Annotated in this window: 76 protein-coding genes, 1 tRNA gene and 1 pseudogene; 49 read left to right on the plus strand and 29 right to left on the minus strand. The window is 48.1% G+C overall.

Annotated elements, in window-relative coordinates:
* A pseudogene (locus G493_RS34335) lies at positions 1 to 492 on the plus strand (hypothetical protein); the annotation flags it as partial.
* Between the two features lie 532 nt (positions 493 to 1,024).
* Here G493_RS34335 and G493_RS0113115 read toward each other — a convergent pair.
* Positions 1,025 to 1,225, minus strand: a complete 201-nt coding sequence (locus G493_RS0113115) for a hypothetical protein (RefSeq protein WP_028580771.1) — start codon at positions 1,223 to 1,225, stop codon at positions 1,025 to 1,027.
* A 461-nt stretch (positions 1,226 to 1,686) separates the two neighbouring features.
* Here G493_RS0113115 and G493_RS0113120 point away from each other — a divergent pair, with 461 nt between their 5' ends.
* The 3 genes from G493_RS0113120 to G493_RS0113130 all read left to right on the plus strand — a co-directional run bounded on the left by G493_RS0113120 (position 1,687) and on the right by G493_RS0113130 (position 3,901).
* Entirely contained in the window at positions 1,687 to 2,067 is a 381-nt protein-coding gene (locus G493_RS0113120; RefSeq protein WP_028580772.1) for a winged helix-turn-helix domain-containing protein, read from the plus strand.
* Between the two features lie 605 nt (positions 2,068 to 2,672).
* The gene (locus tag G493_RS29145; protein ID WP_035274441.1) at positions 2,673 to 3,086 is read left to right on the plus strand and encodes a cytochrome c3 family protein; all 414 of its coding nucleotides are present in this window, start codon (positions 2,673 to 2,675) and stop codon (positions 3,084 to 3,086) included.
* Complete coding sequence (locus G493_RS0113130; protein ID WP_028580773.1) at positions 3,083 to 3,901, plus strand: C-GCAxxG-C-C family protein; 819 nt, start codon at positions 3,083 to 3,085, stop codon at positions 3,899 to 3,901. The genes G493_RS29145 and G493_RS0113130 overlap by 4 nt, the downstream gene beginning before the upstream one ends.
* Positions 3,902 to 4,177: 276 nt before the next feature.
* On the opposite strand, the gene G493_RS0113135 is transcribed toward G493_RS0113130, so the two are convergent.
* Positions 4,178 to 6,058, minus strand: a complete 1,881-nt coding sequence (locus tag G493_RS0113135) for a hypothetical protein (protein WP_028580774.1) — start codon at positions 6,056 to 6,058, stop codon at positions 4,178 to 4,180.
* A gap of 858 nt (positions 6,059 to 6,916) precedes the next feature.
* Here G493_RS0113135 and G493_RS29150 point away from each other — a divergent pair.
* The gene (locus tag G493_RS29150; RefSeq protein ID WP_035274458.1) at positions 6,917 to 8,101 is read left to right on the plus strand and encodes a glycerate kinase; all 1,185 of its coding nucleotides are present in this window, start codon (positions 6,917 to 6,919) and stop codon (positions 8,099 to 8,101) included.
* A gap of 177 nt (positions 8,102 to 8,278) precedes the next feature.
* Here the strand turns inward: G493_RS29150 and G493_RS0113145 are convergent, their stop codons facing one another.
* Entirely contained in the window at positions 8,279 to 8,710 is a 432-nt protein-coding gene (locus G493_RS0113145) for a MucR family transcriptional regulator (RefSeq protein WP_028580775.1), read from the minus strand.
* 433 nt (positions 8,711 to 9,143) lie between these two features.
* On the minus strand, positions 9,144 to 9,731 hold the full coding sequence (locus tag G493_RS29155) for a YfbR-like 5'-deoxynucleotidase (RefSeq protein ID WP_051309283.1): 588 nt from the start codon (positions 9,729 to 9,731) through the stop codon (positions 9,144 to 9,146).
* Positions 9,732 to 10,023: 292 nt separating this feature from the next.
* On the opposite strand from G493_RS29155, the gene G493_RS33415 reads away from it, so the two are divergent.
* The gene (locus tag G493_RS33415; protein ID WP_153306511.1) at positions 10,024 to 10,197 is read left to right on the plus strand and encodes a hypothetical protein; all 174 of its coding nucleotides are present in this window, start codon (positions 10,024 to 10,026) and stop codon (positions 10,195 to 10,197) included.
* Between the two features lie 69 nt (positions 10,198 to 10,266).
* Here G493_RS33415 and G493_RS0113165 read toward each other — a convergent pair whose 3' ends face one another.
* From G493_RS0113165 to G493_RS0113180, 4 genes are all read right to left on the minus strand, one after another.
* Positions 10,267 to 11,808 (minus strand): cytochrome c, encoded by a 1,542-nt coding sequence (locus tag G493_RS0113165; RefSeq protein WP_028580776.1) that lies wholly within the window; start codon positions 11,806 to 11,808, stop codon positions 10,267 to 10,269.
* Between the two features lie 2 nt (positions 11,809 to 11,810).
* Positions 11,811 to 13,163 carry a cytochrome ubiquinol oxidase subunit I gene (locus G493_RS0113170; RefSeq protein ID WP_028580777.1) on the minus strand — a complete coding sequence of 451 codons (1,353 nt, stop codon included), beginning with the start codon at positions 13,161 to 13,163 and terminating at the stop codon, positions 11,811 to 11,813.
* Positions 13,164 to 13,165: 2 nt separating this feature from the next.
* The gene (locus G493_RS0113175) at positions 13,166 to 14,080 is read right to left on the minus strand and encodes a c-type cytochrome (protein WP_028580778.1); all 915 of its coding nucleotides are present in this window, start codon (positions 14,078 to 14,080) and stop codon (positions 13,166 to 13,168) included.
* A 62-nt stretch (positions 14,081 to 14,142) separates the two neighbouring features.
* The gene (locus G493_RS0113180) at positions 14,143 to 14,955 is read right to left on the minus strand and encodes a hypothetical protein (RefSeq protein ID WP_153306512.1); all 813 of its coding nucleotides are present in this window, start codon (positions 14,953 to 14,955) and stop codon (positions 14,143 to 14,145) included.
* A 446-nt stretch (positions 14,956 to 15,401) separates the two neighbouring features.
* Here G493_RS0113180 and G493_RS0113185 point away from each other — a divergent pair.
* Positions 15,402 to 15,476: transfer RNA gene (locus tag G493_RS0113185), tRNA-Gly, on the plus strand.
* A gap of 173 nt (positions 15,477 to 15,649) precedes the next feature.
* On the opposite strand, the gene G493_RS0113190 is transcribed toward G493_RS0113185, so the two are convergent.
* Positions 15,650 to 16,537 carry a LysR family transcriptional regulator gene (locus G493_RS0113190; protein ID WP_028580780.1) on the minus strand — a complete coding sequence of 296 codons (888 nt, stop codon included), beginning with the start codon at positions 16,535 to 16,537 and terminating at the stop codon, positions 15,650 to 15,652.
* A gap of 166 nt (positions 16,538 to 16,703) precedes the next feature.
* On the opposite strand from G493_RS0113190, the gene G493_RS0113195 reads away from it, so the two are divergent.
* From G493_RS0113195 to G493_RS0113305, 22 genes are all read left to right on the plus strand, one after another.
* Positions 16,704 to 17,783 (plus strand): ADP-ribosylglycohydrolase family protein, encoded by a 1,080-nt coding sequence (locus G493_RS0113195; protein ID WP_028580781.1) that lies wholly within the window; start codon positions 16,704 to 16,706, stop codon positions 17,781 to 17,783.
* Positions 17,784 to 17,834: 51 nt separating this feature from the next.
* Positions 17,835 to 18,428: a YceI family protein gene (locus tag G493_RS0113200; protein ID WP_028580782.1), complete on the plus strand. Its 594-nt coding sequence runs from the start codon at positions 17,835 to 17,837 to the stop codon at positions 18,426 to 18,428.
* Between the two features lie 179 nt (positions 18,429 to 18,607).
* The gene (locus G493_RS0113205) at positions 18,608 to 19,246 is read left to right on the plus strand and encodes a nitroreductase family protein (RefSeq protein ID WP_028580783.1); all 639 of its coding nucleotides are present in this window, start codon (positions 18,608 to 18,610) and stop codon (positions 19,244 to 19,246) included.
* 997 nt (positions 19,247 to 20,243) lie between these two features.
* Positions 20,244 to 22,544: a phage tail sheath family protein gene (locus tag G493_RS0113215; protein WP_028580785.1), complete on the plus strand. Its 2,301-nt coding sequence runs from the start codon at positions 20,244 to 20,246 to the stop codon at positions 22,542 to 22,544.
* A gap of 10 nt (positions 22,545 to 22,554) precedes the next feature.
* Entirely contained in the window at positions 22,555 to 23,079 is a 525-nt protein-coding gene (locus G493_RS0113220; protein WP_028580786.1) for a phage tail protein, read from the plus strand.
* Between the two features lie 3 nt (positions 23,080 to 23,082).
* Positions 23,083 to 23,820 carry a T4 family baseplate hub assembly chaperone gene (locus tag G493_RS0113225; RefSeq protein WP_028580787.1) on the plus strand — a complete coding sequence of 246 codons (738 nt, stop codon included), beginning with the start codon at positions 23,083 to 23,085 and terminating at the stop codon, positions 23,818 to 23,820.
* Positions 23,817 to 24,587, plus strand: coding sequence for a hypothetical protein (locus G493_RS0113230; protein ID WP_028580788.1), 771 nt, complete (start codon positions 23,817 to 23,819; stop codon positions 24,585 to 24,587). Before G493_RS0113225 ends, G493_RS0113230 begins: the two co-directional genes overlap by 4 nt.
* Positions 24,584 to 25,885, plus strand: coding sequence for a DUF4255 domain-containing protein (locus G493_RS32200; RefSeq protein ID WP_051309284.1), 1,302 nt, complete (start codon positions 24,584 to 24,586; stop codon positions 25,883 to 25,885). Before G493_RS0113230 ends, G493_RS32200 begins: the two co-directional genes overlap by 4 nt.
* Positions 25,882 to 27,948 carry an ATP-binding protein gene (locus G493_RS0113240; RefSeq protein WP_028580789.1) on the plus strand — a complete coding sequence of 689 codons (2,067 nt, stop codon included), beginning with the start codon at positions 25,882 to 25,884 and terminating at the stop codon, positions 27,946 to 27,948. Before G493_RS32200 ends, G493_RS0113240 begins: the two co-directional genes overlap by 4 nt.
* Entirely contained in the window at positions 27,945 to 28,202 is a 258-nt protein-coding gene (locus tag G493_RS32205; RefSeq protein WP_028580790.1) for a hypothetical protein, read from the plus strand. Before G493_RS0113240 ends, G493_RS32205 begins: the two co-directional genes overlap by 4 nt.
* Positions 28,199 to 30,622, plus strand: coding sequence for an eCIS core domain-containing protein (locus G493_RS32210; RefSeq protein WP_051309285.1), 2,424 nt, complete (start codon positions 28,199 to 28,201; stop codon positions 30,620 to 30,622). The genes G493_RS32205 and G493_RS32210 overlap by 4 nt, the downstream gene beginning before the upstream one ends.
* A 179-nt stretch (positions 30,623 to 30,801) precedes the next feature.
* Positions 30,802 to 31,458 carry a hypothetical protein gene (locus tag G493_RS0113255; RefSeq protein WP_028580791.1) on the plus strand — a complete coding sequence of 219 codons (657 nt, stop codon included), beginning with the start codon at positions 30,802 to 30,804 and terminating at the stop codon, positions 31,456 to 31,458.
* A gap of 94 nt (positions 31,459 to 31,552) precedes the next feature.
* Entirely contained in the window at positions 31,553 to 31,924 is a 372-nt protein-coding gene (locus G493_RS0113260; RefSeq protein WP_028580792.1) for a hypothetical protein, read from the plus strand.
* A gap of 334 nt (positions 31,925 to 32,258) precedes the next feature.
* Positions 32,259 to 33,044, plus strand: coding sequence for a hypothetical protein (locus tag G493_RS0113265; protein WP_205623679.1), 786 nt, complete (start codon positions 32,259 to 32,261; stop codon positions 33,042 to 33,044).
* Positions 33,041 to 33,571 carry a phage baseplate assembly protein V gene (locus G493_RS0113270; RefSeq protein WP_028580794.1) on the plus strand — a complete coding sequence of 177 codons (531 nt, stop codon included), beginning with the start codon at positions 33,041 to 33,043 and terminating at the stop codon, positions 33,569 to 33,571. Before G493_RS0113265 ends, G493_RS0113270 begins: the two co-directional genes overlap by 4 nt.
* 92 nt (positions 33,572 to 33,663) lie before the next feature.
* A complete protein-coding gene (locus G493_RS0113275; RefSeq protein WP_028580795.1) occupies positions 33,664 to 33,984 on the plus strand; it encodes a hypothetical protein in 321 nt (106 codons plus the stop codon).
* A 6-nt stretch (positions 33,985 to 33,990) separates the two neighbouring features.
* On the plus strand, positions 33,991 to 34,350 hold the full coding sequence (locus G493_RS0113280) for a GPW/gp25 family protein (protein WP_028580796.1): 360 nt from the start codon (positions 33,991 to 33,993) through the stop codon (positions 34,348 to 34,350).
* Complete coding sequence (locus G493_RS0113285) at positions 34,347 to 36,890, plus strand: putative baseplate assembly protein (RefSeq protein ID WP_028580797.1); 2,544 nt, start codon at positions 34,347 to 34,349, stop codon at positions 36,888 to 36,890. The genes G493_RS0113280 and G493_RS0113285 overlap by 4 nt, the downstream gene beginning before the upstream one ends.
* Complete coding sequence (locus G493_RS32215) at positions 36,887 to 39,814, plus strand: putative baseplate assembly protein (protein ID WP_028580798.1); 2,928 nt, start codon at positions 36,887 to 36,889, stop codon at positions 39,812 to 39,814. The genes G493_RS0113285 and G493_RS32215 overlap by 4 nt, the downstream gene beginning before the upstream one ends.
* The gene (locus tag G493_RS29175; RefSeq protein ID WP_051309286.1) at positions 39,811 to 41,964 is read left to right on the plus strand and encodes a hypothetical protein; all 2,154 of its coding nucleotides are present in this window, start codon (positions 39,811 to 39,813) and stop codon (positions 41,962 to 41,964) included. The genes G493_RS32215 and G493_RS29175 overlap by 4 nt, the downstream gene beginning before the upstream one ends.
* A gap of 188 nt (positions 41,965 to 42,152) precedes the next feature.
* Entirely contained in the window at positions 42,153 to 45,869 is a 3,717-nt protein-coding gene (locus tag G493_RS0113300) for a DUF6519 domain-containing protein (RefSeq protein ID WP_028580799.1), read from the plus strand.
* Complete coding sequence (locus tag G493_RS0113305; RefSeq protein ID WP_028580800.1) at positions 45,866 to 46,135, plus strand: hypothetical protein; 270 nt, start codon at positions 45,866 to 45,868, stop codon at positions 46,133 to 46,135. The genes G493_RS0113300 and G493_RS0113305 overlap by 4 nt, the downstream gene beginning before the upstream one ends.
* 33 nt (positions 46,136 to 46,168) lie before the next feature.
* Here the strand turns inward: G493_RS0113305 and ptsP are convergent, their stop codons facing one another.
* The 3 genes from ptsP to dhaK form a co-directional block, all read right to left on the minus strand.
* The gene (ptsP, locus tag G493_RS0113310) at positions 46,169 to 48,649 is read right to left on the minus strand and encodes a phosphoenolpyruvate--protein phosphotransferase (RefSeq protein ID WP_028580801.1); all 2,481 of its coding nucleotides are present in this window, start codon (positions 48,647 to 48,649) and stop codon (positions 46,169 to 46,171) included.
* Positions 48,650 to 48,700: 51 nt separating this feature from the next.
* A complete protein-coding gene (gene dhaL / locus G493_RS0113315; protein WP_028580802.1) occupies positions 48,701 to 49,336 on the minus strand; it encodes a dihydroxyacetone kinase subunit DhaL in 636 nt (211 codons plus the stop codon).
* A 267-nt stretch (positions 49,337 to 49,603) separates the two neighbouring features.
* Positions 49,604 to 50,665: a dihydroxyacetone kinase subunit DhaK gene (dhaK, locus tag G493_RS0113320; RefSeq protein ID WP_028580803.1), complete on the minus strand. Its 1,062-nt coding sequence runs from the start codon at positions 50,663 to 50,665 to the stop codon at positions 49,604 to 49,606.
* A gap of 385 nt (positions 50,666 to 51,050) precedes the next feature.
* On the opposite strand from dhaK, the gene G493_RS0113325 reads away from it, so the two are divergent.
* From G493_RS0113325 to G493_RS32225, 4 genes are all read left to right on the plus strand, one after another.
* Positions 51,051 to 51,596 (plus strand): YbhB/YbcL family Raf kinase inhibitor-like protein, encoded by a 546-nt coding sequence (locus G493_RS0113325; RefSeq protein WP_028580804.1) that lies wholly within the window; start codon positions 51,051 to 51,053, stop codon positions 51,594 to 51,596.
* Positions 51,597 to 51,742: 146 nt separating this feature from the next.
* Positions 51,743 to 52,729, plus strand: coding sequence for a helix-turn-helix transcriptional regulator (locus G493_RS32220; protein WP_153306513.1), 987 nt, complete (start codon positions 51,743 to 51,745; stop codon positions 52,727 to 52,729).
* An 82-nt stretch (positions 52,730 to 52,811) separates the two neighbouring features.
* Positions 52,812 to 53,282, plus strand: a complete 471-nt coding sequence (locus tag G493_RS0113335; RefSeq protein ID WP_153306514.1) for a hypothetical protein — start codon at positions 52,812 to 52,814, stop codon at positions 53,280 to 53,282.
* Positions 53,283 to 53,455: 173 nt separating this feature from the next.
* Positions 53,456 to 54,817 carry a vWA domain-containing protein gene (locus G493_RS32225; protein ID WP_051309288.1) on the plus strand — a complete coding sequence of 454 codons (1,362 nt, stop codon included), beginning with the start codon at positions 53,456 to 53,458 and terminating at the stop codon, positions 54,815 to 54,817.
* Between the two features lie 88 nt (positions 54,818 to 54,905).
* On the opposite strand, the gene G493_RS0113345 is transcribed toward G493_RS32225, so the two are convergent.
* The gene (locus G493_RS0113345; protein WP_161629826.1) at positions 54,906 to 55,394 is read right to left on the minus strand and encodes a PilZ domain-containing protein; all 489 of its coding nucleotides are present in this window, start codon (positions 55,392 to 55,394) and stop codon (positions 54,906 to 54,908) included.
* 326 nt (positions 55,395 to 55,720) lie between these two features.
* On the opposite strand from G493_RS0113345, the gene G493_RS0113350 reads away from it, so the two are divergent.
* A complete protein-coding gene (locus tag G493_RS0113350) occupies positions 55,721 to 56,425 on the plus strand; it encodes a hypothetical protein (RefSeq protein WP_028580807.1) in 705 nt (234 codons plus the stop codon).
* A gap of 76 nt (positions 56,426 to 56,501) precedes the next feature.
* Here the strand turns inward: G493_RS0113350 and G493_RS29190 are convergent, their stop codons facing one another.
* Complete coding sequence (locus tag G493_RS29190) at positions 56,502 to 57,662, minus strand: (Fe-S)-binding protein (RefSeq protein ID WP_084813573.1); 1,161 nt, start codon at positions 57,660 to 57,662, stop codon at positions 56,502 to 56,504.
* Positions 57,663 to 57,841: 179 nt separating this feature from the next.
* Between G493_RS29190 and G493_RS0113360 the strand changes: the two genes are divergently transcribed.
* Positions 57,842 to 58,540, plus strand: coding sequence for a cytochrome c biogenesis protein CcdA (locus G493_RS0113360; RefSeq protein WP_035274446.1), 699 nt, complete (start codon positions 57,842 to 57,844; stop codon positions 58,538 to 58,540).
* A 68-nt stretch (positions 58,541 to 58,608) separates the two neighbouring features.
* The gene (locus tag G493_RS0113365) at positions 58,609 to 59,106 is read left to right on the plus strand and encodes a TlpA family protein disulfide reductase (RefSeq protein WP_028580809.1); all 498 of its coding nucleotides are present in this window, start codon (positions 58,609 to 58,611) and stop codon (positions 59,104 to 59,106) included.
* Between the two features lie 95 nt (positions 59,107 to 59,201).
* Here the strand turns inward: G493_RS0113365 and G493_RS0113375 are convergent, their stop codons facing one another.
* Both G493_RS0113375 and G493_RS0113380 read right to left on the minus strand, forming a co-directional pair.
* A complete protein-coding gene (locus G493_RS0113375) occupies positions 59,202 to 59,627 on the minus strand; it encodes an acyl-CoA thioesterase (protein WP_028580810.1) in 426 nt (141 codons plus the stop codon).
* A complete protein-coding gene (locus tag G493_RS0113380) occupies positions 59,624 to 61,021 on the minus strand; it encodes a TolC family protein (protein ID WP_028580811.1) in 1,398 nt (465 codons plus the stop codon). Before G493_RS0113380 ends, G493_RS0113375 begins: the two co-directional genes overlap by 4 nt.
* 735 nt (positions 61,022 to 61,756) lie before the next feature.
* Between G493_RS0113380 and G493_RS0113385 the strand changes: the two genes are divergently transcribed.
* Positions 61,757 to 63,136 carry an MATE family efflux transporter gene (locus G493_RS0113385; RefSeq protein WP_028580812.1) on the plus strand — a complete coding sequence of 460 codons (1,380 nt, stop codon included), beginning with the start codon at positions 61,757 to 61,759 and terminating at the stop codon, positions 63,134 to 63,136.
* 231 nt (positions 63,137 to 63,367) lie between these two features.
* On the opposite strand, the gene G493_RS0113390 is transcribed toward G493_RS0113385, so the two are convergent.
* Positions 63,368 to 64,240, minus strand: coding sequence for a methylenetetrahydrofolate reductase (locus G493_RS0113390; protein WP_028580813.1), 873 nt, complete (start codon positions 64,238 to 64,240; stop codon positions 63,368 to 63,370).
* A 460-nt stretch (positions 64,241 to 64,700) separates the two neighbouring features.
* On the opposite strand from G493_RS0113390, the gene G493_RS33835 reads away from it, so the two are divergent.
* Positions 64,701 to 64,865, plus strand: coding sequence for a hypothetical protein (locus G493_RS33835; RefSeq protein ID WP_153306515.1), 165 nt, complete (start codon positions 64,701 to 64,703; stop codon positions 64,863 to 64,865).
* A gap of 198 nt (positions 64,866 to 65,063) precedes the next feature.
* Here G493_RS33835 and G493_RS0113400 read toward each other — a convergent pair whose 3' ends face one another.
* The 3 genes from G493_RS0113400 to G493_RS0113410 form a co-directional block, all read right to left on the minus strand.
* A complete protein-coding gene (locus G493_RS0113400; RefSeq protein WP_028580815.1) occupies positions 65,064 to 65,393 on the minus strand; it encodes a J domain-containing protein in 330 nt (109 codons plus the stop codon).
* Positions 65,394 to 65,559: 166 nt separating this feature from the next.
* Positions 65,560 to 66,168, minus strand: coding sequence for a glycerol-3-phosphate 1-O-acyltransferase PlsY (plsY, locus tag G493_RS0113405; RefSeq protein ID WP_028580816.1), 609 nt, complete (start codon positions 66,166 to 66,168; stop codon positions 65,560 to 65,562).
* Positions 66,169 to 66,220: 52 nt separating this feature from the next.
* Positions 66,221 to 67,084 (minus strand): YkgJ family cysteine cluster protein, encoded by an 864-nt coding sequence (locus G493_RS0113410; RefSeq protein ID WP_028580817.1) that lies wholly within the window; start codon positions 67,082 to 67,084, stop codon positions 66,221 to 66,223.
* Between the two features lie 148 nt (positions 67,085 to 67,232).
* On the opposite strand from G493_RS0113410, the gene def reads away from it, so the two are divergent.
* The 6 genes from def to G493_RS0113440 all read left to right on the plus strand — a co-directional run bounded on the left by def (position 67,233) and on the right by G493_RS0113440 (position 71,509).
* Complete coding sequence (gene def, locus G493_RS0113415) at positions 67,233 to 67,802, plus strand: peptide deformylase (RefSeq protein WP_332308214.1); 570 nt, start codon at positions 67,233 to 67,235, stop codon at positions 67,800 to 67,802.
* Between the two features lie 281 nt (positions 67,803 to 68,083).
* Complete coding sequence (fmt, locus tag G493_RS0113420; protein ID WP_028580819.1) at positions 68,084 to 69,025, plus strand: methionyl-tRNA formyltransferase; 942 nt, start codon at positions 68,084 to 68,086, stop codon at positions 69,023 to 69,025.
* A 125-nt stretch (positions 69,026 to 69,150) separates the two neighbouring features.
* The gene (locus tag G493_RS0113425; protein WP_028580820.1) at positions 69,151 to 69,603 is read left to right on the plus strand and encodes a phosphatidylglycerophosphatase A family protein; all 453 of its coding nucleotides are present in this window, start codon (positions 69,151 to 69,153) and stop codon (positions 69,601 to 69,603) included.
* Between the two features lie 30 nt (positions 69,604 to 69,633).
* A complete protein-coding gene (locus G493_RS0113430) occupies positions 69,634 to 70,440 on the plus strand; it encodes an amidohydrolase family protein (RefSeq protein WP_028580821.1) in 807 nt (268 codons plus the stop codon).
* Positions 70,441 to 70,845: 405 nt separating this feature from the next.
* Positions 70,846 to 71,202, plus strand: coding sequence for a TusE/DsrC/DsvC family sulfur relay protein (locus G493_RS0113435; protein ID WP_028580822.1), 357 nt, complete (start codon positions 70,846 to 70,848; stop codon positions 71,200 to 71,202).
* 52 nt (positions 71,203 to 71,254) lie between these two features.
* Positions 71,255 to 71,509, plus strand: coding sequence for a hypothetical protein (locus G493_RS0113440; protein WP_028580823.1), 255 nt, complete (start codon positions 71,255 to 71,257; stop codon positions 71,507 to 71,509).
* Between the two features lie 375 nt (positions 71,510 to 71,884).
* Here the strand turns inward: G493_RS0113440 and G493_RS0113445 are convergent, their stop codons facing one another.
* The 8 genes from G493_RS0113445 to G493_RS0113480 all read right to left on the minus strand — a co-directional run bounded on the left by G493_RS0113445 (position 71,885) and on the right by G493_RS0113480 (position 80,111).
* Entirely contained in the window at positions 71,885 to 72,325 is a 441-nt protein-coding gene (locus G493_RS0113445) for a VOC family protein (protein WP_028580824.1), read from the minus strand.
* Positions 72,326 to 72,497: 172 nt separating this feature from the next.
* Entirely contained in the window at positions 72,498 to 73,721 is a 1,224-nt protein-coding gene (locus tag G493_RS0113450) for an LL-diaminopimelate aminotransferase (RefSeq protein ID WP_028580825.1), read from the minus strand.
* Between the two features lie 279 nt (positions 73,722 to 74,000).
* Positions 74,001 to 74,438, minus strand: coding sequence for an LPS export ABC transporter periplasmic protein LptC (gene lptC, locus G493_RS0113455; RefSeq protein ID WP_028580826.1), 438 nt, complete (start codon positions 74,436 to 74,438; stop codon positions 74,001 to 74,003).
* 125 nt (positions 74,439 to 74,563) lie between these two features.
* Positions 74,564 to 75,202 (minus strand): KdsC family phosphatase, encoded by a 639-nt coding sequence (locus G493_RS29195; RefSeq protein ID WP_028580827.1) that lies wholly within the window; start codon positions 75,200 to 75,202, stop codon positions 74,564 to 74,566.
* Positions 75,192 to 76,037, minus strand: coding sequence for a 3-deoxy-8-phosphooctulonate synthase (kdsA, locus tag G493_RS0113465; RefSeq protein WP_051309290.1), 846 nt, complete (start codon positions 76,035 to 76,037; stop codon positions 75,192 to 75,194). The genes G493_RS29195 and kdsA overlap by 11 nt, the downstream gene beginning before the upstream one ends.
* A 40-nt stretch (positions 76,038 to 76,077) precedes the next feature.
* Positions 76,078 to 77,730, minus strand: coding sequence for a CTP synthase (locus G493_RS0113470; RefSeq protein ID WP_028580829.1), 1,653 nt, complete (start codon positions 77,728 to 77,730; stop codon positions 76,078 to 76,080).
* Positions 77,731 to 78,182: 452 nt separating this feature from the next.
* Complete coding sequence (locus G493_RS29200) at positions 78,183 to 78,977, minus strand: GGDEF domain-containing protein (protein WP_084813574.1); 795 nt, start codon at positions 78,975 to 78,977, stop codon at positions 78,183 to 78,185.
* A gap of 3 nt (positions 78,978 to 78,980) precedes the next feature.
* Entirely contained in the window at positions 78,981 to 80,111 is a 1,131-nt protein-coding gene (locus G493_RS0113480) for an FIST N-terminal domain-containing protein (RefSeq protein ID WP_028580830.1), read from the minus strand.
* A 287-nt stretch (positions 80,112 to 80,398) separates the two neighbouring features.
* Here G493_RS0113480 and G493_RS29205 point away from each other — a divergent pair, with 287 nt between their 5' ends.
* Both G493_RS29205 and G493_RS0113495 read left to right on the plus strand, forming a co-directional pair.
* Positions 80,399 to 82,528, plus strand: a complete 2,130-nt coding sequence (locus G493_RS29205; RefSeq protein ID WP_035274450.1) for a Tex family protein — start codon at positions 80,399 to 80,401, stop codon at positions 82,526 to 82,528.
* 148 nt (positions 82,529 to 82,676) lie between these two features.
* Positions 82,677 to 83,693: a mechanosensitive ion channel family protein gene (locus tag G493_RS0113495; protein ID WP_084813575.1), complete on the plus strand. Its 1,017-nt coding sequence runs from the start codon at positions 82,677 to 82,679 to the stop codon at positions 83,691 to 83,693.
* Positions 83,694 to 83,758: 65 nt separating this feature from the next.
* Here G493_RS0113495 and G493_RS29210 read toward each other — a convergent pair whose 3' ends face one another.
* Positions 83,759 to 84,232, minus strand: coding sequence for an SRPBCC family protein (locus G493_RS29210; protein WP_035274452.1), 474 nt, complete (start codon positions 84,230 to 84,232; stop codon positions 83,759 to 83,761).
* Positions 84,233 to 84,907: 675 nt separating this feature from the next.
* Here G493_RS29210 and glpX point away from each other — a divergent pair.
* The 3 genes from glpX to G493_RS0113515 all read left to right on the plus strand — a co-directional run.
* Complete coding sequence (gene glpX / locus G493_RS0113505) at positions 84,908 to 85,885, plus strand: class II fructose-bisphosphatase (protein ID WP_205623680.1); 978 nt, start codon at positions 84,908 to 84,910, stop codon at positions 85,883 to 85,885.
* 230 nt (positions 85,886 to 86,115) lie between these two features.
* Positions 86,116 to 86,580, plus strand: coding sequence for a hypothetical protein (locus G493_RS0113510; protein ID WP_028580833.1), 465 nt, complete (start codon positions 86,116 to 86,118; stop codon positions 86,578 to 86,580).
* Between the two features lie 287 nt (positions 86,581 to 86,867).
* Positions 86,868 to 87,238, plus strand: a 371-nt coding sequence (locus G493_RS0113515; RefSeq protein ID WP_161629827.1) for a transposase family protein, incomplete at its 3' end; no start/stop codon positions are given.

Below are 87,238 nucleotides of genomic sequence, written 5' to 3' on the forward strand. Positions count from 1 at the left end.
AAACACAAGGAGCTATTCGTCACAGCAGCGACAAAACTCTGGGAGTGTTTTGAAGCACCCACAAGGCGTTCATTTTCCCAGAAAATAAGAAGGCTTGTGGAAGCGGCTCAGCGGGAATCGTATCCTGATGTGATCCTGGCCCCGTTGAAGAAGCTCAAAAGCAATATCTCCAATTACTCAATGGCATACAAGTATAAGGGAAGCCACAGAACAAGCAACATGCTTGACAGGTTAATGCAGGGAATGGATCGTCACCTGTACAATACGAGATATTTTCACGGTACCCTGGAAGCAGCGGAACAAAATATTCGAGGTTGGGTGCTCATCAAGAATTTTGCTCAACAAAACCCGAAAACGGTAAAACAACATGCTGGATTAAAAAGTCCAGCTGAACAGTTGAATGGTAGGCGATATCACGATTGTTGGCTACAGAACCTTTTGATTTCTTCCTCTCTTGGTGGATTTCGAAGGGCTCCCCTAAATCCGAAATAATCAGAGATTATTTTAGCGTTCGCTATATATAGATGTTTAAAAGGTGATGTACGGAAAACTGGCTTAATGATCATGTATAACTGATCACAAGTACTCCACGGAATCGCCCGCCGGTCGTTACCTCTTCGCACGATCGCGGTTTCCCGCACAGATAGCCTGCCGGAGTCTTCGCTTACCTGCTAAAAACCGCGCTTGCCTAAATCTTAACCACCTGTGACCAGTTACAACTCAGAACTAATTGAAATATCAGTGTTGTTAACCCCGTGATCAGTTACGATCATGTTTACGGATACCAGGATTTATCTCCAGAAGAAAAACAATCAGGCCCGCAGCCCCTAAGCTCCAGTGCAGGCAGTTCATCTTCTGTGAAGCGCATAGAGAAAAGAGGAGGGCATTTCGTTGTGACTTTTTCGTTAAAAGGATGCTTGATCATGGGCAGTTACAAGTGATAAATACAGTTGGTTGCCAGCCTCAGCTACCAAGTTTTTTTCAAGGAGTTAGAACAACTTAGCCTAACTCCTTTTTTATTGCCCTATTTTTTGAGTATGACCACATGCTTGTTGAGAAATTTAAAATCAAAGGCTACCTGGTCCAGTAGCCCGCCAACTTTTACCATAGCCGTATTGCTCTCCGATACATCCAAGACTCGCACCTCATAATTTGAAGCGAGTAAAATGCCGACCAAAACAAAAAAGACAACAGCAATAATGCTGCGTATAATTCTCATCATCATCTTTCAGAATCCTTTCGTAATATTTGATATTTTCCCTACATATATTTTAGGGTCACGGAAAAAAGAAATTATCCAATCTTGCTTGTCTTTCAACTCGGTAACGTCGTCGCGTCAATGGCTCAATACGGCCAGTATGGAACCATTGACGCAACGACGTTACCAAACGATATCCTACGCAATTTTTAGATATGTATTCTTTTCCGCTCCCCTTAAATCTGCATGATAAAAATTTCGTCTCCTGGTTATCTTTCTTGCTACCCTAAAGTTGCAGGCAAACAATAATTCCGCCCATTCTCTGCACTCTCCATAGGCAGGCCCTGAAATACATGGGAAATCCTGGATAAGTTTCATATGATACTCAAGCAACTGATTGAATTCTTCCCTTGATATATTAAAATTATCCAGCGAGTTTCACACAAAATATAACAGGTCAAAATTGACACCACAAAAAGAAACATTCTATGCCTAAAACTCGAAAAAATACTGACAATAATGCGATGCTAGTCGGCAAGCTGCAACACGGCCAGCAAATTAAAGGCCGAGTATGGATAGAGCGAGATGGCCAGACTTTTCTTTCCTGGGGCCGTGTTACCTTACTGGAACGTATTGCCGAACACGGCTCAGTGTCAGCTGCAGCAAAGTCTATGAAAATGAGTTTCAGACACGCCTGGCATCTGGTGGAGCAAATGAATACGCTTTCTCCAGAGCCGTTAGTGGAAAAACAAACTGGTGGCAAAAAGGGTGGCGGAGCCTGGCTTACGCCTGATGGCCAGAAAGCAATACGTGACTTCTGGAATCTGGTCGACAAATTTCAAGACCTGGTTGAACATCAACAACTCTGACACATTTTTCAATAGCCAGGACCTGCCCACAAATAGTTTGTACAATCTGTCATATAAAGAACCGACAGAATCCACCGCATACCTTACGCCTGAACGAAAGTCCTCATATATGGGTAGGCACTAACTCGCGAAGCCATCGTTTCCCTGCACCTATTCTATGACAAAGCAAATGCTCTAAAGACTGCCACCCTGCGCGGTGACTTTTTTGGTTTTTCCTGAAGCAGACACCGCTTTTCAGGTAAATTCGATAACACTTCCATTTCCGGTCATTCACCTATGACAGATTTTTCTTGCAGGAACCGTTATGTTTTATTAGGAATAACGATGCTCAATTTACTACTATGCCACTTACTAAGCTATTTCATTAGATATTTACAAAGAAGCCCCCCTCATCCCCATGAGGGTCGCAATTTTCTGCAATAAACAGTGTGGGCGTCGTGAAGTGACCTCTCATTGACAAAGCACTATCAGGATGGGGTTGCCATACCTGTTAGAAGGCTACACAGCCGTATCATAGAATAATTCGAAGTAACGAGATGTTATGAGACATGAGGAATGTACTCATTGGGAAAAATCTACAAAAAGTGAATTTGAGAGGAGGTGTTATGAACAGAAAAAATTTGTGCCGGGTCTGGCTGGTATTTGGTTTGTTGGCCTTCCAGCCTGTCTATTGCGTTGCTGCCGACGGGCAAGGACCTGAAGAGATAATACTTACCCCCACCATTGACATTATCAAGGTTCCAAAACCAGCATATCTTCCCCACCATACCCATCAATGGTTGGAATGCGATGCATGCCACCATACTCAAGCAGAGAATGGAAAAAAGGTGGAATACATCCCTGGTCAAGCTATTCAAAAATGCGAATCCTGCCATAATTCCAAGGCAGGTATGCCTGAAAGAGTGAGCACTCTGAAACGGGCAGCACATGTCTTATGCATGGAGTGTCATCGACAACAGGATAAAGAACTTACAAAGTGCGGAGTCTGTCATACAACAACAATAAAGAGCGACATATGAACCAACAAAAGCTTTCAACTCAATCAGAAGGATTGTCTCGACGTCAATGGCTCAAGGGTGCTGGTGTTTTGGCATCATGCGCCACCATGGCTAATCTGGGGAATGTTTTACCCCATGCACATGCAGCTACAACAGGTAACATGGAACAATGGCCCTGGCCATATGTAAAGCTTGATCCAACAACTACTGCAGAGTTGGCTTACAGGGAATGGTACAGAATATATTGCGGTGGGGCTGTAATCAGTTCTGTCTTCACGCAACTGAGAGAAAAAGTAGGAGAACCTTACACATCCTTTCCCATTGACGCCTTTATGTTTCTTGAAGGGGGGTGTGCCAGCTGGGGTACTCTTTGCGGCTCCAACGCTGGGGCATGCATTGTTGCCAATCTGATCCTCGGCCCCCGTCTCCTTGATGAAGAAGCAATGGGCCATAGAATCAGTACGGAAATTCTTGAATGGTATTGTAACGCGTCCATGCCTGTTTTTAAGCCCAAACAGCCTAGAATAAAAGGAGAAATCCCAAAAACTATTGCTGAGTCCCCACTCTGCCACGTCTCTGTTGGTAAATGGATGGCTATTTCAGAAAAGCCTATCAATAGCCCAGAGCGAAAAGATCGATGTGCCAGAACAGCTGCAAGTGTCAGCTACCGACTCGTGGAATTGCTGAACTCCTGGAAAGAGGATGAATTTGAGTTTATGGAAGAAGGTAATTTTTCCCCTCTCTCCGACCATGGCATCAATGCCCAGCCAAATTGTGCAGAATGTCATGGAGGTGGTGTTCCTGAGGCTCCTGAAATGAGGAAACCAAAGGCGTAATCATAGATTTTCCTTTTTTGGAGCAGCCGAGGCTATTCCCATTGCCTGGAATCTGCCATGAAAGAACAGAACATAAAATGTGTATTTCGTTGATTTCCTTTACCACTGAACTTTATAGGTCTCAGATTGCTTCAAACTTGTACAAGCACGTTTTTCTGCAGGTAGAAGGTTCTCAGTGCATTCACCCGACAGTGTGACTCTTTTGCAAACGCATAACAGCCACACTGTCTTCAGTGATTAATCAGGCTTGTTTATACTCTCAACATTCCCGGACGGTCAATGCTGTTGTGCAGCCCTTTCTCTGTACTTTTCGAATTGAGGTATTGCAATAGCTGCCATAATTCCGACAACAGCAACACTTTCATATGTTCCACCTACATAGAACATATCAGCCAGGCTTTCCTCAAAGTTAACCTCCAGAGCAAGGTGATCAACACCTGATTCCAGGCTCACGCCAACGCTACCCTGATCAGCAAATTTCAGTTGACCTGCATGGGGAAAAGCGAAAAAATCTACTTCAGCTCCGCTGATGTCAGCAAGAGCACGCAGCAACGCCAGGTAATGATAGTAATAGTCTCGCGAAATATCGTCTTTACTCGCTGTAAAACCAAGAATTGCACTATTCATATCATGCTTCTGCGATGAAGCCAGCCAATTATTCACACTCACCGTATCGTTTCGCAGAGATCTTTCTACAAGGGGCTGAGGAATATTGGCCGCAATAATATACCCATCTTCTTCAATATAATAATAATGGCTACCTATACTGCCGAATAAATTCAGAAATACCGAAAGAAACATGTCGTTTTCAACAGATTTCTGCAGTGGCCCGACGGCGCCCAGGGAATTGTGAAAAGAGAGGGCAACATGTTTGATGGTGGTATTGTTTTTTGTATACTCATCATATTGTAGCCATCCCATATCCACTGCCTTTTTTATCAGCTCACTGAATTGCTCTGGATTACGAAGGCGAACCGCAATAAAATCACTGATTTCATCAGAAAAATAAGCAACTTCTGGACCGATAATATCCAAAATTTGTCCCAATTCCAACCCTGTCTTTTCCTTAAACAGTTGCTTAAAGGCTTCATAGTCCGGGTCTGGACCAGTGGCTGATACTATTGTGCTTTCAATGATATTGAATTGCGCAGCCGTTGGCAAAGATACCACACCCAAAGAATCAATATTACCACGGGCATTGAAATTAAGAGAATTGTTCGCCAGAGGAAGATATGCTCGAAAACCCACATTTGGCATGTCTACAATGACTTTCAGGCGACTTTTTCCCCTACTGGTTCCATAGCCAAAGGCAAGGGCATTCATTTGAGCTAATCCCGACATGCTCAGGCCCAATTGAGCATTGGGTGGAATCAAGCCTTCCATCATGGGCAGCACTGTCTTTGCATCCACGTAGCCAAATAATCCTTGCTTGCTTGTATCTATTGTATTTTCAAGAGCGTACATAGGATGAGAAGAAACCGGCTTAACTCCATCCATGGCGGCATTGAGGCTTTGTTGATCAATTCCACTGCCTGCCACCATCAAAAATTCTTTGGTACCAGGATTAAACCGATAGACAACGGTGGTCATGACATCTGGCAGCAGAAAACTACCATGACCATTTGCATCTGTGGGATCAGTGTTTTCAATCATTCTGTTGAGTGTCAGCAATCCGTTGAGATTATCTTGAAAACTTTCGATTGTTTCAAAATCAAGCTTGGTTGCCAACATTACAATCGGTGCCGCTGGATTAGCTTCATTCGTCAACGCAGCCAACTCCAGTGGGGCAACCGTGTGTTTCAACAAGGTGGAAACTACAGGTTCCATAGCCGGACCCACCTGGGAGCCTATCCGTTCATTAATTCCCTGCCTGATAACCTCAAGTTGCTGTACATGCCCCTCATTCTGTTGAGCATATTTAAAACCGTTGTCTAATCCTGTGAAATAAAACCAGGGATTCGGCAATCTTAGATATAGTACAGATTTTTCGGGCAGTGCTTCTCTAAGCCATGCTTCTTCAGTAAATGTTGTCAGCTTGATCTCTTCAGCCTGCTCTTTTACAGCTGCAGACTTTTTCTCCTCAACTTTTTTTTCTTCAGAAGAACATCCAGCCAAAATGGCTGTACATAGTACCAAACCATACAATAATCGACGCATATTTATCCTTGTTAAGTGGTGCCTGTGCGGAAACAGCCTGCCAGAACTGTCATAATAAGCAACTCCTTGCTCCCAAGACATGCAGTACATGTCAACGAAAAGATAGCGCTTACCTGAACTCCGACAACAGTTCTTGTTGCCGAACTGACACGAGTTGAAATAAATGAGTACTTAGACATAATCTTTGACAGAAGCAGACCTGGTGCTCAGACAACGCTACTCTGACGCATATTGTTCGTTTTTTGCCCAAATCTTGTGTTATGCTTAAAATGTTATCACAGATTCAAACTCAGGTGAACGGTTTAAGGGTCACGGAAAAAAAATAAATTATCCAATCTTGCTTGTCACTCAACTCGGCAACGACGTTATCAAACCGATATCCTACGCAATTTTTGGATATTTATTTTTTTCTGCTACCCTAAAAAAACAAACCAGTGTGCCGCTGAGTGTTCAGCCATTTTTTTAGAGCGCAGGTTGCGCAGAACATTTAACATCAATACATTCGATAATAAATCAAATATTTATACATTGAACATTTCTGCTATATATATTCCTCCCGGTTCTCGCCTAAAAACGCTCTCACACCTGTAAAAAAGGAAATTGTTAGCAGATTTCTTTTTTTCAATACTCATTTCTCACGGATACATGTTGAACTTCGTTGACAATCACGTATAGTGATTTCCTTCTGCAAAATCAGAGATGTGTATATGTACACCATCTTCAATTACCAGCCGCGGAAAAATACATAATCCAATCCAGCCTGTTTTTGCTCATAACAAGTTCACAAATGGCATAAAAAACGCACAAAACACGTCTTGCAGAATAATATTGAATGGACACTACAGTGGTACGCCTGTTATGAAAATCGTCATTGCCCCTGATTCTTTCAAAGAAAGCCTCTCTGCGCTTGAGGTAGCTCAGCATATGGAGAAAGGTTTTAAAGAAATTCTTCCAGATGCTGATTTTATTCTTCTCCCCATTGCAGACGGAGGGGAAGGCACTGTTGACACGATGATTGCTGCAACCGCCGGAACAAAGCATTGGAAACATGTAACTGGTCCCCTTGGGCAACCTGTTACTGGCTTTTATGGACTTTCAGGAGACGGGAATACCGCATTTATTGAGATGGCAGCTGCCAGCGGCCTTGCACTCGTAAAAAACGAGCACCGAAATCCTCTGCTGACCACCAGTCAAGGTACCGGAGAACTGATATTGGCCGCATTGGACAAAGGTGTACATAAACTCATCATCGGCATAGGGGGCAGCGCCACCAATGACGGCGGGGCCGGAATGCTTCATGCTCTTGGCGTTCGCCTGCTCGACGGAAACGGAAACCAAATTATGCCAGGTGGACGCGGCCTGGGAATGCTTGAAAAAATAGATGATGCAGGTATTGACCCCAGAATCGCAAACTGCAACATTCAGGTAGCCTGTGATGTGGATAATCCTCTTATCGGTCCCCGCGGTGCATCAGCAGTCTTTGGTCCGCAAAAAGGCGCGACACCTGAAATGGTAGATGAACTTGACAGCAATCTTGAAACTTTTGGACGTTTACTGGAGCAACACACAGGCAACAGGATTATAGACAAGCCCGGTGCAGGAGCGGCAGGAGGCATGGGAGCAGCGCTGTCTGGTCTGCTCAATGCAGAGTTGCGTCCAGGAGTGGAAATCGTACTTGAAGCCGTAAATCTGGATAAAGCAATAGCAGGTGCGGATCTGGTTATCACTGGAGAGGGCAAACTGGACAGCCAGACCGCCGGCGGCAAGGCTCCTGCGGGGGTGGCCAAAGCTGCTGCACGACATAATGTACCTGTAATCGGCATCGGTGGCAGCCTTGGAACTGACCTGGTCATGGAATCAATGACTGGCTTTTCAGCAATGTTTGCAGCTGTATCCAGAAACTGTACACTGGCAGTTGCAATTGAAGAAGCGGAACACAATTTACTGCGAGCAGCACGTAATATTGCGGCGGTGGTACAGCTTGGCATGCAGATTCAGGCTTCTGGAGGTCGGACTCAAGAAAGCAGGAAAAGGCCGTTGTAGATACAACCATTGCCAGGACCTCCCCCTTTTCATGTTTTGTCTATAATACCTCTCAAAACAATGAGAAGAAATACGTACGTGATTACACCTGACCCAGATTGGGTCCCAAAGGCTATTCATGGGCAGACACTCTCTGAAAGCAGTATGTCAGACAGGTGTAATCAGTCCGTCAATCACTTATTTCTTTTTGGTTCTTGCCTTAATTGCCTTACGAAGGTTTTCAGGAATCCCTCTCTCCTTGCCTGATTGCGAACGTCTTTCAGACAATGATTTCGCGCATAACGGCTGACGAGCAGAAAAACCATATTTTTTACGATATTCTTTGGAAGTCAGGTCATGGGATCTCAGATGCTTTGGTGAAAGCATCTTGAACTCCTGCCCACATTCCAGACAAACAATTTTATTTTTTTGGATGGATTTTCTTGGCTCCATCACTGGCCCGGCTTCTTCCTCTGCGCCCTCTGCTCCAGTAACTTCAGCGTCCTGGAGTCCTTTCAGGGTCTGAAATGTATCATTTAATGCAGCTTTAATCTCATCAGTTGACATTTCTTTGCTGCTGATTTGAGATTGAATGATTTCAGCGGTCATTTCAACAAGTGTTTTACTCATACGTGATAACTCCTTATTATTGTTATATTCAATGAGCTGTTAATGAAAGAGATGCTCCGGTATTACTGCGAGTCTTGCTCACCCTTGAAGCAAACCGCCAATGCCTTATTTTTGCAGACTTTCTATTCAGCCTTTTTCTCTGTTTTTTGAAAAAGATCATCACCCAATCCAATGGTATAGAAAAATACCATTTACTAAAAACGAGAAATTTAGGTTTACCAAAATTTATATTCAGCTGGACTGTAACCAATTTATCATAACGCTTTAAACAGCAAATAAACAATACAGCGACATACTCACTTCATATTTCTTTTGGATATCTAGTGTCATATACAAAAAAGACCTTCCTAAAACATAGGCAGGTCTTGATAAACAAAGAATGCTCATAGCATTTTGGCTTACAACTCAACAGTGAGCTAAGTAATTCATACTATCAAACGGACTCAAAGTCAATTTTTGATTTATCATCATTTTGTAACACTTCATTTAAAAGCTCAATCGTGTACATCCAATTATAGGCCGGAAAATCTCTTTTACACTCTTCTATTTTCTCATCAAGTGTTCTTCGTAAAAGCTGAACAACTTTCTTCGCATGGCTGCCAATTCCCTCTTCGGTAATAAAAAGCAAAGCATCAATAATATCAGCTATTTTTACAACGCAGAGGTGTTCTTTACGTAGCGTTTTTTTCATGTGCCCAAGCCATGGGGCTATTTCCTGCTCGATCTGCTCAATGGGGTTCTGCGTTCCTGAGATACTTTCAATGTGCCGTTTCAAAGGACTGGGGAGATCCCCCATAAGCAACTCAGGCGTATCATGTAATGATGCATATTCCATAATCTGCAAAAGATGTGTATCCGTCAAGTCCGGACCAAAAATTTCCTTAGCAAGTTTGTTGGAAATTCGTGTTACCATATAGTGGTGTTCTGCCAGTGTCTGGTCTCGTGATGAACGAACACTGTGCCAGCGGGTAACATGTCCTGACCTGGCCAGATCGGCAAGGGTAAGTTTTGGTAAAGTCATTGAAATTTTCTACGGCATCTCATTTTGTTCGTACACAAGTATCACTTAGACAACAGCAGCATTGCTCAGAATACGATAATAAGTTCGGCACAGAAGTCCAGGTGTTATCCAGCAGTTGCACAGCCTGCCTATTGATTGAACGAGAACCGTAACAGTGGTATAAGGGCCTCATGTATACTTATGGGATTATGCCAACATTTTGTTACAACGTGGGGAACGATTACTATTTTTCGACGGAAAAATGGCCAACATCCATCCATTGATGTTACACAAATAAAAAATAAACAAAAAAATGTCTCAAGCAAATACAAAAGGTCGTCTGTTAAGCGATACATTGAAACCATGGCATATTATTCTGCTGACAGCATTGCTCGCAGCATTATTTGGAACACAGTGGTGGCTGAATTCCCATGCTGCCCCAGATAAGCAGATAACGCCCATTGAACAGCAGCAATCAATGCCTTAATCAGCGGCAACCTTTTCGCATATTCGTATTCCTGTGCTGTTTTGGAATAGGCAGTATTTTCCGCATCCCTTATTCAGGTTGATACAGAGTATTTACCAGCTGCACTAACTCTGTACGCAATTGAGGTGACAAATTCCGATATGGCTGCATGACCGTCCCTGGATAGCCGTTGGTAATAACATCGAGCGCTCGCTCCGAAGAATAATGCACCTTACTCAAATCAGGAGGGGCTGGCCTGAGAGTCTTCCCAAATGTTGATATTTCTCCTTCAACTCCATGACACACCGAGCAAACCTGATTCCACGTTTTCAGGGCATGTTCCGTTGGTTGCACAGTAGCCATGACAACAGGTTCAAATGTCTGAAAGCGTTGCCCCAACGCATCCAGCAAGCTGTCGATTTTCTCCTTATCAAATATGGAAAAATACGGCATTGCAGAGCCAGCCACACCATTAAGGATAACTTGTCGAATATACTGTCCCTGTCCCCGAATGGCCGTGAGATCCTCAGCCGGTATCAACAACCTGTTTGCAGCACTACCATTCCCACGCCCTTCAGCTCCATGGCATGGAAGGCAACTCTTCGTGAAGATGGTATCTCCGTTATTGTACACCGTGGCCAGGTGTTGATCATACATGGCCAGGGCCTGCCCATGATATTGTTGCAGTTTTTCTGCCTGTGCTTGCAGTTCCACCTGACTTTGTTGTCGTAAAGGTATCATTGTTTGATCCTGCTGCACCTGCCGCGCGGTCAACATGCAGATGAACAACAGTATGGAGATGCCTACAAGTTTAGGCCCTTGAATTTCCCGGGCCAGAATCCCTGTTAACAACAGAACACTAAGAAAAACACCTGTCAGCACAGCCACCAGGGAAACGAGCTGAATGGAATCGAATAGAGTTGCCAACAACAGCCCCCCTATCACCACTTGAATTGCAATACCGGCCAGAACCCATTGACTGAAAGCAGCTGCCTGCTCTTTCCTTGAATGACAATTTCGTACCAGGTGAAAAAGGCCACCTATGACCAGTGCGGCACCAATGATGTGCAGATACCTCAGCACCCAGTGGTAGATAAAAGAGCCTGTCGGCATAATGCCCTCTTGGGCAAAGCTTTGCCAATGATCTGGACGCTCAAGAAGCGCCATAACACCTGTAAAGACTGCAGGAATGGCAAGCAATGAAATCAGGCCCAACAAGCCGGCCATAAACAACTCCAACGCGCCTTGCTTCATCTTATGCGAGAAATGCTCGCTGCAAAGAAATGAAAAAGCCATGAGGGGAATCAGGGCTATCCAGGTGTAGGAAAATAATCCTGTGGAAGTGAAAAAACCTGTATAATATAACACCTGAATAATGAGTAACGGTCCTATTCCCAAAACAACGGCAAGGCTTTTACTGCCCAGATACGCATTCATCACCCGTTGGGTCATCAATTCTTCAGTACCAATACCGGCAATCCGCTCTTTGATAAAAGTGGCAAAACCGATAATGGTGGTCCCCAACACGAGCAATACAAAAAGAAGATGCATTGCAAAGGTAACAAAAAGCAGAACGCGCATCCAATCCATATCAAGTGGAAGCAAGGTGAAGAGATTTTGCCATAAATCCATTGCTAATTCTCCCCCCTGCTTAACAACTGTGGCTGCGGTTGAGCATTTACATTTGTTTGATAATAAAGATACTCAGCAAGCTGTAGCCGTTCCTGCTCTGTGCCGGAAAAAGGAGCCATAAAGGGGACCATGGAACTGGTTATGGAAATGATGGCACTCACACCTTCCAGAGTTCTCCCACGCAATCTTGTTCGGATATCATTAATCCCTCCCATGGTGTGACACACTCCGCAGTTAGTTGCAAAAAGTGCCTGCCCGCTTGATGCATGAGGTGCTACGGTCTGATGGACAGCGCTCCATTTCATATCTTTCAGTAAACCATTCTGAGACGACTCCAGACTATGCACCATGGATATCTGGTTGGCGTACATGTAACCCGGTAGAAGATACGGTCCCCGCACAAATTCCCTTACTCGTTCAAATTCGGCAACCAGAAGGACACAGGTCAAAAAAGCAGGCAGAAAAAGAACCATGCTTGTCTTTCGCAATTTCAAAAGAGCAGCAATGGCTGTAAGTACAAGGATCGCGAAAAAAGTCGCCTGCACGATGTAGAGGATGTCAGGACGCTGAGAAAACGCTGAAGTTGCGAGGGCAAATTTCCAGTGTGTGAGAAATGTTTGAGGAATTTTTTGCAGGTAGAAATACAGACATATGCCGGAACAGGAGCCACTCAAAAACAGTATCACCCCTGTCATACGCAACAGCTTGCCACGCTCTTCCGGAGCAACAGGGCATTTCCATGCCAGCCAGCCGAGAACCAGAATTGCTCCCATGGCTACTCCGGCGGCAATACGGAGCAGGAATTGAGGCACAAAGGTTGGATTAAAATATGCCTGACTGAAACTCTGCCCCTGGGGCCAACCATCAGGTGTCAGCATAAAACCTAATATACCGGAGATAAGTATGGCTGAAATAACTGCTGCCATGATGTACAGCAACCCAAGCCCTGTCAATGATTTAGGTCTTTGTTCAGCCCACCGGTCCCATACCCTGTAATAGTAGAGCAATATGATTACTTCAATTATAAACACACACCATTCTATGAACCATGGCCAGAAAAAGAGATGTATAAGGGAACCTATGCCATTGGGCGCCAGTACACCGGTTATAAACCAGATTCCCACACCGGTCACCGCTCCCACAGATGTAGTCACCACTACCACTGGCATCAAGAGGCCTTGGGCGGCTGTCTTCCAGAATGTACTTCCACCAAAGCCATGAATAGCCTGGAACACAACCAGCAAACTCACCACACCTATGGCAACCCCATGGCTGATAAGCACATGGAGTACAGCATCCACGGCAATGGTCATTCCATCACCGAGGATGGGGATATGCAAGAGCGGAAAATCCATGACTACTCCTCTCCCTTGACAGAAATTACCTGTTCAACTCTGTTTGGATGGGACGCAACAAAATGAGGTCTGGTCTGCGCCTGTGCATATCCGGCAACATCCATGGCCTGTTCCTTGCTGAGCATGGGACCGTTTTTAGGCATAAATCTATATGAAAAATCTGAAAAATGTTTGATTGTATTCATACCAGCACCATCATTGAATGATCCGTTACCCCATAATGGTGGAGCAATAGGTGTACCGGTACCGTCTTGTCCATGACATCTGCTGCAAACAGCCTGAAATACCTGTCGGCCCTTAGCCGGATCTGGAGTGTAATCGTTCAAAACAGGGCCACGAAGCCCAAGCCATGGAATATCAGAGTAAATGGGAATATTTTTTGAAATCCAGAAATAATAGGCTTTAAGAGACTGCATCACCTGACTGTTCGCCGGAGGGGCGGTACCATTCATACTTCGCTCAAAGCACCCCTGGGTCCGTAGAGTAAGGTCAGCGGAATACTCCCTGCGTGAACGATAACGGGGGTATACAGCCGCTACTCCGACCAGAGAAATAGTATCACGCCTTCGTCCAGCGTCGAAATGGCAATTCCTGCAGGAGAGCTCATTGCCAACATACTCACCAGCATATGTTGGTGTATCCATCATAATTTTGTACCCGAGCAATACCGCCTCACGGATGCCTTCCGGTGCATCTTCCAGGGCTGGAGGATTAAACACAGGTTGCACCCCTTTATTGCCAGATTCTTGCGATGCTATATCTTTCCCGTGCTCGTTTCCTCCTGGAACGATTTCATGCTGCTCTGCAAGCGTATATCTTACAGTTGCTGTGGATTGAAAAAAAACCAGTACCCAGCCAACTCCAAGACACAAACAAAGAGTAATACACAAGGCTGAAAGTAGTTGTTTAATGCTCATTGACAGGGATCCCCACAAGGTTTGCGGATTCAGATAACAGACAGGACGCGACGCCCCGCTGGCTACAGGTTGCCTTCAGTTCTGGAACCAACCGTAATAACGACAGGATGATCCGGCGGGAAGAACTTATAACCTTTCTTGGTTTTGTAAGCTGTCGGATAGCCTCGCTGACCAGCCCCGATCTTTGCTTTACCTGAACAAAGATAGGTAATCATAGAGAGGGCAGGCTCCAACCCCAGTCGCATGACTTCTGCCAGTTGTTCAGGTATGCTTTTATCCAGACGTGCCTGACTCAGACGGGTCATTTGTTGTTTTGTCTCGTCAAGGACAGCAGCAATAACTTCTCCAAGGGTTTGGTGCCCTAGCACAACCTGATGGGGCACAAGAATACCTGGATTAGCACCTGCATAATCAAACAACAGGCGCAGTACCTTGCTATCGCGTTCGGCATCCCAGTCCAAATGACAGAAAAAACCAGCCAGCCGATTGCCCATCCAGGTCAACCGGGGTGATTCGATGTATATGCACCATTCCGGCATATTAAATAGAACGTCCGTGGGAACCGTTTCAATGGAGGTAGACCCCAACTCTTTTATCAGCGTTGGATCGAAACGATAAATGGTCTGGGTTAACCGCCAGGAAGCAAGGGCAGCCAGGAGCGGAATATCTGCCTCTCCTCCCAGGTGCTGCGGGCTGTCATCTTCACAGGCAATGCTGCGGGCTGCTGCAACAGTGCAGTAACACCAGACAGGCAGGTCATTTTTCATACCTTCCCTGATCATATCATACCGTTTCCAGGCATCTGGATATTTTTGAGAGAGCACTCGCAGGTGCTCTCTGGGACGTATCATTTCTTCTGCTTTTAATGTAGCCATATTTCTCGTAAACAATGCTGGAATATAAAAAGATATCGTTAAAAAACCTCAAGATAACAACGAAGAAGAGGCTTTGAAACTGCTAGATACAACAAACGATCAGCCGTGGTCACCCTATACAAACCAAAGATCAGGAAACCTGCAAATACTGTTAACACATGCATATCAAATCTGTCAGATACTATACTACAGAGTTCCTTGGCATGACTACCCAAAACCCTGGCGAGACTTTCTCATTTCCCCGGTCCAATTCCCTTTACGCAGGATGCATCATAACACACTGCTTTCGCGTTCCTTTAAAAAGGTACGACCATATGGCAGCAGCGTAGCCCCAGTGGTTCCCCTTGATTTCTATCAAATTTTTTATTTAAAAACAGATTAATTAATTGACACAAATCAGAAGAATATGTACATTCGCAGCTCTCCTTTTGAGAACATATCGATGAGCGGGAATAACTCAGTGGTAGAGTGTAACCTTGCCAAGGTTGAAGTCGCGAGTTCGAATCTCGTTTCCCGCTCCATACATGTTCTTCTCAGAGCATCTTCCCCCAAAATTGCAAGCCGTTGTATCTTTGCAAAACATTCTTACAGAATTACAGAAGCATCAACAAACCATATTCAGCGAACATTACCATTCACAAGAGTGTGCCAACGTTGACATGACCCCATGACCGTAAACGGTTACCAGCGGGCACTAGACCCGCAACCCCCTGGTCGCTTCGCCCATAAATTGAAAAAAGGCTTTTACCCTGGCGACCTGTCTGAGGTCAGGGTGGGTGAGCATCCAGATTTCCTGACTGAGATGTTCCGGAACCCCCATCAGAATAACCAGATCAGGATCGGTCTGGATAACGTGTTCCGGCAACAGAGTAATACCAAGCCCCTGCTGAGCAAGCCTGTGCAGACCGGTAAGTTTATCGCTGCAGGCAACAACCTGATTGTTGCCAATATAGTTACGCAGCCATTTATGGGATGGAATACCTGCAATGTAGCCGTCCGGCAGGACAAAATGATGGGTGGAGATCTCTTCTATGCCTTCAGGCTGTCCATACTTGCCCACATATTCCTTTGATGCACAAAGTTTAAAAACAATTGGTGCCAGTTTTCTGCCTACCATATAATCAGGCTGTCTGTTTTTTGCAGGAATGACAATATCCGCTTCCCGCTGACTGAGATCAGTAAATTGGTTATTAATAATGAGATCAATCAGAATTTCCGGATACTGTTCTTTAAACCGCCTGATATATGGCGGCAGCCAATAAAAACCAATGGTATCCGTGGTGGAAATTTTCAATGAGCCACGTAAATTTTCATCTTTCCCTTTCACTATTCGCTGCACCGAATACATATGCTCTTCCACAAGTTGAATGCGTTGCAGCACTTCTTTTCCTGCTTCAGTAAGCAGATACCCTGTTTTCAACCGTTCGAACAACCTTGCCCCAAGCTTGTCCTCCAGGCTGTTAATTCTCCGAAAAACTGTTGAGTTATTTACCCCTAATATACTGGCAGCTTTTTTCAGACTTCCCCCCTCAGCTACACGGAGAAAATAAAGGTAGTCGTTCCAGTCATTATCTTTTTGCATACTTGCAATCCTCACTTGCTATTTTGCCTTATTGATTTGCATTTGAGCAATATACATAGTGAAAGTCAAGCGCAGCGGTAAGAGTATCGAACCAACACAAGGCAAACAACGTACACAACGAATGCCACACCACTTGCGCATGTGCAACAGCAAAATGGAGATAGCCATGACAGACACTCTTCAGGACAGAGCCCAAGGGGCCATACTCGGAGCTTTCATTGGCGATGCCCTGGGTCTCGGCCCCCACTGGTATTACGACCTCCAGGAACTGCGTACTGATTACGGCGAATGGATCGATGACTACACAGATCCTAAACCTGGTCGTTATCATGACGGATTGCATGCTGGTCAACTTTCCCAATCAGGGTATATCCTCTCGTTGCTGATCGCCTCATTGAACAAATATGGGAGTTATAATCAGCACGATTTCTGCAGACGACTGGATGAGGAGCTTTTTCCGCAACTTGACGGCACACCGATAAGCGGCCCAGGCCAGTATACCAGCCAGTCCATCCGTGAAGCCTGGCGCAGACGAACCATAGCAGGTGCGGATTGGCAAAATAGTAGCAGCCACGCAGATACCACCGAGGCCATTGAACGTACCCTGGCCCTCGGTGTTCGGTATGCAACTCGTCCGGCAGAAATGGCAGAAGCTGTTGCCGCCAACACGACCCTGACACAAAGCGATGACACGGTGGTCTCCATGACCGTCGCCTTCAATGCACTACTGGGTCTTCTTGTTCAAGGCCAGGCCTTTACAGCTGATATTTCTGCTAAACTCATGCAGCTGGTCAAGCAGGGGAACCTGCCATTTCACGCTGTCACCAGTGACAATTTGCAGCCTCCAAAGCCCGGTGATTCTGATCCACCGCGGGCTGGACGATTTGCTTCTCCGGACGCATTGCTCACGCCCTCGTATATGGCAACAGCAGCATTTGATAAAGGAATCAAAATAGAACCCGCCTGGAAAGTTTCACTGGTATACGGAATGCCTTGTGCCATCTATCACCAGTTGCCTGCGGCATATTACCTTGCAGCTCGATTTCATGATGATTTTGAGTCAGCTGTACTCCATGCCATTAATGGTGGGGGCCAAAATCAGGCACGGGCAATACTTACCGGAGCTCTTGTCGGTGCGCAGGTGGGGCTCTCAAAAATTCCAGAACGATTTATCCAGGGACTGGATAATGCAAAGGCATTACTGGATATGGCCACTCAGCTGGCCAATAACATTCCGAAAGCATAACATACTGCCACACACTGGCGAAACTCGTCCCCCCATCATGGAGGAAAACACATGAAGATAGCCCATATACTCCTCAGTTCACTCATTTTCCTGGCAAGCAGCAGTCCTCTTTACGCTGCAGCACGATCTTGGGAAGTTGACAAAGCTCACTCAGGTTTCTATTTCCAGATCAAACATATTTTCTCTAAAGTGCATGGTTTTTTTAATGATTTCGACGTAAAGATGCAGTTTGACAAAGACAATCCGGCAGCTTCTTCAATGGTATTTACTATCATGGTTGACAGTATTGACACCAACATCGAACAAAGGAATACGCATCTGCTTTCTCCAGACTTTTTTGAGGCTGAAAAATATCCGACCATGAAATTCACCTCCACCAGCATCAGCAAGATAGGTGAAAACACCTATGAGGTTACCGGCAAATTCGAGGTAAAAGGTGCTACTTATGACCTGACCTTCCCGTTGACATATGAAGGCATGAGAGAGCATCCCATGGTTCAGGGCAAAGAGGTTATCGGCTTTAACGGCGGCCTGACCATTGATCGCCTTGCCTATAAAGTAGGCAACGGACAGTTTGTCAAAGCAGGTATTGTAGGCAAAGATGTTGATATAGCAATCAGCCTGGAGCTCCTTGCAGACCAATAGCAAGTATAATACATTGTATGACAGAATCAGCCCGGCTCTCTTATGGGTATATTTTGCCCATGCCAGGTGCCGGGAAGACAATCAGGATCCATCTTATTACATACGACAAACACCCCTCTCTCTGATATGTTACGAGAACTGCGGGTGAAACATATATTTCTAAACACAAGGGGAATACAATGAAATACGAAGATGTCGTTTATGCCAGAAGGGCTATCAACTTCTTTGATCCGGAAAAAGACGTATCAGAAGAAATGCTCGACAAAGTAATCTCGCTGGCAGCACAGGCGCCTTCAGGCTTCAACCTGCAGCCATGGAACCTCATGATATTACGCGATAAAGCAAAAAAAGAGAAACTGCAGGCACTGGCCTGGAATCAACCAAAGGTCAGCGAAGCGCCAATTACCCTGATCGTTTTGGCAGACATGGATGGCTGGAAGTCAGGCCACCCTACAGTGGAAAAAAACTGGAAGGAAATGATTGCCAGCGGCTCCATGACCGAGGACAAACGCGACTGGTTCCTGAATGCCACCCAGTCACTCTACAGATGGAGTGATGCCGCAAATGTTGCTTTTGCTGTAAAAAACGCCAGTTTCTTCAGCATGGCACTCATGTATGCAGCCACCAATTACGGGCTGGAAACACACCCCATGGACGGTTTTGATCATGAAGGGGTTAAAAAGGCATTTAACATTCCCGACAACTTCTGGATACCTGTTTTAATATCACTGGGCTATCGCAAGCCAGGCGTTGAACTCCATGATTCCAAATGGAGAAAAACTGTGGAGGACATTAAAATTACCTTCCCTGAAGGGTAAAACAATATTTCACAGTCAAGTAGCCTCGGAAATGAACCTTATCTGACAAAGACTGTCGCGAGTTCTATTGTCTAAAAACCGGAAGCAAGAAAATCGGCAACCGTTCACCAACCCCTGCCCAATCAGGACTCATCGCATGGCTAACCATAGCGAAGTGAACGGCTGGAACGAACCTGAGCATGGAATGAACGGTTACAGTTATCGGGTTATGCCTACTTTTTTATACCCCGATAAACTGTTACGAAACTTGCTTCCTTTTCCCCCTCTCTTTTTACCCGATATTGTCACAAAAAACCAAAGTTAAAAAAACACCTGGCCACATTCCTGTCCTTTGAAACGAGTTACTCCACAACAACGTTAACTTTTTACAAAATATATTTATACAGTCATTGCAAGTTCTCTAAACTGACAGAACTTACCAGCCACGAAAAGCACCCATCTTTTTTTCTTGACAAAATCCTATCATCTTTATAGTAAAAATTAATATATCTTTCATGTAATTAACATCTTGATTATAATATCTAACAAAGGTTACACTGCAAAAAAAAGGAGCAGTTACGCCTTGAACATTCAATTGCAGTTTACCTTTGAGCATTTCTCCAATGGCTTCAACACATTATAATTATTTGATTGTTGTCAAATTTTACAATCAACAGAAGATGTTATGAAGCCTACTCTTACAAACTTTATACGAGTTTTATCTTATAGTCACCTTTAGGCAGTTGCTTGTTATTGTCATTTACAAGCCTCGTACTACGTGGCCCCTATAAACCAACAATCACAAAGATATCAATCTGTACAAAGTTGAGTTCCTGTTTTCATGCAGTAATCTTGGTTCTTCATTGGTGAGGTACTTTTTTTACCACATCGAGAAACCAATTTTTTTATGAATGTTGCATTACCCCTTGCTCAGTTTCCATGGAGTAAGGGGGGTTGTCGAGCCAGCAGAGAGGCTGGTTTAAAAATGACGGCAGCTGATAAAAAAGGAGCATGAATCATGTCTGTTACTACAAGCTATCCCGGTGTGTATATAGAAGAAATTTCCAGTGGTGTTCGCACCATCACCGGTGTTTCGACTTCCGTTGCGGCCTTTGCCGGGGCGGCTGCCCGTGGCCCCATTAATAAGGCGGTGCATATATACAGCTTTGCTGATTTCGAACGGAGCTTTGGCGGCCTTAGCGCGGATTCAGAAATGAGCTACGGAGTGCGCCAGTTTTTCCAGAACGGCGGCACTGAAGCCTGGGTGGTGCGCATCGTCAAGGATGCCACGCCAGCGGAAAAGGACCTGGAAAACAACAAGAATGAACAAGTCCTCAAGGTGACGGCCCTGGATGCAGGTCTTACCGGTAACGATATCGAAGTACGGGTGGATCACCAAACCATCAATCCGGGCAGCTCCTTCAACATCAGCTTTATCCGCTCTTGTGATAACCGCTCCGAAACCTACTCTAATGTCTCCATGAATTCGGCGGATGCGCGCTATGTACTGGATATGGTCAATGGCGTCTCCCACCTGGTGAAGATCGAGCGTTTGGTTGATCAAAGCGATCTCAATGCGTTACCCAAGGCTACCAGCACCAGCGGCAGTCTGGGGGATGTGAAGGGCCTGCTCGATAAGTATCACAACGAATTCAGGATCAGCGTCAATGGTTTGCCGCCGGTGAAAGTTGTCATTGATTGGAAGAATGATATTACCGGCACTAGCCCAAACGATCATTTGACGAGTCTTTGCAATGCTATCCAAGGCAAAGTGACCGCTCAAGCCAAAAGCAAACCAGCGTATGAATACTTCACCTGTGAACCAACCATTAACCAAGCCATAGAAATGACATCCGGCCTTGGGGGGGAGTTCTCCTCTGTACGCGTACTTCCCGGAACCAAACACAACGCCAGTGCAGTGTTGAAACTGGGTGTAGCCAACGATGGGATCGAAATAGATGGTGTGGCAGGCATCCGCCCCAAGATCATACCGGAACCGGCTACTCTGACCAGCGATACACTCACTGATTCTGATCTGACTAACTTGCCCAATGCCAACCACACCAGCTTCCGCATCAGCCTGGATGGCTATGGGCCGGATGATGTAAATATTGGCCCTGCTAATGCTGCAGGAACCCCGCTGGCTGATAAGCTTCAGGACGTTGCCACCCGTATCGAAGCCACGGTCCGAAGTCACAGACCCAGCAATCCCGCCTATAACGCTTTTACCTGCACCGCTACCTCAAATCAGTTGATACTGGCCAGCGGCAGTCGTGGCGACGGAGCCACAATCAGTGTCACTGAAGCGCTGGATAAAGATATCGCAGGTAATCTGAAGATTTTGACAGGTGCCACAACCAATCAGTCGGTGAATATCACCCTGGAAGGTGGCACAGAAATCCCTTTCAGCAGTGACGATGTCTATTCCAGTTTTATCGATGACCGGGACCAGCGCACAGGCCTGTTCGCCCTGGAAGCAGTGGATCTTTTCAATCTGCTCTGTCTTCCGGGTATTACGGACAGCGGCACCCTGATGGACGCCGTTGCCTATTGCGAAGAACGCCGGGCCTTTATGATTATCGATGCGCCCATGGATGCTGGTAATCCAGAAAACCCACCTGGGCCTGGGGATATGGTGACTTCCGTCTCAGGTACGGATCTCCCCAAATCCGACCATGCCGCGGTGTACTACCCTTGGATCTATATCGCTGATCCCCTGAAGAATGGCAAACAACGGCTGACAGCGCCCTGTGGTACAGTTGCCGGTCTCTATGCCCGCACTGACAGCAGCCGCGGAGTGTGGAAGGCACCCGCCGGGACCGAAGCCACCCTGGTGGGAACCCAGGCCATGACCTACCTGCTTAATGACCGTGAAAACGGCAGCCTCAACCCCTTAGGCGTTAACTGTCTCCGCATTTTACCGGTCTATGGCGCCGTATCCTGGGGTGCCCGCACACTCAGGGGCGCTGACCAGATGACATCGGAATACAAATACGTTCCTGTGCGCCGCCTGGTACTCTATCTGGAAGAGAGCCTCTACCGCGGTACCCAGTGGGTGGTCTTTGAACCCAACGACGAACCCCTGTGGGCGCAGATCCGCCTGAACATCGGAGCCTTTATGCATGATCTGTTTCGCAAAGGAGCCTTTCAGGGCAAGACTCCGCGGGAAGCCTATTTCGTCAAATGCGACAAGGAGACCACCACCCAGAGCGATGTCAACAGCGGCATCGTCAATATCCAGGTGGGCTTTGCCCCACTCAAACCGGCCGAGTTCGTAATCATCAGCATCCAGCAGATGGCTGGACAGATCGAGGTGTAAGGAGGAGATTATGGCAGGATTCAATGTCAACGCACGTCGGTTCGACCCATACAAAAATTTCAAGTTTCGTGTCAAGTGGGATGGCAAATACGTGGCCGGTGTCAGCAAGGTCGGCGCTCTGAAGCGCACCACCGAGGTGGTGGAGCATCGCGAGGGAGGCGATCCCAGCAGCAGCCGTAAATCTCCGGGACGCAGCAAATATGAGGCTATCACCCTAGAACGTGGCGTGACCCATGATCCTGAATTCGAACGATGGGCCAACAAGGTCTGGAACTACGGTTCGGGATTAGGGGCCGAGGTGTCACTCAAAGATTTCCGCAAGGACATCATCATCGAACTGTACAATGAAGCTGGCCAGTTGGCCATCAGCTACAAGGTTTATCGCTGCTGGGTCTCTGAGTTTCAGTCCCTGCCTGAGCTGGATGCCAATGCCAACGCTGTGGCCATCCAAACCCTCAAACTGGAAAATGAGGGCTGGGAACGTGACTATGTGGTCCCAGAGCCGACTGAGAAAAACTACACGGAGCCTTCATAAGGTATGGTTGCCTTGTCTTGCCACGAACTCCTGCGGGTATGGGAAGCGGGTCACGGCAGCCCTCCTTATCGCCGGGCCCTGCTACTGCTGAGTGCCAGCAGTGACAATGAAAAAGTGGAAGACCTCGCCTCACTGAATATCGGCTGCCGTGACGCACGGCTCTTGGCCCTCCGCGAAGAGCTTTTTGGACAAGATCTGCTCTGTCTCGCCCAATGCCCTGCCTGCGGGGAACGGCTGGAATTCAGTCTGACCACCAACAAACTGCAGGCCGCAGCAGGGGAGACTCTGCCCAGAGAACTGCAGGTAGACGCAGGCGAATACACCGTCGTATTCCGGCTGCCCACCAGCCAGGACCTCATGGCTCTGGAAGGTCAGTACACGGATACCAGTTCGCTGCAAAGCCAACTGTTACGACGGTGTCTTTTAGGCGCTCAGTGTGGCAACGAGAAGACAGCCTTTGCAGATTTGCCGAACCAGGTGATCGAGGAGGTCATTGCCCGAATGGAGTCGGCTGATCCAGCTGCGGATATCCAGCTGGCGCTAACCTGCCCGGGCTGTGCGCACCGCTGGCAGGCCCTGTTTGATATCGTTGCCTACTTGTGGCACGAAATCCATACCTGGGCAATTCGGATGATCAGAGAAGTACATCTCCTGGCCTCTACCTATGGCTGGCATGAAGCGGATATCCTGGCCATGAGTCCACAGCGCCGCAACCTCTACCTGGAGTTGATTGGTACGTGAGCAAGTATTTCAGCCACCTGATCAGCCGCAGCTTTAAGCACGAGCAAGCAGAAGCAGCGGTGCGTCCGCGGCTACCCGGCCTGTTTGAAGCTCAGGGCATGTCACCTCAGTCAAACGCTGCGGAACCGGGTTTTGTTGAATCAGAAACCAGTTCCACCCTTTCTTCAAAAACAGAGGGCGGCCATCCTTTTTCAGTGAAACCAGGAACCATTGGCTCCAGACCGGAACGACTCCATAGATTCGGAATCTCTGCACAGGCTGATACACAACCTGCCGGAGTAAAGAGGTCCAAGATGGGCCCCGCAGAAACAGACAAGCCGTCCCTGGCTGTGCCGGCACCTCTCTTTCCAAGGCAGGACGGTCAGCCGGCAGATCATCATCCAACGGAAACGAACGTACAGTGGCCCCCGGCAGAAGATGCGCCAGAAAAACAATTCCCCAACATGGCTAACGAAAAAACTCCTGGATTGGCCTATGCCGCAATGGGCATACAACCGGCAGTAAAACCCACGCCCCAGGAACAAAAGCAGGGACCAACTTCGCGTCAACTTCTGAGAAAAAATGTTCCCATCCAGCCCCTGGACTGTCCCCATCCGTTTTCCCCTCCTGCCGAGCCGGCCCAGCCCACCATCCAGGTCACCATTGGCCGAGTGGAGGTCCGGGCGGTAAAGCCACCTGCCGCACCGCCACAGGTGCCAAGGCCGGCACCAACACCTTCACTAGCCTTGGACGACTACCTCAAGCAGCGCCGGGAGGGCAGACGATGAGTAACTATCTGGCCATTGCCACCGTTACTGCCGCCTTGGTTCAACTCGTCGACAATGCGGTCAAAAAAATCGACGGGGCCAATGTCGAGGTGGGACGCCCCACGACAACGACCAACACTGGCAACCTCACCTACCTCTTTCTCTACCAGGTGGTACCCAACGCGGCCATCCGCAACCACCAGCTTCCCACCCGCTCATCGGAAGGTCACCTGATACAGCGTCCCACCGTGGCCCTGGACCTGCATTACCTGCTGGCCTTTTATGGCAATACTGAATTGGATGCACAGATGATGCTTGGCGCCGTGGCCCGCGACCTCAATGCCAGCCCGGTACTGACAAAACAGATGATTGAGGATGCGGCCAGCAGCCTCTACAATGATTTTCAAAAAGAATCCAACCTGGCCGAATCGGTGGAGCAGGTGAAATTCACCCCGCATCCGATCTCATTGGAAGAACTGTCCAAACTCTGGTCCATCTTTTTCCAGACCCCCTATGCCCTCTCCGTGGCCTACCAGGCCTCGGTGGTCCTGATCGAGGCCGAGGAAAGCCCCAGCCCGTCACTGCCGGTTTTGCGGCGTGGCAAGGATGACCAGGGAGTGGATGTGCTGCTTGGCCCCTTTCCCACCCTGGCACGAGCCTATTTGGGCATACCGGAAGATCGTCTTCAGACCAGGCGCCCCCCTTCCTTCCCTGCGGCGCGGCTTGGCGCTGCCGTAATCCTCTCCGGACAAAATCTCAAAGGGGCGGGACTCTTCCTGCGCTTTCGTCATTCGCGGCCTGAGCTGTCAAACAGCCAGGGGGAAACACTGGTCAGTGAGATCCCCATATTGGTTGAAAATCAATCCTCCACAGAAGTCAAGGTCGTGCTGCCCGAGCCAGATCCCTCAGATCCCATCAACACAACGCTAACAGACTGGGCACCAGGGGTCTATACGGTGACCCTGGTCAAGCCCTCATCAACAGGGGGGCGCGACATCACCAGCAATGGTCTGCCAATTGCCCTTGCCCCCATCATCGCCAATATTGAGGTACAAATACCGAAGCTCATCATTACCTGTCAACCAAGGATACATGACAACCAGCAGGTAATGCTGATTTTAAAAGACAGGGAAATTAAGGGAGAAATTGATCCGAACGATGCGGACAAGGTGGTTTTCGACATTACAGGACTGCCCCCAATGCAGAACGAACTGGTCCGTCTGCGGGTAGACGGGATCGAAAGCATGCCGTTCGTGCGGGTTGATTCACCGCCTCCGGCCTTTGCATTTGATTCGAGCCAAAGGGTGACCATCCCATGAATGATCTAGCGCAGTGGCAGGCAAACAATGATCGCTACCTGGGTGCGGCCCTGAGCTGGCTGCGATTAGCCCTGGAACAGCTGGCCAGGCAAGATGGCAGTGAGCCATCCATGGAGACGGGCCTCTCTGGGGCGGTGCAGGAAAACGAAAAAAACGAGCCGCTTGAAGAGGCTGCGTCTGCAATGAAGAAAGCAGCTTGTACAGAGCCGCCGCCAGCCCTGGTGATTCTTGGCCAGCGCCTGGGGCTATCAAACTTTGAACAGGAAATCCTGCTGCTCTGTGCCGCCATGGAGTTCGACACCCGCATCCCCGGACTCTGTGCCCAGGCCCGGGGAGATGCAGCCAAGCCCTACCCCACCTTTGCCCTGGCCCTGGCCCTTTTTGACCAGCCGACCTGGGAGGCCCTCTCCCCTGAGCGCCCCTTACGCTACTGGCACCTTATTGAGATCAATCAGCCCCTGGCTGTTCCACTTATCCAGAGCATAGTGCGGGCCGATGAACGGATCGTGCATTACCTCAAGGGCTTGAATCAGCTGGATGATCGGCTGGCATCAATGCTCGCCCCTTTTGCCCTCTCTGCCGAGGAAAGTATGCACCTTTCCACCGGGCAACAGCAGACAGTGGAATCTCTGGAAGCTCTTTTCTGGTCAGATCCCGCAAGTCGCCCAGTGGTGCAACTCACTGGGGTGGACTCCATTTCTAAGCAGCAGGTGGCTCTGCAGCTGTTTTCCCGCCTGGGTATGCAGGGGTTGCGTCTCCCTGCGGAACTGCTGCCGACAAAGGCTGGCGAGCTGGAAATCCTGGTCAGGCTCTGGCAACGCGAGGGCATGTTACTGCCCCTTGTTCTCTATCTCGATACCCACGGGCTAGAGGAGGGTGAGGGACAGGCCGAGGGTCAAATAATTTTGAGCAGATTCATCGAGCGGTGCGGGCTCCCGGTGCTGCTTGCAACCCGGGAAGCCAGAGCCGGTCTGGACATTGACGCCCCATCTTTTGTCATTCAAAAGCCCCTGCCCATGGAACAGGCTGCTGCCTGGCAAGAGGTGTTGGGCAAAAATGCTGGAACCCTCCCCCAGAGGCTGGCGGGAGAATTCAACCTCAACCTGCCCACCATCCACCGGTTCGCACCTGGTGTTCGCCAGGACAACCAAAAGAGCGATACCCCATTGGCGGAACAGCTCTGGCAGTCCTGTCTCCACCGCAGTCGGCCGGCACTGGACCGGCTGGCCCAACGAATCCACTGCAAGGCCGATTGGAATCAGTTGGTGCTGCCCGAAGAGGCGCACAAACGCTTACAGGAAATCGCGGCCCAGGTACGACAGCGCATCCAGGTCTATGATGGCTGGGGCTTTCGCCGTCGCATGAGCCGCGGCCTGGGCATCAACGCCCTCTTTGGCGGGGAAAGCGGTACGGGCAAAACCATGGCTGCCGAGGTTCTGGCAGGCGAACTGCAACTGGACCTCTACCGCATCGACCTGTCTGCCGTGGTGAGCAAATATATCGGCGAGACTGAAAAAAACCTGCGCCGCATCTTTGATGCAGCCGAGGACGGCGGTGTGATCCTACTCTTTGACGAGGCCGATGCTCTATTCGGCAAGCGCAGCGAGGTCAGGGACAGCCACGACCGTTACGCCAATATCGAAGTCAACTACCTGTTGCAGCGCATGGAGGCCTTTGGCGGTCTGGCCATTTTAGCCACCAATCTGAAGAGCGCCCTGGATCAGGCCTTTCTCCGCCGTCTGCGATTCATCGTCTCCTTTGTTTTTCCCGGCAAGACCGAGCGTAAACAGATCTGGCAGCGCATCTTTCCCGAAAATGATGCTCACGACCAGCCCGGCACCCCGCTGGACGAACTGGACTATGACCACCTGGCCCGCTTCAACCTTACCGGCGGTAGCATCCAGAATGTGGCCTTAAACAGCGCTTTTCTCGCAGCCCAGGCCGGTACCCCGGTGACCATGCCGCTGTTGTTCGAGGCGGTACGCACCGAATTTCGCAAACTGGAGAAACCGGTCAACGAACGGGATTTCCGCCCTGAACCGCTAGAAGGAGGAACACGATGAATATCAACCTCCACATCGAACGTCTGGTATTGGATGGGCTGGAGCTTGGCCCGGGCCAGGGAGCAAAGGTGCAGGCAGCAGTGGAGGCCGAACTTTCCCGTCTGCTCCAGGAGGGAGGTATTGCTCCAGGGATACAGAACGGCGGAGAGCTGCCAAGTATCAGGACAAAGCCGCTGCAGGTCAGTAGTTCGACAAGCCCCAACACGTTGGGAGTTCAGATCGCACAGTCTGTCTACGGGGGAATTGGCACATGAAGCAAACAACGACTCAAGCAGGAAAGCAACCTGATTCTCTGTGGTCAGGAAGGATTCCCCAGCACGCGGCTGTCCAGCCCCTGTTGGAACATGCACCACCTCTGATAGCCTGTACACCGACACCACCGAGGTTACAGGCGAAGTTGAAAATAGGGGAGCCAAATGATCAGTACGAGCAGGAGGCGGATCGGGTCGCCGATCAGGTGATGCGGATGCCGGAACCGCAGATGCAACGGAAAGATTGTTCAACTCCAGTCTGCGAGGATCAGGATGAAGAGCAAATCCTGCAGCCCAAATCTCTAGGAAATAGCAGTGTCACCCATTCGGTCAATCATCCATTGATTCAAAACGTACTTTCCTCACCAGGGCAACCGTTGGATGCGGACATCCGCAGTTTTATGGAACCGAGGTTTGGCTGGGACTTCAGTGGGGTACGAGTGCATACGGATCGCCAAGCAGCAAAGTCGGCACAGGTGGTGAATGCTCTAGCATATACAGTAGGGAAAAATGTAATTTTTGCTAGCGGACAATATTCGCCAAGTACTGGGAATGGGAGACGGCTATTGGGACATGAGTTGTCCCACGTGGTTCAGCAGAATAATAAGTCATACGGTTCCACCAATATAAAAATATCCCGACAAAAAGGAAGTTCAAGAGCTAAGGCAACAAAAAAACAAATAAGTACTTTTGTAGCAAATAGATTTTTTTATTTGGCATCTCTTGGAAAACGAAAGATAGCGGAAAAAGTCCCCTCAGGTTGGCCTTATAGATCTGACTTGGAAAGGCATTGGAACAACACCAAAAAGTATTGGTGGGACGAAGCTGATCAAAAAGTTCGTGTAATCGACGTTAATCGTGATGCAATATCGGCAATACCGTTTATTGAAAAAGTTGCTGATTATCAACGACAGTTAAATATAAGCCCATCGGGCAGATTGGATGTTTCAACCGCACAAGCATTATGCTCTATCCCATCCTCGAAAGAGGAAAGACAACCTACACAACAACAGCCACAAAAGTTACCTGAGGATGAAGCATTAGAATCAAAAGTTCCCAAAGAAGAAATCCCATTTACGGAAAAGAATGAACAACTTTCTAGCACAGGTGGCGCTGGTGGTGCTGGTTATCAGTCTTATTCGGGTATACCACCAGGAGCAATGGGGGCAGGGGGAGCCAGTGGAAATATAGTTTCACCTTATGAATTGAAAGAACAAGAAAAAGAAGGATTAGCTCTAAATATTCAACAGGCTTTAAAAGGCGAGTTTGAAGAAAATCCCCAACTTGCCTCAATTATAATCGATACTGCAATAAGCTTAATCCCTTATGTTGATCAGGCAGCAGATGCTCGCGATTTGACAGCGCATGTATACTTTATTGCCTTAAAAAATGACTTCAGTACTGGGCGCTGGGTTGGTTTGGCCTTTACGTTGTTTGGTCTTGTTCCAGAAGTTGGGAGTCTTATAAAAGGATTAAGCAAGGTATCAAAAAATGGTGTTACAGGAGCCATGGAAATTTTTAGAAAGACTGATGGAATATCACAACTAGTACCAAGACAATTATCTGATAATATAAAAGATATGCTATTAAAGTTTTCACATTCCATCGATCAGAACTGGGGCGATTTGGTCGATTTTGGAATACGTAGCTGGGATATACTTTTGCAAAGAGTCATAGATTATTTGAAAAAAGTTCCAGCTTCAATGGAAGAAACCATTACAAAAATTATGACTGCTTGCAACGAATCTCCAAAGGCTCTTGAGAGAGCCTTTCAAGAGATCAAACCAAAAATTAAAGAAGTAGTTGAAAATGCATTAGATTTCTTGAGTGAGAAGGCTTTTCCTTCAGGCGGTAAATCTGTTAGTCCGGAACCTATTCCTGTTTATGCTGTTTCTGGATATCCAAGCAAAAGTTCTGCCCACCCATCAATAAGTCGAGGCACAACACAATCGTCACCCATTTCTCCTAAAATTAGAAAAGGAGCAACAGCATTAACTAAAGAAGAATTAATGAATTGTTGGTTGAAAATAAAGAATGACGAAACAAGAAGACTCGAAAAGATTATAGGAAGTACTTGGGTATCGAAAGTATTTTTCACAACGGTACTTATAGAGATTGTTGATAAAAATGGAAAAATTGTATTAGTCAAGTCTGGATTCTTCAGAAGAAAATTAGATCCATCTAAAATAGATGGCCTTGGAGAAGCGATTCACGCTGAAGAAGATGCATTGTTTAAGATTATTGATGCGCTAAAAAAATATGATGATGTAAAAGACGGTTCTATGAAAATAGTTATTGATCAATTTCCTTGTCAAGCTGATAAGCGAGACTGTGAAAAACTACTTGATGATTTCGCTAAATCAATGAGTTTAAAATACAATGCTTCTGATGATCTTTCCCGTATACCAAAGAATGTTTTATAAATTATCAACATATGGATAACTGAGACGTCAGAAACCAACCAGTTTTTTTAGGAAACTCTCGGCAGGGCGAGCGATATACTTATTAAGGTCCTTAATAATCAATGAGTTTGCGGAAAAAAATTACAATCTGTCACCTAAACGGCTTTGATAAATTAGATTCAGCAGAGGAGATATAGACCATGCCCACCTTTCCCGGTTCACCCAAACTCCTCAAAGGCGGCATCATCCTGATCGATCCAACCACCGGGACCATGCTGCCCAACGGCATCATCTCGCTGCAGTATAACCCGGATACCATCAGCCGCACCCTCCAGGTCCAGGGGGCTGGAGGCGAAGGCGGCGACCGCTCCGAGGCCCTGCGCATCAAAGGGCCACCAGTGGAGACCATTAAACTGGAAGCGGAAATCGACGCTACCGACCAGCTGGAGGCGGCCGATGGTACGGCAGTGGAGGTGGGGCTGCATCCCCAACTGGCCCGGCTGGAGCTGCTCCTTTATCCCCGCAGTGGACAGCTGCAGGAGAATAACCATTTGGTGGCGTCAGGAAAATTGGAGATCCTACCCATGGAAGCGCCGCTGACGCTCTTTATCTGGAGCAGGCAGCGGACCATGCCGGTGCGGATCACCGAGTTCAGTGTTACCGAGGAGGCTTTTGATGCTGCGCTCAACCCGATCCGGGCCAAGATCAGCCTGGGATTGCGGGTACTCAGTGTCGATGACCTGGGGTTCAGCCACAAAGGCGGTACCCTGTTTATGAATTATCTGGCGAATAAGGAACAACTGGCCGGGCGGGCACCGGGCGGGACAACCGCTGCAACCGGCTTTTCAGGATTCTAAAACAAACAGGTAACCAGTTACACATAGGGGAGATCGTCAAGCTGAGCCGTCTCCCCTATGAGTAGTTACGACAAAACAATAAAAAGGAGACAGGATGAGCGATCCCCGTGCAGCAATGCTGCAGATGCTCCAGACCGGAGGGCTGGCCCCCACCTATGTGGCTGGCAACAGTCGCTACAGCGGCATTGATATCGCAACCCTGGAAACGGACCAGGAGGAACCCGTGTCCTACTTTCGCCGCCGTTTCTGCCCCCAGCCGGAAGACTTAGCCCTGCTCAACGAGCACCAGGTGGTCCAGGGCGACCGGCTGGACAACCTGGCTGCCCAGTATATCGGTGACCCTGAACAGTTCTGGCAGATCTGCGACGCGAACTGTGCTATGGAACCGGAGGAACTGCTCGAACAGATTGGCCGTCGTCTGCGGATCACCCTGCCCCAGGGAGTGCCAGGGGGGAATGGTGCATAACGGGGTGCAGCTGTCCCTGATGATCGGCCCCTGTGTGCCAGTACCGGCACCTCGGGAGGTCATCGATGCTTTGACCGGGCTCGAAGTGACCTCCGCATCCGAAGGGCCCAGTGGATTTCAACTGACCTTCAAGCTCAGCGCCCGCTCGCCCCTGCATACCCTCTTTCTGCTCTCTGCCGGAGCCCCCATCCCCATGATCCGGGTGATCATCCTGGCTACGGTGAACGGGAATGCCGAGGTGCTCATGGACGGGGTAATGACCCACCATGCGGTGAGCGGCGGCGGAACCGAGGGCACGACCCTGCGCGTCACCGGCGAGGACCTGTCGCGGATTATGGATTACATTGATTTCAGCGGTATTCCCTATCCCTGCCTGCCTCCGGAAGCGCGGGTTGCAGCTATCATCAGCAAGTATTCCGTTCTGGGAATCATCCCCATGGTGCTGCCCAGTGTCCTGGTCGATATCCCCATCCCGCTCAACCATATTCCCCAGCATCGCGGGACCGATCTCTGCTATATCCGGCGACTGGCAGAGGAAGTGGGCTATACCTTTTATGTGGCCCCTGGCCCCAGAGCGGGCCTAAATTTTGCCTACTGGGGGCCTGCCTTTCGCCTGGGCCGATTTCAGCCTTCCCTGAACGTGGATATGGATGCCCATACCAATGTGGAGTCGCTCAGCTTTGAGTACGATACCGACTCCGCCACCCTGCCCTTTGTCTATCTCCAGGAACCATCAACCAAGGCACCGTTACCCGTCCCCATCCCGGATGTGTCGCCGCTGAATCCTCCCCTAGGTCTCATCCCACCGATTCCCAAAAAAATCGAGACCTACACCACCGGCACGGCCAAGTACTCTTCTGTTCGTGCAGTACTGGTGGGTATGGCCAAGCGTGCCAAGACCGCCGAAGCAGTGACCGCCACCGGCACATTACAGGTTGCCCGCTACGGCAGGCTGTTAAAAGCCCGTCGGCTGGTGGCAGTGCGCGGTGCAGGGCTGGCCTTTGACGGACTCTACTTTGTAAAAAGCGTTACCCACAAAATGAAACGCGGTGAATATAGCCAGGATTTCACCCTGGTCCGCAACGGCCTGGTTTCAACTATTCGGCAGGTTCCCACATGAATGACTGTAAAGAAAAATATTATGGAAAGTATCGGGGGACAGTCGTCCTCAACGAAGATCCCAAACGCCAGGGACGCATTCAGGTGCTGGTACCCGATGTTTCTGGTATCGCCCTGTCCAACTGGGCCATGCCCTGTGTTCCCATCGGTGGACTGCAGTCCGGGATCTCCACAGTTCCTCCCATTGGTTCCGGTGTGTGGGTGGAGTTTGAGCAGGGAGATCCAGACTATCCCATCTGGAGCGGAGGCTTCTGGGGGTCTGCCGCTGATCCACCACCATCCATGCACATGGCGCCCCCGGCAGCACCCAATATCGTTTTGCAAACCATTGGCCAGAATTCCATTACTCTGTTCGGTGCCCCTGGTGGAGGCATAACCATAAGTGGTGGCCCCATGACCATGCCCCTGAGCCCTAAAATAATGCTTACCCCCGTAGGAATCGAAATTTCTGTAGGCCTTGCATCTATTAAACTTTCACCCGACGGTCAGGTAAGGATTAACAATAATTCACTATTGGTAATGCCTTGAGATGATCAGGCTCAACTCAAAATACATCCTGGAAGCAATGCAACAACGTATTCTCATGTTTCCATAACATTCAAAAGAAAAGAGGCGTAACCATGCCCGGGTTTATTCTACATGCAGGGGCCAGTATCAGCTGTACCCATGGCGGCCAGGCAATACCTGCCGCTCCCCCCGAACCTAATGTATTGGTCTGTGGACAGCCAGTGGTGCCCCAGTCTACCGGGCACACCATTACCGGCTGCGCAAATCCTTCCAATGCCGGAGGACCCTGCATCAGGGCCAATTGGTCGACAGCCTCGACCAAGGTGTTGGTCAACTATAAACGGGTGTTGTTAATGGATAGTCAAGGACTGAGTACACCAACGAATCTTCCGGTGTTTGCACTCGATGCCCAAAAAAAAGTACTTGCTACATAGACGGCTATGCATATCGACTTTCCTCTTGGATTCGACCACCTGGGCAAAACCGCTGCAACCAGCGATGAAGATCACATCAGGGATATGATCGAGCAGGTACTGTTCACCTCGCCCGGTGAGCGGGTCAACCGCCCGGATTTCGGCTGCGGCCTGCTACAGATGGTCTTTCATCCCAATAGCCCTGAGCTGGCTGCAGCTACCCAATTTACGGTCCAGGGCGCGTTGCAGCAGTGGCTGGGGGATCTGATCCAGATAGAGGCAGTAGAGGTTGACTGTGAAGAGGCACGCCTAGGGGTACAGGTGGAGTACGTCATACGTACCAGCCAGACACGAAAGAGCGAGCAATTCAACTGGAGTGCAGCATGAGCGCAACCTACTTTTGCTGTGATGAGGGCCGGCGCCAGGCTGTTCGCGAAACCATGGGGCCTGATAACAAGCCGGTGCTCAACGGCATCGACTATCTGGAGGTCGCTGAAACAGATCAACGGATTCTGCTTGTCCATTGTATTCATCCTCTGCCGGGCCAGACCAATGGCGTACCCCAGTCAGGTGCACTGACCGCTGATAACATCCTGGTGACTGGTGGAATGCGGGTAACCGATATCCTGGTAGAGGAGGTTGCCGCAACAGGTACCGTGTTACAGGTGCAGGTGGACCAGCCCGGTGATTTCTCCCTGTACCAGTTGGTTTTGGTGGCAGCGGCCACCCAGCCTGCGGAACCACCAGAGGGTTTTGATCCTCGGCTGGCCACCATTGAGTTTTCCTTCAAGGTACATTGCCCCAGTGTCTTTGACTGCTGTGGTCAGAGCCTTTGCCCCACGGAAAAGGCTCTGGAACCTGCCATCAATTATCTGGCCAAGGATTATGGCGGTTTCCGGCAGCTGATGCTGGACCGTCTTGCTGTGCTCAGCCCGGAATGGAAAGAGCGCCACTCCGCAGACCTGGGCATAACCCTGGTGGAGCTGCTGGCCCATGTGGGAGACCAGCTGAGCTACCAGCAGGACGCCGTGGCCACCGAGGCCTATCTTGACACGGCCCGCCGCCGGGTTTCCATCAAGCGCCATGCCCGCCTGGTGGATTATTTCATGCACGAGGGCTGCAATGCCCGGGTATGGGTCCAGGTGCTGATTGCAGCAGATGGATTGAACCTACCTGAAAAGACCCAGTTTTTCACTCGCTGCGCTGGCATGGGGGCAGGAATCCAACCCGGTTCAGATGAATACAGGAAGGCAATCAACGGGCCTGTACAGATATTTGAGGCCATGCATGCATCGGCACTGTTCAAGGGCCATAATTGCATATCCCTTTATACCTGGAGTGACGACCGTTGCTGCCTGCCCAAAGGGGCAACCAGCGCCACCCTGGACGGCCATTTTCCTGACCTGTTGGTTAGCGATGTCCTTATCCTGCTGGAAATGTATGACCCAAGGACAGGAGTAGCCGCAGATGCCGATCCTGCCCGCCGCCACCCTGTGCGCCTGACCCAGGTGTCTGCGTTGACACCAGCCGGAACCCAGCGTACCGATCCCCTTACAGGGGCGCAGATCACTGAAATAACCTGGCACCAGGATGATGCTCTGCCCTTCCCGATCTGTATTTCATCGGAGATCGAACAAGACGATAATACCATGCAGGTGATACCCGTTGGTTTTGCCCTGGGCAACATAATCCTTGCTGACCATGGCCGGACCTGTGCGGTTGAACCTCTTGGCATTGTTCCCAAAGACGAGGAAGGTTTCACGCCTATCGATGAATTATCGGACTGGTGCAGTGAAATTACACACCAATTTAAACCAGCGCGGTTTCGGCCTCAGTTGCAGCATCTGCCCCTGACCCATCAGGCCGTCAGAGGTGTTACAGCTCTCTCAGCGACTGGCATCACAGGCAAACCTCTCTATTATGATCCACAGGGGGGGGCCTGCGACGTTTTCAACGGCACACCCGAGGCAGCGCTGCCTGCAGTTGTACTCACTGATTGCGACATGTACACCTGGTTGCCCCAGCGTGACCTGCTTGCCAGCAGCCCCTTTGATAGAGACTTTGTGGTGGAGACGGAAAACGATGGTTCGGTGTTCCTCCGTTTTGGCGATGACGAGCACGGGATGCGACCCAATGCAGGGGTGGAGTTCCAGGCCACCTATCGGGTGGGCAACGGCACCAGCGGCAACATTGGTGCAGGCACCCTGGCCCACATCGTCACAGATACAAACGTGGTACGCCGGGTCTGGAATCCGCTGCCAGCCTCGGGCGGTATCGAACCGGAGAGCATGGAGGAGGTGCGCCGTTTTGCGCCTATTGCTTTCCGACAACAGGAACGGGCGGTTACAACCGAGGACTACGAGGCCATGGCCCGGAACTTCAGCGGGGTACAGAATGCTGCGGCCAATCTGCGCTGGACCGGCAGCTGGTACACCGTATTTTTGGTTATTGACCGCCTTGGCGGGTTACCCGTTGATACCGATTTTAGCGATGCTTTGCGGGCATACATGGAGAAATATCGCATGGCAGGACACGATATCGAGGTTATGGGACCGCAACTCGTACCCCTTGAAATCACCATGCGGATCTGCGTGCAGAGGGAGTATTTTCGCAGCGCTGTTTATCAGTCGCTTTTGCATATCTTTCACAACACCACCCTCGGAGATGGCCGCAAGGGCATGTTTCACCCGGACAGCTTTACCTTTGGCCAGCCGGTGTATGGCAGCGTCCTTATCGCTGCTGCCCAGGACGTTGCAGGGGTTGCCGAAGTCGAGCTGACAACCTTTCAGCGGCTGGATAAGCCGGGAACGGATGCCAGAGCAAGGGGAATTCTCCCCATGGGGCATGTTGAAATTGCCCTGCTGGACAATGACCCCAACTTTCCTGAACGTGGCAGGTTCCATATGGATGTACAGGGGGGAAAATGAGCGAAAAGTATCTTTCATTCGGCCAAAACACCCTGAACAGCTGTAACTGCTGCCAGGGCAAAAGCGAAGACACACCGGCAAGCATTGACAATCGACCTGGGCTTTCGGCCATCGCTTACCGTATCGGCAGTCATGCCCGGTTTAAACAAAGCATGCAGGCAAAACTGTCGGGGTCTACCTATCCTGCTCTCTCAGGCCTGACAACCCGGCAAAACAGTGATTTTTCCATTGCCCTTGTGGATGCCTGGGCCACGGTCTGCGATGTTTTGACCTTTTACCAGGAACGAATTGCCAATGAATCCTACCTGAAAACTGCCACAGAGCGTTTTTCTGTCCGGGAGCTTGGCAGGCTGGTGGGCTACACACTGAGCCCCGGTGTGGCCGCCAGTACCTGCCTGGCCTTTACCGTGGACGAACCAGCTCAACTGCCCGAGTCAGTTACCGAGTATTACCCTACCCTGGAGGACAACAGCTCCCAGGGCTACCAGACACCAGACCGAATTATCGTAGCAGTTGGGACCAAGGTGCAGAGTGTTCCCGGCCAGGACGAACTGCCCCAGACCTTTGAAACCATCCTGGAAATCGAGGCCCGGGTAGAATGGAATGCGCTGACTCCACGCCTGGCCCAACCGCAGGAGGTCAATTTCAGCACCACAACTCTTTATATCAAAGGAACAGGCCTTAATCTGCAGGTCGGCGGTCGAATTTTGATCATCCAGGGCAGCAAGGCTGAGCATCGCATCATTACCGAGGTAAAATCGGACACCACCCGTAATCGCACCGTCATTGCACTGAAAAACGAAGGAACGCCTGAACGACGGCAAAGGCTTGCCCCGACCGCGACGACGCAAATGCAAACAAAGAAGATAACAGCCTCCATGGGTACTACCTTGTCCACGGATGCGGAAAGCGAGACCCTCAACGTTGAAGTTTCCTTAAGTAAAGCCGCTGTCAACGAGCTGATTCTCAACCGTTTCTGGGAAGAGCAGGAGCTCCACGAGTTTATGGAGAGAAATGGCTGGGCTGCCAGGGACCTGATACGCGTTGTCCAGAAGATACTCAAGGAGTCAGCTACCGCAAACTCTGCAGAGGTGCATCTGTTGCAGGAGCAGGTCGGTTTTTTCGGCAATAACGCACCGCACCACGCGGCCCTTATCGGAGCAGGTGGGACCTGCCATTACTGCGACTATGAAGAGTGGACGATTCGGGATCTGCCGCCACTTCCGGATTCACCGGCGACCCCGTCACCACTTGGCCAGTATGATGAAGATTTTGTCTACCTTGAGCGAACCATCCAGGGAATCCTGCCGGAATCATGGGTACTTTTGTGTACCCCGGAGGGCATGCCCGAGCTGTTCAAGATCGAAAAGATCAATGAAAAATCGCTGGTGGGATTTGGCATGAGTGCAAGGGCTACGGGATTGAGCCTGAAAACCGTGGATGACGCCCCTCTGCCGGCTTCTCTCAACACGCAATTCAAGGTTCGCACTACAACAGCTTATCTCAAGAGCAAACAGCTGGAATTAACAGACATGCCGGTTTCCACAGAAACGCTTGCCAAGAGAGAGACGGCACTCACCCTGGGCAGGATGGTATGCGGACTCAAGAGAGGCCAGCTGGTGGCCTTACAGGGGGAGTTAGCGGAGCAGCCCGGGGTAACCGGCGGCGAGATATTGTGTATCGAGAAAATCCACCATGAGAAAGGTTACACCACCCTGACCTTCAAGGAGGGTGTGGCTGCCGCCTATGTCTATGCCACCATTACGCTCAACGCCAATGTGGCTGCCGCCACCCACGGTGAAACCGTTATGGAGGTGCTGGGCAGTGGTGACGGCAGCACAATCAACCAGAGCTTCCAGTTGCGTCAACCACCCCTGACCTATATCAGCGGTTCAACCGCCTCAGGTCGCGAGTCAACCCTGCAGGTGCGGGTTAATGATCTGCTCTGGGAAGAGGTGGAGGATTTTTTTGGTCGAGGTCCGGATGACCATATATATGTCACCAAACAGAACGAAGACGGCACGACCAGCGTACACTTTGGCGATGGCAAAACAGGAGCCCGGCTGCCCACCGGTCAGGAGAATGTGCGGGCCCACTACCGCACAGGCATCGGCACAGGCGGCAATGTCAAAGCCGGGCAACTGTCCCAGCTGATGTCACGGCCACTTGGTTTGAAGGAAGTCATCAATCCAGAAGAAGCCCGTGGTGGGGATGATTCGGAACCCCTGGCCAGGGCACGCCAAAACACACCTCTGCATGTCCTTACCCTTGATCGCATCGTCTCTTTCAAAGACTACGAGAATTTTGCCCGCAGTTTTGCAGGCATTGCCAAGGCACAGGCGAGCTTGAGCTGTGGTTCCACAGAGCAGATGATCATTATCACCGTATCCGGTCCGGAAGGGGCTGAAATTTTTCCTGATCAGGCCACATACAAAAATCTGATGCAGGCCATGCAGGATGCAGGTGACCCCCATGTGCAGCTGAGACTTACATCATACCGCAAAGCCTTTTTTCGCATTGCAGGAACGGTATGGAGCAATCCTGAGTACGAGCCGGATAAAGTGCAGGCCGCCCTCTCCCTGGCGTTGCGCTCACAGTTTGGCTTTGCGGCCCGCGAACTCACCCAGCCAGTACGACTAAGCGAAATCATCTCTGCCATACACGCCGTGCCCGGGGTCACTGCCGTGGACGTTGATTGTTTGCACCGAACAAACAAGACACCTGCACTGCAGCAACATCTGGAGGCAGAAACGGCCAGGTCCACTGCCAATGGCCACATCAACGCTGCTGAACTACTCCTGTTGGATACGACTTGCCTGTCAGCCCTGCATGTGGTGGCACGTGGCACACAAGCACCGTTTACGCGTGGGCGACATCTCTTCTCCCCCTCATTTCAGATGCCCAAAATCAGGTATAGTCCATGACCTTAACCCGCCAAAAAATATATGACTTGCTGCCGGCGATCCACCGCCTTCGCGACAGTGAACAAGGGGAGCCCCTCAAGGCCCTTTTGTCCGTCATCGCCAGCCAGGTTGAACTGCTCCAGGAAAACCTCGATCAGCTCTACGATGATCAATTCATTGAGACCTGCGCAGACTGGGCAGTCCCCTATATCGGTGACCTCATCGGCTACCAGGCGCTGCATGGCATTGTTCCGGATGTGAGCAGTCCCCGGGCAGAGGTGGCAAACACCATCAGCTATCGACGACGCAAGGGCACGGCTTCGATGCTGGAACAGTTGGCACAGGACGTAACCGGTTGGGATAGCCGGGTGGTAGAATTTTTTCAACTTCTGGCAACCACCCAGTTTATGAACCATGTACGCTTGAACAATCAATCTCTGATTTCTTTAAAACAGTGGGAACCCCTGGGAAATATTGGGACACCCTTTGACTCCATGGCGCATCTGGTGGACGTACGACGAATCAGCAACGGACGGGGAAAGTATAATATCCCCAATATCGGAATCTTTCTCTGGCGGCTGCAGGCCTATCCTTTGACAGACTCTCCAGCCGCTAAGCTCAATGATGACGTGGATGATCACCGCTATCTGTTTCATCCTCTGGGTATGGATATGGCCTTGTTTTCCAAACCCGTTCGGGAACGGGAAATATCCCATATTGCAGAACGAATTAATGTACCGATGGCGATCAGTCGTCGGGTCCTGAGTGAATATCTCGACGAGTATTATGGAAGAGAAAAGAGTTTTTCAATAACACGGGACGGTACACTCGTCTCTCCCGATCAGATCACGGTTTGCAACCTCTCAGATGCAGGAAGCGGCGCATGGGCTCACCAGCCGCCGGAAGAAGATGAGATTCAGGGTATTGAGGCCAGGGTGGCTGTTGACCCGGTTCTTGGCCGGATTGCTTTTCCGCAATCACTCAAACCTGAGGGATCGGTGAAGGTGAGCTTTCATTACGGGTTCAGCGCAGAGGTTGGTGGCGGCGAATATGAGCGTGCTGATACCCTTGCCCTTCAGGCAGTGGAACAGAGCTCGGTCATTCAGGTTCCAGGTGATTTCCCCACACTCCTTCAAGCCTTTGAAGAGGCGGCCAATCTCTATGGCCAGGGGGAGAAAAACGTCATTATCGAAATGACAGACAGTGGACGCTATGAAGAGACCCTGGTCTCAACCCTTCTTGAAAAACAGCGCATTGAACTTCGCGCGGCCAATGGCTGCAGGCCGACCATTGTTCTCCAGGAGGCCTGGGACATCAATGGGAAAAAGGAAAGTGAACTGGTTCTCAACGGCCTTCTGGTTTGCGGAGGGACACTCCAGCTCTCAGGTGACCGTACACGCCTGACATTGAACCATTGCACCCTGGTACCGGGGTTATTGGTATGTGCTGACGGTGAGCCATTGGAACCAGACAAGGCCAGTCTTGTCGGTGATCTATCAGCGGATAGCACCATCACCATTCGTCATTGCATAACCGGTGCCTTGCTGGTTAAGGATGGCCAGGTTGTCATCGAAAACTCGATTGTGGACGCAACATATTCTTCCCGAGTCGCCTTTGCCGGTCTCGATGGTGAAACGCCTGGAGCGGCAATGGATACCTTGAACGCCACAATTATCGGCAAAGTGCATGCTACAACAATTGGGTTAGCTACCAACACTGTATTCTGGTGCCACCTGAACGAGACAGACACGTGGCCCGCACCAATATGGATAGAAAGACGACAGATTGGCTGTATCCGCTTTTCCTTTTTGCCACATGACTCCCAGGTACCACGGCGATATCACTGTCAACCTGACCTGGAAATCGCACAACAAATCGAAGAAAAGGAAAAAACGCTCCAGCGGCAACTTTACGACTACGAAATCCAGGACATTACAGAGCACACCTGTGTTTGGCTGCTCCCCCGCTTTACGACGCTGCGCTATGGAATGGGCGGGTATGCACAACTGCGCAGCAATTGTCCGCTGCACATTCGGCAAGGAGCTGACGATGAGTCTGAAATGGGTGTTTTTCACGATCTTTACCAACCGCAACGGGAAATCAATCTGAGAACACGACTGGACGAGTACCTCAGATTTGGCCTGGAAGCAGGAATTTTTTACGTATCCTGAACGTAACTACTCATAGGGGAATCGGCGAAACTCCCCCAACCCCAGAATTTGTGACTGGTTACAGGGTGCCTGAGGTTTTCGCAAGCAGGCTGGCGTAGCGTATTTGTCATACGTAAGCTAGGCTAATCGCGGAAAGATCAGGTGCACAGTGAGCAGTTACTCCTGAACAATCAGGGATGGAGATAGATATGAAAGGTGATTTCAGTCGACTCACATTTAACCCCAAAAAACAGTTTAGCAGAGTGCTCTGGCAACAGGGCAAGGTGCAACTCGACTCAGAGTTGAATGAACAGCAGGCAATTCAGCAATATTTAAACATGGTTCAAACCCGTGATGTCATCGGGTGGAGCGGTGTACCGATAAACGGTGGGGGCTTTAAGATTGGTGTAACAGACGACCACACAGACCTGACCATTTCGCCTGGCCGTTTCTATGTGGATGGCCTTCTCGTTATTGCGGAGGCGGAGTCATGTCACATTGTTGATATCACCTCCTGGATTCCCGGAGAAAGTATAGACTCGGTCGTCCTGGAAACAACGATACTTGATGGAAAGCAACTCAAGGAAGATGAGTGGATTGAAGTCTTTATTGATGACCATTTTTCTAAAATAGTGAAAATCGAAAAGGTAGCTGTCGACACCATCACCTTTGCCTCAGGGCCAATTATTCTCACACCAAATTTTACTCTTTCAGAGGCCATTCCAGCGGTTCGGAGGGTCCACACCTACTCTGATCAACCGTTCTATCCGCAGCTCAAGCCGATATCATCGCTAAAAAGCGGAAACTATCTGGTGTATCTCGATGTATGGGAACGATTCATCTCGGCGATAGATGATCCAGATATTCGCGAGAAGGCACTTGGCGGCATAGAGACGACCTGCCGTTCAAAACTGATCTGGCAGGTGAAGCTCCTTCGTATTGGAAAAGATCCAGACTGTTCAGATTTTGGCCCGGATTGGACGCCATTACCCCCGGCTGGTGGCTCAATAAACGCGCGGACCGCCCCTGCTCCTGAGGTTGTCAGTGATTGTCTGCTTCCGCCCCAGTCAGGGTATCAAGGACTGGAGAATCAACTCTACCGTGTGGAAATTCACCAAGGCGGTCTGCTGGAAAAGGGCGGCGTAACCTTCAAGTGGTCCAGGGAGAATGGGTCGGTGGTAACCCCGGTACAGAAAATTGATGGCTCAACCATTACCGTGGAAAGTCTGGGGCCGGACGAGGTGAAGGGTTTTGCTGTTCATCAATGGGTTGAGTTACAACATGATGTTGATGAATTGCAGGGGTTGCCAGGCATAATGTGCACGATTGGTGAAGTATTGGACGCACACACCATCACCATAACAGAACAACCTGAGCAAATAGACCCAATCGCTCTTCATGCCAAACTCAGGCGATGGGAAGGATCAGGGGAGATACAAGCCGAGATTCCACAGGAAAATGACGGCTGGATCAAACTGGAAAACGAGATTGAGATTAAGTTTTCAGAAGGTCACTATAGCACCGGTGACTACTGGCTGATACCTGCCAGAAGCGGCCGATGTTCAGCACTCGGAACCATCGAATGGCCCCATGATGATAACGCAAAACCGCTGCCTCAACTTCCCCATGGGATTTCCCATCATTACGCGCCGCTGGCGATAATATCGCTCCTGGACGGCCAGTTTGACAATGCTCTACCTACTGATTGCCGCAACCAATTCCTTCCGTTGATTGATCTACCAGGTTCCGGTCAGACCTGCATGACACACTGCTGCACTCTGACGGTCGGAGACGGACGAATAAGCAGGGGCGACTTCAACGACCTGCAGGAAGCTCTTGACAACATGCCGGAGCAAGGCGGTTGTATCTGCGTCCTGCCTGGAAATCATTATGCCTGTGTCAAGTCAACAGGTTGCGAGAACATTCATATAAAAGGGTGCGGTATTCACAGCAAAATTTATCCAAGTCTGCATGATTCCAGTCAGCCGATTTTCGCCTTCTCATCCTGCCACAATATTACCTTGGAACACCTGACCTTGATCACTCTGACTGGAACGGCGATAGAGGTCAAAGACGTTGAAGATACGCCAACATCCGGACTTTTTATAGAGCGAAACACTATCCTGGGCTATACACACGCCATTGATATCCGCGTAGCAAATCAGCAAGCCGGCAATAACACGATTCGAATTCGCAACAACGAAATCGGCATCTGGGATCTTGAAGACGGAGGTGTTGCTGTTTTTTGCAGCGCCGATGACGTGGTTATTGAAGATAATCGGATAGTTGTGATACCACCGGTTAACCAGGAGAACAAGATTGATCCGCGGGTCCCGGATGGTCCGGAAGATGTAATTTTTGATCCATGTGCAGACAGAACTATCCTATATACAAGCCCTGACCTCATGAGCAGACTGGCTCTCTCGACACAGGACTACCTCAGAACCGCTCTAGCGGCATTACAGACAGGCTACAATGCCCGTGGCGGGATGCAGTTTGATGGCGGTTCGGAACATGTTCGTATCACAGCGAACACAGTTGTCGGTGGTACAGGAAACGGAGTGACCTTGGGTGCTTTGCCGGAGGAAAACTTTATTGATCCCAGAAGTAACGAGTATCTAGATACTGCCCATCTCAATGACCGTCAAAGGAGTTCATTAGAGAAAGGCCTCGATCCATTTTTGTACGAAATCATAGTTGCCGACAACACCATTACAAACATGGGCTTATCTGGTGTCGGGATGGTTACATTCATAGACCCAGAAGAAGTTGGCTTGATGATTTGCCTGGAGGATTCCTCAATCACAGATAACGTTATCACCCACTGTGCGAATCAGATCAATTTCACTTCAGATAAGAGTATCCAAATCGGTTACGGCGGCATTTCCCTGGCATGTTGTGAAAATGTTGCAATTTCTAATAATAGAATAGAAGACAACGGGCAAGGCTGCAACCAACCGATATGTGGAATATTCATCCAATATGGCGAGCTGGTTAATATCAGTGACAACCGGATTATTAACAACGGTCCGCAACGCACAACGACATCGCTGCCGTCATGGGCTCGTCACGGCGGCATAGTGATAACCATGGTTATTCAACCAGCAACACCAGCAATTACTGGAAATACTGTTGCTTCTCTGCGAAACGGTATATCTGCTCTAAAAATTCACGGCAACATCATTGTACAGCCCAAAGGACAAGCCCTCATGGTAATGGCCTTAGGCCCTCTTTCCATTGTTGGAAACCAATTCACATCTCAGGGGGTTGGTAGACTCAGTACGAATTCAGCTTATGGCCAATCTACTCTCCCTTGTGGAGTGATAACCATAATAAACCTTGGTGTTTCTCAGAATCTCCTTGAAACTCTACCGGTTGACCACCCACTCTCTCAGCTTTGGAGCCTCCAGAATATGACATCCAGTGGGATGGAATCGAAATATCAAACCTTACCAAACGGCAATGTATTATTTGCCGACAATCAGATAACCCTTGATATGCAACCAACCGACAGAAATATCTTCAGTGCTCAACTCATTGCAACCTTAGATGATGTTTCGTATACAAACAACCAATCCAATTGCACTTGCTTATATTCCGATGCACGTGAGGAAACTGCCGGTTCGTTGAAAATGGGTACCAATGGAATTATCCTTGGTGCTACGTCCAGAATAAACAACAACAGATTTCACGAGGGAATGAACAATACTGAAATCTCAGTAATATCAATCGGGCTTGCAAACACAACAACAGAAAACCAGGCAACTCACTGTATATTGGTGTTTGGATACATAAATTTCTCTCACAAAAAATCAAACACAATGTATCTCCACAATAATAAAGAGAATATATGCGCTAAGATCGCTGAGAATTACCTACCTATCTTAACGGAACATCAGACGAATAAATGGGGAATGATCGAATGAGTAGCAATGAAAATTCAAACCACGTTGACGTAGTCTTTACTCTTCTTCATACAAAAAGTAAGGAAGGGATGGACAATTTAAAAGTATTTCAAACAACAAAAAACAAAATGCTAAAAAAAGAAAAAGACAGATTGGAGCGAAAATATGGGGTAAATCATCCTCGCGTAAAAAGACTCTATGACCGCATTAAATCAACCAACACAGTCCTGAAAGAGCTTGATATTGAAAACCAGGAATCATACGTTGAGGTTCCTGAACAAGAGTGAAGCATGTACCACGTTCCATTAACGTGGTGACGATCAACCTTCATCCATTTGCAGCAGGGTTCTCACCTCCTCAGGTGAAGTCATGGCCAGGGCCTGCTCTGCAATTTTTTGGGCTTCAATGGTGTGTATATCCCGAACAGCGCCCTTCTGTCCTGGAATCATCGGGGCATTCATGCTCAATTCATCCACCCCTAATCCGATAAGCAACCCAGCAGCCTTGGGCATACCAGCTAAAGCCCCGCACATTCCGACATGAATATTGCAACGATGCGCGGCATCAATGGCCATTTTCATCATTCGCAGCACAGCGGGATGCAGAGGATCAGGAAGCAATGCCACCCGCGGATTGCCACGTTCTGCAGCCATCACATATTGACTGAGATCATTGGTACCAATGCTGAAAAAATTCACCAAAGGTGCCAGCTGATCGGCAACCGCCACAGCTGAGGGTACTTCGATCATGATACCAACCGGTATGTCATTGTTATAGCTTTGCTGATTACCACGAACCTGTCGTTTGGCTATTTCCAACAGGGCGATGGCATCTTTCAGTTCCTGAACAGTGCCAACCATGGGAAACATAATGTGAATACCGTTTCCATGGGATGCCCGCAGGATAGCGCGCAACTGACAAAGGAACAGCTCCTGATTAGCAAGGGTAAAACGAATTCCGCGCAGGCCGAGAAAAGGATTCCTTTCCTTTTCGCTGTGCAGGTAGGTGACAGGTTTGTCCCCTCCGATGTCCAGGGTACGAATTATTACCGGTCTGTTTTGCATCTCCTGGCCAACTGTTCGGTAAATATGATACTGCTCCTCCTCGTCAGGTGACGCATCCCGATCAAGAAAAAGAAATTCTGTGCGAAACAACCCTATCCCACGGGCATCATACTCCAGAGCCAGCGCGAGGTCTGGAGTCCCTGCAATATTGGCAGCAATCTGAATTTCAACACCATCCCTGGTAATAGCCGGTCCATGGCTTTGCTCTCTAAGTATCTGCCGTTTGTGTTCCTGTTCTCTTTGCCTGAAATAATACTCTGCAAGCGTTCTCTTATCAGGATGGGGATAGAGACACCCGCTTCCTCCATCAAGAATAACGGTTTGTCCATCCTTGACAAGAGAGAGGGCCTCCATAATTCCGGTTATCGTTGGTATTCCACGGGAGCCTGCAATGATGGCAGCATGGGAAGTCGGGCCACCTGCAGCCAGACACAGACCTAGAATCTTATCTTTAGGGAGTCCTGCCACTTCGGAAGGAGACAAGTCATGAACAATAAGTATGACCGGCTCTTCAAAATCAAATGAAGGTGTAAAGATATCAGAAAGTTGAACAAGGACAGCCCGTTGAATGTCGACCACATCTGCTGCACGCAAGCGCAGATAATCGTCGTCAATGTTACGATATTCTTCAGCGACCCCATCAGTAACCGTCTTCCAGGCATATTCAGCAGAATATTTTTCTTCAGTAATGAGCTTTTTTGCAGCCTGCCGAGTCTCGGCATCTTGCAGCAACAACTTATGAAAGGTGAAGATGTCAGCTTCCTCACTTCCAAAATCCTGCTCAGCTTTTTGCTCCAGCTGTTCACATTCCTCTATGGCGAGAAGTTGGGCTTTCTCCAGTCGTGCGACCTCAGCATCCACATCATCACACAAGACCAGTTCCACATCAGGCACTCTTATATCCGGTAATGCTGCGACACCAATTACAATACCCTCTGAAACCGGAATACCGCACAGGCCGTCTTCCATTTCGACGGAAAGCGTATTCGGCATGGCAAGAGGTTCAGCCACAAAGACAGCAGATGATTCGCCAAAAGATTCCCCATGTAATTTTCTGACTGCTTCTCTGGCCGCTTCTGCGTCCTCTCCCTGGAAACGAAAAATGACAGTTTCCCCTTGGCGGATGCCTAATGTGGTAACCTGGTTAATGCTTTTTGCATTCACCAGTTTACCATCTTTTTCTACACTGATATCTGCTTGAAAAGATCCTGCACAGCCGACAAGCCGGGATGCAGGACGGGCATGGAGTCCATTGGGATTATGGATAACCAGTCGCAGTTCAAGGCCACGGGGTGTAATGTTTTCTTCTGGCAGGGTGGATACAGCTTCATATCCAAGTTGACTGTTCTTTGCCCGAAGAGCATTTTCAGCTTCCCTGGCCACAACCTCCAGGTTTGCCCCCAAAGATGCCTGAATTGCAGCAACAAGAGTTCCCTCAATAACCGGAGCCGGGCTGAGTCGAACCAGTTCTTTTACCTCTGTATCGAGAAAATCCAGTGCAGTCTCAGCACTTAACAGAGCACTCCCGAGATCCATAAGCACCAGGACACCATCTCGTCCGGCAACCCTGTTTATGGCATCCATGACCTGCATTGGATCAGTGCCTATGGGATTTTCAGGATCATCAATCCCTCCCACAAAGGCTATCTGTTCCATCTGTGGAACCATCTGGGCAACCAGTTCCTTCAGACCGGCAACCAGAGTACGGCTATGGGAAACTACCACTATTCCGACCATTCTTTCACTCCTGCTCGCATGGGGCAGTTATACTCCGGTAACAACAGAGGATTATGTATTGATGACATCCAGTAAAGCCTGAAGCATCAGATATGAAGACGTGGCACCTGGATCCTGATGTCCTACGCTTCGTTCCCCAAGATAACTTGCCCGCCCTTTTTTCGCCAGCATCTCAATGGTTGCAGTCATCCCCTCCCTGGCTGCCTGTACAGCAGCCTGTAAAGACGCCAATACATTGTTACCATTTTCAGATGCTGCTTGTTCGTAGGCCTGCACACTTGGCAACCAGACATCATACATGGTCTTATCTCCGGGATTAGGCTTACCACGTTGAACAATCCCTTCCGTACAATTTTTCAACAAAACAAGCAAATCAGCGCAATCCAATTCTTCTTTTCCCGCAAGGGCCATACCACTGCGCATGAAGCAAGTGCCATAAAGAGGGCCACTGGCTCCACCTACACTGGACATCAACTTCATCCCTGTTGTTTTCAGAATATTACCTATATCACCTGAAGCATACTCAGGCAATGAGGCTTTGACCTTGTCAAACCCTCTGTGCATATTGATGCCATGATCTGCGTCACCTATTGCAGAATCAAGCTCTGTCAAATACTCTCTATTTGCAGCCATGACTTCAGCCACTCGCTCCAGCCAGAAAACAATTTCTTCCTTTTTTACTCCCATGCGTACCTCCGCATTGCGGTGGTTGCAATAACAACCACCGGGTTATTGAGTGTCTGTCCACAAATGAAAATCACCATTCGAAAGCAGGTAAGCAAACACCCCGGGGAACCTTCAAAATTCTACCACACACAGATCGCAGATATTCGTGTCTTCGCTTGCCTTCAAGGACCTTTTTTTCAGATTACACAGCTATCGGGCCGGCAAGCGAGGAACGATTCCTTGAAAGGACCATGTATGAACCGGCACTATCTCTTTCAGGCACATCTTTTACCGCGCTACAAACCCCGGAGTCTGTGCCGGAGCATCCCAGTATTTCAGCAATTCTTCGTCAACTTTCAGCAAGGTGATGGAACAGCCCTGCATTTCCAGTGAAGTAATATAGGGACCGATGAGATTACGAACTATTGTTATTCCCTTCGCCGTGCATATCTCATCAAGTTTCCGGTAGACCGCATAGAGTTCTGAAAGAGGGGTTCCTCCCATGCTGTTGACAAAGGCGATGACCTGGTCCCCGGAATTCAAATCTTCATCAACCAGTTCTTTTTCCACCCAGTCATTGGCCACCCTGTCCCATTCACGTATGGTTCTGGTATATCCCTTATCTGCGAGTATTCTTGTCGTAAGAATTTCTGTTATCTCATCAACGGATTTCATGGTTGCCCGCTCAATACCTGGTTCACCATGAATTCCAATACCTATTTCTATTTCCTGCTCACCGAGTTCAAATGTCGGTTTCCCTGCAGCAGGCACGGTACAGGATGTCAATGCCATTCCCAGGGAACGGCCATTGAGGTTCACCTTTCTCGCCAGATCTGCACAAGTATCAAGGTCACAACCAGCCTCTGCTGCCGCACCTACGATCTTTTCCATCAGAACAGTCAGCCCCACGCCTCTTCTTCCTGCGGTATATAAGCTATCTTTTACAGCCACATCATCATCCACAAGAATACTCTGTACGGCAATGCCTTCTGCGGCGACCAACTCGGCTGCGGTTTCGAAATTCATCACATCGCCGGTATAATTTTTTACCAGGAAAAGTACTCCTTTTCCATTTTCTACGGCCTTTGCGCATTCGTACATCTGGTCAGGAGTTGGGGAAGTGAACACCTCACCGGGACATGCACCATCCAACATCCCATATCCCACAAAGCCACCGTGCATGGGCTCATGCCCGGAACCTCCTCCTGAGACAACAGCAACCTTGTCACCCGTCACTGCCCGACAGATATAATGCGGGTCGATGTTGACCTTCAGCTCAGGATGCGCTAAGGCCATCCCCTGCAATTGCTCCACAACAACATTATCCACATCATTGATTAATTTTTTCATCTCTGCCTCCCTGTTGGCATCTCCTGCTCCAATACGACAATAATACCGACGTCAATTTTTGATGGCCGGCCCAGCACAACACCTGCCTGTGGGTGTTCACAACACAGCACAAAGGCGATGTAACATATTAGTATATAATGTATTTCTCTACAAACAGATTGCGCAGGGGTCAGCAAATGAGTACGATTATCCGTTCAGGATCGTGGAAAAAAATACTTCTCCAAAAATTGCGCAGGCTATTGGCTCATGTTCACGAGTTAATCGACCAATTCAATTGGACAATCTATTTTTTCCACAAGCCTTAAGATATGAAAGGCTACATTCCCCCAAGCAAATAAAGAATGTCGCCTTTTCATGCCTCTATCACTACAAGGAGAAAATAAAAATGAAACGAATCCTGGGTTGTATCCTCTTACTCATGTTTGTTACTTGTGCCCCCACTTTTGCAAAGGAATTCACCCTGACCAGCCCTCAATTGTCCCCTGACGGCACCATGCAGGAAGAACAGGTTTTTAACGGTTTTGGCTGCAGTGGTAAAAATATATCTCCCCAACTGGATTGGTTTGGAGCACCTGAAGGAACCAAGAGCTTTGCTTTGACGGTCTTTGATCCCGATGCTCCTACCGGAAGCGGATGGTGGCACTGGGTCGTTTTTAACATCCCTGCCACCGTGCATGGTCTTCCACTGGGGATGAACCAGGAGACTCTTCCAGTTGGAACTATCCAGAGTCGAACCGACTTCGGTGCAACCGGCTACGGAGGAGCATGTCCGCCAGTTGGTGAAAAGCCCCACCGCTACCAATTTACCGTCTGGGCATTGGATGTTGCTACATTACCGCTGGACCAGGATGCTCCTGGTGCAATGGTTGGTTACTATATCCATTCCCACCAACTGGGAAAAGCTGAAGTCAGCGTTACGTACGGTAGATAATCCACATAGTTATTCCCCAGACCACCGGACAGTCCTAACCGGTGGTCCGCTTCTCCACTTTTTTCTCCCCAAAGAACAGTCTCCACTTATTCCCCGATCTATTGTATGATACACACCACACAGGCAGGGGCATAAAAAAATTCCCTGTGAGCAGTCAGATTTCAACATATATTCTCAACATGGACAATGATTCCGTTATCTGTATCGACGGCAAGCAGATCAAACAGTTTCGCGAAAAACAGAATCTTACCCAGCTTTATCTAGCCACAGCTGTTGGTGTAACCACAGAAACGATCTCGCGCTGGGAAAACAGAGCATATCCTTCCATAAAAAAGGAAAATGCTCTCAAACTCGCCGAAGCTTTAGAAGTTCCCCTTGAACATCTGAGTCTGCATCCAGACAAAGACACCTGCTGTCCAGCATCTGTCCACAAGACAACAACCAACGTACTGTATTTCAGCCTTTTCAAGAAGAAGACAGTATACATATCCCTGGGTGTCCTTTTCAGTCTCCTTCTGACTCTCTGGGTTAAAAAAGATTGGACAGGCACCCTATCTATCTCCAGTGAGCTATCCACCTTTCGCTATCTTCCTGATCACATCCTGCCTAATCAATCATTTCCTGTCATAATCAGGGTAGATACAAACTCCTTGCACGGCTCTTTTATGCTGCGTGAAGAAATACCAGGTGGGTGCAGAGTGGTTCAGACATCTCCTCCGGCATCGGATCATAACAATGATCAGCACAAACTCAAATGGATGGGAAAAAAGGGAAAAAACCGTTACCTCACATTCATCTATATACTTGAACCTGAAAAAATCATCCCGCTTGACAATATCCTGCATTTTTCCGGGGATATCATTATGTATGGTAACGAGTCCGTCCAAAACGAAATCAGCGGTAAAACGATTGTCACTGTATCACCATATCATTGGGCTGATCAAAACCAGGACAACCTTATCGATGATCATGAAATGCTTACTATTTACGAACTTTTTTCAGAACATGGCCAAATGCCCATCGGCCTGAAGCAGATTAAAACCATATGGGCAGATCAAGGTTATTTTTGGGACCATGATTCAGGTAAAATTCACCATACTCAAAAACTCGAACATGCCGGTAATAATCTATAGCAACGGCTGTAAAAACAACCTGTGCATTTAAAGGAAGGAGCAGATGGAGATCTATTACCAAATACCAGTCACAAGAAACATCATGACCGTACAGCAAATCGTCAATATAATGAAATTACTGGGCCAGCTCAAAAAACGTGCACTCCATATGGTCCTTGTCCTTGGTGTCCTGTTGTCCTGTACACCATGTTCGACTGCTTTAGGGCAGGATATTATCGGAAGATACAAAGTCAAAGGTAACAGAATTATCCACAAGATAGTCATTCCACAAGATCCGCCAGCAGCGGTTATCGTTCTCCAATACCTTCCCAAAGGCACAGATGTCGTTAAAACATCGCCGGACTACAGTAGCTACGATAAAGAAACAGGCACATTGAAATGGCTTTTCGACGATGTGCAGCCAGGACACCTTTCTCTCAAAATCACCCTTGCAAAGAGAATAGATGCTAAAAATATTTCTGCTGAAGTCCTGTTTTTGGACCAGACTGGCCAAAGCAACATCTTTTCGTTAAGCCCTCTCCCGATGAAACGACGCGCTATAGAAGGGTGCTGAACATCAGTATTCTTCCCAAACAGCTACCAGACAAGCCCTGGTCAACATACTGAAATCATTGATATCTATATTGATGTCAGGTGATACGCCCTTCTCCTTTTTTTCAGAAAAGCTACAGTAGCGTGTAAGGACACACACACCACTTTACTGAAACAAGATACAAGGAGGTTATCATGGGCTCCAGTCTCTCGAAACTTTACAGAACCACTTACCGCCAGGTAGTGTTCACTCTCTGTAGTATTCTGCTCATCCCACCTATCATCTATGCGGGAAATACTACCCAACTCTCCACAACCGTACAGTGGGACAATCCCAAGGTGGAGCAGCAAATGCTCACTGATCGTTATCTCGAGCTGTTGGTAACAGTCCCTGAAAACGTTTCGTATTCAGACCAAGACACAAGAAGTCCCCTCAATCTTTGCCTGGTGATAGATCGCTCTGGGTCCATGGGTAGTGAAGGCAAACTGGAGATGGTCAAAAAAGCAGCGAAAGAGATGTTAGGCGGCTTGCAGCCTGGAGACCGTTTTTCTTTGATAACCTATAGCGATTCCGTGGAAATACATTTTTCTTCGATGCCGGCATCAAGGAGAGCATCTATCTATCACCTTATTGATTCCCTGGAGCCAGGTGGTAACACCTATCTCAGCGGAGGACTGGAAGCCGGGTACGAAGAAATCAAACTCCACTTTGATCCCACTGCGATCAACCGGGTATTTCTGCTCTCCGATGGCCTTGCCAACAGGGGAATCACATCATCCTTTCAACTGGCAGAAATTGCTGAGCAACATGCCAGAGAGGGTATATCTCTCTCAACCTGTGGTGTTGGCTACCAGTTTAATGAAGACCTGATGGCCGAGCTTTCAGAACGTGGCAGAGGCATGTACTACTATGTCGAAGAACCTGCACAGCTGGCTGATATTTTCAACCAGGAATTGCGCAATCTCCGCTATCTTGCAGCAAAAGATGTCGAACTGCATCTTCAGCTTGCTCCAGGTGTCGAAATGACAGAAATCTTTGCCAACAGTTATCAGACCCATGGTCCAAATATAACGATTCAGGCCGGCGACCTCGCAGCTGGAGAACTTCGCCGAATACAACTGCATGTACAGTTCCCTGCTTTTGCTCCAGGCATACATGAAGTTGGCACCCTCTTTACCACATATCGAATCCCAGGAAGTGGGAAACTGTTTTCAAAACAGCAGAAACTCTCCGTTGTCTCGGGTAAATATGGGGATAATATTGATCGTTTTTCCGATCCTGGAGTGATGGAACGCTCAGCGGTTTTCCATGCAGACAGGGCCAGAAAAGACGCTGCCACAGCTATCTCCCGCGGGGATATTAGAGAAGCGAAAAAACAACTGAATAGTGCCATGGAACAACTTTCAACAAGCCCAGTGCAGGGAAAAAGAATTCAGAAAGAAATGGAACAGACGAAAAAATTCAGCAACTCTTTACATAATTCCCATAATTCCGCAGACAGGGCCAGAATTGAGAAACGAATAAAACATAAAAGCTATGTCATAGAAGGATGCTGAACCTGCTGCATCAGAATGTTTTCGGGATTTCCTTTTCTGGGATTTCCCGGGAACATTGGAAACAATACCTATCTGTTAACCGGTGAACTTAGCAGAGGTAACCACGTAACATAGTATCATGATTCCTCTTTTCAGCTCTTTCAAATTTACAGCCTACACGCCGCTTTTTGCTATCCAGATGAACCACTTTCATCCTTTTCTGAATTTCCCTGTTTTGTTGATTATCCAAACGGAAAACAACTCTCAGCGTATCATGCAGTCGAACCACCTGATCATCATAGATATTGAGCGCTAAACCTCCCAGGGAAAGATCTGCAACAATACCTGTTCGCATCTTTCGCGTATACTGTGAATCGTTCACATACTCAGCATACAGATGTACTTTTTTACGAGAAGACTGTCGAAAATCAATCTGGATGGGAAAAATCTTTCCGCACGAACACCTCACCTGTACACAATGCTTTTTTCGCTTCAATTTTTCCACATCAACGATACGAACTTTTTCACATGATGGACACATGACGATAATAGTTCCTAATTGACTGACGCTGTACTGTACCGCCTTTTGATTACTCATATTCGCCGCCTTAAGATGCAAAACTATAGCAACAGTTTCTGATATGTTATTTCTTTCCCGGGCAAAAAAAAAATCCATGTTCAAAGGCTCAGTGTGTACTTGCTGGATCATGGCCTGTCAATATACCCTCGTCCCGTGTCAGCAATTTGGCACTCTTTGTAAAACATATCGGCTCACATTCCATCCAGCCACCCGCGTAAAAGCGGGATCACTGACATAAGCCAACTATAATACTGTAACAATTTCATGACAACGTATTCATAATACAAAATGGGTCATAACTTGCATATTATGCGCACACATCATTCATAATTACAGGGACGCATATGAACAAACTGACATTATTTGCCGGCTTGCTACTAATCATAATCTCTCAAACTTCTGCCTTGGCCGAGCCAGGGTCTGTTACTGTTGGTGCCAAAGGGGGCACACTCGGTGTTGGCGGAGAAGCGGATATAGGATTGAATGACTATCTTCACCTGCGTGGTGGGGTCAACCTTTTGAAATTTTCCTTTGATTCAACCATTTCAAATATCGATTATGAAATGGAGCCTGAGTTCAAAAACGCCTCTCTCCTTTTGGACTGGTATCCGTTTGGGGGCGCTTTTCGCCTCACCGGAGGACTGTTTCTCAATGATAATAACATCGACCTGACGGGAACACCTCGAAGTGATTCTGAATATTGGGACGCGATCCCGGCAGGTTATGAAGCATATCGATCCTATGCCGATTCTATCAGAGTTCATGGTTCAGTGGATTTCAACACCCTGGCGCCCTATGTGGGAATGGGCTGGAATAGCAATACAGAAAAAAAAGAAGGCTGGGGTCTTGCCTTTGAAATAGGCGTACTGTTCCAGGGAAGCCCTTCGGTCTCATCCTTAACAGTTACTGCAGATGAACCTTTTGATGTCTTGGCAAATCATCCTGAAGTACAGCAATTCCTGAAAGAAGAACAACAGGCCATTGAGGATGATCTGGAAAATTTTCAATATTATCCTGTGGCTTCCCTTACCTTGAGCTATACATTCTAGCCCATTCTGTTTCAGGCACCATACCTGGCTTCCGCAGGCTCAAAACGTAAACTGCAGAATATGCCACAGCCACCACCTATGAGGGTGGTGGCTGTAACTGTATTTTTCCCTGCCGGTTGCGACAACCACGATGCGCCGCATGCATACGGTGCTGAAAACTCCATTTAACGGCCAGCCGGACAAGATACAACCAGGGGCTTGCCCACACCCTGGGCCGCTGTTCGAGCAGCGTCACTTTACCAAACAGCAAATCCAGAATATGGCAGGTCGTCATATGCCTGCCAAGATATTCGCTACATCCACCACAGTATGTAACGACTGTGAGCGCTGAAATCGCGGTAAACTCCTGCTGACGAATCTGTCCCCATGCCCCGGCCAACTCTGCATCGAGCAGATGTACGCCTCCCCCCTCCCCGCAGCAAATGGTATGGGATCCTGTGTGTTGCATTTCATGACACTGTATTCCCATCCTACTCAGTAAAGAGCGAACAGCTTCATGGAGTTCCTGATGATCCCGGGTAACACAGCAATCATGCACAGTGGCGGTTCCTTCAAAAACAGGTAATACCAGATGCTCGCAAGTGTCAAGATACTCGTATATTGTTCGTATACGGAGAGACCCGGCCTGGGATGACAGCATGGAGTAACAGCCAGGACAGCTGACATAGATGGTTTCGACCCCTGCCTTCCGGAGCACGCTGCACATGTCACGCACTTGTGATTCTGCCGCAGATACGTCTCCGAGATCGTGGGAAGGCCGCGCACAGCAATCAAGTACAAGACCGAGATGTTCTATGTTTGCTGCCAATGTGTAAAAAAGTTGCTGAAAGACCTTCGGTCTTGTCCCTGGCAATGAACAACCAGGAAAATAGACAGCCCGACATCCGGTCGGCAAACCATACCAACTGAGCAATGATGAAGATCCTGCTTTTTCCCAAAATCGCAAAGGTCCATGGGCAGAATACCGCCCCTCCCCTTCCTCAATGTAAAGAGTACGTACGGCCAACACCATTTCTGCGGGGTCAAGTCCCTGTGGACAAACACTGCTGCATAATCTGCAAAGACTGCAGAAGAAAGGATTTACATCTCCAACACCGTTTATCCAACTGGCAGCCAAGACTTTTGGGTTACCAAAATTCTTCAGAAAACGACATTTTCCAACGCATATCCCACACTGGGTGCAATGAGCTCCCATATGCGCACACAACCTTTTTGCTTTCTCTCCATTCCCTTCCATCAGCGCCTTTACTTTCCCAGGTTAACGGTTACAATTATCTTCAGTCTCCAGGTAAACTGTTATTGCGAAATATGTAAGCACAAGTTACCCATGAGGCTTAACGGTTCGACTTACAAGCAGGTGAATGTGCCCAGCTTTTTTTCTGAATTATCCATACAAATCCTGTCTACGAGGTCCAGGTGGAAAACCTTCTTAGTCAGCTTGAAACAACATTACAAACATCTCTTCTGTTATCCCTGGGGATAGCCTATCTGGGTGGGCTCCTGGCCAGTCTGACGCCCTGCATTTATCCCATGATCCCGATCACGGCCGGAGTTATAAGCCATTCGAATCTTGGGGGTTCAAAGCTACGGGGGTTTCTGTTATCTTTGAGTTATGTGGCCGGCATGGCCTTAACCTATGCACTGCTTGGGATATTCGCAGCTGCCACCGGTCATTTTTTTGGATCTGTAAGCACCAACCCATGGACCCTGATCGTAGTAGCCAACCTCATTCTATTGTTTGCTCTCAGTATGCTGGATGTATTTGAGCTGCCTACCGTTGCCAGTTCATTCACAACGAAATGGCAAGGCGTTCCCGGTGTTTTTATTGCCGGCATATCCTCAGCCCTAGTCGCAGGTCCCTGTACCGCGCCTGTTCTCGGAGTTCTGCTTACCTATGTCGCCTCAACTCAGAACCTGGGTACTGGTGGGATACTGCTTTTTTCTTTCAGTCTGGGTATGGGAACATTACTGCTGGTCATTGGAACCTTTTCAAGCTTCCTGGCCGCCATCCCCCGATCAGGCCTCTGGATGGTACGCATAAAAAAAATCATGGGGCTCTGTATGCTGATATTGGCTGAATACTTTTTTATTAAGGCGGGAACGTATCTTATTTAGTGTCTATCCATAAGACATGGTAACTTCATACGTCCAAAAACTTCATAAACCTTAAACAAGGCTATTCCATGAATTTTCGCATTGCACTGATAGTTCTGTTTTCCTTCTTTTTCACCTTCGCACCTTCTCTTGGACTTTCCAATGAGATCGGTAAACGTCTCCCAGCATTCAATGGCAAAACCCTTGACGGAAGTTCCATACGGATGAATAGCATCATCGGTAAAAAACCTGTGCTGATTGTTTTCTGGGCGTCGTGGTGCCCAAGCTGTAAATCGGAAGTACCCCGTATTAATGAGCTGGTTAAAAAATATAAAAGCAAGGGAATGGAATTTATTGGCATTAATATCGGGGCCAACGACTCTCCCAAAAGGGCTAAGGCTTTTGTAAAAAAGACCAAAATGAATTATCCGGTCATTTTCGATAAAACAGGTACCATCAGCAACCAGTACAGGATTGTAGGTGTCCCCACAATCATTGTTGCTGACAGTGCAGGAGTAATCCAGTTCAAGAATTATGGCACCCCAAACATCACAGATAAAGTCTATGAAATATTGAATTCAAAATAACCGGTCAACAAAAAAAAAGCGGTCAGAATTTTCTAACCGCTTTTCTAAAAAGACACAGAGCTTTCTTACAACATCTTTGTTCATGCCTGCTGATATCAGGGTTCATCCTCCTGTGATACCAGGGGATAGGACTGCTGTACGATATCCGGTATGGTCTGTGGCCTTCCAGTTGCAATATCACAAAAAATAAACAGGGTCTCCGCCTTGGCGATGAGCGTATCATCATCAGGGCGATGGAACTTAAATTTGCGCAGAGAGCGAAATTTTTTTAATTCTGCGACCCATGTATGCACGTGCAGCAGATCCCCCGCGTAGCTGGAGTGGTGATACTCAATCTTATGGCTGCGAATAATCCAGGTGGCCCCATGCTCAACATATCGCGTATAAGGCCAGCCAAGGAGAGCAGAATGATGCATGGCCGCATCCTGCATCCACTGCACATACTGGACATTTCCAGTATGCCCGTTAACATCGATTACCGACTCCGGAACAATTATTTCAAGGGTGCCAATGGGTATCATTCTGGTAATTGTGCTCGACCTTCAAAGGTATCAAGATTATGTCCACTGGCAGCAAGCAATCTTTGCTTGGCCAAATGATATGAAACCAGGGACTGGGCCAGTCGACCATAGGTGGTAGTCAGGTCTCGCTGGGCTTCATTGAGGCGAACCAGCGAAGTTTCACCAGCTTCGTACTCATTTTTTGCAAGATCACGGTTTTCCTCAACCAGCTTGACACTCTCCCGTTGCAGCCGCACCTGCTCCTTGGCCGCCTCCAGCAAAGCGACATCCTGACGAATTTCTGCTGCAACCTGGTTACGCACATTGGCCAGGGTATATTCTGCTTCACGTCTGACCTGCTTGGCTTCAAAGAGCCTGGCCTTGTCTTCCCCACCGGAAAACAGGTTCCATTGCAAATTGAGGGAAATTGAGTTGCCGAAATCATCACCGGTAAAGCCCGCATCTTCCTCCCGGGCACCAGTGACATCGCCAGCCAACTGAACCGTAGGGTAAAATGGAGCCTTGGCCATGCCTGTGCCGGCTTCAGCCCGCTGTACGATCTTTTCCAACTGCCGAACATCCGGACGAACGGACAATGCATCCTGAATCAAGCTGCTGACTTCAGTACTGGAAGCATCCAGGGTAACGTCCTTATCCAGGGAGGACAGACGAATATGTGCAGGCAACTGGGCGTCGGATAAACCCATCAAAGCGGCCAGTCCATAACTGGCTGCCTCAAACTCTCGTTTGCTGAGCATAAGGCTGGTTCGCGCTGAATTAAGCTGAACCTTAATATTCAATATATCCCCCCAGGGTCCGGCACCTACATCATATCGATTTTGAGCGTCCTCCAGCTGGCGAAGATAAAAGGCCTCATCAGCCTGGGCAATATCCACATTGGTCTGCGCCAGTTGAGCGTTATAAAATGCCTCTGCAACAGACGTCACCAGAAGCCGCTGGCTGTCCACCAGAGCAGCCTGAGCTGATTTTTGCCCGAATTCTGAGCTCTTATTATTAAATGTTCTATAAAAGCCATCAAAAAGAACCCAGGTAGCCTGCAGCCCCACAGCAAAGGAATCCGTATCCTGATCAGCTGCGCCGCCATACAGAGAAGCCAACATCTGATTGTATTGGTAATTGGTGTCAGAGAGCCGCTGATGCTGAGCGGTGCCTGTGGCATTAAGACTGGGCCACCAGGCAGCAACAGCCTGCCTGACTCGGGCCTGGGCCTGTTCAACCCGGGCCTGGGCAGCGTGCAGATCAGGATTTGCTTCAAGTGCGATATTTTGTGCAGCTTGCAGATCCAGTACATCCACATTGTCCAGAACGGTTCCCGCGTTTTCCTCTGCCTGCGATGTAATCACCAGCAGCAGGACAATAAGGCTACTCCCTATTATTGTGCGTATTGTGTTCATGGTTACTCCGGTAACGCTGATCGTTTTTGATTATCTTGGCTAGGAGTCTGTCGGAGAATTGCAATTTTTTCTCAGATTAAGGCATTTTCAGGAAATCAAGCACAGCCATATAATTGATATTGCGAGCATTGTTTCTCTGAAAATAACACAAATATGGGGAAAAAGAGCTTTCTCTGACAGACTCCTAGACTATACCCTGTATGGGCAGACGGCATCCTAAAAAAATCTACCCATCACAAGCCGGATATCTATCTGCTCGCCCCACAAGATAACTTTTTTGTGTTTGATATACAAACACCGTAACTAAAAAAGATATAAAAAATAGTTCAATAGAGCTTAGGGTCACGGAAAAAATACATTATCCCCTCTTGCTTGTCTCTCAACTCAATAACATCGTCGCGTCAATGGCTCAATACGGCCAGCATGAAACCATTGACGCGACGTGGTTACCATACCGATATCCTGCGCATTTTTGGGATATATATTATTTTCCGAGCCTCTTATCTTCGGGGAAAAATATGCCGCCTGTCAGTTTCTTGCTTTTCTTTCTTTCGCGAACACCGTACATTGCTTCCCGCTACACAGACAGAATAAGACCTTCTCCCAGCACTCCATTGCTGCAAAATCACGGGACGTCCAACCGTTGAACAGGTCTCATTCCGGTTTCATCTCCCTTGCGTCACGGCTACTCCACAAAAACAACCGCAAAAAAATAATTCATATATTGCACCCACAATGAAATCCAGACTTCGCTCCCTGTACCTGGTGGAAATTACCACCTTATTGCAGTTGACAATCCCTATCATTGTTGCCCAGGTTTCCCAGACAGCCATGGGAGTTGTAGACACTATTATGGCCGGATGGGCAGGAAAAAACGATCTCGCAGCAGTGGCTGTGGGGTCAAGTATTTTTTTTCCTTTCTTTCTGTTTCAAATCGGTTTGCTCTCAGCAGTCGTTCCACTGGTGTCACAGGCCAGAGGAAAAGGGGATGAACGGGAAATGCATACTGCCATTCAGCAGGGATGCATCATAGGCCTGTTCTCTGGCGTGCTGCTCATGCTCCTGGTAAACTGCATGGCGCCGGTACTCGAATGGATGCAGGTAAGCCCGGAGATTATCCCCCTTACCAGGCAATATCTTTTTGCAATTTCCTGGGGATTTCCCGTTGCAGGCCTTTTCTTTGCTTTGCGTAACGGCGGAGATGGAGCATCTCTGCCACGTCTTTCCATGATTGCAGGGTTTGTAGGACTGGCTGTTAATATAACGACCAACTACATACTTATTTTCGGCAAACTGGGTTTCCCCCGTCTTGGAGGTGTTGGTTGTGGCTGGGCTTCAGCAATCTCCATACTGGCCATGTGCATAACCATGTATGCTCTTCTGCAACGTCATCCTAGGACAAGCTTTAAAAAATGCGGCATAAAATACGGCAGGCTGTTTAATCGGGGAATACTTACACAGCTTAAACTTGGAATGCCCCTGGGTATTTCACTGTTTATTGAATGTTCTCTCTTTGCTGTTATCGCACTGCTGGTGAGCCGCTTTGGGGCAACAGTGGTTTCTGCACATCAAGTAGCCCTCAATTTCACTTCCCTGCTTTTCATGCTTCCATACAGCCTGTCAAGTGCTCTGGCCGTGCAGGTTGGTTTCACCATCGGCAGAAAAAGATCAGGCAGGTTGCTGCGAACAGTGCAAACCGGTCTTGGCCTGGCATTTTGCGGCGCGTTATGTACAGCAACATGTATTGTTGCAGGCAACCACGCCATTGCAGCTTTATATACTGAAAACACTGCTGTTCGCTCTCTAGCCGCAACACTGCTACTCTATGCAGCTGTATTTCAAATCCCCGATGCCCTCCAGGTCAATTGTGCAGGAGCTCTTCGCGGCTGCAAGGATACCAAAATCCCCATGCTACTGACCATACTCGCCTATTGGTGTGTAGGGCTGCCAGTAGGGTGCAGCCTTGGCCTCAATGGCTTTGGTATTTTTACACCCGGTCCTGAAGGATTCTGGGTTGGGCTCATCTGCGGTCTGTTATGTGCTGCCATTCTGCTGGGAAGACGCCTTGCACTTATCATCAAACAACGGGAACATCTGATACATCTGAATCCGTGATCTGTTTGTGCTATCACGGATTCAGGATTCAACACAAGACTATTACTTAAGGGTCGCGGAAAATAATACATATCCAAAAATTGCGTAGGATATCGGTTTGGCAACGTCGCAGCATCAATGGTTCCATGCTGGCCGTATTGAGCCATTGACACGACGACGTTACCGAGTTGAGAGACAAGCAAGATTGGATAATGTATTTTTTCGTGGTCCTAACCCGAATACAGGTTCAGGTTAATATAATCCCTCCATAACTTCCAGGCACATATCAGCCTTGTTCAGGGTATAGAGGTGAACTCCAGGGGCTCCGTTAGCCAGCAGGTCGCGAACCTGCTGACGGGCATAGTTTACCCCCACCTCATAAACAGCTTTGTTCCCCCCCTTTTCATCAGCCCGCATGACGGCATTAATCAACTGCCCGGGAACCCTCGCATTGCAAAGGTCAAGGATGAAACGAAGGGATGCCAGGTTACGAATGGGAAGCACACCGGGTATAATGGGGATGGTTACCCCCATATCCCGTAATCGCTGCACATAATCGAAATATACACGGTTATCAAAATACAGCTGAGTAATGCCGAAATTGGCCCCGGCCTCCATTTTCTGCTGCATAACCTGCAGATCTCCGGCAATGCTCTCTGATTCTGCATGGGCTTCAGGAAAAGCTGCCACACCTATACCTATCTGGGGGCATTTTTGCCTCACATAGCGTACCAGATCTGAAGCATAGGGATAGGTCGAAAACAATTCCTCATCAGGAGTTGTCATGCCGGCAGGCCGATCTCCACGCAGGGCCAGGACATTATCTATGCCCAGACTCTGCAAGGCATCCAAAAAACCATTGATTTTCTCTGTATCCGCCGCAACGCCCGTCAGGTGCGGCATGACTTCAAAATCGCATTCCCTGATCAGGCGCTCACAAATTTCCAGGGTGTTGTCCTGGGTGGAGCCGCCAGCTCCATACGTTACCGATACAAACAACGGGTTGAGCTGTTTGAGACGCATGGCGGTTTCCAGAAAGGAAGGCCAATCATCCTTTTTTTTGGGTGGAAAGAACTCCAGTGATACAAAGGGCGGTGACATGGATATTTTTTTCTGGATTTGCATCGAATCTCCTGATGACTTCAAATTTTTTTGGCCCCTGAATCCGTGACGGCACCACGCCTGCTGAGTTCAAACAATTACCCGTTACTCCTTGTAAAAAAACACAACGGGTGTGTCAACTCAGTTTTGTATGGCCGTCGGGAAGGCCTTCCGGAAGTGGCACAGCCGTTGTGTTGAGAATATCTTTATATTCCGCAGAATAGTATCAACCTGGTGGCCACATTGCATCTGTTCCACTCCAGAATGCTCAAATATTCAGGGAATGCTACACACGCTGCCTACATCGAAATTCACCCTTTCATTGCAAGGCTTTCATTTGATTTCACATGATATTTTCATTCAATTAATCATTTTTTTTGGGGCACAGAACAACAAAAGTATTTTACAAATTTATCAAAGTTTCTTATATGCAATGCCGATAAGAGTGGTAAAGAAGAGTAAATTACCACGGAAGGTAAGCCTAATGACACCAAAAGAAGCAATAAAAATATTAATGCTCAGCCCCTGCTACTGGCTCTTGGACGTGCGTGCCCGCAAAAAACTCATCAATGAATTTTGCGCAACCTATGATTCTGTAGCCGCAGGCAAACAGGAGAAGAACTTATCCCAGGTAAGAATCCCCGGGTAGTGTTCTGCTGATCTTTTTTTTTCATATTTCAGACCTGTCTTCTGTCCTGACCAGGTGACAAAACTTCTTTCTGCTCTCCCCAAGTCTTTTCCAAATTCCTGATTTGCAGAACATAGCCAGCTTCCGCCCAGAGTTAAGAATATTTACCCAGCCTCACAACACCAGGTCGTTCACTCGATATTCCATATCAGGGTAGCATTACCGCTTGCGTCCTCCCCACAGGGGATCCTGACCGAACCGCTCCATCCACCATTGTTCAGGATCATGGGCATCCATGGGAGCAGCCTTGTTTTTTATCAAGGGAAACCGGTAATCATTGCAATACCGTATCAACAATTCATATGCTGCAGTGAGTTTATACATTTTCTCACGCTGCCCGGTATCCATTTCTTTATTGCCATTATGGTCAGGATGATAGCGTTTACTGAGTTTGTAATACGCCCTTTTTATTTCACCCAACGTGGCGCGTTCACCAAGCTGTAGAACTTTTCCGGCCTGCTCGATGGCCTGCCATTCTTTCTGATTCATACCACTTCCGTACTACTTGTTATATACATGTAATCTGTTTCACAGTTATCTCATTCACTGGTTCCATTTACAACATCAACTATACTACCGGATACTTACAGATGCCACCTGCAATATTTTACCCGTATCCAGGCCTATGCAGTAAATACACAGGGGAAGCATGGAATCAGTTACTTTTCTTTTGCCAGCTTTTTTCAGTACCTTTGAGCAGACGTCCTATATTCTGGTGATGTTTTCCCCAGATAAGTGCTACCACAAAGAAAGCCAGCCAAATTTTCCATCCAGGTTCACCCAGCAACGCCAATGTCATAATAACCGAAGCCGATCCCAGGAGTGAACCCAGGGAAACATAACCTGAGAAAAACACAGCAGCCAGAAAAAGAACCAGAGCAATAAGCACGGCAAGCGGGGAAAGGAAGAAAAAAACGCCTAATGCCGTAGCCACCCCTTTTCCACCCTTCATGCCCAGGTATACAGAAAACATATGGCCGACAACGGTTGCGCCCCCACACAATGCGGTAACCAGATGTGCCTGGGGATGCTCCCCGCAAAACTGTGCCACTGCGAAAACCGGGACAAAGCCTTTGCAGATATCCAGGATCAACGTTATCACGCCAAATTTTTTTCCCAGTAATCTGGCAACATTGGTTGCCCCGATATTACAACTTCCCTGGGTACGTATATCAATGCCACTGCCCCTGGAAACGAGCAGCCCAAAAGGTATGGCGCCAATGAGATAAGATACTGCTATATAAAGGAAGTGAACCGGTTCCATGTAGTATTCTCCAAGAGATAAAGCAGGGAGTTTTATCTAAATTCTCTAAAAACTACCCTTTATTGTGAGTAAAAAGTATTTCCAGCTCACAGGCTGCTGCATAACCAGCAATTTCTTCCTGCAGAACCTGTACATAAGGACAATCCATAACAGCTAAAAGTGTCGAACGCTGCCGAAAAACTGGCAATGAACCGTCATGCTCATGGACGGGTTCAAGAATATACGGAAAAATCTGTGGTCTTCTGCATACCCAGGGCCTCTCCGGATAGATAAGGCACCTGCCGGTTTGCGGCTCTAACTGCGGACAGCTGCTGTTTCGGGGAAGAACCAGGCTCCAGCCGTTTTTCCAATGAATGACAGCAGGAGCCCCACGCTGATAAAAAGGTTGTCCGCCCGTCTGTAGACATGGTTCATCCAAGGCTGCAAATCTTCTGGATTCGGGACTGTCTATGGACTCGACAGGAAACAACGCAGCTTCTCTATCCTTCAAGGGAATTTCAAAAAACAGCTGCTGCATATCCTCGTCAGGCCCGGTACAGCATAATGTACAGTTACAGGGAGCGCAAAGAGCACTGTTCACACGCTCCAGTTCTGCTGCCAGAATATCCTGGCGTACCAACAGACTGGCGGCTGTATGGTGGTCCAGGGCGTTTCCCTCTATATCTGTAACAAGTGCAGGAAGCTCCTGCCCTGTTAAGTAGCCTGATAATCGAGATAAATAGTCACTATAGGGAGCGAGTGTTTTCTGGGGATCACCATAGCTTGCGTATCCCGTTTCAATGGAATCCGGCAGCTGTTCCACGACTTCTGCCGCTGTAAAATCACCGGTGAGCAGAAAAAACTCGACCATGGAGATAAGGGGCAGTACCGGGGTACTCAGTAACCCCAGTCCCTCACTCAACATTGTTTTGTGCACACATTACTCCTTCAGTAAAATTCAAGGCTCCAACACTACACAAAAATGAAAGGGAAGACAAGAATCCCGTGGGATGGCCCTGCAGGAACCTCATTTTCTTTACAGTGTCCTTAAGAATGGTTACATTGGCTCAAAAGGCAAGAACAGCATGCTATATCCCCGCGCCCTTTGCGACCGGGGATATTTTCCTTCATTTACAATCCAGAAAATGGCTATACGAGAAATAATTACCCTGCCTCATCCGGTCCTACGACAACAGGCTGAGGAGATCACTCTTTTTGACGACGATTTAAAAAAGCTGGCCCAGGATATGGGCGAAACCATGTACGCGGCTCCTGGAGTCGGACTGGCTGCCAACCAGATAGGCATAACCAAACGTATCGTGGTCGTTGATATTTCAGAAAACGATGACGAGAAAAAATTCATAACACTGGTCAACCCTGTTATCAGCAACGGAGAGGGCAGCGTGATTGATGAAGAGGGATGCCTGAGCGTTCTGGAATACCAGGCCAAAGTGAAACGCTTTCAAAAAATTCATGTCACAGCGCAAAATATTGATGGCACCCCCATGGAATTCGATGCCGAAGACCGTTTTGCCCGTATCATTCAACATGAGGTGGACCACCTTGACGGTGCTTTGTTTATTGACCATCTCAGTTCACTCAAACGGGCAATGTATAAGAAGAAACTGAAAAAAATCCTGCAACGGGAAGGATGATCCATTGACCGGAAGATTTCTGTTTTCTTTCATCAAAGGGACTTTCTGTATCCTCTGCGCCTGTTACCAGACCGAATTTTTTGGGAACCATCGTTTTTTTCACCCCATCAGCTCTCTTAATGGCCGGATGCAGTCAAGCGATACCGTTTCATGACCGGCTCTCCGGTACAGGATCATATACTCGAGAGAAAACCGGCCAGTTATTGAACTTCACAGGATACAGCTGTTACAATTCTTTCAGTTAGGAAAAACCTTTATCCATTACCTGCCTAAACATTTTCATGACTGCACCTTTACGTATAGTATTCATGGGAACACCGGATTTTGCTGTTCCCTCTTTACAAGCCCTCCTTGACAGTCCAGACGATGTCATTGGCGTTGTCTGCCAGCCTGATCGCAAAAAAGGCCGAGGCAGAAAACTCATGCCACCACCGGTCAAACAGCTTGCCGAAGCTGCCGGGCTGCCAATTTTCCAGCCTGAATCCATCAAAACCGATGAGTTTTTCACTACCATTGAACAACTGAATCCCGATCTCATGGTCGTGGTGGCGTATGGAAAAATTCTGCCTTCCCGCGTGCTCAGATATCCACGACTTGGGACAATCAACGTCCATGGTTCACTTCTGCCGAAATATCGTGGAGCTGCCCCTATCCAATGGGCGGTGATGAATGGTGATCCGGAAACAGGCGTTACCATTATGCAGATGGATGAAGGCATGGACACCGGTGACATCCTCTACCCAGTCAAGCTTCCTGTCACGAGGGAGGATACAGCCGGCACCATGTTTGACAAACTCTCAGAACTCGGCGGTAAAGCTCTGGCAACTGCCATTGAGCAGCTTAAACAGGGCAACCTCACACCTGTTCCCCAGGATGAGGCACAGGCAAGCCACGCCCCCATGCTGAAAAAAGAACAGGGCCACCTGGACTGGTCACTGCAGGCAGAAACGCTGCACTCTCTGATTCGCGGCCTTGATCCCTGGCCATCTGCCTATGGATTTCTGAATGACAAGCGCTTTCGCTTCTTTTCACCTGAAGTAGTCAACAAACAGGCCACAGAACCTCCGGGAACAATTGCCCTGGCAGATTCCAGCGGACTGCTCATCGCAACGGCAACAGATTATCTTCGTATCAGAGAAATTCAGCCAGAAGGCAAAAAACGCATGCCTGTGCAGGATTGCCTCAATGGCCTCAGGATTACCCCTGGCGATCAATTTGTATGAACGTTGACCTCACCCTTAGCGGCCACTGCTCCAGGAGAGGTGTCCCCTCCCAGGACCGTTACTCAAACACTCGGCATACCAGCAGAACATGTGGATTATTCATCACACGCACGGAGGACTCATAGATGGACAGGCTCTTTATGTTTATTGCAACCGGCGGCTATAGCGGTTACCTGCCCAAAGCTCCCGGGACATGGGGGTCGCTGGTAGGTGTCTTTCTTTGGTTTTTTCTCTGCCATCTCCCACTGACCACCTATCTGGTCATTACGGGCATTCTTTTCGTTATAGGGGTTGCCAGTGCCGGTGCAGCTGAAAAAATAGTTGACAGGGGAGACCCGGGCCTGGTTGTGATAGATGAAATCGTTGGCCAACTTATTACCTTGAGTATTGCGCCATTTGGTATTATTCCTGCGTTGGCAGGATTTGTGCTCTTTCGTATATTTGATATAATAAAACCATTCCCGATTAACTGGTTCGATTCCCACATCCATGGTGGGCTCGGCATTATGTTTGATGATGTTATTGCCGGGCTCTATGGTTTACTGATCCTTGCTTTTGGCCTTTGGATACTGGGGTAACTTCAGCCGCTCGATTTTTCGAGGTACTCTATGGCCCGATATATTGATATACACACCCATGCCTTTCCAGACGAAGTAGCCTCCACCGCAATTCCGGCATTGGAAAGGAGCGGTAATGTCAAAGCGTACCTGGATGGCACAATTTCCGATCTGCTGAAATCCATGGATAAAGCAGAAATTCAGGCATCCGCAGTCTGTCTGATAGCCACCAGGCCCCAACAGTACAAGCCGATCCTGGAATGGTGTGAATCAATTCGTACACCACGTATCATCCCTTTTCCTTCCGTACACCCCAAGGACCCTCACGTTCTTGAGCATGTCCAGGAAATCCATACCAAAGGATTCAAGGGAATCAAACTGCATCCCTACTATCAGGATTTTTTCATGGACGACCCCTTCCTGGCTGATTTCTATCAACTGGTGTCGGAATTGGGACTCTTACTGGTCATACATTGTGGCTACGATATTGCCTATCCTCGGATCAGGCGCTCAGACCCCATGAAAATTCTTGATGTTGTGGAACAGTGGCCCAACCTGAGACTCATCACAACCCACCTTGGCGGATGGGATGAGTGGAAAGATGTACGTGACCTGCTTACAGGAAAACCCATTTATATGGAACTCTCCTTTGCCCTGGATTTTCTCGATCAGATACGCCTGCGGGATATCTTGCTCAACCACCCCAAAGAATATCTCCTGTTTGGTTCAGACTCACCTTGGGCAGACCAGGCAACTACCCTGAAAATGCTTGGCAAACTTGGCCTGCCGGACGATCTGTTCCAGGCAATTACCTATGAAAACAGTGCCAGGCTTCTTGAACTCTGCATGCTGCCATAAGAATAGCAACGCTACATTCATCCTGCCTGCAACCATTCCCTTTATCCGAGTATGGATAATCCCGGATCTCAATGACGAGTTTACAGAGAGAAGTCGCTTGCTAAAAACGCCTATCTCTCTGACAATTACCTCACAATAACAAGAAGATACCGCCACACCCCTTGCAATTCAGCCATTCCGTCTTAGTGTATTCAATAAGGGAAACAAAGATATCGCCCTTCAAGTAAGAATAATTGAGGGGGGATCTTTTTCCCGTCCTTACCAAAAATGAACCTGAACAGAATACTGGTAAAGGTTCGCCGACGTATTGCACCTTGTTACCGGTTCGCTTTGCTGCCGGCCCATCCTTTGCCTGAAATGTTTTTCAGAGGTCTGTTCACCGTCGCATACATGGAGGAAGTATCAATGAAAACATTACATATACATGGCAAAGAAATAAGCCTGAGCGATGAAGGATTCCTGATGAATTCGGAAAACTGGGATAAAGATGTAGCAGTAGCCATGGCAAAATATTTTGGCATCAGTGATCTCAATAAAGAACAAATTGATATCATAGAAGCTATGCGTACATATTATCTGAAGAACAAAGTGTTTCCGATTCTGAACCAGGTGTGTAAAACTACACATCAACCCAAAGAATGTGTGACAGACAACTTTGTAAACCCAGAATTAGCCTGGAAAATTGCTGGGTTACCGAAGCAGGACAACATTCATTTTGTGAGCATGGATGGAAAAACCTTCAAAATGGAAACATGTTGTTAATCTGCATTTCGCAAATGAAAACATGTCATAAATCTCAACAGGAGGTGGAAGCATGTACACGGCGCAACAACTCTGCGAGCGAATCTCAAATATTTTCCCTGACCTTGGTTCATGCAATGAAGATATTACTGTAGACTATGATTCCAAAACCGAGACTTGGCTTGTGCACCTTAACGATGGAACACACAGCTTAAGTCACTACCTGGAATTACCAGATGCTGATGCCTGCCTGTCAGGCAAACAATGTGTCTCCCTTGGTCTTGAAATGGCACAAATGAAACATAACATCCACGGCGAGCAGTTTTAATGTATTAAGTGCATACCTCAACGGCGCACAGCACGGTCCAACAGTAGAGGTCTAATCTAAGGGGGTTACGAAATTACTTCATGCCTGAAATGCATCTCATAAATACTCCCCAGCGCATTGCTGGGGATGTACTAGCCCGCATCTCTCATGATTTTTTTGAATACATGCTTAACTAACTCAAATAAAAGCGTTTACTGAACACCCCTGAAAAACAGACTGTTTCTCAGGGAGATTCAAAAAACTCCCCCATGGGGCGAGCAGATTTTACAGTACCTGCTTTGTTACCGAACATTTGCAGTAGTTCACTACAGATGCATGTCCTGTGCCTCGCATCTACTGCAAAATATACTCGTGAGAAATCCGGGCTAGCTCGGATCAGGAACCCAAAAGACACTGATCAGAAGAACCTGCAACTTCATAATACCTGGCTTCAATAAGATTGTTTTCTGGATCCCTGAAATAAACTGAAGTTCCAGTTCCATGCGCTCCCCATCGAAGCACCGGCCCTTCTTCAACAGTAATACCATGTCGTACTAATCGTTCCTGCAATTTCTCCCAATCATCTTTCTCCAGAGCAACACAGAAATGATTAAGATGCCCTTGGCAACCCGTTATATTTTTGTCCTTACTCCACATTCTACGAGGAAAAAGGTCAATTATCGTATCTTTGTTCAATCGAACAGATGGGAATGGCACCTCACCGGCATAATAAGCTGCCAACCGTTCAGGAGAAAATTCCATTACTTCCGTGTAAAAGGTGATCATTGCCTCATCATTTTCCATATTTAATACTATATGGTCCATTCGTGCTTCCATTCCCCCTCCTTTGCAATATTCAAATATATGTATCTATACTGTGGTGTAAAACCAGCAAAATTCCAATAAAAAAAGCACTTACAGCTTCTCGCTGCAAGTGCTTTTCAAAATGAGATCACCCCATATGTCAGACGTCCGACACCAGGATGAGGAATCTTCCTGCCAACGTCTATCAGCTCAAAGCCGTGCGAATACGCTCCATGGCTTTTTCAACATTTTCTCTGGAATTAAAAGCAGAGATGCGGATATAGCCCTGACCGCACTTGCCGAATCCGGCACCTGGAGTGCAAACCACTCCGGCTTTGTTGAGGAGCAGGTCAAAGAAATCCCAGGAATCACGATCTCCCCACACCCAGATATACGGAGAGTTATCGCCGCCCACGTAGGTGAAACCAAGTTCTGTCATGGCTGCACCGATGATCTTGGCATTCTCCAGATAACCGTCGATAAGGGCCTTGCACTGGGCTTTGCCCTCTTCTGAATACACAGCTTCTGCGGCCTTCTGCACAGGGTAGCTGACACCATTGAATTTGGTACAATGCCTTCTATTCCACAAAGCATGCAGACTGTGGGCATTGCCTGCTGCGTCGTACGCGACACATTCCTTCGGCACTACGGTATACGCACAGCGGGTGCCTGTAAAGCCTGCACTTTTGGAATAACTTCTGAACTCAATGGCCACCTCTCTGGCGCCTTCAATCTCATAAATGGAATGTGGCAGGGTCTCATCCCGGATGAATGCTTCATAGGCAGCGTCAAACAGGATCAAGGCCTTATGTGCCCTGGCATAATCCACCCACACTTTGAGCTGCTCCTTCGTGGCTGTGGAGCCTGTGGGGTTGTTGGGAAAACAGAGATAAATCAAATCCACTGATTCGTTTGGCAATTCAGGAACAAAATTGTTTTCCCTGGTAGAATCAAGGTACACGATTCCCTGGTAGCGGCCGTCACTGTATTCTCCGGTACGACCGGCCATTACGTTGGTGTCCAGGTAAACAGGGTACACAGGATCAGGGATCGCTATCCGGCATGCAGTGGAAAAGATTTCCTGAATATTGCCTGTATCGCATTTGGCACCATCGGATACAAAGATCTCATCTGCAGCGACCTCAGCTCCCCTTGCCTGGAAATCATGGTCAGCTATTGCCTTGCGGAGGAACTCATATCCCTGTTCCGGTCCATATCCGTGGAATCCTGAGGTGGTAGCCATTTCATCCACTGCTGCATGAAACGCCTTGATGCAGGCCGCAGGCAGAGGGTTGGTAACATCACCTATACCAAGCTTGATCACATCCTTGTCTGGATTGTTTTCCTGAAAAGCTGCCACTTTTTTGGCAATGTCAGAAAAAAGGTATGATGCCTGCAGTTTCAGATAGTGGTCGTTGATTTGAATCATGAAATAGCCCTGTTAATAATGTTCTTATCCGGAATTTTTATGAGCGAACTGTAATGTTTTGAAAAAACAGAAGATATACGGCTGTAATAATTTACTGCAACCTGAGCACTCCTGTGAATACCTGTTAATATAGCAATGTACAGTTTGCTCATCCGAAAGAGTAACTTTTAAAAATATGCATAAAAACATGCCTCTTTATATGGAGTGCAAAGTATATAGCACAAATGTAAACAAGTAACTCATTTTTCAAAAAATCATGAGAAATACGATTCATTCCTCTCACAGATTAACTTTTACACCTTCACTGAAATCGTAGCCGTCTGTGGAAAGGTCATAATCCATCCGCCCGGCCTCCAGGTTAAAACTCGGTCCTTCAAGTTCTACATGTCCGGGACTGATAGCCATTTTGTTGGCATCGTAATAATGTAGCAGCTGGGTATACATGACTTCCCGGCTAAGCGGTCTGCTTACCACAACATTCTCTATAAGAAGAAGATGACGGTCATTAATAAAATAATGGCCCTTCTCACTGTCTATATGGGTAGGTGGCCTGTTTTTGCCTATATACCTGGCCTTGACCTTTTCCATTTTGATATCACGGTCCGAGTTGCCGGTAAAAGCACGGTCTGCATTAATGGTCCACTCTTTCTTGCCATTGCTTGTCAAGGTAATAGTTACCGTATCCATGATAAAATGCTGTTCGTTGCGGGCCGGCATGACAGCATCCTCTTTGTTAAAATTCCCCCGTGGAGCCAGGAAATCTGAAACAAAAGGTTCCCATAAGGGGCTGGTAACAAAAAGACTTAAAGGGATTAACCAAAGAAGGTTACGTGGCGTTAGTATCACTTGTCAAACCTGGCAAACATAGTGGAATAGGTTCCCTGGGCTTCCATGATGAGATCGCATATCTCGCGAACAGCTCCGTTTCCACCCGATTTTTCACTAATATAGTGAACCTTATTACGAATTTCAACCACTCCGTTTGCCGGAGTAACTGCAAAACCAACTCTGTTCAATAAAGGCAGGTCAACCCAGTCATCTCCCATATATGCTGTCTGCGGTGGCCGTAAACCTGTCTTTTTTAAAATGTCCTCATAGGCGGTGAGCTTGTCAAACTTACCCTGATAAATATGTGCCATTTTCAACTCAACGGCCCTTCGCTCCACGATCTGCGAGGTTCTGGCTGTAATGATCCCAACTTCCACGCCGCTTTCCTGGAGCAGGCGAATCCCCAGACCATCCTGGGTACTGAACCGTTTACACTCATCACCACTGTTTGAATATTGCAGCTGTCCGTCTGTAAGAACTCCATCCACATCCAAAAGCAGTAACTTCACATTTTTGGCTAGGGGTAAAACCGCTTTCCAGGCAGCAGTACGCTCCACGGCTTTGTTTCGCTTCATGGCGCGTTCCCGCAGGGCTTCAGTCAGTTGACAGTCAGAGGGATACTCCCCTCCTTGTCCGCACAGATCACTGGCCACATTCACCTCCCACTGCATTACGGATCTTCAGCAGGTTCCTGAGCATCTCTTCAACCTGATCCAGAGGCAGGGAATTGGGACCATCGCACAAGGCTTTATCAGGATCAGGGTGCACTTCCATAAACAAGCCATCGATACCTACGGCCATGGCAGCCCGGGTCAGAGGTGCTATAAACTCACGCTGCCCTCCAGAAGAACCGCCGGCACCACCGGGAAGCTGTACGGAGTGGGTGGCGTCAAACACCACCGGGCAACCAAGAGAACGCATGACAGGCAGGGAACGCATATCCACCACCAGGTTATTATAGCCAAAGCTGGCGCCACGTTCGGTGAGCAGTATTGTTTCACAACCGCTGCCCCGCAGCTTATTGACCACGTTCTTCATATCCCAGGGGCTGACGAACTGCCCTTTTTTTACGCTCACAACCTTGCCGGTTTCTGCCGCTGCCACCAGTAAATCCGTCTGCCGACATAAAAAGGCTGGAATCTGTATGATATCAAGAACATCGGCTGCCAGTGCCGCATGCTGGGGTTCGTGAATATCGGAAACCACCGGCAGATTACACTCTTCGCGCAATTTCGACAGAATGCGCAGGCCGTTTTTCACGCCGGGCCCTCTGAATGAATCCAGGGAAGTTCTATTTGCCTTATCAAAAGAGGCCTTAAATACATAGCTGATCCCCAAACGTTGGGTGATCGCCTGCATTTCCCTGGCAATTTCCAACGCCATCTCTTTGGACTCAAGCACACAGGGCCCTGCCATCAGCAGCAGAGGCGCACCTGTTCCCACGTGGATGGACTCACCGGGGCCGTCCGGCAAAGAAAAGTTCATCATAACTTGTTTTCTCCTGCAACAGCGTTTCTACCCCGGATTGTCATGCCTTTTTCTGTTCCAGCGCAGCTTTAATAAAAGCGCTGAACAACGGATGGGGGCGCATAGGCTTGGATTGAAATTCCGGATGGAATTGACATCCCAGAAACCATGGATGATCTTTCAGTTCCACAATCTCCACCAATGAGCCGTCAGGGCTGGTTCCGCTAACAAGCATACCGGCTTTCTCCAGACGCTCACGGTAGGCATTATTGAATTCATAACGGTGGCGATGTCGCTCACTGATTTCCGGTACTCCATATGCCAGCATGGCATTGGTTTCCTCCACCAGCACACAGGGATAAGCTCCCAGGCGCAAGGTGCCTCCCATGTCGGAATTCTCATCGCGGGTCTCCATCTTTCCTGTACGGAAATCAAACCATTCGGTCATCAGGTAGATGAGAGGATCAGGAGTAGTCAAATCAAATTCCACAGAATGGGCTTTAGGAATACCTGCAATATTACGAGCAAATTCTACAACAGCCAGTTGCATGCCCAGGCAGATCCCCAGAAACGGTACGTTATTTTCCCTGGCGTATCGGATGGCACGGATCTTTCCTTCCATTCCCCGGCTGCCGAATCCTCCGGGTACCAGTATTCCGTCACACCCGACCAGGCTGTTCAAGTCACACCCGTCTTCCAGGTCATCGGCACTGATATATTCCAGGTTGACTTTGGTGTTGTTATCTATTCCACCATGAACCAGGGCCTCATGCAGGCTCTTGTACGACTCGGTCAAGTCTACATATTTACCTGTTATGCCGATGGTTACCTCATGCTTGGGATGTTTAATCTTGTAGACCAGGTCCTCCCAGGGTTTCATATTCGGAGCCCCGGTCCAGATGCCCAGCTTCTCAAGGATTCGGTCATCAACCCCTTCTTTTCTCAGACTCAGAGGAACCTCATAAATATTTTCCACGTCGATTGCAGAAATAACAGATTCCGGTTCCACATTACAGAACAGGGCAATCTTCTTTTTCATGTCGTCCTGCAAAGGCGCTTCTGTCCGGCACATGAGAATGTCCGGCTGAATGCCTGATGCCAACAGCTCTTTCACCGAGTGTTGGGTGGGCTTGGTTTTCACCTCACCGGCTGTTTTGATATAGGGGACAAGCGTCAGATGGATAAACAGGGAATAATCCTTTGTCAGATCAGCACGTAATTGCCTGATGGCTTCAATGAAGGGCAAGCCTTCAATATCACCGACCGTTCCACCGATCTCGATAATGGCCACATCCGCCATTCCATCAAGTTGCAACACTGCAGCCTTTATTTCATCGGTAATGTGAGGAATAACCTGTACAGTACCACCCAGGTACTCACCACGTCGCTCCTTCATTATGACTGAATAATAAATACGACCAGAGGTGTAGTTATTTACCTGGCCCATGAGCGCATCGGTATATCGTTCATAGTGGCCCATATCCAAATCAGTTTCAGCACCGTCATTGGTTACATATACTTCACCATGCTGAAAAGGATTCATGGTACCAGGGTCAACGTTGATGTATGGGTCCAACTTTTGAAAGGTGACCGTCATTCCACGGGATTCAAGGAGAGAGCCAATGGAGGCAGCGGCAAGACCTTTTCCCAGTGAGGAAAGAACCCCACCTGTGATAAAAATAAATTTGGTCTTCTTACTCAAAGGAGTTTTCATATTGTCACCTAATCATGCTTTGCGGGGAATATATGGGGGCAGCCGGAGGCTGTCGTTATCTCAATTCAGTACCTGTCATAAAATACGACTTCTGTTCACATTTAAGGTATGCAAAAAATATTACGTAAGCATATCCCTCATATTGGGTTTATGCTTATCTCGTGCCTGTCCATAAATATTCTTTTGCCCAATTTTTGCGTTATGCTCAAAACTTTATTCTCAAAATATCAACTATATATCTGAGATAAAATTTATCGCACGCCTTAAATTTGAACAATAATCCTCATTTATGGACACACTATCTACGAAGATAACACTTTGAACATAACTTAAAAATTGAGCAAAAAGACCATTTCAGGACGGACACAATAGTAGGATGGACATCAACTATACACGATACATTCAATCATGACAACACCACCAACCAGGATAAAAATGCAACAAAAAAATGCTCACAAGTTTGACGATATTGCTGATCCTGCTACACTTGCGACCTGATTTCTTCCTGAATCCTTAGCCATGTAAAGTAACTTATCCGCCTTGGCTATAAGGGATTCGGCATCCCCCCCGGCATACTGGCATACCCCTGCACTGATGGTGACTCTGCAACTTTTATGCTCCCACCGCAACCGTTCTATTTTTTTTCGTATATTTTCTGCTCTGACCACGGCACCGTGTTGGGGAGTATTGGGAAGCAGAATTACAAACTCTTCCCCACCGTATCTCCCAGCTATATCCACCTCGCGGATGGAATCCTGCAACAGCCTGGCCACGGTCTTCAGGACATGATCACCAAAGAGGTGGCCGTAGCTATCATTGATGGCCTTAAAAAAATCAATATCCAATAGAATAAGAGACAGAGGATGCCCGTAACGGCCAGACTCCCGCACTTTTTCATCGATAATCTCCAGGGAGGTAGCATGATTAAATAACCCGGTCATACCATCCTTGCGTACAAGTTCCTGAAGTTCATGGTTTGTCTGGTTGAGCTTCTGATTTGCCTCTTCCAGTTCCCTGGTGCGACGCGCGACCAGATCTTCAAGGGTAACGGCCAGACTATGCAGCTCCTGTTGGGAACGAACATGCTCCTCCAATTGCCGTTGCAGCTGCGCAAAATCATCAAACACCGAGTATTGCTTTCCAGACAGGTTTATGTCTTCTTCAACCCGTCGAGTCAATACGCTAATGACTTTTCTGGCAGCTTTGAGCTCCCTCTTCAACTCTTCCACTTCCCCAATCATATTCATGCCTCACCCCAGCATAACCCCCGTTGAAGTATGATTGATATGCAGCCCTTGATACTGCTCACCATAGGAACTGAATCCAAAAAAATGATACTCCTGCATCAACTGATTCATGGGTTGCATTAGATTTTTTTCCTGTATTTCCAGCCTGCGCTGAACACAGTCAAAACCTATAATCAGATGGCAGCTTCCCAGGCTTTCTCTGGCATCCCTGAACACCTGTTCTGTTATTCCAACTATGTCGCCACTTTTACCCAGGGTTAAAACCGTACCCGGGTCCAGGGCACAGGCAAGTTGTAAGGTATTATTCCCCTTGATCTCGAAAATCGAACGAACGAAATACTCCCCGCCTATGCGAATCAATAAAGGGTGCAAAACATATTGATCCCTGCTTTCGAGATCCTTCACAGAACAACCGATGAGGCGAGCGTACTCCTCAACAGCAGGATACCCATTAATTTCACATATTTGTCTAGTGAGCGGATCAGCTTCCGTGATAACCAGTTTGGTTTCAGTTGGTTGAAAATGGTGAACGCGAAAAAGACGAAACGACCTTCTGGTTCTGAACACTGTAAGGGTTGCGATCCCTTTGCTGAAGCGCCCCTGACTGTACACAGCTGTATTCTGATACCAGAGATCATCACCAGTTGATCCCCCTACTATTTTCATGGGGGATAAAGTCCAGGCCAACAAAGAGCTCAGGCGTTCTTCTGCACCACTCAACCCGTCAATAATCAACAGGGCAAACATGGTGCAGGGATCCAGGATTTCCAGCCCAAAGCCTTTCAAAATCTGCCCTCGAAGATTTTTCCCATCATCCAAGGAAAAAGCGTGGAGGTCATGCACTGTATATTGTCGAACCTCTATATCAGGTGACCTGAGAGACAACAGAGCCAGAGAATGTTCGATATAACCCTGTTGTGGTATTATCTCTCCAGCTGTAGTACACCCGATAACCGGGCAGGTAAATGAGCCTCGGAGTTGTTCAGCAACCTGTTCCAGATCACATTTTGGGGAGCAAAACGCAAGGGCGAGCTGGGGTTCGTGTTGCCGATGCTGCTTGAACATGTCCCTGAGTTCTTCGGCAGGGGCATCACAAGCACAGGCACTGGTAAGAACATGATATGGATCACTCATTGATTTTCACGTATTCCACATTTGACTCACATTCCCGCACATAAACATCTCTCGGGCTTGCGCCTTTTAAAAGTAGATACAACCACCTTCTTCAATTTTATGTAGAGAAAAAAACAAAGTCAATCTCTTGTACAAAGTTAAAAAATAATATTTTTTCAGCATGTTACATTCACCACCCAGGTAATATGTAAAAAATACAGTTAACAGGTGAATCCTTCTTTTGGTCATTCCCGGAACCTGCTATACTACTTTATTTGTAACCATCCCTTTTCACACTCCATTCCATTATGCCAGATACAGCTACGACTCTCGCCCGCGAACTGAACCTCAAGCCACAGCAGATCAACTCTGTTCAAAGCCTCCTCAATGAAGGCGCAACCATCCCGTTTATCTCGCGATACCGCAAGGAAGCCACAGGTGGTCTGGACGAAGTGGTCATCACCACTATTCGGGACAGACTGGAACAGCGTGCCGAACTGGAAAAGCGCAGGACAAGTATCCTGGAATCACTGGAGCAGCACGGCCACCTGACCCCGCAACTTAAACAGGAAGTTGAAGCTGCACAGGAGATGACGCTCCTGGAAGATATTTATCTTCCCTATCGCCCTAAAAGACGAACCCGGGCAACCATTGCCCGGGAAAAAGGCCTGGAACCTCTGGCCAGAGAACTCTATCAGGGGAATGCCGTGCGGCTAGATGTGGCACCATTTGTCAACCCCGAAAAGGATATAGCAACAGAAGAAGAGGCTTTAGCTGGCAGCCGTGACATCATGGCGGAATGGATCAGTGAAGATCGCACAATTCGTGATCGGCTTCGAGCCGTTTTTTCATCCAAAGCCATTATCAGCGCCAGGGTTATAGAAAAAAACAAGGAACAGGGAGCCAAATTCCGGGATTATTTTGACTGGTCCGAGCCAATCAGCAAACTGGCCGGTCACAGATACCTGGCCATGCTCAGGGGCGAGCAGGAAAAAATTCTCCGGGTCAGCGTAAAACCCTCTGAAGAGCAGTGCCTGCAGGTATTAAACTCGATTTTCCGACATTTTCAGGGCATGAGCGCCAAACAGATCCGCCTGGCCATGGAAGACAGTTATAAAAGACTGCTGGCACCATCCCTGGAAAACGAGTTGCGGGCAGATTTAAAGCTTAAGGCTGATCAAGAGGCCATCGCAGTCTTTACAGACAATCTCAAGGAGTTGCTCCTTGCATCACCCCTTGGCGCCAAACGGGTTATGGCCCTTGATCCGGGCTTTCGAACCGGAGCCAAATTGGTCTGTCTTGATCGCTACGGGACACTTATTTACAACACCACCATTTTCCCAACCCAGAGTGAAAAACAACAGAAAGAAGCAGCAAAAACCATCCAAACACTCTGTACGACTCACGATATAGAAGCCATATGCATAGGTAATGGGACCGCGGGCCGGGAGACTGAATCCTTTGTCCGTGGCCTGGATCTGCCAGCCTCAATACTTATCACCATGGTTGATGAAAGCGGCGCATCTATCTACAGTGCCTCGGCCATTGCCAGGGAGGAATTTCCAGACCTGGACCTCACTGTGCGGGGAGCCATATCAATAGGTCGCAGACTGCAGGATCCCCTGGCTGAACTGGTCAAGCTTGACCCCAAGGCCATTGGCGTGGGCCAGTACCAGCACGATGTGGACCAGTCCATGTTGAAAAAAGCCCTGGACGAGACCGTCATGCACTGCGTGAACCACGTGGGAGTTGAACTGAACCATGCCAGCGTATCCCTGCTAACCTATGTCTCTGGCCTGGGCCCTGCTCTGGCTGAAAAAATCGTACAATACCGCTGGGAAAACGGCCCTTTTGCATCAAGAAAAGACCTGCTCAAGGTTCCCAGGCTTGGCAAAAAGGCCTTTGAGCAGTGTGCCGGATTTCTCCGTATCCATGGGGCAGAAAATCCGCTTGATAATTGCGCTGTGCATCCGGAACGATACCAGATTGTCCGGCAAATGGCCAAAGACTGCGGCTGTACGGTGAAAGAGCTGATCCAGTTGCCGCAGAAAAGAAAGCAAATCCAACTCCAGAGTTATGTTCAAGGTGATGTGGGCATGCCTACCCTGGAGGATATTATGACTGAACTGGAAAAGCCTGGTCGCGATCCGCGCACCACCTTCACCGCATTTCAATTTGCCGAAGGAGTCAACGCTATTACCGATTTGCAACCAGACATGGTACTGCCGGGTATAGTGACCAATGTGACCAAATTCGGGGCTTTTGTTGATATTGGTGTCCACCAGGATGGCCTTGTCCACATCAGTCAGCTTGCCGATACCTTTGTCAAAGATCCCAACGAATTTGTCAAAGTTCGGCAAAAAGTCCGGGTTCGGGTTCTGGAAGTGGATACTGCCAGAAAACGCATAAGCCTGTCCATGAAAGACATCAAACAGTGACCTTGCAAAAAGAATAACAGCCTGAAGCACAATAAAAAAATGCTTGCCAAGTTGGCGTTAGGATCGCGGAAATAATAAATATCTCCATGTCAACCTGGCAACTGATTTTCCGTAATTACTTCAGTTAACACACGCCGGGAGGGGAAGAATGCATACTCAACAACGCTGGTTACGACACCTGATCGTTTTAGTGCTTCTTTATTGCATTGTGGCCACATTTGCCTTACCTGCCTTTGGAGATGAAAGTCAAACTGCCACGGAGAATAAATCTGCAACGCAAACCGTGTCCACAACTGAACCGGATAAAAAACTCATAGATCTTTCCAATCCTGAAGAAGCGTTAAACCCCGACAAGTATCTGGAACTCCTTGAACTGGGAAAAAACTGGTTACTGGAGCACGGACCGAGCATCATTATCGCCCTCGTTATTCTCATCATCGGGCGCTGGATCGCCATGTGGTTTGCTAAAATCGGCCGCAAAGCCATGACAAGGGGAAACATCGACGAAACCCTGGCACGTTTCCTCAGTAAATTGATCTATTACGCTCTGCTGGCAGCAGTCGTCATAGCTGCAGCGGATCAGGTAGGAATCACCACCACTTCATTTGTAGCCATCTTCGGTGCCGCTGGCCTGGCTGTAGGCCTGGCCCTGAAAGATTCTCTTTCCAACTTTGCCTCCGGTGTCATGCTCATCCTGTTTCGTCCCTTTAAAGTTGGGGATGCAGTCACCGTCGGAGGGGTTACAGGAAAAGTGGACCAGATAGACATTTTCAGTACCATCATTCTGACCCCGGATAACCAACGAGTCATCGTGCCAAACAGCAATATTACCTCTGATGTGATAACCAACATCACCGCTGAACCCACGCGCCGCATAGACCTGGTCATTGGTATCGGGTATGATGATGATTTAAGGGAAGCAAAAAAAATCCTGCAGGAAATTGTCAGTGCTGACAGGAGAATTCTATCTACTCCAGCCCCTCTGATAGGAGTTTCCGAACTTGCTGACTCCAGCGTCAACCTGATCCTGCGGCCATGGGTTGCTACCACCGACTACTGGGATGTACGTCTTGCCCTCATTGAAAACATCAAATTGACCTTTGATGAAAGGGGTATTTCCTTTCCCTATCCACAACAGGATGTGCATATGCACCAGATCACCTGAGCATCAGTATGCATGGAGCAGTGAACCTTTTTCCATGAGTCTTCTGCCTCTCAGGGGCAGACAGTTTATAACTGCAGATTTTCCTCAGGCCCGCTAAGGAAGGTTTCAATACGTTCCTGTCTGTAATCAAAGATACGATCCAGGGTTTTACGAATATAGAGCCTGTGCAGAAGCTTCCCTAAGAACCACACAGGAGGCTGATAGTACACACGGTCAATGAGCAGGACGCCATCCTGCTCTTCCTGTATTTCATGATAATGATACCAGAACCGATACGGCCCCAACCGCTGCTCATCAACAAACGAAATGCCTTCCCGTATATGTTTAATCTCTGTAACCCACGTATGGGTACCGATAAAGGGAATGGTGATGCGATATTCAACGATCAAGCCGTTGTACATGATATCCGGGACATCTGTAACAATGCGAAATCGCAGATCTGGTGGCGTAATCCTGTCCAGGTTTGCAGGGTGCTGCAGGAATGCCCAGGCTCGTTCAACATTTGCAGCGACTCGCTGCTGACGTTCCAGAATGTACATATAGGTTTCTCCCTTCATCAGGTTTCAGGTCTGGGAGTTTGTCGGAGAATTGCTATTTTTCTCAGATTGAGGTATTTTCAGAGAATCAAGCATAGCCATATAGTTGATGTTGCGAGCATTGATTTTCTGAAAATAACACAAATATGGGGAAAAAGAGCTTTCGCCGACAGACTCCTAGATTGCCCATTGCCCAAGATGTCAGTGTATATTGAACCGGGATACATGCTTTTATTGAGAAAATATCTGTTTCAATAACAACGTTACCCCAGTTATCCTTATCGTATGTATGGTTTTCTCCTCAATCAACCTCTTCAAGACAGAATGCAACACTGTTTCTCCCCTTGCTTGCCGCCCGTCCAGCCAGACGTATGACTCGGCGCAAAGTTTCCAATTGAACTCTGCCAGAGTTTTGAGTATCTCCTTACAGGAGAACTATCCCCTGCACGCCTGAAAGGTGACAATATATCCCGAAGCAACTACTCATAGGGGAAATGGATTAACTTGAAACTCATCTGTAGTTGTAACTGTTTACAGGACGACAGAGATGTTGGCCATCAGGCTGGCGCAGCGTATTGGATCATACGTAAACCAGGCTGATCACGGAAAGATCAGGTGCACTGTAAGCAGTTACATCCCGAAAACAGTAACAGCGAGCCATCAATCATGGACACAACAATGTACAGAAATCTGGGCATGGAACTGGTCAGAGTAACCGAAGCTGCAGCCCTTTCTGCTGCAGCGTATATGGGCACAGGAGATAAAAACGGGGGAGATGGTGCGGCTGTGGATGCCATGCGCAGTGTCCTGCGCTCCGTTGAAATGCAGGGAATCGTGGTCATTGGAGAAGGTGAAAAAGACGAAGCTCCGATGCTGTATAACGGTGAGATTGTGGGTAGTGGCCAGGGACCTGAACTGGACATAGCCGTTGATCCCGTGGAAGGCACCACCTTGCTGGCCAATGGACGCCCCAACTCTATTTCAGTTATAGCTGCAGCTCCCAGAGGTTCCATGTGGGATCCGGGTCCTTCTCTGTACATGAAAAAAATCGTGGTAGAAAAAAATGCCCGCCAGGCCATAGACATTCGACAATCAGCCACAGAAAATCTCCATCATATTGCGAAAGCCCTGAACAGACCGATAAGTGATCTTACTGTCTTCATCCTGGATAAACCTCGCCACAAGGAACTTATCAGCGAAATCCGCAGTGCCGGTGCCCGTATCACGCTTCATACCGATGGTGACGTCATGGGTGGCCTGATGGCTGCTGTCCCAGGGACAGGAGTAGATGTACTCATGGGGACAGGCGGTACACCGGAAGGTGTGATTACTGCGGCTGCTGTCAAAGCCCTTGGGGGCGGTATGCAAACCATGATCGACCCCATGCTGGAAAGTGAAAAACAAGCGCTGCTGAAACAGCGACCTGAGGCTTTTGACCTGGTCCTTGGTCTGGACACCCTTATCCAGTCAAAAGATGCCTTTTTTGCGGCCACAGGGATTACCGGCGGTACTTTTCTTGAGCAGGTTCACCTTGACCGAGCCGGTGGAGTAACTACCCACAGCATAGTGATACGTGCTATCTCCGGATCAATCCGCTATGTCAAAGGCATCCATCAACTTAATCCCGAGCATGTCTTTGGCCCCGGACCGGCATAGTGGAACACAGGCTTATTTCGATGAACAGGAATAATGTTAAACGAGCAATGTTTTAGGTAGCCCCCCAAAAATTTTCCGAGTGACAAATAATCAGCTATCTTTTACGAGATACCAAATTAAGTTGAAAGCCTACTCTCGTTTTTTTCAGGCAGGATATGATGTGGCAACCATCAAAGCCGGGTTTAGATGTTATCGACAATCAGGTAACTGAACAATTATGACATATATATATGAAAAAAAATGAAAACAGTAATGAATTGATAAAATTTGGACAGGCAAGATTAAATTATTTTATGAACAGGTATGCAGACAAAATATTACTACTCATGCTCATAGCCATAGAGACACAAAAAATATACCATCATGATTTCTTTTGTGAGGGAAATTATTTAGGGATCACTTTTATTCTGTTAATCGTTGCCATGATTAAGAAAATTAAGCATAATTTATCGTATAGGTTATCTTTTGATTTTGACGAAAAAATATTAACTGCAAAAATTTACGACAAAATAGTTTTAAAAGTAAATTTTAATGAAATACATAAAGTTGACGAGGTAAATTCATTCTATACAAAAATAATATGTAAAGGATCAACAATAATATATTATAATGGTCCTTATGTGAAGGAGTGGCGGGAAACTATACAAAGCATTGGCTGTCAATATATACCAGACCTAAATTTTCATAGAACCTAACGCTAAAAAGACATTGTCCTAGTTGCGAATCATATTATGAATTAATCTTACTACTTTTAATCTTAACCATTTCGAATTCTACTTGAATTTAATATCTATCCTATATAGCTAAGTTGCTCACAAAGATATATAGCTGAAATTCAGCGCATTGTTCTTCTGTTTGTACTAATAAATAGGAATTATAGTTTTGAACAATATGTAATATTTGAAAGATTTATAGGTTCCTCGCCGTTTCCTGTGGGTAATACTTGCTTAGCCACCGCCGTTCATGGTACCCAGTTTTCATTATGAGAGATATAGAACTTTTCCAAATGGCCCTTGGTTTAACCCCGCCTTGGCAGGTGTCCTCCTCTGAGCTCGACCTGGATAAGAAACGGGTGGATATTTATATCAGCTTTCAACGAGGAAGCACGTTTACCTGCCCTAAATGCGGTGAACAACACGACCTGAAAGCTTATGACACCAAGAAGTTTACCTGGCGTCATCTGAATTTTTTTCAGCATGAAGCATATTTAACAGCAAAGGTTCCGCGTGTTAAATGCCCTCAGTGCGGATTGCACAGGGCGCACGTTCCCTGGGCGCGTCCAGGGAGTGAATTCACCTTGCTGTTTGAAGCGATGATCATGACGCTTGCCAAGGCCATGCCTGTGAAAACGAT

Origin of the sequence: Desulfogranum japonicum DSM 18378 (assembly GCF_000429945.1) — a bacterium.
GTDB classification, from domain to species: domain Bacteria; phylum Desulfobacterota; class Desulfobulbia; order Desulfobulbales; family Desulfobulbaceae; genus Desulfogranum; species Desulfogranum japonicum.

Bases quoted from the DNA above. Each gene is read 5' to 3' on its own strand.
- G493_RS0113215 (WP_028580785.1), top strand. From the start codon at position 20,244: ATGTCTGTTACTACAAGCTATCCCGGTGTGTATATAGAAGAAATTTCC.
- G493_RS32205 (WP_028580790.1), top strand. From the start codon at position 27,945: ATGAATATCAACCTCCACATCGAACGTCTGGTATTGGATGGGCTGGAG.
- G493_RS0113430 (WP_028580821.1), top strand. From the start codon at position 69,634: ATGGCCCGATATATTGATATACACACCCATGCCTTTCCAGACGAAGTA.
- glpX (WP_205623680.1), top strand. From the start codon at position 84,908: ATGTACAGAAATCTGGGCATGGAACTGGTCAGAGTAACCGAAGCTGCA.
- G493_RS29200 (WP_084813574.1), bottom strand. From the start codon at position 78,977: ATGAATATGATTGGGGAAGTGGAAGAGTTGAAGAGGGAGCTCAAAGCT.
- fmt (WP_028580819.1), top strand. From the start codon at position 68,084: ATGACTGCACCTTTACGTATAGTATTCATGGGAACACCGGATTTTGCT.
- G493_RS0113270 (WP_028580794.1), top strand. From the start codon at position 33,041: ATGAATGACTGTAAAGAAAAATATTATGGAAAGTATCGGGGGACAGTC.
- G493_RS0113180 (WP_153306512.1), bottom strand. From the start codon at position 14,955: ATGGCTACATTAAAAGCAGAAGAAATGATACGTCCCAGAGAGCACCTG.
- G493_RS0113425 (WP_028580820.1), top strand. From the start codon at position 69,151: ATGGACAGGCTCTTTATGTTTATTGCAACCGGCGGCTATAGCGGTTAC.
- G493_RS0113275 (WP_028580795.1), top strand. From the start codon at position 33,664: ATGCCCGGGTTTATTCTACATGCAGGGGCCAGTATCAGCTGTACCCAT.
- G493_RS0113385 (WP_028580812.1), top strand. From the start codon at position 61,757: ATGAAATCCAGACTTCGCTCCCTGTACCTGGTGGAAATTACCACCTTA.
- G493_RS29150 (WP_035274458.1), top strand. From the start codon at position 6,917: ATGAAAATCGTCATTGCCCCTGATTCTTTCAAAGAAAGCCTCTCTGCG.
- G493_RS0113345 (WP_161629826.1), bottom strand. From the start codon at position 55,394: ATGAGTAATCAAAAGGCGGTACAGTACAGCGTCAGTCAATTAGGAACT.
- G493_RS32210 (WP_051309285.1), top strand. From the start codon at position 28,199: ATGAAGCAAACAACGACTCAAGCAGGAAAGCAACCTGATTCTCTGTGG.
- G493_RS0113440 (WP_028580823.1), top strand. From the start codon at position 71,255: ATGTACACGGCGCAACAACTCTGCGAGCGAATCTCAAATATTTTCCCT.
- G493_RS29190 (WP_084813573.1), bottom strand. From the start codon at position 57,662: ATGGAAGGGAATGGAGAGAAAGCAAAAAGGTTGTGTGCGCATATGGGA.
- G493_RS0113170 (WP_028580777.1), bottom strand. From the start codon at position 13,163: ATGGATTTTCCGCTCTTGCATATCCCCATCCTCGGTGATGGAATGACC.
- G493_RS0113375 (WP_028580810.1), bottom strand. From the start codon at position 59,627: ATGATACCCATTGGCACCCTTGAAATAATTGTTCCGGAGTCGGTAATC.
- G493_RS0113130 (WP_028580773.1), top strand. From the start codon at position 3,083: ATGAACCAACAAAAGCTTTCAACTCAATCAGAAGGATTGTCTCGACGT.
- G493_RS0113470 (WP_028580829.1), bottom strand. From the start codon at position 77,730: ATGAAAACTCCTTTGAGTAAGAAGACCAAATTTATTTTTATCACAGGT.
- G493_RS0113145 (WP_028580775.1), bottom strand. From the start codon at position 8,710: ATGAGTAAAACACTTGTTGAAATGACCGCTGAAATCATTCAATCTCAA.
- G493_RS0113260 (WP_028580792.1), top strand. From the start codon at position 31,553: ATGAGCGATCCCCGTGCAGCAATGCTGCAGATGCTCCAGACCGGAGGG.
- G493_RS29205 (WP_035274450.1), top strand. From the start codon at position 80,399: ATGCCAGATACAGCTACGACTCTCGCCCGCGAACTGAACCTCAAGCCA.
- G493_RS29175 (WP_051309286.1), top strand. From the start codon at position 39,811: ATGACCTTAACCCGCCAAAAAATATATGACTTGCTGCCGGCGATCCAC.
- G493_RS32200 (WP_051309284.1), top strand. From the start codon at position 24,584: ATGAGTAACTATCTGGCCATTGCCACCGTTACTGCCGCCTTGGTTCAA.
- G493_RS0113200 (WP_028580782.1), top strand. From the start codon at position 17,835: ATGAAGATAGCCCATATACTCCTCAGTTCACTCATTTTCCTGGCAAGC.
- G493_RS0113380 (WP_028580811.1), bottom strand. From the start codon at position 61,021: ATGAACACAATACGCACAATAATAGGGAGTAGCCTTATTGTCCTGCTG.
- G493_RS0113335 (WP_153306514.1), top strand. From the start codon at position 52,812: ATGACCGTACAGCAAATCGTCAATATAATGAAATTACTGGGCCAGCTC.
- G493_RS0113390 (WP_028580813.1), bottom strand. From the start codon at position 64,240: ATGCAAATCCAGAAAAAAATATCCATGTCACCGCCCTTTGTATCACTG.
- G493_RS33835 (WP_153306515.1), top strand. From the start codon at position 64,701: ATGACACCAAAAGAAGCAATAAAAATATTAATGCTCAGCCCCTGCTAC.
- dhaK (WP_028580803.1), bottom strand. From the start codon at position 50,665: ATGAAAAAATTAATCAATGATGTGGATAATGTTGTTGTGGAGCAATTG.
- G493_RS0113240 (WP_028580789.1), top strand. From the start codon at position 25,882: ATGAATGATCTAGCGCAGTGGCAGGCAAACAATGATCGCTACCTGGGT.
- G493_RS0113195 (WP_028580781.1), top strand. From the start codon at position 16,704: ATGACAGACACTCTTCAGGACAGAGCCCAAGGGGCCATACTCGGAGCT.
- G493_RS0113165 (WP_028580776.1), bottom strand. From the start codon at position 11,808: ATGGATTTATGGCAAAATCTCTTCACCTTGCTTCCACTTGATATGGAT.
- G493_RS0113120 (WP_028580772.1), top strand. From the start codon at position 1,687: ATGCCTAAAACTCGAAAAAATACTGACAATAATGCGATGCTAGTCGGC.
- plsY (WP_028580816.1), bottom strand. From the start codon at position 66,168: ATGGAACCGGTTCACTTCCTTTATATAGCAGTATCTTATCTCATTGGC.
- G493_RS0113325 (WP_028580804.1), top strand. From the start codon at position 51,051: ATGAAACGAATCCTGGGTTGTATCCTCTTACTCATGTTTGTTACTTGT.
- G493_RS0113205 (WP_028580783.1), top strand. From the start codon at position 18,608: ATGAAATACGAAGATGTCGTTTATGCCAGAAGGGCTATCAACTTCTTT.
- kdsA (WP_051309290.1), bottom strand. From the start codon at position 76,037: ATGATGAACTTTTCTTTGCCGGACGGCCCCGGTGAGTCCATCCACGTG.
- G493_RS0113255 (WP_028580791.1), top strand. From the start codon at position 30,802: ATGCCCACCTTTCCCGGTTCACCCAAACTCCTCAAAGGCGGCATCATC.
- G493_RS0113285 (WP_028580797.1), top strand. From the start codon at position 34,347: ATGAGCGCAACCTACTTTTGCTGTGATGAGGGCCGGCGCCAGGCTGTT.
- G493_RS0113450 (WP_028580825.1), bottom strand. From the start codon at position 73,721: ATGATTCAAATCAACGACCACTATCTGAAACTGCAGGCATCATACCTT.
- G493_RS0113510 (WP_028580833.1), top strand. From the start codon at position 86,116: ATGAAAAAAAATGAAAACAGTAATGAATTGATAAAATTTGGACAGGCA.
- def (WP_332308214.1), top strand. From the start codon at position 67,233: ATGCTATATCCCCGCGCCCTTTGCGACCGGGGATATTTTCCTTCATTT.
- G493_RS0113400 (WP_028580815.1), bottom strand. From the start codon at position 65,393: ATGAATCAGAAAGAATGGCAGGCCATCGAGCAGGCCGGAAAAGTTCTA.
- G493_RS0113300 (WP_028580799.1), top strand. From the start codon at position 42,153: ATGAAAGGTGATTTCAGTCGACTCACATTTAACCCCAAAAAACAGTTT.
- dhaL (WP_028580802.1), bottom strand. From the start codon at position 49,336: ATGGGAGTAAAAAAGGAAGAAATTGTTTTCTGGCTGGAGCGAGTGGCT.
- G493_RS0113435 (WP_028580822.1), top strand. From the start codon at position 70,846: ATGAAAACATTACATATACATGGCAAAGAAATAAGCCTGAGCGATGAA.
- G493_RS0113350 (WP_028580807.1), top strand. From the start codon at position 55,721: ATGAACAAACTGACATTATTTGCCGGCTTGCTACTAATCATAATCTCT.
- lptC (WP_028580826.1), bottom strand. From the start codon at position 74,438: ATGCCGGCCCGCAACGAACAGCATTTTATCATGGATACGGTAACTATT.
- G493_RS0113280 (WP_028580796.1), top strand. From the start codon at position 33,991: ATGCATATCGACTTTCCTCTTGGATTCGACCACCTGGGCAAAACCGCT.
- G493_RS0113495 (WP_084813575.1), top strand. From the start codon at position 82,677: ATGCATACTCAACAACGCTGGTTACGACACCTGATCGTTTTAGTGCTT.
- G493_RS0113365 (WP_028580809.1), top strand. From the start codon at position 58,609: ATGAATTTTCGCATTGCACTGATAGTTCTGTTTTCCTTCTTTTTCACC.
- G493_RS33415 (WP_153306511.1), top strand. From the start codon at position 10,024: ATGTCTCAAGCAAATACAAAAGGTCGTCTGTTAAGCGATACATTGAAA.
- G493_RS0113225 (WP_028580787.1), top strand. From the start codon at position 23,083: ATGGTTGCCTTGTCTTGCCACGAACTCCTGCGGGTATGGGAAGCGGGT.
- G493_RS32225 (WP_051309288.1), top strand. From the start codon at position 53,456: ATGGGCTCCAGTCTCTCGAAACTTTACAGAACCACTTACCGCCAGGTA.
- G493_RS0113220 (WP_028580786.1), top strand. From the start codon at position 22,555: ATGGCAGGATTCAATGTCAACGCACGTCGGTTCGACCCATACAAAAAT.
- G493_RS0113445 (WP_028580824.1), bottom strand. From the start codon at position 72,325: ATGGAAGCACGAATGGACCATATAGTATTAAATATGGAAAATGATGAG.
- G493_RS29145 (WP_035274441.1), top strand. From the start codon at position 2,673: ATGAACAGAAAAAATTTGTGCCGGGTCTGGCTGGTATTTGGTTTGTTG.
- G493_RS0113265 (WP_205623679.1), top strand. From the start codon at position 32,259: ATGGATTACATTGATTTCAGCGGTATTCCCTATCCCTGCCTGCCTCCG.
- G493_RS0113175 (WP_028580778.1), bottom strand. From the start codon at position 14,080: ATGAGCATTAAACAACTACTTTCAGCCTTGTGTATTACTCTTTGTTTG.
- ptsP (WP_028580801.1), bottom strand. From the start codon at position 48,649: ATGGTCGGAATAGTGGTAGTTTCCCATAGCCGTACTCTGGTTGCCGGT.
- G493_RS0113480 (WP_028580830.1), bottom strand. From the start codon at position 80,111: ATGAGTGATCCATATCATGTTCTTACCAGTGCCTGTGCTTGTGATGCC.
- G493_RS29210 (WP_035274452.1), bottom strand. From the start codon at position 84,232: ATGTACATTCTGGAACGTCAGCAGCGAGTCGCTGCAAATGTTGAACGA.
- G493_RS0113115 (WP_028580771.1), bottom strand. From the start codon at position 1,225: ATGATGATGAGAATTATACGCAGCATTATTGCTGTTGTCTTTTTTGTT.
- G493_RS0113190 (WP_028580780.1), bottom strand. From the start codon at position 16,537: ATGCAAAAAGATAATGACTGGAACGACTACCTTTATTTTCTCCGTGTA.
- G493_RS0113135 (WP_028580774.1), bottom strand. From the start codon at position 6,058: ATGCGTCGATTATTGTATGGTTTGGTACTATGTACAGCCATTTTGGCT.
- G493_RS29155 (WP_051309283.1), bottom strand. From the start codon at position 9,731: ATGACTTTACCAAAACTTACCCTTGCCGATCTGGCCAGGTCAGGACAT.
- G493_RS0113305 (WP_028580800.1), top strand. From the start codon at position 45,866: ATGAGTAGCAATGAAAATTCAAACCACGTTGACGTAGTCTTTACTCTT.
- G493_RS32215 (WP_028580798.1), top strand. From the start codon at position 36,887: ATGAGCGAAAAGTATCTTTCATTCGGCCAAAACACCCTGAACAGCTGT.